The sequence below is a fragment of the Pseudomonas sp. TE3899 genome (assembly GCF_056279105.1).
This window is the reverse complement of record NZ_JBWBQR010000001.1, coordinates 5,258,531-5,371,720: the sequence shown is the minus strand read 5'-3', so window position 1 is coordinate 5,371,720 and position 113,190 is coordinate 5,258,531. Positions and strand designations below refer to the sequence as shown.

Below are 113,190 nucleotides of genomic sequence, written 5' to 3'. Positions count from 1 at the left end.
CGCGTATTTCGGCCCTTACAGTGAAGGCCTGACCTGCAATTCGAGCAACAGCTTTATCGAGCCGATCCTGCAAGCACTGAACGAAGGCCGCACAGTCAACGCCACCCACACCCTGGCGGTGGGTTGCTACTGCCCGTGGCCGGTGGAAGTGAAATAAGGCATTGCGGACAATTCGAGGACGGTGGTGCCCGGCACGGAAGGTCTGTGCTACATGTTTGCAGCCCACACGGGTGGCAACCGAAAAGAACAAGGAGTCACCATGAAACGCGTCCTGACCGTACTCGCCTTGCTGCTCGTCGCCCTCGCCATCGGGGTTGGCGGCTACGTCTACAGCAAGCAGCCGACGCGCCAGGGCCAGGTGACGTTGAACAATCTTCAGGGCTCGGTGACCGTGCGCTACGACGAGCGCGGTGTGCCGCATATCCGCGCCGAAAACGAAACCGACCTCTACCGCGCCCTCGGCTACGTGCACGCCCAGGACCGCTTGTTCCAGATGGAAGCCATGCGTCGCCTCGCCCGGGGTGAACTGGCGGAAGTCCTCGGGCCGAAACTGGTGGACACCGACAAACTGTTCCGCAGCCTGCGCATCCGCGAGCGCGCCGAGAGTTATGTGGCCGCGCTCGATCGGCAGTCACCGGCGTGGAAGGCCCTGCAAGCCTACCTGGACGGGATCAACCAATATCAGGACACCCACGCCGCGCCCGTTGAGTTTGACGTGCTGGGGATCCACAAGCGCCCCTTCACCGCCGAAGACACCATCAGCGTCGCCGGCTACATGGCCTACAGCTTTGCCGCGGCGTTTCGCACCGAACCGTTGCTGACCTACGTGCGCGATGAGCTCGGCCCCGAGTACCTGAACATCTTCGACCTCGACTGGCAGCCCAAAGGCGTGCTGGTCAAGGCACGCAGCAAACCGGGCCCGGCCCTGGCCGCCGGCGACTGGCAAGACCTGAACGCCCTCGCCCGTTTGAGCGACCAAGCCCTGGCCGACAATGGCCTGCCGCAGTTCGAAGGCAGCAACGCCTGGGCTATCTCCGGCAACCGCAGCAAAAGCGGCAAGCCACTGCTGGCCGGTGATCCGCATATTCGCTTCTCGGTGCCGTCGGTGTGGTACGAGGCGCAACTGTCGGCGCCGGGCTTCGAACTGTACGGCCATCATCAGGCGCTGGTGCCGTTTGCCTTTCTCGGCCACAACCTGGATTTCGGCTGGAGCCTGACCATGTTCCAGAACGACGACCTGGATTTGATCGCCGAGAAGGTCAACCCGGACAATCCGAACCAGGTCTGGTATCGCGGCAAATGGGTGGACATGGTCAAGACCGAGCAGCAGATCGCGGTGAAGGGCCAGGCGCCGGTGACGCTGACCCTGCGCCAGTCGCCCCACGGCCCGATCATCAACGACGCCCTCGGCACCGCCGCCGGCAAGACCCCAGTGGCGATGTGGTGGGCGTTCCTCGAAACGCCGAACCCGATTCTCGAAGGTTTCTACCAGCTCAATCGCGCCGACACCCTGGCCAAGGCCCGCGCCGCCGCTGCCAAGGTGCAGGCGCCAGGATTGAACATCGTGTATGCCAACGCCAAGGGTGATATCGGCTGGTGGGCCTCGGCGTTGCTGCCCAAGCGTACGGCTGGAGTGAAGCCCGGCTTCATCCTCGACGGCAGCACTAATCAACCGGACAAGGAAGGCTTCTACCCCTTCAGCGCCAACCCCCAGGAAGAGAACCCGGCACGGGGCTATATCGTCTCGGCCAACTTCCAGCCGGTTTCGCCGACCGGGATGGAGATTCCCGGTTACTACAACCTTTCGGATCGCGGTCAGCAGCTCAATCGCCAGCTCAGCGACAAGAGCGTGAAATGGGACAACGACGCCAACCAGAAGCTGCAACTGGGCACCACCACCGCTTACGGCCCGCGCCTGCTCGCGCCGTTGCTGCCGGTGCTGCGTGACGTTGTAAGCGACCCGGCCGAACTCAAACTGGTGGAGCAACTGGCTCAGTGGCCAGGCGATTACCCGCTCAGTTCGATCAGCGCCACGGTGTTCAACCAGTTCCTGTTCAACCTGACCGATGCGACGCTGCACGATGAGTTGGGCAACGACTTCTTTGAAACCCTGCTCTCGACCCGGGTGATCGACGCCGCGCTACCGCGTCTGGCCGCCAGCGCCGATTCGCCGTGGTGGGACAACCGCAACACCCCGGCCAGGGAAACCCGCGCCGACACGGTGAAAGTGGCGTGGCAGGCGAGCATCGCGCACCTCAAGACCGTCCTCGGTCCTGATTTCGCGCAGTGGCAGTGGGGCAAGGTGCATACGCTGACTCACGGTCATCCGCTGGGGGCGCAGAAGCCGTTGGACCGGATCTTCAACGTCGGCCCGTTCGACGCGCCCGGCACCCACGAAGTGCCGAACAACCTCTCGGCCCGGATCGGCCCGGCGCCATGGCCGGTGACCTATGGTCCTTCGACCCGACGCCTGATCGACTTCGCCGACCCGGCCCACAGCCTGACCATCAACCCGGTCGGCCAGAGTGGCGTGCCGTTTGACAGTCACTATGAGGATCAGGCGGAGGCGTATGTCGAGGGGATGTACATGCAGGCGCATTTCAGTGATGAGGAAGTGACGGCGAATACACGGAGTACGTTGAAGCTGTTGCCGGCGCGGTAGATTTTTGGAGGCCGCGAAGAGGCCATCACTGACACCAAAAATCTAAATCCCGCGCCGCACCCGCCCCGGCGCCTCCCCATAAATCTCCTTGAATTTCTTGCTGAACGCCGCTTGGGACTGATACCCCACCTGCACCGCAATATCACTCAACCCCAGATGCGATTGGCTCAACAAACTGAACGCCAATTCCATCCGCACCTGCGTCAGCAACACCCACGGTGACACCCCGGCCACCTTCACAAACGCGCGCATGAACGTGGCCCGGGACATGCTCGCCGCTTCCGCCAGACTTTCGATGGTCCACTCGTGAGCTGGATCGGCCAGCATCGCTTGCCAGGCACGACCCAGGCGTTTGTCGCCGAGCAGCGCCAGGGTGCCGCTGGCCGGTCCCAGCGTCGCCAGGTGCGCCCGCAGCATCAGGGTGAACAACGCCTGGGACAGGGCGTCGAGCAAAAACTTCGCCCCGGCCTGATTGCCCTCCGCCTCCCCGCGCAACACCTGGACCAACGCTGGCAACGGCCCATTCGCCGGCAACGCGCCGCTGGGGATCACCAGATAGTCCGGCAGCGACGCAAACAGCAGCGAGGCGCGGTTGTAGTGAAAGGTCCCGCAGAGCATGTCCAGATCGGCACTGGCGCCACCAATTCGATGCACCGGCAACGCGCCGCCGCGGATGATCTTTTGTGCCGTGGGCGCGACGGTTTTCCCGGGGCTGTGGATCACGTGAGGCGTGCCGCCGGGCAGCAGCAGGATGTCGCCCGCGCGCATGGGCAGGCGCTGGCCGTCGGGAAATTCCACGCGGCACTCGCCGGCCAACACGATGTGGTACGGCGCCATGCCCAGCGCTTGCTGCTCGTGGGCCAGAGCCCAGTCGCCCTGGAACTGGCAGCGCAAATCCAGCGTGCCGCGCACGTTGGCCAAAGTGATGAGTTTATCGATCGGATTCATTTGAGCGCATCGAAGAAAGAACTGAGCGGATCGAACAAACCCGAACCGCGCCAAAGGACAAAACTGAGCGTGTCGAAACAGTACACCCAACCCGCTGAGGAGTTAACGCTATGTTCCATAACTGGTCCGAACTGCTGCCCACCATCCAGAAAGCCTTTGGCGCCCTGGGCAAGAGCAACCCGAAAATGGTCAAGGCCTACATGGCCCTTGGCGAAGCGGCTGCGGAAAACGATGTGCTGGATGCCAAGACCCGCGAGCTGATCTCCATTGCCGTGGCGATCACTACCCGTTGTGATGGGTGTATCGCGGCGCATACGGATGCGGCGATCAAGGCTGGGGCGAGTCGCGAAGAAGTCGCCGCGACACTGGCGACGGCGATTTCGCTGAATGCCGGGGCGGCGTACATCTACTCGCTGCGCACGCTGGAGGCGTATGACTCACTGAAAGGTTGAGCGCACCGATCGTTCCCACGCTCTGCGTGGGAATGCCGCCATGGACGCTCTGCGTCCGCCTTTGGGACGCGGAGCGTCCCGGGATGCATTCCCACGCAGAGCGTGGGAACGATCGGCGTTAGACCATCGCCGCAAAGTTCAGCCTGAACTGTTGCGGCGTCACGCCCAGTCGGCGGTTGAACACGCTGCGCATGTGCTGGGCATCGCGAAACCCGCATTGATACGCCACCGTCTTCAGCGGCGACGTGGTGCTTTCCAACAGCACCCGCGCCGCATCCACCCGCGCCCGCTCGACGAATTCCGCCGGGGTCACTTTCGCTTCCTTGGCAAACACCCGTGAAAAATTGCGCGCGCTCATGTTGGCCGCATTCGCGAGATCGGCGAGGGTCAAGTCGCCGGTAAGGTTGGCGAGCACATAGAGCTGCACCAGCGCCACCGCCGAGGTCGGTTCGGCGTGGGGCGTGAGGAACGGACTGAACTGCGATTGCCCGCCAGAGCGCTGGGTGAACACCACCAAACGCTTGGCCACGCTGAGCGCCACTTCCGGGCCGTGATCGCGCCCCAGCAGATACAGCGACAGATCGATTCCCGCCGTGACCCCCGCCGAGGTGTAGAGCTCGCCGTCCTGCACGTACAACCGATCCGCGTCCACCTGGGCGGACGGACACAACGCCGCCAGCGCCACCGCATCGCCCCAATGCGTGGTGACGGTGCGCCCATCGAGCAACCCGGCCCGGGCCAGCATGAACGCACCGTTGCAGATCGACCCAAACCGCTGCGCCCGCGCGCAGGCCTCGCGCAGCCAGGTGTCGAACGTCGCGCCGAAATTCAGGAACGGCAACTGCGGCCCGCCCGCCACCAACAGCAAGTCGTAAGCCTCCAGCGCTTCGCTGAAATGCCGGTGCGCGTTCAGGGACAAGCCGTTGGAACACGGCATCATCCCGCGCTCGACCCCGATCACCTCCAGCCGATAGTGATCCTCGGGCGCGAGGAACCGATTGGCCTCGGCGAACACATCCATGGGGCCGGTGACGTCCAGGGACTGCACACCGGAAAACACCACGATGGCGACGGATTTTTGCATGGTTCGAAACGCCTCTGACTTCAGACCTGTGGCAAACACAAAACCTGTGGCGAGGGGGCTTGCCCCCGTTGGGCTGCGAAGCGGCCCCATTTCAGGCTCACCGCGTGTGCCGGGATGGCGAGTGCTGCGCACTCCAACGGGGGCAAGCCCCCTCGCCACAATGGGTCATTCGCAACCAACCCTAGCGAAACACCGCCCAACAAGCGAGGTTGGCGCGATATGCATGCTCATTGGCCGGGATCGCAGCCATGGATCGATTGTCCGGTTTCGGGTGCGGGCACAGACTTTCCCCATCAGCGCCGCCACGGCGTTCCCCACGAGGAAAGCACCATGAGCAGCATCATTGCCGGCATCAAAATCCCCGACAGCGCATTGGCCAGTGCCACCACCGAATACATCCGCGACGTCGAATCCGACTTGTTGTTCCACCACTCGCGCCGGGTATTCCTGTTCGGCGCCTTGAGCGGTGAACGCAAGCAACTGGCTTACAACCCGGAGTTGCTCTACGTCGGCGCGATGTTCCACGACCTGGGTCTGGTGGAAGGTCAGCGCAGCGATAACGAGCGGTTTGAAGTCGACAGTGCCAATGCGGCCAAGGCCTTCCTCAAGCCTTACGGGTTGAGCGAGGACGATATCGAACAGGTGTGGTTGTCGATTGCCCTGCACACCACGCCAGGCGTGCCGCAACACCTGCGGCCGAATGTGGCGCTGGTCACGGCAGGGGTTGAGATGGATGTGCTGGGTATCGATTACGCCGCGTTCCCGACGGCGCAGCGCGAGGCGGTGGTGCATGCCCACCCCCGTGGCGAAGGCTTCAAGGAATGCATCCTGTGTGCGTTCGCCAATGGCTTCAAACACAAGCCCGACACCACGTTCGGCACGGTGAACGCGGATGTGCTGGTGGACAGCGAGCCGGGGTTCAAGCCGATGAACTTTGTCGAGATCATCCGCAAATCCCCTTGGGCTGCCTGACCCCACACTGATCGTTCCCAGGTTCTGCGTGGGAATGCAGCCCGGGACGCTCCGCGTCCCAAAGCGTGACGCGGAGCGTCACAAGAGGCATTCCCACGCGGAGCGTGGGAACGATCATCAGGCCACTTCCGGCGCCTGTTGCGCCCGGCGCACGTCCGGTTGCTTCCAGGAATCGGCAGCGCCTTCTTCGATCGCTTGCTGAATCGCCTTTTTGCGCGATTCTTCGGCGCGGCGGCTGAAGAACCACACCAGGAAAGTCACGATCGACACCGCCAGCAGAATCAGACTGGCCACCGCGTTGATTTCCGGCTTCACGCCCAGACGCACCGCCGAGAACACTTCCATCGGCAGGGTCGTCGACCCCGGACCCGACACGAAGCTCGCCAACACCAGGTCATCCAGCGACAGCGCGAAGGACATCATCCCGCCCGCCGCCAGCGATGGCGCGATCATCGGAATGGTGATCAGGAAGAACACCTTCCATGGCCGCGCACCCAAGTCCATGGCGGCCTCTTCGATGGACAGGTCCAGCTCACGCAAGCGCGCCGACACCACCACCGCCACATACGCCGCACAGAACGTGGTGTGGGCGATCCAGATGGTGACGATGCCGCGTTCCTGGGGCCAACCGATCATCTGCGCCATGGCCACGAACAGCAGCAACAGCGACAGACCGGTGATCACTTCCGGCATCACCAACGGCGCGGTGACCAGGCCACCGAACAGCGTGCGGCCCTTGAAGCGCGTGATCCGCGTCAGGACGAACGCCGCCAATGTGCCCAGCGCTACGGCCGCAATCGCGGTGTAGCAGGCGATTTCCAGCGAACGCACCACCGAGCCCATCAGTTGGGTGTTGTCGAGCAAACCGACGTACCACTTGATCGACCAGCCACCCCACACCGTTACCAGTTTCGAGGCGTTGAACGAGTAGATCACCAGGATCAGCATCGGTGCGTAGATGAACAGCAGACCCAACACCAGCATCAGGCTGGAGAAACGGAAGTTCTTCATTCTTTGCCCTCCATTTCCTTGGCCTGACTGCGGTTGAACAGGATGATCGGCACAATCAGGATCGCCAGCATCACCACCGCCAGGGCGGACGCCACCGGCCAGTCACGGTTGTTGAAGAACTCTTGCCACAGCACTTTACCGATCATCAGGGTTTCCGGACCGCCGAGCAGTTCCGGGATCACGAACTCGCCCACCACCGGAATGAACACCAGCATGCAGCCGGCGACGATGCCGTTTTTCGACAGAGGAATGGTGATCTTCCAGAAGCTGTTGAAGGTGCTCGAACCCAGGTCGGACGCGGCTTCCAGCAGGCTGTTGTCGTGCTTCACCAGGTTGGCGTAGAGCGGCAGGATCATGAACGGCAAGTACGAATACACAACGCCGATGTACACCGCGAGGTTGGTGTTGAGGATCTGCAGCGGTTCGTTGATCCAGCCCATGGTCATCAGGAAACCGTTGAGCAGACCGTTGTTGCTGAGGATGCCCATCCACGCGTAAACGCGGATCAGGATTGCGGTCCAGGTCGGCATCATGATCAGCAGCACCAGCACCGTTTGCAGCTCTTTACGGGCGCTGGCAATGGCGTAGGCCATCGGGTAACCGATCAGCAGGCACAGCACGGTGCTGATCAGCGCCATCTTCAGCGAGCCGAGGTAGGCGGCGATGTACAACTCGTCGTCGCCGAGCATCGCGTAGTTGCCCAGGTTCAACAGCACCTGGAGCTTCTGGTCGATGAAGCTGTAGATCTCGGTGTACGGCGGGATAGCCACGTCGGCTTCGGCAAAGCTGATCTTCAGGACGATGAAGAACGGCAGCATGAAGAACATGAACAGCCAGATGAACGGAACCCCGATGACCAGTTGGCGGCCACCGGGAATTATTCGGTTGAGGCGGCGTTTGAATTTGCGCATGTTCATGAGCGAAGTACCACGCCGCTGTCATCTTCCCAGTACACGTAGACCTGATCGCCCCAGGTCGGACGCTGGCCACGGCGCTCGGCGTTGGCGACGAACGATTGCACCAGTTTGCCGCTCGGCAATTCGACGTAGAACACCGAGTGACCGCCGAGGTAGGCGATGTCATGCACCTTGCCGCTGGACCAGTTGTACTCGCAGGTCGGCATTTCGGCGGTGACCAGCAGTTTCTCCGGGCGGATCGCGTAGGTGACGGACTTGTCCTGCACCGAGGTGCTGATGCCGTGGCCGACGTAGATCTGCCGATCCAGGTCTTTGCAGGTGATGGTCGCGTGGCCTTCAGCGTCGTCGATCACTTCGCCTTCGAAGATGTTGACGTTGCCGATGAATTCGCAGACCAGGCGACTGGTCGGGGTTTCGTAGATGTCGATCGGGCTGCCGATCTGGGCGATCCAGCCCAGGTGCATGATCGCGATGCGCTCGGCCATGGTCATGGCCTCTTCCTGGTCGTGGGTCACCATCACGCAGGTTACGCCGACGCGCTCGATGATCTCCACCAGCTCCAACTGCATTTGCGAACGCAGCTTTTTATCCAGTGCGCCCATCGGTTCGTCGAGCAGCAACAGCTTCGGCCGCTTGGCCAGCGAACGGGCCAGGGCCACACGCTGACGCTGGCCACCGGACAACTGATGCGGCTTGCGCTTGGCGTACTGCGTCATCTGAACCAGCTTGAGCATGTCCGCGACACGGGCATCGACTTCAGCGGCGGGGATCTTGTCTTGCTTAAGGCCGAAGGCAATGTTCTGCGCCACGGTCATGTGCGGGAACAAGGCGTAGGACTGGAACATCATGTTGATCGGTCGCTCGTACGGCGGCATCTCGGTGATGTCGACGCCGTCGAGGTAAATGCGCCCCTCCGTGGGCCGTTCAAACCCTGCGAGCATGCGCAGCAAGGTGGATTTGCCCGATCCCGAACCGCCGAGCAGGGCGAAGATCTCGCCTTTCTTGATTTCCAGGGACACGTCGTCCACGGCAATCGTCTCGTCGAACTTCTTCGTGACCCGGTCGATTTTGACCAACACCTGTTTAGGTGTCTGGTCGCCCTCGAGGGCTTTCTTATAGGCGCCGGAGGCAACTGCCATTTACGAAACTCCCAGAAAAAAAGAGTGCAGTTCGCCCGAGGTGGGCCAACTTTGGATAGTTTGAGCCTTGAAGCTATTTACCCGTCTTGACCGTGGTCCAGCTGCGGGTCATCAAACGTTGAATCTTGGGCGGCAGCTCGACCGACACGTAGGTCTTGTCGAGCACGGCCTGCGGTGGATACACCGATTCGTCCGTGCGGATGGATTGCTCCATCAATTTGTCCGAGCCAGGGTTGGGGTTGGCATAGCCGACCGAATCACTGACCTGGGCAATCACTTCAGGTTTGAGCAAATAGTTGATGAAGGCGTGGGCTTCCTTGACGTTGGACGAGTCCTTTGGAATCGCCAGCATGTCGAACCACAGCGCCCCACCCTCTTTCGGAATGGTGTAGGCCACCTTCACGCCCTTGCCCGCTTCGGCGGCCCTGGCCTTGGCCTGGAACATGTCGCCGGAGAAACCGATGGCGATGCAGATGTCGCCGTTGGCCAGGTCGGTGATGTATTTGGACGAGTGGAAGTAGGTCACGTACGGGCGCACCGCGAGCAGCTTGGCGGTGGCCTTTTTGTAATCGTCAGGGTTGGTGCTGTTGGCGTTGAGGCCCATGTAGTTGAGCACGGTGGGCATCATTTCATCGGCGGAATCGAGGAACGCCACGCCGCAGCTGTGCAGTTTCTTGATGTTCTCCGGCTCGAACAGCACGCTCCAGGAATCGATCTTGTCGACGCCCAGCACTTGCTTGATCTTGTCGACGTTGTAACCGATGCCGTTGGTGCCCCACAGGTACGGCACGGCGTACTGGTTGCCCGGATCGTTCTGTTCCAGGCGCTTGAGCAGCACCGGGTCGAGGTTGGCGTAGTTGGTCAGCAACTTGCGGTCGAGCTTCTGGAACGCGCCCGCCTTGATCTGCTTGCCGAGGAAGTGGTTGGACGGCACGACCACGTCGTAGCCGGTGCGCCCGGCCAGCAACTTGCCTTCCAGGGTTTCGTTACTGTCGAACACGTCGTACACCGGTTTGATCCCGGTTTCTTTCTGGAAGTCGGCCAGGGTGGTCGAGCCGATGTAATCCGACCAGTTATAAACATGCACCGTACCGGCGGCCTGGACACTGACGGCAAGCGTCAGCCCGGCGCCGACCAGCAGGGCATTGCGTAACAAAGAAAAAATAGGCACGTGGAGGTCCTCTAAAATTAGTTGGGCCCAAGTTGCCCAGCGTTACATGACAGCCATGGCTGCCTGGCAACAAAACCGGCGCGCAACTTACCCTCGATAAACCTTTCCAGCAAAACTTTCCGTCATTTAATTATTCCTGTTGCCGCCACCGCGCAGGCAGCGGCAACAGGATGTCGCCTCAAACCGGCTTATTTACCGGATTTGATCTTGGTCCAGCTGCGGGTCAGGTCACGCTGAGTAGCGGCCGGCAAATCGGCAATCGCGTACAACTTGGCCTGCACGTCGGCTGTCGGGTAGATGCCTGGGTCCGAGGTGATGTCCTTGCTCACGAACTGGGTCGCTTCGGCGTTACCGTTAGGGAAACGCACGGCGTTGGTGATGTCGGCCATCACTTTCGGCTGCAACAGGTAGTTCATGAACTTGTAGGCACCGTCGACGTTTTCCGCGTCTTTCGGAATAGCGACCATGTCGTAGAAGCTGCCCGCGCCTTCTTTCGGAATGGCGTAGCTGACTTTGACCTTGTCACCGGCTTCAGCAGCGCGGGACTTGGCTTGTTGCACGTCACCCGAGTAACCCACGGCTACGCAGATGTTGCCGTTGGCCAGGTCGGAGATGTACTTGGACGAGTGGAAGTAGGTGACCGAAGGACGAATCTTGAGGAACAGCTCTTCGGCTTTCTTGATGTCTTCTTTCTTCTGGCTGTCGGTTGGCAGGCCCAGGTAGTGCAGCGCGACCGGCAGCATTTCGGTCGGCGAATCGAGGAAGCTCACACCGCAGCCCTTGAGCTTGGCGATGTTTTCAGGCTTGAACAGGATGTCCCAGGAATCGATGGTGTCGACGCCCAACGCGGCTTTGACTTTCTCCGCGTTGTAACCGATGCCGATCGAGCCCCACATGTAAGGGAAGGCGTGTTTGTTGTCCGGGTCGCTGACGGAAACCGCTTTAAGCAGCGATTTGTTCAGGTTGCCGTAGTTGGACAGCTTGGACTTGTCCAGCTCCTGGTAAACCCCGGCCTTGATCTGCTTGGCGAGGAAGTTGTTCGACGGCACGACCACGTCGTAACCGGACTTGCCTGCCAGCAACTTGGCTTCCAGGGTTTCGTTGCTGTCGAAAACGTCATACACCACCTTGATCCCGGACTCTTTCTCGAAGTTCGCGATGGTGTCCGGTGCAATGTAGTCGGACCAGTTATAGACGTGCAGTACCTTGTCATCGGCCTGTACTGCACCCGCCATCACGCCCATCAGGGACATGGCGAGGAGGGTCTTGCCAGCTATCTTCATACCTAATGCCTTCATGTGGGTAATGCTCCAATTTTTCTTTTTAACCACGCGCTCAGCGGCCTGTTACTGGGCATCCGAACAACCGGTAGTCTGGCAAGTTCCGAGGCAGGCTTTCAAGGAAAGACCCCTCCTTTATTTGCACTGGGCGAAGTGCCGACCGCACACCTCGCCCAGAGCCTAGCACTTAGCCCTGCAACGCACTCAGGGTCAGGTCCAGGCACTTGCGCGCCTTGGCCACCAACTCATCGATTTCCGCCTTGGTAATCACCAATGGCGGGGAGATGATCATGGTGTCGCCCACGGCACGCATGATCAGGCCGTTGTCGAAGCAGAAAGTGCGGCAAATCATGCCCACGCCCTTGCCTTCGTAACGTTTGCGAGTGGCCTTGTCCTGGACCAGTTCGATGGCCCCCAACAGACCGACGCCGCGCACTTCTCCCACCAACGGGTGATCGTTCAGTTCCCGTAGACGCTTTTGCAAATAGGGTGCCGTTTCGGCGTGGACGCGCTCGATAATTTTTTCTTCGCGCAGGATGCGGATGTTTTCCAACGCTACCGCTGCGGCTACCGGGTGCCCGGAGTAGGTGAAACCGTGGTTGAAATCGCCACCCTCGTTGAGCACCTTCACCACTTCGTCACGCACGATCAGGCCACCCATCGGGATGTAGCCGGAGGTCAGGCCCTTGGCGATGGTCATCATGTCGGGCTTCAGATCGTAGTAATCGCTACCGAACCACTCACCAGTACGACCGAAACCACAGATCACTTCGTCGGCCACGAACAGGATGTCGTACTTGGCGAGGATTTCCTTGATGCGCGGCCAGTAGCTGTCGGGCGGCACGATCACGCCACCGGCGCCCTGAATCGGCTCGGCAATAAAGGCACCGACGTTATCCACGCCCAGTTCCAGGATTTTCTCTTCCAGTTGATTGGCGGCCCAGATACCGAACTCGTCCGGGCTCATGTCGCCGCCTTCACCGAACCAGTACGGCTGGGCAATGTGGACGATGCCCGGGATCGGCAGGTCGCCCTGTTCGTGCATGTACGTCATGCCGCCCAGGCTCGCGCCGGCCACGGTGGAACCGTGATAACCGTTCTTGCGGCTGATGATGACTTTCTTGTTCGGCTGGCCCTTGATCGCCCAATAGTGGCGGACCATGCGCAACATGGTGTCGTTGCCTTCGGAGCCGGAACCGGTGAAGAACACGTGGTTCATGCCTTCCGGCGCGATGTCGGAAATCGCCTTGGCCAGCTCCAGTACCGGCGGGTGAGCGGTCTGGAAGAACAGGTTGTAATAAGGCAGTTCGCGCATCTGCTTGGCAGCGGCGTCGGCCAGTTCATCGCGACCGTAACCGATCGCCACGCACCACAGGCCGGCCATGCCGTCGAGGATCTTGTTGCCTTCGCTGTCCCACAGATAAACGCCCTTGGCGCTGGTGATGATGCGCGGGCCTTTCTCTTTGAGCTGCTTGAAATCGCTGAACGGCGCCAGGTGGTGCTCGCTGCTCAAGGCTTGCCATTCACGGGTTTGCGGGTTGTTGCTGGTCATGCGAATTCTCCTAGTTATCCAGTGAAGGGCGCGGAAACTTCCGTCCGCGCCCCGGCGTATCAGACGGCGAAGAGCAGGAATTCCCGCTCCCACGAACTGATCACGCGCTTGAAGTTTTCATGCTCGGCCCGCTTGACCGCGACGTAGCCAGTAATGAATTTCTTGCCCAGGTATTTCTCGATGGTCGCGCTGTGTTCCATGCGTTCCAGCGCGTCTTCGATGGTCAGTGGCAGGCGCAGGTTGCGGCGTTCATAGCCACGGCCCACCACCGGCGCACTCGGGTTCAAGCCTTCGACCATGCCGATGTAGCCGCAGAGCAGGCTCGCGGCAATCGCCAGGTACGGGTTGGCGTCGGCGCCCGGCAGGCGGTTTTCCACCCGACGGTTTTGCGGGCCGGCATCCGGCACGCGCAGGCCTACGGTGCGGTTCTCTTCGCCCCACTCCACGTTCACCGGTGCCGAGGTGTCCGGCAGGAAGCGGCGGAACGAGTTGACGTTCGGGGCGAACAGCGGCAGCAGCTCGGGGATCAGTTTCTGCAAACCACCGATGTGGTGCAGGAACAACTGGCTCATGGTCCCGTCTTCATTGGAGAAGACGTTCTTGCCGGTCTCGATATCGATGATGCTCTGGTGGATATGCATCGCGCTGCCGGGTTCGCCGGTCATGGGCTTGGCCATGAACGTCGCCGCGACGTCGTGCTTGAGCGCGGCTTCGCGCATGGTGCGCTTGAACACCAGGATCTGGTCGGCCAGGGACAGGGCATCGCCGTGACGGAAGTTGATTTCCATCTGCGCCGTGCCGTCCTCGTGGATCAGTGTGTCGAGGTCCAGCTCCTGCAGTTCGCACCAGTCGTAGACGTCTTCGAACAGCGGGTCGAACTCGTTCGCCGCTTCAATGGAGAACGACTGGCGACCGGTTTCCGGGCGACCGGAACGGCCGATGGGCGGTTGCAGCGGGAAGTCCGGGTCTTCGCAGCGCTTGGTCAGGTAAAACTCCATTTCCGGCGCCACGATCGGCTGCCAGCCCTTGTCGGCATAGAGTTTCAGGACCTTCTTCAATACGTTGCGCGGCGACAGCTCGATCGGGTTGCCTTGCTTATCGTAGGTGTCGTGGATCACCTGAGCCGTGGGCTCGATAGACCAGGGCACCAGGTACACCGCGTTCTGGTCGGGGCGGCAGATCATGTCGATGTCGGCCGGGTCGAGCAGTTCGTAATAGATGTCGTCTTCGACATAGTCGCCGGTCACGGTCTGCAACAGAACGCTCTCGGGCAGGCGCATGCCTTTTTCGGCAATGAACTTGTTGGTCGGCGAAATCTTGCCCCGGGTGATCCCGGTCAAGTCGGCGATCATGCATTCGACTTCTGTGATCTTGTGGTCTTTCAACCAATCGGTGAGCTGGTCGAGGTTGTTACTCATAAATGCCTCTGGGCTGAGTTTCCTGACTCTGATAAGTCAGGCGTTGTTTGACGCATCGGCGTCGCGTGTTACAGATTGCCACTGCAAGGGCCGCGCACAAACACCCGCCGCGACCAGGGCGTGGGTGAGAGAGAGCGTAGCCGGACGTGCAGAATCATGAGCAGGGCCCGACGCATTGGCCGGGCCGCTGAAGTAAAACGGTTCTATATTGGGAGTACGGGCAGTAAAGAGAATGTCGTGCAGACCGTCCAGAATATCGGACGGGGCCAGCGAGGCCACCGGGGAAGGAAGAGTCGACGGCACGCCTTTGGCAACTTGGGCCTTGGCGTGAACGCAACGATCGCCACTGATGTGATAAGCATGCAGACCGTTCTGCCCAGAGCAGACGGCGACGCCGATTGACGGCAGGCGAGACATGAAGCACCCCGGTATTATTGCTGTTATGGGTTTGAATCGAGCTTAGCCTTGTTCATTTTTTTACACAACACCCCCGTAAAAAATACAACACGGCCCGCTCAAGCCTGCGGGCGCCAAAGCGTCCAAAGGCATAAAAACGCCCCAAACTGCCTCAAAAAAGCCGCGTGAGCGCTTTTTTAGGGCAAAAAAGGCCTCGCTTGACTTCGGCATGCCGTTCGGGTTGACTGAAACCCGAAGAGATCAATGATTGATATTTTTAACAACAAAGGTGTTGCATCATGTCGGTACCCCCGCGTGCCGTTCAGCTTAACGAAGCGAACGCGTTCCTTAAGGAACATCCTGAGGTTCTGTACGTTGACCTTCTGATTGCGGATATGAATGGTGTGGTGCGCGGCAAGCGCATTGAACGCACCAGCCTCCACAAGGTTTACGAGAAAGGCATCAACCTGCCGGCCTCTCTATTTGCTCTGGATATCAATGGCTCGACGGTGGAAAGCACCGGCCTGGGCCTGGACATCGGCGATGCTGACCGAATCTGCTATCCAATCCCCGACACCCTGTGCAATGAGCCTTGGCAAAAGCGCCCTACCGCGCAACTGCTGATGACCATGCACGAAATCGAAGGTGAACCTTTCTTCGCGGATCCCCGTGAAGTCTTGCGTCAAGTGGTGACCAAGTTCGATGACATGGGTCTGACGATCTGTGCCGCGTTCGAACTGGAGTTCTACCTGATCGACCAGGAAAACGTGAACGGCCGACCGCAACCGCCACGCTCGCCGATCTCCGGCAAACGCCCGCATTCGACACAGGTCTACCTGATCGACGACCTCGACGAATACGTCGACTGCCTCCAGGACATTCTGGAAGGTGCGAAGGAGCAAGGTATCCCGGCCGACGCCATCGTCAAGGAAAGTGCCCCGGCGCAGTTCGAAGTGAACCTGCACCACGTCGCCGACCCGATCAAGGCTTGCGACTATGCGGTACTGCTCAAGCGCCTGATCAAGAACATCGCCTACGACCATGAGATGGACACCACCTTCATGGCCAAGCCTTACCCAGGCCAGGCGGGTAACGGGCTGCACGTCCACATCTCGATTCTCGACCGTGACGGCAAGAATATTTTTGCCAGCGAGGATCCCGAGCAGAACGCCGCACTGCGTCACGCGATCGGCGGTGTGCTCGAGACCCTACCGGCGCAAATGGCTTTCCTGTGCCCGAACGTCAACTCGTACCGTCGTTTCGGCGCACAGTTCTACGTGCCGAACTCGCCGTGCTGGGGCCTGGACAACCGGACCGTGGCGATTCGCGTACCGACCGGCTCGTCCGATGCGGTGCGTATCGAGCACCGCGTGGCCGGCGCCGATGCCAACCCGTACCTGCTGATGGCTTCGGTCCTGGCAGGCGTGCATCACGGCCTGACCAACAAGATCGAGCCGGGCGCGCCCGTGGAAGGCAACTCCTACGAGCAGAACGAGCAAAGCCTGCCGAACAACCTGCGTGATGCACTGCGCGAGCTGGACGACAGCGAAGTCATGGCCAAGTACATCGATCCGAAGTACATCGATATCTTCGTGGCCTGCAAGGAAAGTGAGCTGGAGGAATTCGAACACTCTATCTCCGACCTTGAGTACAACTGGTACCTGCATACCGTTTAAGCGGTTGCCGTGAAAAAAGAACGCCGTCGGCTGATGAAGCTGACGGCGTTTTTTTATGGCCTGCATAAAACCCTGTGGCGAGGGGGGCTTGCCCCCGTTGGGCGGCGTAGCAGCCCCAAATTAAACCAGACACACCGCATGAGCCGGATTTGGGAGTGCTGCGCACTCCAACGGGGGCAAGCCCCCTCGCCGCAGGGTATGGCTCAATCCCATCCTCTGCGTACAATGCCCGCTGCCCCGCAGGAGACTCCAATGACGCGCCCCGCCCCTATCCGCAAACCCCGCGCACGCAGCCAGGCGCGGATCGATTCGATCCTCGATGCCGCCCGCACGCTGCTCGCCGCCGAGGGCGTGGCCAGCCTGTCGATCTACAGCGTCGCCGAGCGTGCGGAGATTCCGCCCTCCTCCGTCTACCACTTCTTCGCCAGCGTTCCGGCCCTGCTCGAAGCCCTGACCGCCGACGTCCACGCCGCGTTCCGCGCCTGCCTGCTAGAACCGATCGACCACGCAGCCCTCAGCGGCTGGCGTGACCTGTCGCGGCTGGTGGAACAGCGCATGCTCGACATCTACGGCGAAGACGCCGCCGCCCGCCAGTTGATCCTTGCCCAACACGGCCTGACCGAAGTCACCCAGGCCGACCGTCAGCACGACATCGAACTGGGCGACTTGATGCACAAGCTGTTCGATCATCACTTCGAGCTGCCGAGGCTGCCCAAGGATGTCGATGTGTTTGCGTTGGCCATGGAGCTGGGGGATCGGGTGTATGCACGTTCGGTGCAGCAGCACGGGCAGATCACACCGCGAATGGCCGAGGAAGGGATGCGGGTGTTCGATGCGTATCTGGGGCTTTACCTGCCGCCGTACTTGCCCAAGCGCACCCTCTGATCGTTCCCACGCACCACGGGGGAATGCCTCCAGAGACGCTCTGCGTTCCAATGGGACGCGGAGCGTCCCGGGCTGCATTCCCACGCAGAGCGTGGGAACGATCGGGGCCTACCTTTCGGCATTGTTTACAACTTGGCGATCGACACTTCAGTGGATTTCACGAAGGCAATCACTTCGCTGCCGACCACCAGTTCCAGCTCTTTCACCGAACGGGTAGTGATGACGGAAGTAACGATGCCCGACGCGGTCTGCACGTCGATTTCCGACAGCACGTCACCCAATACGATTTCCTTGATCGAGCCTTTGAACTGGTTACGAACGTTGATGGCTTTGATAGTCATGCGATTTCTCCTCGAGTCGAAATGAGCCGCAAGCTCCAAGCTACAAGCCGCAAGTAAAAGCGCTCTGCTTCTTCTTGCCGCTTGAAGCTTGCAACTTACCGCTGCTTCTATTGCGCCCAACGCAGTTGCGTAGGCAAGGGTGAAACGGGTTCCGGTTCCGGCGGCTCGCCCGGCAGGGACAGCACGCGGTTGAGGACTTCGGTTTCCAGCGCCGCCAGCCGATGGGAGCCGCGCACCCGAGGGCGCGGCAGTTCCACGTGCAGGTCGAGGCCGACTTCGCCGTCTTCGATCAGGATCACCCGATCGGCAATCGCCACCGCTTCACTGACGTCGTGGGTCACCAGCAACACAGTGAAGCCGTGCTTTTGCCAGAGCCGTTCGATCAGCTGCTGCATTTCAATTCGGGTCAGGGCATCCAGGGCGCCCAAAGGCTCATCCAGCAGCAGCAAGCGCGGTTGATGGATCAGCGCGCGGGCCAGGGCCACACGTTGCTTCTGCCCACCGGACAGCGCGGCTGGCCACTCATTGGCGCGATCCGCCAGGCCCACCGACTCCAGCGCTTCCAACGCTTGAGGGCGCCAGTTGCCCTTAAGCCCCAGGCCGACGTTGTCGATGACCTTTTTCCACGGCAGCAGACGCGCTTCCTGGAACATCAATCGCGTGTCTTCCCGGGCATCGCTCAGTGGCGCCGAACCGGCCAGCAGCTCGCCGCCCGTAGGCTTGTCGAGACCGGCGAGCAAGCGCAGCAGGGTACTTTTGCCACAGCCGCTGCGACCGACCACCGCCACGAATTGCCCGGCCGGAATATGCAGGTCGACCTCGCGCAGCACTTGCCGCGAACCAAAGGTCTTTTGCAGCTTGCGCACGGCCAGCGGAATCCCGCGCAGCAGGCGTGGAGGTTGTTGAGCGGTCATGCGGCACCTCCTTTGGCAACCTGATACGCCGGATGCCAGCGCAACCAAACGCGCTCAAGTCCACGGGCCGCGAGGTCAGCCAGTTTGCCGAGCACCGCGTACAACAGAATCGCCAGCACCACCACGTCGGTCTGCAAAAACTCCCGGGCATTCATCGCCAGGTAGCCAATGCCGGAACTGGCGGAAATGGTTTCGGCCACGATCAGCGTCAGCCACATGAACCCCAGAGCGAAACGCACACCGACCAGAATCGAAGGCAACGCCCCCGGCAAAATCACCTGACGGAACAGGCTGAAACCGGACAAGCCATAACTGCGCGCCATCTCTACCAGCGCCGGATCGACGTTGCGGATGCCGTGATACGTGTTGAGGTAGATCGGGAACAACGTGCCCAGGGCCACGAGGAAAATCTTCGCCGACTCATCGATGCCGAACCACAGGATCACCAGCGGAATCAGCGCCAGGTGCGGCACGTTGCGGATCATCTGCACCGAACTGTCGAGCAGGCGTTCGCCCCACTTCGACAGACCGGTGATGAAACCCAAGGCCAGACCAATGCCGCCGCCAATGGTGAAACCGAGTGCCGCACGCCAGCCGCTGATGGCCAGGTGGGTCCAGATTTCACCGCTGCGCACCAGACTCACGCCCGCCTCGATCACCGCGATGGGCGCCGGCAGGATCCGCGTCGACAACCAGCCCGCCGACACCGACAACTGCCACACCGCCAACAGCAACACCGGCAACGCCCAGGGCGCGAGGTTGTGGATAATTCTTTTCATGGCGGCGCCTCAGCTCTGGGACGCGGCTTTGGGAAGAATGTCGTTGGCCACCATTTCGCCGAACGGGCTGACGAAGTTGGCACCTTGGGGTTGTTCCGGACGCTGCACGTCGATGTGCGGGAACAGCAATTCGGCCACGCGGTAAGCCTCTTCCAAGTGTGGATAACCGGAGAAGATGAACGTGTCGATGCCCAGGTCCGCGTATTCCTTCATCCGCGCAGCCACGGTCGGACCGTCGCCTACCAGCGCCGTCCCGGCACCGCCGCGCACCAGGCCTACGCCGGCCCACAGGTTAGGGCTGACTTCCAGGTTGTCGCGGCTGCCGCCATGCAGCGCGGCCATGCGTTGCTGGCCGACCGAATCGAAACGCGACAGGGACGCTTGCGCCCGAGCGATGGTTTCGTCGTCCACATGGGAGATCAGCCGATCCGCCGCCGCCCACGCTTCCTCGTTGGTTTCCCGCACGATCACATGCAAACGAATACCGAAGCGCACGGTACGCCCGAGCTTCGCCGCTTTGGCGCGCACTTGTTCAATCTTCTCGGCCACGGCCGCTGGAGGTTCGCCCCAGGTCAGGACCATCTCCACTTGCTCGGCTGCCAAGTCTTGAGCTGCTTCCGAAGAACCGCCGAAGTACAGCGGCGGACGCGGTTGCTGGATCGGCGGATAGAGCAACTTCGCGCCCTTCACGCTGATGTGCTGACCGTCGTAATCCACGGTTTCGCCTTCCAGCACCCGGCGCCAGATGCGGGTGAATTCCACCGACGCCTGATAACGCTCTTCGTGGCTGAGGAACAAACCATCGCCGGCCAGTTCATCTGGATCGCCACCGGTCACCAGGTTGAACAGCGCACGACCGCCGGACAGTCGATCCAGGGTCGCTGCCTGCCGCGCCGCCACCGTCGGGGAAATGATCCCGGGGCGCAGGGCGACAAGGAATTTCAGACGCTGGGTCACCGGGATCAGCGACGCGGCCACCAGCCACGAGTCTTCACAGGAGCGGCCGGTCGGGATCAACACCCCGCCGAAACCCAGGCGATCCGCTGCCTGGGCGATCTGCTGCAAATAACCGTGGTCAACGGCGCGAGCGCCTTCGGCGGTGCCAAGGTAATGGCCGTCGCCGTGGGTAGGCAGGAACCAGAAAATATTGAGGCTCATGGAGTGGTCTCCTTGGGAAATTCGAATTACTGCGCTTTGGCAACGGCTGCCGGTGGCGTCCAGATCACGTCTTTAATGCTGAGCGGCTTGGGAATCAGCTTGAGCTGGTAGAAGCTGTCGGCGATTTTCTGTTGCGCGGCGACCACTTCCGGGGTCAGGAACAGCGCGCCGTAGCCCTGGCGTTTTACCGAAGTCAGGGTGATCTCTGGCGACAGGCCGAGCAGTGGCGACACCTGTTTGGTCACGTCTTCCGGGTTGGCTTTGGACCATTCCCCAACGGCGCGCACTTCTTCGACGAGGGTCTTGATCACCTCGGGGTTTTTCTGTGCGTAAGGCTTGGTCGCCAGGTAGAACTGATGGTTGTCGACGATGCCTTGGCCATCACGCAGGGTGCGTGCTTGCAGTTGCTGTTCGGCGGCCGCCTGGTACGGGTCCCAGATCACCCAGGCATCGACGCTGCCGCGTTCGAACGCAGCGCGGGCATCGGCGGGTGGCAGGAATACGGTCTGGATATCGGTGTATTTGAGGCCGGCGTCTTCGAGCGCGCGGACCAGCAGGTAATGAACGTTGGAGCCCTTGTTCAGGACGACTTTCTTGCCCTTGAGGTCGGCAACGGATTTGATCGTCGAGTCCTTCGGCACCAGGATCGCTTCGCTGTGAGGTGCTGGCGGTTCGTAGGCGACGTAGAGCAGATCGGCACCGGCGGCTTGAGCGAAGACGGGCGGGGTTTCGCCGGTGACGCCGAAGTCAATCGAGCCGACGTTCAGGCCTTCCAGCAGTTGCGGGCCGCCGGGGAATTCAGTCCATTGCACGTCCACGCCTTGGGCGGCGAGGCGTTTTTCCAGGGTACCTTTGGCCTTGAGCAGCACCAGGGTGCCGTACTTCTGATAACCGATTCGCAATGTCTCGGCTTGTGCTTGGGAAATAACGCCGAAGGACACAGCCGCCACAAACAGGGCGACCAGACCACGACGCAAAATGACAGTGCGCATAGCGCTCTCCTATTTGCTGTTGGGTGTTGGCTGCACCTGCTTGGCCGTTGGCGGCTGAGTAAGGTGAGTGGATCAAATTCGGGGTAAGGCTCAAATGCTCCAGCGAGCACTCAACAAACGTTCGTTCAAGAGGTTCGGGTCGATCGGCTTGGGCCGTCGCGCCATGGCGCTGAAAAACAGCTCCAGGGATTCAGTCAATCGTTGCTCCAGCTCCGGCGCCAATTGCGCCTGGGCACTGCCTTCGCCGTAAGCGATCTGGCTGTCCACGGCGAAAATCCCGTGGAGCATTTCCTGGGCCTTGAGTGCCGACAGCACTGGTTTGAGCGCGTAATCCACCGCCAGCATGTGGGCGATGCTGCCGCCGGTCGCCATTGGCAACACCACTTTGTGCGCCAGGGCGCGCTCGGGCAGCAAGTCGAGTACGGTTTTCAAGGCACCGGAGAACGACGCCTTGTACACCGGCGTCGCGATCAGCAGGCCGTCGGCGTTTTCAATCTGTTGCAGCAGGTCGATTACCTTCGGGCTGTCGAAGCGTGCGTGCAGCAAGTCTTCGGCCGGGAAGTCCCGTACCTGATAACTCACTACTTCCACCCCTTGTTCCTGCAACCAGCGTTGCGAACGCTCCAGCAACACCCCGGAACGAGAGCGTTGGCTGGGGCTGCCACCGAGTGAGACGACCAGCATTCAGGTGATTCCTTGAGCGGTGTGGCGATTCGCAGTGTGCGATCTCGCTTTGATGGAAGTGACCTTAACAGGTGATTTATATATCCATAAATCATATTTATTCATTTGGTTATTCTTTAAAGAACTATGCGATACACCTTTCTCCAGACAAAAAAACAGGCCGTAAAAACGGCCTGAAAAATCCCCTGCTTTGTGAATACACATACCCCCTGTAGGAGCGAGGCTTGCCCGCGAAGAGGCCATCACGGCTTGCATCAATGGCGGCCTTGATGACGCCTTCGCGGGCAAGCCTCGCTCCTACAGGGGTTGCTGATCGTTCCCACGCAGAGCGTAGGAACGATCATTAACGATTCGGCTGCGGCGTCAGGCGCAGGTACGGCTTCACCGCGCGATAGCCCTTGGGAAAGCGTTTCTTGATTTCGTCTTCGTCCTTGAGCGACGGCACGATCACCACTTCATCACCGTCCTGCCAGTTGGCCGGGGTGGCCACCTTGTAGTTGTCGGTGAGTTGCAGCGAGTCGATCACCCGCAGGATTTCATGGAAGTTACGGCCGGTGCTCGCCGGGTAGGTGATGGTTAGCCGAACCTTCTTGTTCGGGTCGATCACGAACAGCGAGCGTACGGTCAGGGTGTCGTTGGCGTTCGGGTGAATCAGGTCGTACAGGTCCGAGACCTTGCGATCAGCGTCGGCGAGGATCGGGAAGTTGACGATCGTGTTCTGGGTTTCGTTGATGTCCTCGATCCACTTGTGGTGCGAGTCCACCGGGTCCACCGACAGTGCGATGGCTTTGACGCCACGTTTGGAGAATTCATCCTTGAGCTTGGCGGTAAAGCCCAGTTCGGTGGTGCACACCGGGGTGAAGTCCGCCGGATGGGAAAACAGCACGCCCCAGCTATCGCCCAGCCATTCGTGGAAACGGATGGTGCCGGCGCTGGAATCCTGTTCGAAATCGGGGGCGATATCGCCAAGTCTGAGGCTCATGGTGCTGCTCCTGGTGAGTGCTTGTTGAGCTCAACTGTGCCTGCATTCCGATTGAATTAAAAAGAATAAATATCGATTTATTTAGATCATAAGTGAATATTAAACATCTGTTCACTGGACCTCGCCCGCCATCGCGGCCAACATCGCCCACAAGGTTCGAGAAGGCCTTGAGTTGCTGCAAAAGAGGGGAATTTCAGGGCGGGATTACGGGGGTGACTCCGCCCTGAAAACGCAAAAGCCCCGCCCGGCGAGGTGCCGGGCGGGGCTTTTTTTACTCAGGTGTACTTGAGCGCGCTATTACAGCAGCGGGATCGAGTAGCTGAGGATCAGGCGGTTTTCGTCCTGGGAGCGAACGCCCGGGATATCGGTACGCCAGGTAGCATTTTTCCACATGAAGCCAACGTTTTTCAGCGGACCTTCTGGTACTACGTAAGCGACGGTCAGGTCGCGTTCCCATTCAGTGCTGTTGTTACCTGCTGGAACGGTAGCGCTGACGCGGTTAGTGTCGATACCGTCGCCACGCAGATAAACCATACCAGCCGTCAAGCCAGGCAAGCCGACCTTGGCGAAATCATACGAGTAGCGAGCCTGCCAGGTTTTCTCGCCGGCACGGCCGAACTTCTGGATCTGCATATCGGTGATGGTGTAGTTCGACGAGCCGTCACCTTGGTTCAGCCAAGGGAAGTCGCTGCTGCCATTGCTGACCTGGTAACCGCCACCGAAGGTGTGACCGGCAACGGAGTACAGGAACAGGCCGCTGTACAGGTTGTTGTCGACCTTGCCTTTACCGTTGGCAGTGCTGCTGTAGTTACCGGTGCTGTAGTACAGCGGATCGGTGCCGTTCTTGCCGTCATCGGAGCTGTTGAAGTAGCGCAAGTCGGACTTCAATACGCCCGGGCCGATGGCCCAGTTGTGAACCAGACCCAGGAAATGTTGCTTGTAGAAGTCTTCCAGGTTGCCGTAGTAGTACTGAGCAGTCAGGTCCTTGGTGATTTTGTAGTCACCACCGGCGTAGATGAACTTATTGCTGTTGGCGGTACGCGGGGAGGCACCGTTAATGGACAGGTTCTCGTTGTTGCTGGAGTTACGCCCCTTCACAGCTTCGATCTGACCGCCAACCAGGGTCAGGTCCTTGATTTCGCCGGAAGTGATCTGACCGCCCTGCCAGGTTTGCGGCAGCAGACGACCGTCGTTGGTCACAATCACCGGGTTCTTCGGCTGCAGAGTGCCCAACTTCAATTCGGTCTGGGAGATCTTGGCTTTGGCGGTCAAGCCCAGGCTGGAGAAGTTATCAACCGCCTGGCCGTTGGACTCGCTTGGGAAAACAGTGCCGCCGTAAGCGGTACCAGGGCTGCCATTCGCGGCAACGTTGCCGTTAGTGCCGCCGCCCGAATCCAGGCGTACGCCCAGCAGGCCGATGGCGTCGATACCGAAGCCGACGGTGCCTTGGGTGTAACCGGAAATGAAGCGCAGGTCGAAGCCTTGGCCCCACTCTTCGTTTCGACTTGGGCTGGCGGTGCCATCACGGTTATCGGTGTTGATGTAGAAGTTACGCAGACCCAGAGTGGCCTTGCTGTCTTCGATAAAACCGGCGGCGCCTGCCTGCTGCGCCAAAACCCCTACGGCCACAGCCAGGGCCAAGGTGGACTTGTTCATTGTTTCGCTCCTCTCGTTTCTAATTCTTGTGTTCCGGCCCTGGGTCGAATGCCCTGGATCCTGAAATATGCGCTCGCGACCGAATCGTGACTTGCCAGTCGACCAATGCAGATGGGGGCACGCATGTTAAACATATAAAAAATTATTTCATTATTTTTCATGCCGATCTGGAATATCAATGGGCACTACTTCGTAACGTCGGACATAAGGTATCGGCCCATACGGCATGCACTTTAGGCGATTCGATTAAAAGCTAAAAAGAATAAAAAATTTGTAGATAAGCTCAATTAGAAATATCAAAAAAAACACGAAAAAAAACCTCGCCATTCAGCGAGGTTTTTTCCGAGGCGATTACAAGAAGCTGTAGGTGTAGTTGAAGATCAGACGGGTCTGGTCAACATCGGGGTTGTTAGAGACTTCGCTGCCCCGGTAGACACCATTACGCACGGTCACGCCAAAACCTTTAAGGGCGCCCTGCTGGATGGTGTAGTCGACCCGCATGTCGCGTTCCCACTCGGATGCATCAGGGCCATTGCCAGTCGTGGCTTTGATATCGTCGCCATGCAGGTAGGCGATGGACGCTCTCAGACCAGGTACACCCAGGCTCGCGAAGTCGTAGCTGTACTGACCGAAGGTGGTGTTTTCACCGGCACGGATAAAGCTGTTAACCATGGAGTCAGTGAATAGATAGAAGCTGGTGCCTCCGTTCCCTTCAGGACGGTTATTGCCATCAACCACGTTGCCCTGGTTCAGCATGACGAAGCCGCCGTCATCGCTGACGCGCTGGTGCCCGACCAGGAAGGCGTTGCCACCCAGGGTATAGGTGAACATGGCGCTCCAGGTCTTGTTATCGACCTCGCCCGGGTTCTTGGCGAAACCGTTGTTGTTGTTGAAGCGGTAGCCTACGTCGCCGTTCTTGCCGTCAGAGCTGCTGTCGAAATAACGGATGTCGGTTTTGAACGACTGGTTCGGGGCGATCTGGTACAGGTGCACCAGGCCGAGGAAGCTCTGCTTGTAGTAGTCTTCCAGGTTCGCGTAGTAGTACTGCAGCATCAGGTCTTTGGTGACCTTCCAGTCAGCACCAGCGTAACGGAACTGGTTGCTATCCTGAGTACCGCCCGCCACTGCCAGGCCGGTGGAGTTGGACGATGCACGACCGGCCGAGTGTTCCAGCTGACCTGCGTTGAAGGTCACGTTGTCGATTTCTTTCGAGGTGATGGTGCCACCGTCAAAGGTCTGCGGCAGCAGACGGCTGTCGTTCGACAGCAGGATCGGCAACTGAGGTGCCAGAGCGCCACCCACGTGGGCCTCGGTCTTCGAGAAGCGTGCCTTGACGTTAGCCGATGCACGGCTCCACTCGTCCACGGCCGAACCGTCACTGTCGCTTGGGAAGAACGAGTTGCTGTCCGGATGATGGCCCTTGCCACCGTCCAGATGGATACCGACAAGCGCCTGAGCATCAATACCGAAGCCGACAACACCTTGGGTAAAACCGGACAGGTAATCGAACTTCAGACCTTCAGCGGTTTCTCGCTGACTGTTGGCAGGAGTATTAGCGCCTTCGCGGAAATCGTTGTTGTAATACATGGTGCGGGAACTGACGGAAGCCTTGCTGTCTTCCAGGAAACCCGCGGCGCCTGCCTGCTGCGCCAAAACCCCTACGGCCACAGCCAAGGCCAAGGTGGACTTGTTCATTGTTAAGCTCCTCTCGTTTCTAATTTTTGTGTTCCTGGCCCTGAGTCAATAGCCCGGGGTTTCTAGGATTGGCGATTAGCGCCAGACCGTGACCCACAAGTCAATCGTAACTTTATGTGTCTACGACCATGGTCTAACCCCCCCCTGATTTGGTCCCTGCAAGGTCATGAATTTTCATAAGCCTAAAAAGAATCAGCAGACCCTTTCTCATACCCTTTAGGAATTGATCTGCGCTGCTGCCCGCTGAAATGGCGGCTCACAAGCCAATTCCTAAAAGGTATTTATTAGTATTTTTTTAGATCGATTCGTTTTTTAAAGCACTCGCAATCCATCAAATCAAAAGCCACGCCATGCCAATCAAACGCGAACTATCCGGCTCAATTGTTACAGTTTGTGTATCGATATTAAGATTTTTGGAAGCCCAGCCAGCCAGCCTCACTTCCGGCTACAAACCGGTATCGACCCGAGCAAAGCGCCGAGGCCGATGGGATTTGTGAGAAGACCATAGGTCATAAAATCGACTGACGCCGTTTTAAAAGCGGTTTGCAGGTGGTCACCGGCATCTGCATCCGGTGCCATTGAGGGTGCGTATGGCTGGTCGCCAACGCTGGGGGCCATTCGCAAGACTGACAGGCGCCTCACCGACGCGGCGCAGGTTGGCCAATGGGGGAGCGCCGACTTTTGAAGTCTGTGTACGAGGATTACGCCGAAAAGCATCCCGAGGTGGTCGCCGGTTCAACTTTCCGGAGGCCAAGGCCCGGCAAACCATCGCACGGCTCGAGGGTGGCACAGCCAAGGCGATCGGCGAGACGGCGAAGTTTTTGAAGGAACAAGGAAAGGTGGAGACGGTTCTGCCGGATTATTCGCCGTATGTGAGCGCGAAGTTCGTCATCGAGTAACACCACCTCCCGTAGGAGCGAGGCTTGCCCGCGAAGAGGCCATCACGCCCGATATTGATAGTGGCTGTGACGACGCCTTCGCGGGCAAGCCTCGCTCCTACAGGAGGGTGGCGCTACGGTTACAGGGTCTTTTCGAAGATCTTCGAATTGCGCTGGTAGTTGTACAGCGACGCCCGTGCCGACGGCAGGCGCTCAACGCTGCTCGGTTCGAAACCGCGCTCGCGGAACCAGTGCGCGGTGCGGGTGGTGAGGACGAACAAGGTTTTCAACCCCTGGGCCCGGGCGCGGGTTTCGATCCGCTCCAGCAATTCATCGCCGCGACCGCCATGGCGATACTCCGGGTTCACCGCCAGGCACGCCAGCTCCCCGGCATCCGAGTCGGCAATCTGATACAGCGCCGCGCACGCGATGATCATGCCTTCCCGCTCGACCACGCTGAACTGCTCGATCTCGCGTTCCAGCACTTCCCGGGAACGACGCACCAGAATCCCCTGCTCTTCCAGCGGGCTGATCAAATCCAGCAAACCGCCGACGTCTTCAATCGCCGCTTCGCGCACCAGTTCGAATTGCTCCTGGGCCACCAGCGTACCGCCACCGTCACGGGTGAACAGTTCGGTCAGCAGCGCGCCGTCTTCGGCGTAGCTGACGATATGGCTACGGGCTACGCCACCACGGCAGGCTTCAGCCGCCGCATCCAGCAGTTCGCCCTGATAGTTGTTGCCCAGACGTTGCAGGTGCGCCGGCACTTGTTGCGGACGCAGTTCGCGAACCAGGCGACCGTTTTCATCGATCAGGCCCAGGTCGGCGCCGAACAGCAGCAATTTATCCGCACCCAGGTCGATGGCCGCGCGGGTGGCGACGTCTTCGCAAGCGAGGTTGAAGATTTCACCGGTCGGCGAGTAGCCGAGCGGCGACAACAGCACGATGGAGCGCTCGTCCAACAGGCGATTGATGCCCTTGCGATCGACCCGGCGCACTTCGCCGGTGTGGTGATAATCGACGCCTTCAAGCACGCCGATCGGCCGTGCCGTCACCAGGTTGCCGCTGGCCACCCGCAGGCGCGAGCCCTGCATCGGCGACGAAGCCATGTCCATGGACAACCGCGCTTCGATGGCGATACGCAACTGGCCCACGGCATCGATCACGCATTCCAGGGTCGCGGCATCGGTGATGCGCATGCCGTGGTGGTAATGCGGGATCAGGCCGCGTGCGGCCAGGCGGGTTTCGATTTGCGGACGGGAACCGTGGACCAACACCAGTCGCACACCAAGGCTGTGCAACAGCACCAGGTCGTGGACGATATTGCCGAAGTTCGGATGCTCCACACCGTCACCGGGCAGCATGACGACGAACGTGCAATCGCGGTGGGCATTGATGTAAGGAGACGCGTGACGAAGCCAATTAACGTAGTCGGGCATGAACCTGGGCCTGTAATAAATAGCAGCCAAAAAAATGGGCAAAGCAAAAAACGCACAACGGGCTGGTGGTTATCGTCGGAACAGGCTTGGCGACACGCGAGCTCTCCTCATGAATACGGGTTGGGACACCGGTAATTTATATATTTCTGTAGGAGCAAAGCTTGCTCGTGATAGCGGTGTATCAGCCAACTGTGATGTCGGATTTAATGGCGCCATCGCGAGCAAGCGTTGCTCCTACAGGTGTTGCGTTCAATTGGCCAACGTAGGGCTTTGGGCCGGCGTCAGGCAGTAATGTTCAATCAATTGACGTAATAGATGCACGGTAGGCTGCAAACGTGACATTTCGAGGTATTCCCCCGGTTGGTGAGCACAGGCGATGTCGCCCGGGCCAAGCACCAGTGTTTCGCAGCCAAGACGCTGAAGATAAGGCGCTTCGGTGCCGAACGCTACTGCTTCGGCGCGATGGCCGGTGAGCTTTTCCGCGACGCGGACCAATTCGGCGTCCTCGGCCTGCTCGAACGGGGGCACTTCGGGGAACAGCGGCGCGTAGTCGATCTTCACCTGATGGCGTTCGGCAACCGGCTTGAGCCGCGCCAGGATTTCCGCACGCAGGGCTTTGGGGTCCATGCCCGGCAGCGGCCGCAGGTCGAATTCCAGCGAGCATTGACCACAGATGCGATTGGGGTTGTCGCCGCCATGGATGCAGCCGAAATTCATCGTCGGGGTCGGCACGCCAAACTGCGGATTGCGGAATTCGCGCTGCCACAACAGGCGCAAGCCGCGCAGTTCGCCGATGGCATCGTGCATCGCTTCGAGGGCGCTGTGGCCCAGGCGCGGGTCGGAGGAATGGCCGCTCTGCCCGAGGATGTCGATGCGCTCCATCATGATGCCTTTGTGCATGCGGATCGGCTTGAGCCCGGTCGGCTCGCCAATCACCGCCGCCCGGCCCAGCGGACGCCCGGCTTTGGCCAGGGCACGCGCGCCGGACATCGAGCTTTCTTCATCGCAGGTGGCGAGGATCAGCAACGGCTGTTTGAACGGTTGGTCGAGCAGCGGGATCACTGCCTCGATGGCCAGGGCGAAAAAGCCCTTCATGTCGCAACTGCCCAGGCCCACCCAGCGGCCGTCCACTTCGGTCAGCTTCAACGGATCGGTCTGCCACAACGCGCCATCGAACGGCACGGTGTCGCTGTGCCCGGCCAGCACCAGGCCGCCCGGGCCGGAACCGAAACTGGCAAGCAGGTTGAATTTGCCGGGGCTGACCTGCTGGATATCGCAGGTAAAACCCAGATCGCCGAGCCAGGTTGCCAGCAAATCGATCACCGGGCGATTGGTCTGATCGAGACTCGGCTGGGTACAGCTGACGGACGGCGCAGCGATCAGCGCAGCGAACTGATCTTTCATGGACGGCAAAGGCATCGCTGACTCCAACTCCCGAATTGAAGTCCATCATAGAACCATCCGGCGACAGGAATAAACCGTCGCGGCGCGTAGGACAGGCTACTCCTGTACACTGCACGACCTTGGCAGCCACACATTCCCCCGGCTGCGCTCCCGATCCTGGATTTTCCGGCCATGCAGAAAGAAACCGAAATCAAACTCCGCGTCAGCCGCGAAACCCTCGCCGCCCTGCGCGAGCACCCGCTCCTGAAAAAACGCAACAAAAGTGGCTGGGAACGCCGTGAGTTGATGAACCAGTACTTCGACACGCCTGAGCGCGACCTGGCCCGTGCCAAGGTTGCCCTGCGCCTGCGCCGCGATGGCGAAGAAGTGATCCAGACCCTCAAGACCCGTGGCCAGAGTGTTGCCGGTCTGTCCGAACGTAACGAATACGACTGGAACCTGCCCAAAGCCAAGCTCGACGTGAAGAAACTCGACGGCGAATGCTGGCCTGAAGAGCTGGCGGAGCTGGACAAGAAAACCCTGAAAGCCATCTTCACCACCGATTTCGTGCGCGAACGCGCCGAGATCGCTTGGGGTCGCGGCAAGACCAAAGTGGTCATCGAAGCGGCGCTGGACTTTGGCCATGTGGTCGTCGGCAAGCAGAAGGAAGAAATCTGCGAGCTGGAACTGGAACTGCGTGAAGGCGAACCTGCCGCGCTGCTGGAACTGGCCGCTGAATTGGCCGCGACCCTGGCCCTGATGCCGTGTGACATCAGCAAGGCCGAGCGCGGCTACCGTTTGTACGACGCCAACAGCTATTCGCTGAGCCTGCCGGCGCCGCAAATCACCGCCGAAATGCCGCTGGACGACGCTTTCGCCGCGCTGAGCTGGCACTTGCTGGGCAGCAGCCAGCGTCTGGCTGAGCAATATCGCTTCAACGGTCACTGGCGCCTGTTGCAGGACTGGGTCGAAAACCTCGGCGAACTGCGCGCACTGCTGAGCAGCCTTGGCCAAGCCGCACCGCGTCAGTCGACCCACGACCTGCGCCTTGCGCTGGATGCCTTGCTGGAAGACTGGCGCCCACTGGTGCAAGCCGGCCTGGACGACGAAGACGTGCGCAAAGCCGCGCCGGAGCAGTTCCTCGAAGAACTGCAAGACCCGCGCTGGGGCCTGTTCTCGCTGAACACTTCCCGTTGGTTGCTGGCTCGCACCTGGGCTGCCGACCGCAACGTGCGTGGCAATCGCCAAGGCGCTGCACAACTGGCCAACTGGCTGCCGCGCCTGCTGGGCGAAGAAGCCACGTCGCTGCAATTGCAACGCTACCAGCAACAGCCCGAAGACCTGGCCGAGCAACTGCCGCGCATCGAACGCATCCAGGCCTGGATGCACCATGCCCGTGGCGTACTGGACATCCCGGAAATGGATCGCCTGTACGGCGAACTGAACAAACTGGCGCAACTGGCCAACGAGCCGATCACCGACGAAAGCCTGGATGCGCGTAAGCAGCAGGCCATCGCCGTGTATCAGAATCGTGCCTGGAAAATGTTGCTGCGTATGTAAGCCCGCCCCCCACATGATCGTTCCCACGCTCTGCGTGGGAATGCCTCAAGGGACGCTCTGCGTCCAGGTGACGCGGAGCGTCACCGGCTGCATTCCCACGCAGAGCGTGGGAACGATCACTTAGTGCAACACCGGCAAACTCGTCGTCGACTTGATTTCCGATAACGCCACTATCGAATTCACTTCCTGAATCCCCGGCACCATCGACAGCTTCTCGAAGAAAAACCGCTCATACGCCTCGATATCCGCCGTGACAATCCGCAGCAAAAAATCCACCGACCCCATCAGCACATAACACTCCAGCACTTCGGGAAAACCGCGAATTGCCTCGGTGAACTCCGTGAAGTTAGAACGCCCGTGGGCGTTGAGTTTGATTTCGGCGAAGATCTGCGTGTTCAGGCCGATTTTCTTGCGGTCGAGCAACGTCACCTGACCGCGAATGATCCCCTCCTCCTTCATCCGCTGAATCCGCCGCCAGCACGGCGACTGGGACAGCCCCACCTGCTCGGCAATCTGCGCGCTGGACAGCGAAGCGTCCTCTTGCAGCAACGCGAGAATCTTGCGGTCGTAGCCATCCAGCTCGGCGTGCATAGAAAAACCCTTGATTGACTACTTGTTGAATCAAACGATTCGATAAATCGGTAATACGCCCGATCATAGCCAAGAAATGCCCGGCACCGAATGTAAAAATTCCTCCAGTGATTTTGGAGCCCGACCCATGCCGCATCTAGAAGCCGTGAACACCCCACCGACCCGCGCCGATGTCTGGAATGTCAGCAACGCCCATTGCCGCGTGCGATACCAACTGCTGGCCGAAGCCGAGCCGGACTTACTGTGCCGAGCACTCAACCTGTTCGCCATGCAGTTTTTGACGCCGGAGCAGGTCAACGTGCAGCGCATGGACGATCTGCTGTCGATTGACATTGTGATCGACGGCCTGACCTGGCATCGCGCCCAAGTGATCGCGGAAAAACTTCGTAACCTGATTAGCATCTGTTCGGTGAACCTGCAAAGTGCCGATTCTGCGTGGGATGAGCAGGCGCAAGCGGCCGGCTGAAAGAACTGGAAACGGCTTCGTCGGGTAGTGGCCCAACGGTCAGCGGGTCCGCGACTATCCTTTGCACACTGCGGTCTAGATCGCTGTTTGCAGGATTGTTCAAAAGGAACCCGCATGTCCGTTCAACTTGCCACTCAGGACCGCTGGCTGGATCTCAATGATTTGCTGCGAGAGCTGGTCGCCCAGGGCTTTATCAACCAGGATTCGGCCGAACTCGCGCTCAACGCCCGACGCCGGCATGCCGCCAATGGCCAGTTGCATCCGTTGGAGTTTATTGCCAGCCAACACCTGGACGACCTCAGCCGTCCCGGCAAACACCTCGACCTCGAAAGCCTGACCCTGTGGTTGTCGCAACAGGCCGGCCAGCCTTACCTGCGCATCGACCCGCTGAAGATCAACGTCGCGGCCATTACGCCGCTGATGTCCTACGCCTTCGCCCAGCGCCACAAAATCCTCGCCGTTTCCATCGACCGCGATGCGGTGACCGTGGCCAGTGCCCAGCCCTACGTCACGGGCTGGGAAGCCGACCTGACTCACGTATTGAAGCTGCCGATCAAGCGCGTGGTGGCCAACCCGGCGGATATCCAGCGCTTCAGCGTGGAGTTTTTCCGCCTGGCCAAGTCGGTCACCGGCGCCACCAATGCCGATCAGCAGACCAGCACCCTCGGCAATTTCGAGCAACTGCTGAACCTCGGCGCCAGCGATCAGGAGCCGGACGCCAACGACGCGCACATCGTCAATATCGTCGACTGGCTGTTCCAGTACGCGTTCCAGCAGCGCGCCAGTGATATCCATATCGAGCCCCGGCGCGAGCAAGGCACGGTGCGGTTTCGCATCGACGGCGTGCTGCACAACGTCTATCAATTCCCGCCCCAGGTGACCATGGCCATCGTCAGTCGCCTGAAAAGCCTGGGCCGGATGAACGTCGCGGAGAAACGCAAACCCCAGGACGGCCGGGTCAAGACCAAGACCCCGGACGGCGGTGAAGTGGAACTGCGGCTATCGACGCTGCCCACCGCGTTCGGCGAAAAAATGGTCATGCGGATCTTCGACCCGGAAGTGCTGCTCAAGGACTTCGATCAGTTGGGTTTCTCCGCCGATGACCTGCGCCGCTGGCAGGACATGACCCGCCAGCCCAACGGCATCATCCTGGTGACCGGGCCGACCGGTTCGGGCAAGACCACCACGCTCTATACAACACTGAAGAAACTGGCGACGCCGGAGGTCAACCTCTGCACCATCGAAGACCCGATTGAGATGGTCGAGCCAGCGTTCAACCAGATGCAGGTCCAGCACAACATCGACCTGACCTTCGCTGCCGGCGTGCGCGCACTGATGCGGCAAGACCCGGACATCATCATGATCGGCGAGATCCGCGACCTCGAAACCGCCGAAATGGCGATCCAGGCCGCGCTCACCGGTCACCTCGTGCTCTCGACCCTGCACACCAACGACGCACCGAGCGCCATCAGCCGCCTGCTGGAACTCGGCGTGCCGCATTACCTGATCAAAGCCACGGTGCTCGGGGTCATGGCCCAGCGCCTGGTCCGCACCTTGTGCCCACACTGCAAGGCGCCGCTGACCCTCGGTGAAGAAGACTGGCAAACCCTGACCCGGCCCTGGCAAGCCCCGCTACCCAACAACGCCCACCGCGCCATCGGCTGCCTGGAATGCCGCGACACCGGCTACCGCGGCCGCGCCGGGGTCTACGAAATCATGCAACTGACCGACAGCGTCAAAGCCCTGATCACCCCCGATACCGACTTGCTGGCGATCCGGCGCCAGGCGTTCAAGGAAGGCATGCGCAGCTTGCGGCTGTCCGGCGCGCAGAAAGTCGCAGCGGGCCTGACGACAATTGAGGAGGTATTGCGGGTGACGCCGCAGAGTGAGCAGAAATGAAACCTTTTATGTCTCCTGATGATGCGAGGAATGACTAAGCAGTTCTGCTGGCCGACGCGCGCCGTTACACTCCTGCCATCGCCAATTCATCAACAAGGATTCGTTATGCAGATCGGTAGTGTGCTTTTACTGTTTGTCGGCCTGGTCGTCGCCATTCTGTTCATGGGTTTCAAGGTCGTGCCCCAGGGTTATCAGTGGACGGTCGAGCGTTTTGGTCGTTACACCAACACCCTCAAGCCCGGCCTGAACATCATCATTCCGGTGATGGATCGCATTGGTCGCAAGATCAACGTGATGGAAAGCGTGCTGGATATTCCGCCCCAGGAAGTCATCACGGCCGATAACGCCACGGTGCAGATCGATGCCGTGTGTTTCTTCCAGGTGGTCAACACCGCCCAGGCTGCCTACGAGGTGAACAACCTCGAGCACGCCGTGCGTAACCTGCTGCAAACCAATATCCGTACGGTGCTCGGCTCCATGGAGCTGGACGCGATGCTCAGCCAGCGCGACAACATCAACGAAAAACTGCTGCGCACGGTCGATGAAGCAACGGCACCGTGGGGCATCAAGATTACCCGGATCGAGATCAAGGACATCAGCCCGCCAGCGGACTTGATGGCCGCCATGTCCGGCCAGATGAAAGCCGAGCGGATCAAGCGCGCGCAAATCCTCGAAGCCGAAGGCCTGCGGGCCGCGGCGATCCTGACCGCAGAAGGCAAGAAGCAGGCGCAGATCCTGGAGGCCGAAGGGGGTCGTCAGGCCGCTTTCCTTGAGTCCGAAGCCCGGGAGCGTCAGGCCGAAGCCGAAGCCCAGGCCACCAAAGTGGTGTCCGAGGCCATCGCCAATGGCAACGTGCAGGCGGTGAACTACTTCGTCGCGCAAAAGTACATCGATGCCCTGGGCAAGCTGGCCTCGGCCAACAACAGCAAAGTGATCCTGATGCCGCTTGAGGCCAGCTCGATGATCGGTGCCGTCGGTGGTATCGGCGAAATCGTCAAGGCCACGTTCGACAACAAGAAAGCCTGAGGCGCGCGCCATGTGGGCATTCCTGCAACATCTGTCGTTCTGGGACTGGTTGGCACTGGGCACGGTGCTGCTGATTCTTGAAGTGTTCGGCGCCGGGGGTTACTTGCTGTGGATCGGCATGGCCGCCGCAGCGGTGGGCGTGCTGACCTTTGGGCTGCCGAGCATGTCCTGGGAGCTGCAATTTTTGCTGTTCGGCCTGCTCTCGATCGCCACCGCCGTGTACTGGTGGCGACGCCAGCGCAGCGCCGTGCGCGAGAGTGATCAGCCGAACCTCAACCTGCGCGGCCAGGAACTGATCGGCAAAACCTTTGTGGTACACGAGGCGATTGTCGACGGTCGCGGCAAGATCAAAGTCGCCGATGGCGTGTGGATGGCGCGCGGGCCAGACGCGGCGCTGGATAGCCGCGTGCGCGTGGTCAGCCAGCAAGGGGCGATTCTGCTGGTGGAACCGGCTGACTGAGCAGTCATGGAACTCGATTGGGTAAATGACGATCCAACCCCGTAGTTAACCCCAGTGGAGTCACCCATCATGCGTCTCAAACTTGCTGTCGCTACCCTTGCCTTGCTGTCCCTCCCCGTTGGTTCAGCAATGGCCGACAGCTTTTGGCGTAACGTCATTTCGTCCGGTGCAACCACCGGTTCGACCTACCTGACCTTCAAGGATCACAAGCTGATCGTCGCGGCCCAGGACGATGCCGGCAGTTTCGTCGCCAGTGACGGCGGCATCCGCGGCCCTTACCTGGAAGCGGCGATGCAGAAAGTCCGTGCCGACAACCCGGGCCTGCAAGCCACGGACATGGAGTTGGCGAACGCGATCCTGGCGAAAAATGCCGTCGCGTCGGACTAAACTTTTCCAGCTGTAGAAATGCCGCTCATATGAGCGGCATTTTTTATGGGGCATTTTCCTACAGCGATGAATGCCAATTCCCCACCACCCTGACGAGAATTCAGCGCATGACTGAGGAATGCTCTGATTTTTGCGGCGGCTGCGGGCCTGCAAACTTTGTCGATTCGAACACCCTACACAAGCGAATCGATACCCATGAAAAACCCAGGTCTGCCGTTATTGCTGCTCGCTGCAGCGTTCAGCAATGTGTCCCATGCCGAGGGCCTGTACGGCTCGGTCAAAATCCAGAGCGTCCAGCAAGACCTGGAAAGCGCCCTGCTCACCAGCCCCCGGGTCAACAATCGCGTGGCCAGCCCGGACACCAACAAAGATGTTGGCGGCTCTGTGGCGCTGGGCTACGGATTCAAGGGCGATTGGCGCCTGGAAGCCGAATACAGCATCAAGCAGGATTCGGAGTTCAAGAGCCGCTGGGCGCCGTTCAACGCCAACGTCAACAACATGCAAGTCTCGTCCAAGCGCCTGATGCTCAACGGCTACAAGGATTTCCCGCTTAACGACTACCTGTCGCTGTATGCAATGGCCGGCGTGGGGGTCGCGCACGTCAACTCCGAAGGTTATCAAACCAACCCTTCGCGACGATTCGCCAACAACAGCCAGAACAACTTCGCCTACGCCATGGGTGTCGGGGCTGACCTCAAGCTCAACCAGCAAATTAGCCTCGGCGCCGGTTATCGCTATGTCGACATGGGCAACATCGAAACCGGGTACAACACCTTCGCCAACCGCATCAATGCCCGGGACGAACAGCTCAAGGGCAAGTTGCGGGAGCAGAACCTGTACGTCGAGGCGCGTATGACGTTCTGATTCATCGACCATAAAAAGCAAAAGATCGCAGCCTTCGGCAGCTCTATGGAAACGCATCTTTCTGTACGAGTTGCCGAAGGCTGCGATCTTTTGGTCTTCTCATCGGTAATCATCCACCGGGACACACGCGCAAAACAGATTGCGGTCGCCGTAGACGTTATCGACGCGGTTCACCGCCGGCCAATATTTATGGGCCTTGGTGTGCGCATCCGGTGTCACCGCTTGCTCGATGCTGTAAGGCCGCTCCCACACGCCGGTGATGTCAGCCAGGGTGTGGGGCGAGCGTTTCAGAGGATTGTCTTCCGGGTCCCAATTACCGTTTTGTACCTCGGTGATTTCCGCACGAATGCTCAGCATCGCCCCGATAAAACGGTCCAGCTCGGCCTTGGATTCGCTCTCGGTCGGCTCGACCATCAACGTCCCCGGTACCGGGAAGGACATGGTTGGCGCATGGAAGCCGTAGTCCATCAGGCGCTTGGCCACGTCTTCTTCGCTGATCCCGGTCAGTGCCTTGAGCGGCCGCAGATCGAGGATGCATTCGTGGGCCACGCGCTCGTTACGCCCGGTGTAGAGCACCGGGAAGGCGCCGGACAAATGCTGCGCCAGGTAATTCGCCGCCAGGATCGCCACCTCACTGGCGTCCGCCAGTTGCGGCCCCATCATCGCGATGTACATCCAGCTGATCGGCAAAATGCTTGCACTGCCCCAAGGCGCGGCGCTGACGGCGCCGTTCTGCGGTTGCGGGCCGTCGATCGGCACCACCGGGTGATTGGCCACGAACGGCGCCAGATGTGCCCGCACACCAATCGGCCCCATCCCCGGCCCGCCGCCACCGTGGGGAATGCAGAAGGTTTTGTGCAGGTTCATGTGGGAAACGTCGGCGCCAATGTCCGCTGGCCGCGCCAAGCCCACCTGAGCGTTGAGGTTGGCGCCATCCATGTAGACCTGGCCGCCGTGGCTGTGGATAACTTCGCAGATTTCGCTGATGCCTTCCTCGTACACGCCGTGGGTTGAAGGATACGTCGCCATCAGGGCCGCGAGTTTGTCCCCCGCCGCCGAGGCTTTGTCCTTCAGGTCGTCCAGATCGACGTTGCCCGCCTCGTCGCACTCGACGATCACCACGCGCATCCCGGCCATTTGCGCCGAGGCCGGGTTGGTGCCGTGGGCCGAGGATGGGATCAGGCAAATGTCTCGGCCACCCTGATGCCGGCTCTCGTGGTATTTGCGGATCGCCAGCAACCCGGCGTACTCGCCCTGGGCGCCAGAGTTGGGCTGCATGCAGATCGCATCGAAACCGGTGATCGCGCAGAGCCAGCGCTCCAGCTCCTCGATCATCAGCCCATAACCAACGGCTTGTTCCTTGGGCGCGAACGGATGCAGATTGGCGAATTGCGGCCAAGTGATCGGGATCATCTCGCTGGTGGCGTTGAGCTTCATGGTGCAGGAGCCCAGCGGGATCATCGACTGGTTCAGCGCCAGGTCCTTGTTCTCCAGTTGCTTGAGGTAGCGCAGCATTTCGGTTTCGCTGTGATGGGCGCTGAACACCGGGTGACGCAGGTAAGGCGTGGTTCGCAATAATCCATCAGGAATCCCGCAGGCCAAGGTTTCAGCGTCCAGTTCCTCGACGTTGAGCCCATGATCGGCACCGAGGAACACATCGAACAATTTCGCCACGGTGCTTTCATCGCAGGTTTCATCCAGGCTCAAGCCCAATTGCCCGCGCCCGAGAATGCGCAAATTGATTTGTGCGGCCTGGGCGCTTTCAATGATCGCCGTTTGGGTGCCGCCGACTTCGAGGGTCAGGGTGTCGAAGAACTGTTGGTTGAGCCGGGTAATACCGTGCCGCTCCAGACCGGTCGCCAGGATGCAGGTCAGCCGATGCACACGCTGGGCGATCCGTTTCAACCCTTCCGGGCCGTGATAGACCGCGTAGAAACTGGCGATATTGGCCAGCAGCACCTGGGCGGTGCAAATGTTCGAGTTGGCCTTCTCCCGGCGGATATGTTGCTCGCGGGTTTGCAGGGCCATGCGCAAGGCGACGTTGCCACGGGCATCTTTCGACACACCGATGATCCGTCCGGGAATCGCCCGTTTGTACTCGTCGCGACTGGCGAAAAACGCCGCGTGGGGTCCGCCGTAGCCCATCGGTACGCCGAAACGTTGCGATGAACCGAACACCACATCAGCCCCCAACTCCCCCGGCGGCGTCAGCAGCAACAGGCTCAGCAGATCCGCCGCGACGCAGGCCAAGGCTTGCTGGGCATGCAGATGATCGATCAGCGGCCGCAAATCGCGGATCTCGCCGTGGGTGTCGGGGTACTGCAGCAATGCACCGAACACTTGATGCTGTTTCAAGTTATCCACAGCGTCGATGATCAGCTCGAAACCGAAGCCCTCGGCCCGGGTCTGGACCACGGAAATGGTCTGCGGATGACAGTTCTCGTCGACGAAAAACAAATTGCTCTTGGACTTGGCGACGCGCTTGGCCAGCGCCATGGCTTCCGCCGCAGCCGTAGCCTCATCCAGCAGCGAAGCGTTGGCCAGTTCCAGACCTGTGAGGTCGATGGTCAGTTGCTGAAAATTGAGCAGCGCTTCGAGCCGGCCCTGGGCAATCTCCGGTTGATACGGCGTGTAGGCGGTGTACCAGCCGGGATTTTCCAGCACGTTGCGCAGGATCACCGTCGGCGTGAGGGTGCCGTGGTAGCCCATGCCGATCAGGCTGGTCCAGACCCGGTTCTGTTCGGCATAGCCGCGCAGCTTGGCCAGCGCGGCTTCTTCATCGAGGGCCGGCGGCAAGTCCAGTTCCCGGTTGAGGCGAATGCCCGGTGGCACGGTCTGCTCAATCAACTCGACCCGGCTGCCAACACCGAGGCTGTCGAGCATCGCCTGCTGCTCGGCGGCGTCGGGCCCCAGGTGGCGGCGCAGGAAGGCATTGGGGTCGCGTAACTGGCTCAAGGACGGCAACTGGGACATGACGGGCTCTCTCTTGACTGGCGCTCGGCGTCGATGCAACACGGTCAAACCAGCATAGCAGTCGATACCCGAGCGGATGGCGTAGCGCCTTCGGCCAATCCCGATCATCATGTTCGGCGCCAACTTAACGTCCGCTATCGGGTGTCTATCGCTTATGAGCCAATTGCCGTTTTTGCCATTTTCCAAACCGGTCATCGATGAAGCCACCATTGCCGCGGTCGGCGATGTGCTGCGCTCGGGCTGGATCACCAGCGGCCCCAAGGTCCAGGCCTTTGAAGCGCAACTGTCGGCGTACTTTGGCGGGCGCCCGGTGCGCACCTTCAACTCCGGCACCTGCACGATGGAGATTGCGTTGCGCATTGCCGGCGTCGGGCCGGGGGATGAAGTGATCACCACGCCGATTTCCTGGGTCGCCACCGCCAACGTGATTCTGGAAGTGGGCGCCACCCCGGTGTTTGCCGACATCGACCCAGTGACCCGCAACATCGACCTCGATCAACTGGAAGCGGCGATCACGCCACGCACCAAGGCGATCATTCCGGTGTACCTCGCCGGGTTGCCTCTGGACATGACTCGGCTGTATGCCATCGCGCAAAAACACGGCTTACGAATTGTCGAAGACGCGGCGCAAGCCCTGGGTTCGAGCTGGAACGGCCAGCGCATCGGCGCTACCGGCGATTTCGTGTCGTTCAGTTTCCAGGCGAACAAGAACGTCACCTGCTCGGAGGGCGGTTGCCTGGTGCTGAACACGCCTGAAGAGGTGCGACTGGCGGAGAAGTACCGTCTGCAGGGCGTCACCCGCACTGGCTTCGATGGCCTGGATGTGGATGTGCTGGGCGGCAAGTTCAATATGACCGACGTCGCGGCGGCCATTGGCCTGGGGCAATTTGCCCACATTGAAGCGATCACGGCGCATCGACGTGAGCTGGCGCGGCACTACTTCACGTGTTTCGGCGCGGATTTCGAAGCGCAGTACGGGGCACAACTGCCGCCGGCGGATTTCGAGAACAGCAACTGGCATCTGTTTCAGCTGGTGTTGCCGGAGCGCAAGCCACGGGCGATGTTTATGGAACAGATGCAGGGATTGGGCGTCGGCATCGGCTATCACTACCCGCCGATTCACTTGCTGAGTCTTTACCGCGAACGCGGTTTCAAGGAGGGGATGTTCCCGGTGGCAGAGCGTGTCGGCCGTTTGATCGTGTCATTGCCGATGTTTACCACCATGAGCAAGACGGATGTCGAGCGTTCGGTGGCGGCGGTCAAAGCCGTACTGAAGCCTTGAATCGTTCCTTGTAGGAGCATGGCTTGCCCGCGATGGCGTTTTCGAGGACGCCATCGCGGGCAAGCCTTGCTCCTACAGGGGCGAAGATTATTCGCCGATTGCGGCTTTGTAACCGGCCGCGTCGAGCAGCTTGTCCAGCTCAGCCTTGTCGCTTGGCTTGAGCTTGAAGATCCACGCACCGTACGGGTCGGTGTTGAGCAGTTCAGGCGAACCACCCAGCTCTTCGTTGATCGCGATCACTTCACCGGAAATCGGGGAGTAGATGTCGGAAGCGGCTTTAACCGACTCGACCACTCCGGCTTGATCGCCGGCAGCGAACTCTTTGCCCACTTCGGTCAGCTCAACGAACACCACGTCGCCCAAGGCTTCCTGAGCGTGATCGCTGATGCCTACGGTGACGGTGCCATCGGCTTCCAGACGCGCCCATTCGTGACTTTCGGCGAAACGCAGGCCGGCAGGGATATCGCTCATGTTCAGTGTCCTCAAGAAGAATGTCAGCGGTCGATGCCCGCCAGAAAAGTTTAAATCAAGGTTTTGCCATGGCGTACGAAGGTCGGTTTGACCACTCGGACCGGGTACCACTTGCCACGGATTTCCACTTCTGCGCGGTCGGCGGTCGCCATCGGCACGCGCGCCAGTGCAATCGACTTGCTAAGCGTAGGAGAGAAACTACCACTGGTGATCTCCCCTTCGCCAACATTGGCGATACGGACCACTTGATGGGCGCGCAAAACCCCGCGCTCTTCAAGCACCAGACCGACCAGTTTGTGCTGCACGCCGTTGGCCTTTTCGGCTTCCAGGGCAGCGCGACCGATGAACTGGCGGGTGGCCGGTTCCCAGGCAATGCTCCAGGCCATATTAGAGGCCAGCGGCGAGACGTCTTGATGAATGTCCTGACCGTAGAGGTTCATCCCGGCCTCGACCCGCAAGGTGTCGCGGGCGCCAAGACCGATGGGCGAGATGCCCGCGCCGACCAGATCGTTGAAGAATCCGGGTGCCTGATCAGCGGGCAACACGATTTCCAACCCGTCTTCGCCGGTGTAACCGGTGCGGGCGATAAACCAGTCACCGTCGGACCGGCCTTCGAAAGGCTTGAGGATTTGAATGAGATTGCCGCGAGACTGCGTGACCAGCTCGGCAATCTTGTGCCGGGCCTGGGGACCTTGAATCGCCAGCATCGCCAACTCGGAACGCTCGTGGAGCTGGACCTTGAAGGCGCCGACATGGGCTTGCATCCAGGCCAGGTCCTGATCCCGGGTGGAGGCGTTGACCACCAGGCGATAACCGTCTTCGAGACGGTAGACGAGCATGTCATCGACGATGCCGCCACGCTCGTTGAGCATGGTGCTGTACAAGGCACGGCCGGGGCTGTGCAGGCGTTCGACGTCATTGGCCAGCAACTGCTGGAGCCAGGCCTTGGCCTGGGGGCCGTCGACATCGATCACGGTCATGTGGGATACATCGAAAACCCCGCAATCGCGGCGCACCTGATGGTGTTCCTCGACCTGCGAGCCGTAATGCAGTGGCATATCCCAACCGCCAAAATCGACCATCTTCGCGCCGAGGGCGAGATGAAGGTCATACAGAGGCGTACGCTGTCCCATGGGTTTCTCCTTCCGGGCGTGGCGAAGGTGCGGACAGGCGCTTACAGCTGAAAGCCTTGAAATAGAAGGCCTACAGCCGATTTCAGCTACCTGGTCTGTCAGACGGACCGTACCGAATGCCGCGCATTGTAGCCGCATGGTGTAGGACTGGCACCTAGGCGTTTCGATGCGCCGAACGTCGAATCAATCCGATGACCGGTAACAGCCCGACCAAAACCAGGGTCAGCGCCGGCAACGAGGCCCTCGCCCACTCGCCTTCGCTGGTCATTTCAAAGATGCGCACGGCCAGCGTGTCCCAGCCAAACGGGCGCATCAGCAGGGTCGCCGGCATTTCCTTGAGCACATCGACAAACACCAGCAACGTCGCGCTCAACGTGCCCGGCAGCAAAAGTGGCAGATACACTTTGAAAAACAGTCGTGGCCCACTGACCCCAAGGCTACGTGCTGCTTCGGGCAAAGAAGGCCGTATTCGCGCCAGGCTGCTTTCCAGTGGTCCATAAGCCACCGCGATGAAACGCACCAGATAAGCCAGGATCAGAGCCGACAGACTGCCCAACAGCAACGGTTTGCCCCACAGCGGTACGACCAGTTCGCGGTCCAGGTAACTGAACGCCAGCATGATCGACACCGCCAGCACCGAGCCGGGCAAGGCGTAGCCGAGGTTGGCCAGGCTGACGCCGGAGCGGATCACCCGGGTTGGCGCCAGGCGTCGGGCAAACGCCAGCAGCAACGCCACGCTAACCGTGATCAGCGCCGCCATGCCGCCCAGGTACAGGGTGTGGACGATCAGGCCGGCGTAGCGCTCATCCAGATCGAAGCGCCCGCGCTGCCAGAACCACACCACCAGTTGGAGCATTGGAATGACGAAGGCGCAGGCGAACACCAACCCGCACCACCCCGTCGCCGCCAACGCCTTGAAGCCGCGCAGGTGATACAGCGCCTTGACCCGCGGTCGCTCGTTGCTCGCCCGATTGGCGCCTCGGGCGCGGCGCTCGCCGTACAGCACCACCATCACCACCAGCAGCAACAGACTGGCCAGTTGCGCGGCGGTCGACAGGCTGAAGAAGCCGTACCAGGTCTTGTAGATGGCGGTGGTGAAGGTGTCGAAGTTGAACACTGACACCGCGCCGAAATCCGCCAGGGTTTCCATCAACGCCAACGCCACGCCGGCACCAATGGCCGGACGCGCCATCGGCAATGCCACACGCCAGAACGCTTGCCACGGCGATTGCCCGAGGACCCGGGCAGCCTCCATCAAGCCTTTGCCCTGGGCGAGGAACGCGGTGCGGGCCAGCAGGTAAACGTAGGGATAAAACACCAGCACCAGCACCAGGATCACCCCGCCGGTGGAACGCACTCTCGGCAAGCGCAGCCCGCTGCCGAACCATTCCCGCAGCAGGGTTTGCACCGGGCCGGCGAAGTCCAGCAGACCGACGAAGACGAACGCCAGCACATAGGCGGGAATCGCAAAGGGCAGCATCAGCGCCCAGTCCAGCCAACGTCGGCCGGGGAATTCGCAAAGACTGGTGAGCCAGGCCAGGCTCACGCCCAACAGCGTCACGCCGATGCCGACACCGACGACCAGGGTCAGGGTGTTGCCCAACAGACGTGGCATCTGCGTGTCCCAGAGGTGGGACCAGATCTGTTGATCGATGGTTTGCCAGGAGAAAAACAGCACGCTCAGGGGCAGCAGGACCAGCGCAGCGATGGCGAAGACCAGGGGGTACCAGCGGCGTTGGGCGGGGTGGGCCAAGGGCGTTCTCTAGAAGGTGTTGAGCGACGCTAGCTTAACGCCGGTCTCTCTGTGGCGAGGGGGCTTGCCCCCGTTGGGCTGCAAAGCAGCCCCCTGCATTTTTTCAGACAAACCCTACACGCCAAATTGCGACCGCTTCGCGCTCGAACGGGGGCAAGCCCCCTCGCCACAGACTCAGTTCCAACCCGCCCGATCCATCATGCGAATCGCTTCAGCCTGACGCTTGCCAGCGATTTCCACCGGCAAGGTATCGGCAACAAACTTGCCCCAACTTGCCACTTCCGCAGAAGGTGCAACGGCAGGGTTGGCCGGGAATTCCTGGTTAACATCCGCAAAGATCTTCTGCGCCTCAGGCGTGGTCATCCACTCGACCAGGGCCTTGGCTGCTTCCGGGTGCGGCGCATGCTTGGTCAGGCCGATGCCCGACAGGTTGACGTGCACGCCACGGTCGCCCTGGTTCGGCCAGAACAGCTTCACCGCCAGGTCCGGTTTCTGCTTGTGCAAGCGACCGTAGTAGTAGGTGTTGACGATGCCGACGTCGCATTGGCCGGCGTTGATCGCCTCCAGCACCGCGATGTCGTCGGAGAACACGTCGGTGGACAGGTTGCTCACCCAGCCCTTGAGGATCTGCTCGGTTTTATCGGCGCCGTGGACTTCGATCATGGTGGCGGTCAGTGACTGGTTGTAGACCTTCTTCGCCGTGCGCAGGCACAGGCGACCTTCCCAGTTCTTGTCGGCCAGGCCTTCGTACGTGGTCAGTTCACCCGGCTTCACTCGGTCGGTGGAGTAAGCGATGGTCCGCGCACGCAGGCTCAGGCCGGTCCAGGCGTGGGCCGAGGAGCGATATTGCAGCGGGATGTTGGCGTCGATGGTTTTCGAGGTGAAGGGCTGGAGAATGCCCATCTGCTCGGCCTGCCAGAGGTTGCCGGCATCGACGGTGAGCAGCAGGTCGGCGGTGGCGTTTTCGCCCTCGGCCTTGATGCGCTGCATCAGCGGCGCTTCCTTGTCGGTGATGAACTTCACCTGCACACCGGTTTTCGCGGTGTAGGCATCAAACACAGGCTTGATCAGTTCGTCGATGCGCGAGGAGTAGACCACCACCTCGTCGGCGGCCTGGGCGGCGGTGCTGCCGATCAGGGTCAGGGCCAGCGCGGTCAATAGACGCTTGGATGCCAACATGGGAGCGGTCTCTCGATTGAAAAATGAGGCCAAATGATAAGGACTCACATTTGCCAGCTCAATCGAACACTTTGCGGAGGAGTTACCAGATGTTGCACAGGATGCGCGCACACCCCTTGTGGCGAGGGGGCTTGCCCCCGTTCAACCGCGAAGCGGTCGCAAATCGGAATGCAGGGTTTGTCTGAAAAAATGCAGGGGCTGCTTCGCAGCCCAACGGGGGCAAGCCCCCTCGCCACAGGGCCATGCCGACCTCAGGCCTTGGCCAACGCCGGCAAATCCCCGGTCAACCCCAGCGCCTCACGCACAAACAACGCCTTGGCCTCCGGCATCTGCTCGACCATTTTCAACCCGGCATTGCGCAACCAGCGCACCGGCAGCGGATTGGCCTGGAACAACCGTTCAAAGCCTTCCATCGCCGCCATCAACGCCAGGTTGTGCGGCATGCGCCGGCGCTCGTAGCGGCTGAGGACTTTCACATCCGCCAGGCGCTCGCCGCGTTCCGCCGCTTGCAACAGCACTTCAGCCAGCACCGCCGCATCGAGGAAGCCCAGGTTCACGCCCTGCCCGGCCAGCGGGTGAATGGTGTGCGCCGCATCGCCGATCAGCGCCAGGCCTTCGGCCACATAACGCTTGGCATGGCGCTGACGCAGCGGCACGCACAGGCGCGGATCGGCGCTGAGCACCGTGCCCAAACGCCCCTCGAAGGCCCGTTCCAGTTCACGACAGAAACCTTCGTCATCCAGCGCCATCAAGCGTTCGGCTTCGCTCGGCGTGGTCGACCAGACGATCGAACACCAATCCTGCTGACCGTCCCGCTCCAGCGGCAAAAACGCCAGCGGACCGTTATCGGTAAAACGCTGCCAAGCGGTCATCTGATGCGCTTTGGAACTGCGCACGCTGGTCACGATGGCGTGATGCAGATAATCCCACTCCCGGGTGGCGACACCGGTCAACCGGCGAACGGCCGAATTGGCGCCATCCGCCGCGATCACCAACGGCGCACGCAAGGTGCGGCCATCGGCCAGGGTCAGCAGCCAGTCATCGCCGGAGCGGCGCATCTGCTCCAGGCGCGCATTGGCCAGCATCCCGAGGTCGCAGTCGTGCAAGCGGTCGAGCAAGGCGTCCTGCACCACGCGGTTCTCGACGATATGGCCGAGCACCTCGGCATGCACACTGGCGGCCGAGAAGTGGATCTGTCCGGTGCCGCTGCCGTCCCAGACGTGCATGTCGGTGTAGGGGCTGCTGCGCCGATTGGCGATGCCGTCCCAGACGCCGAGGCGTTCAAGAATTCGCTGACTGGCGGCCGACAAGGCGCTCACTCGCGGTTCGAACGGTGCCTGACCATCAAAGGGTTTGACGCTCATCGGGCTGCCGTCCAGCAGCAGGACTTCCAGCCCGCTGTCCTGTAACGCCAGCGCCAGGGCGCTGCCGACCATTCCGGCCCCGACAATCAGCAGATCTGCGCGCATGTCCATGCTTTAAGCCTGTCTCGCTTGCGGCTTGAGCCGCACGTAAAGGGTTTTTTCGACCCGCGCCACCAAGGTGCCGGCGCCGTCGTGAATATCGACCCGCAACTGCGGCAGGTATTTTTCGCCACTGGCCGTCTGCCGGCGGATCTCGTCAAGCAAGGTCTCGTCGATGTTGAAACGGGCGAACACCGGGCCTTTGCCCGGCGCAATGAAATCGATGTCGGCGGCTTTGTCCCAGACGATGTATTGACGCCCGAGGTTTTCCATCAGCATCAGCATGTAGAACGGATCGACCATCGAATACAGGCTGCCACCGAACTGGGTGCCGACGTAATTGCGGTTGTACCAGCCCAGGCCCATCGACACCTTGATGTCCCGGAAGTCATCGCTGATGTGCCGAACCCGTACCCCGGCGCCGAGATACGGCGGGTAAAACGTCATGACCCAGCGCATCAACCGCGCCTTGCCGAATGTTGCAGTCAGCCACTCAAGCATCCGGGCGAGTACCCAAACCCATGGCCTGCCGGGCGAACCAGCGTTTGGCCGGCGGCAACAGATCAAGGCCAAGCAAGCCAATGTTGCGGCCCAGGGACACCAGTGGCTGAGTGCTGCCAAACAAGCGGGTGACCTGGTCGGAGAAACCGACGGTGAGGTTCTGGTCCATGCGCTGGCGTTCGCGATAAGCCTGCAAGGTCGCGAAGTCGCCGGGCCCGGTTTCGCTGGCCAGCAATGCATCGGCCAGGGCCTGGGCATCGCGCAATGACAGGTTGAAACCCTGGCCGGCAATCGGGTGCAGGCTGTGGGCGGCGTTGCCGAGAATCGCCAGATGCGGGCGCACCTGCTCTTCGGCCTCGATCAAGGTCAGCGGGTACAAATGCCGCGCGCCAACCTGTTTCAAGGTCCCTAGGCGATAACCGAACACGCCTTGCAGCTCGCTGAGGAAACTCTTTTCATCGAGGGCGGCCAATCGTTGCGCGTCCATGCCCAGACGGGTCCAGACCAAGGCGCAGCGATTATCTGGCAACGGCAACAAGGCCATCGGGCCTTCGTCGGTGAAACGCTCGAACGCCATGCCGTTATGGGCTTCGCTCGGGGTAATGTTGGCGATCAGCGCACTCTGGTTATACGGGCGCGTCTTGATGCCGATCCCCAGTTGCTCGCGCAGGCCGGAGCGGCCGCCATCGGCGAGCACCGCGAGGTCGCATTCCAGGGTGGTTTCGTCGTTGAGGGTCAGGCGATAGCCGTCGGTCAGCGGTTCCATGCGGGTGACTTCCGCCGGGCAACGCCAGCTGACCACGTCCTTATCCAGGCCTTGCCAGAGGCATTGGCCGAGCCAGGCGTTTTCCACCACATAGCCGAGGGCCGGAACGCCCTCTTCCATCGCCGACAGTCGCGCCGTGGAGAAACGCCCACGGTCGGACACGTGAATCTGCTTGATCGGCTCGGCGCGGCGGGAGATTTCCTGCCACACGCCCAGCCGTTGATAAATCTGCCGGGCGCCGTAGGACAGCGCCGAAGAACGGGCGTCGTAGCTCGGTTGATAGGTGTCACCGGGGGCGAACGGTTCGATCAGCACGATCTTCCAGCCGCGCGCCTTGGCCCCGGCCTGCAAGGCCAACGCCAGACTCGCGCCGACCAGGCCGCCACCGATGATTGCCAGATTGACTCGACTCATGCCGCGTGTGCCCGTGCTTGGGCCATCAAGGCCTCGATTTCAGCGACCGTTTTCGGCACGCCTTGGGTCAGGATTTCACAACCGGTCTTGGTCACTACCACGTCGTCCTCGATGCGCACGCCAATGCCACGCCATTTCTTTGCCACGTTCTGGTTGTCCGGGGCGATGTAGATCCCCGGTTCCACGGTCAGCGCCATGCCGACCTCCAGCACGCGCCACTCGCCGCCGACCTTGTACTCGCCGACGTCATGCACATCCATGCCCAGCCAGTGGCCGGCGCGGTGCATATAGAAAGCTTTATAGGCTTCGCTGGCGATCAACTCGTCGACGTCGCCCTGCAACAGCCCCAGTTTCACCAGCCCGGTCGTAATGACCCGGACCGTGGCTTCGTGGGCCTGATTCCAATGCTTGTTCGGGGCAATCTCGGCGAACGCCGCTTCTTGCGAAGCCAGCACCAACTCGTAGATCGCCTTCTGTTCCGCTGAATACTTGCCGTTGACCGGCCAGGTGCGGGTGATGTCGCTGGCGTAGCAGTCGATCTCGCAACCGGCGTCGATCAGCACCAGGTCGCCGTCCTTGAGCACGGCGTCATTCTGCTGGTAATGCAGGATGCAGCTGTTGCGCCCGGCGGCGACGATCGAGCCGTACGCCGGCATCTTCGCCCCGCCCTTGCGGAACTCGTAATCAAGCTCGGCTTCGAGGCTGAACTCGTGCAAACCGGCGCGGCTGGCCTGCATCGCGCGGATATGCGCCTGTGCGGAAATCCGTGCGGCCTCGCGCATCACCTTCACTTCTGCCGCCGATTTATACAGGCGCATGTCGTGCAGCAGATGATCCAGGGCAACGAATTCGTTCGGTGGCTGGGCGCCAAGGTGCGCTTTAGAGCGGATCACGTTGATCCAGTCCATCAGGTGCCGGTCGAATTCCGGGTTGCTGCCCATGGCCGAATACACCCGGTCGCGCCCTTCGATCAGGCCCGGCAGGATGTCGTCGATGTCAGTGATGGGGAAGGCGTCATCGGCGCCGAAGTCGCGGATCGCGCCTTCCTGCCCGGCGCGCAGGCCGTCCCACAGCTCCCGCTCAACGTTGCGCTCCCGGCAAAACAGCAGGTATTCGCCGTGCTCACGGCCGGGCATCAGGACGATGACGGCTTGTGGCTCGGGGAAACCGCTGAGGTACTGGAAATCGCTGTCCTGGCGATAGACATGCTCAACGTCGCGGTTGCGAATGGCCACCGCGGCGGCGGGCAGGATCGCGATGCTGTTGGGTTCCATCTGCGCCATCAAGGCCTTGCGGCGACGGCTGTATTCCGATTTCGGGATATGAATCATGGGCAGATGGCGTTCCCTGGCAGGCGATTAATGCAACGACGGTTTGGCGGCGGCTTCGTCGGTTTTCTTGGTTTCCGTGAACAGCAACAACGGAGCCACGCGCAGGTACTCCATCACTTCCATGTAATCGCTTTCGCCGTCGTCAGACTCTTCCAGGGCGTCTTGCACCTGGGCGATGGCGGCCAGATCCTGCAACACTTCGGTCGCTTCGGTGGTCAGGGCATATTCACGACGGGTCAGACCGAAGCCAGTCAGGAAGCCCTGGCACCATTGGCCCAGCGCAGCGGCGCGGTCGGCCAGCGGGGCGTCGTCGGTGGGCAGCAGCAGGACAACGGTCATGTCGTCGCCGGTCAGCTCGCCCTTGACCATCTCTTGCAGGCCGATCAGGGCATTGCGAACGTTGTCTTGTGGCTCGCCTTCGAGCAGCTCGGCGGCATCGGCCAGCCAGCTGTCGGCTTCGAAGCCGGCACCGGCGCAACTGCGGCCGAGCAACAGGCCATGCAGTTCGGCAGGCGAGACGTTATGGCCGCTGGAAGTCAGCAGGGTGGCGAAGGCTTGGTACGGGGAATTCTGAATGGGCATGGGCAGCTAGGCGCCAGACGGCGCTATGTCTAGAATGAAGGCCTTGTATCCTACATCGACAGACTCGCCAAGACTATTAAAGGCTGTCCGCCAGCCTGGAGCTGTACGAAACTAGGCGCGCCCGACGCGTCGGCAGTTTCCTACAGAGCCTGCCACCCATCAGACACATATTCAGTGGACACAATGGAAGACACCGATCTGCAAGCGCTGATGGCAAGACTCGAGTTGCTAATTAGCCGAGTCGAGCAACTAAAGAGCCAAAATGGACTCCTATTAGCTCAGGAAAAGACCTGGCGCGAGGAACGCGCTCACCTCATTGAAAAAAACGAAATCGCCCGGCGTAAGGTCGAATCGATGATTTCGCGCCTCAAGGCCCTGGAGCAAGACTCATGAGTTCAAGCAATAGCGTTACCGTGCAGATCCTCGATAAAGAATATTCGATCATTTGCCCCCAGGAAGAGCGCAGCAACCTGGTGAGTGCCGCCCGCTACCTGGACGGCAAGATGCGCGAAATCCGCAGCAGCGGCAAAGTCATCGGCGCCGACCGCATCGCCGTGATGGCCGCGCTGAACATCACCCACGACCTGCTGCACAAGGAAGAACGCCCGGACGTACAGGCCAGCGGCTCGACCCGCGAGCAGGTTCGCGACCTGCTGGATCGCGTCGATCTGGTGCTGGCAACTGATCCGGACGTCACCAAGGGCTGATTCGTGGAATCGCTTGGGGTATACTCGCGTCACTCCCTGGGGTGCTTGCCAGTTGACGATGTCCCTGAGCCGATTCGCACTACCCTGGAAGTTGCACGTTGGGCTGGTGTGCATGTCCGCTAGACGGAAAGCCTTAAAGCCTACTGCTTCTTCCACCTTGAACTTTCGGGTTCAAGGGCTAAGTCAGCAGCGGTTCATCCGGGGAGCCTGATTCCAGTCCGATGCCGGTTTAATTACCGGCATCGGCTTTTTTACGGGTACGCTTTGTGTACCCGCCCTGCCGAAGCCTAATTCATGAACGAACCTGCGCTGCTTCCCCGCCCGCAACTTCGACGCATGCTGCGCAAGGCCCGCCGCGCACTGACACCCAGTCAGCAGCGCCAGGCCGCTCGCGGGCTGTACAAGCAATTGGCCCAGCACCCGCTGTTTCGCCGCGCCAGACATATCTCTCTTTATCTGCCTACAGACGGTGAAATCGATCCGCGTGTTTTGCTGCGTGCCGCTCAACGTCGGGGCAAGGCGACGTATCTGCCGGTGCTCAGCGCCTGGCCGCGAACCAAAATGGTGTTCCAGCGCGTTCGCCCCGGCGACAAATTGAAACCCAACCGTTTCCGTATTCTGGAACCAAGGCACAACCTCGCCCGGCAACGCAAAGTCTGGGCGCTTGATTTAGTGTTGTTGCCATTGGTTGGATTTGACGACGTGGGTGGACGCCTGGGCATGGGCGGCGGCTTCTATGACCGCAGCCTGGCGTATCTGGCGCGGCGCAAAACCTGGCGCAAGCCGACGCTGCTGGGGCTGGCCCATGAATGTCAGAAGGTCGAACGATTGGCTCAAGCGAGCTGGGATGTGCCGTTGCAAGGAACGGTGACAGACAAGGCGTGGTATTTCGCAGGCGCCGCACTGTAGGAGCAAAGCTTGCTCGCGATAGCGGTCCTACAGGCACATGGATGTTGAAGGTGACGCCGTCATCGCGAGCAAGCTTTGCTGCTACGGGTGCGGCGTCCGAAAGACAGAGATCAGCGCTTGAAGGCCGACGGCTGTTGTTGCTGCGCGATTTCGATCGGTGCGTCGGTCTTGTTGTTCCATAGGCTTTGGGCGTAGCCAGTGGTCACGACGCCGAGGCCGAACAAAATAACCAAAATCCATAGTAAATCCGGTTTGCGTTTCATCGATTGCCCCCCAAAGGCATATCAACACGATGACAGCAGCGGTTTCCGTTGTAGGCCGTGCAGCAGCGTAAAGCTTAGAAGGCCGGCATTTTGCGACAACGTGAACCGACACGCAAACACTGGCGTCAACCGACTGTCGGTTTGTCATAAAATTGCCCGACAACTTGCCCACCCCTCTCGCAAGGAGCAAAAACCATGGCCTATTGGCTGATGAAATCCGAGCCCGACGAGCTCTCGATCAAAGACCTTGAGAAGCTTGGCAAAGCGCGCTGGGACGGGGTTCGCAACTACCAGGCGCGCAATTTCCTGCGGGCGATGGCGGTGGGGGACGAGTTCTTCTTCTATCACTCCAGTTGCCCGGAGCCGGGGATTGCCGGGATCGGCCAGATTGTCGAAGCGGCGTACCCGGACCCGACGGCCCTTGAGCCGCAGAGTCATTACTACGATCCGAAGGCCACCCCGGAGAAAAACGCCTGGAGCGCGATTGATGTCGCGCATGTCGAGACGTTTGCCAAAGTGCTGAAGCTGGATTATCTGAAGCAGCAGACGGCGCTGGCCGAGATGCCACTGGTGCAGAAAGGCACTCGGCTGTCGGTGATGCCCGTCACCGCCGAACAATGGGCTGCGGTACTCGGCTTGCGTTAAATAAAGCAGAACTGCCCGGTCATCCTCTTTTCCCTGCTCAATGGGGTTAGGCTTGCGCCTTAGTTGACTGGCATCAAGCCGCTTCGGCGCTCGATCAGCCAGACTAGGACGTTACAGCCGCAGGATGCCCGCATGTCTACGCACAGTCGCTCTTCGATTTTCTTCGCCAGTTCCTTGATGGTTTTACTGCTGGCCGCCGGGGGGTTCGGTTACTGGAAGTCGATGCATGACCGTCTGCCCGAAGGCTTGTATGTCGGCAACGGTCGCCTCGAAGCCACAGAAGTGCAGATCGCCAGCAAAACACCCGGGCGCCTGGCCGAGGTGCTCGTCGATGAGGGCGATAAAGTCACCAAGGGCCAACTGCTGGCCCGCATGGACACCCGCACCCTCGAAGCCCAGCGCAATCAGGCCGAAGCCGAGGTGCTGCGCGCCCGGGAAAACCTCGCCGCGGCCCAGGCCAACGTGCAATTGCGCCAGAGCGAACAACTGCTCGCCCAACAAGAACTCAAGCGTTCCCAGGAACTGTTCAAGCACGGCTTCGTCAGCGGCCAGATCATCGATCAACAACAGGCACGCCTGGACACCGGCAGTGCGGCAGTCGCCGCGTCCCGCGCCCAGGTGTCGGCGGTCGGCGCCGCGATTGGCGCGGCCCAGGCCCAGGTCGCGATGCTGACCAGCGAAATAGATGACAGCAGCTTGCGGGCGTCCATAGACGGGGTGATCCAGTTGCGCATGGCCGAACCGGGCGAAGTGCTCGGCGCCGGCGGACGAGTGCTGCTGCTGATTGATCCGAGCGACCAATACATGAACCTCTACCTCCCGGCCTCCGTCACCGGGCGCGTGGCCGTTGGCGATGACGCGCGCATCCTGCTCGACGCCCTGCCCGACCACCCGGTGCCAGCCAAAATCACTTTCGTCGCCGGCAAATCACAGTTCACGCCCAAAGAAGTCGAAACCCGTGACGAACGCCAGAAACTGGTGTTCCGCGTCAAACTGCGGCTGACCGACCCGAGCGCCCTGCCCCAGGCCAAGCCGGGCATGCCCGGCGCCGGTTATGTGCGCACCGCGCCGATTAGCTGGCCGGCCAACCTGCAATGACCGACCTGGCGCTGCAAGCGACCGGCATCAACCACCGTTACGGCAAACAGCAGGCCCTGGCCGACATCACCTTCAGCCTGCCCGCCGGCACGCGCTGCGGGTTGATTGGCCCGGACGGCGCCGGCAAGTCGAGTTTGCTGGGCCTGATCGCCGGGGTGAAAACCCTGCAACAAGGTCAGCTGGAAGTGCTGGGCGGCTCGATCCAGAACCGTCGCCATCGCAACAGCCTCTACCCACGCATCGCCTTCATGCCGCAAGGCCTGGGCGGCAACCTGTATCCCGAATTGTCGATCAGCGAGAACATCCACTTTTTCGCCACCCTGTTCGGCCTGTCGAAAGCCGAATGCGACCAGCGCATGCACAGCCTGTTGCTGGCCACCGACCTGCTGCGCTTCGCGGACCGCCCGGCCGGCAAGCTCTCCGGTGGTATGAAGCAGAAACTCGGGCTCTGTTGCGCGCTGATCCACGAACCGGACCTGTTGATCCTCGACGAACCCACCACCGGCGTCGATCCCTTGTCCCGACGGCGCTTCTGGGAGCTGGTAGATGATGTGCGCGGCCAACGCCCGCAACTGACGCTGCTGGTCGCCACCGCGTACATGGAAGAGGCCGAGCAATTCGAACATTGCCTGATGCTCGACGGCGGCAAGCTGATCGCCACCGGTCTGAGCAGCGAATTGGCCGCCGCGACTGCCAGCGGCAAACTCGATGAAGCCTTCACCCACTTTCAGGGCGACAGTGGCCACGACAATCAGCCACTGGTGATTCCACCCCGCACCGGCGCCAACACTGACATCGCCATCGAAGCCCACGACCTGACCTTGCGCTTCGGCGATTTCACCGCCGTGGACAAGGTCAGCTTCGCCATCGGTCGCGGGGAGATTTTCGGTTTTCTCGGCTCCAACGGCTGTGGCAAAACCACCACCATGAAAGTCCTCACCGGGCTGATGCCGGCCAGTGAGGGCAGCGCCACATTGCTGGGCAACGCGGTGAACGCCAAGGACCTGGCCACGCGCAAGCGTGTCGGTTTCATGTCCCAGAGTTTCTCGCTGTATGGCGAACTCAGCGTGCGGCAAAACCTCGACTTGCACGCGCGCCTGTTCGATTTGCCCAAGGCCGACAGCGCCCAACGCATCGACGAACTGATCCAGCGCTTCAATCTGGTCAACGTGGCCGATCAACAGTCCGGCGCCCTGCCCCTGGGTTTACGCCAACGATTGTCCCTGGCCGTGGCGGTGCTGCATCGCCCGGAAGTGCTGATCCTCGATGAACCGACTTCCGGCGTCGACCCGGCGGCGCGAGATGACTTCTGGCGGCTGCTGATCGAGTTGTCCCGCGAGCAAGGCGTGACGATTTTCCTGTCCACCCATTTCATGAACGAAGCCCAGCGCTGCGACCGCATTTCGCTGATGCACGCCGGCAAAGTACTGGCCTGCGATACCCCGGCGGCGCTGCAACAGCAGTTCAAGGGCGACACCCTGGAAGCGGCGTTTGTCACCTGCCTGGAGCAGGCCCAGGGCGCTAGCGAAGCACCGACGCCGCAAGTGCCCGCCGACACGCCAGTCGCACCGACAACGCCAATGAAAGAACGTGGTTTCAGCGTCGGCCGCCTGGTAGCCGTGGCCAGTCGTGAAGGCAAGGAATTGCTGCGCGACAAAGTGCGGATGGCGTTCGCCCTGCTGGGGGCGATTTTCATGATGGTGATCTTCGGCTACGGCATTTCCCTGGACGTGGAAAAACTCGCCTTCGCCGTGTTCGACCAGGACCAGACGCCCCAAAGCCGCACGTATCTGGAAGCGTTCCGCAGTTCTCGCTATTTCGCCGAACAATCACCGATCCGCGACAGCAAAGAATTGCATCGACGCCTTCAACGCTCGGAAATCAAACTGGCGCTGGAGATCCCGCCAGGCTTTGGCCGCGACCTGTACGCCGGGCGCCAACCCACCGTCGCCGCCTGGCTGGATGGCGGCATGCCGTTTCGGGCCGAGACCAGCCGCAATTACGTGGAAGCAGTGCATCAAGCCAACCTTGAGCAACTGGCCGAACAGAGCAGCCCCGCGCGCAACCGACCCGCAGCGGCCAAACTGGAAACCCGGTTCCGCTACAACCAGGACGTGGTCAGCGTCAACGCCATCGGCCCCGGGGTGATGGCGCTGATCCTCGCCTTCATCCCGGCCATGCTCACGGCGCTGGGGATCGTGCGCGAGAAGGAGTTGGGTTCGATCACCAACTTCTACGCCACGCCCCTGACCCGACTGGAATTCCTGCTGGGTAAACAGGCGCCCTATCTGGCGATCAGCCTGATCAACCTGGCGGTGCTGGTGGCCATGAACCGCTGGCTGTTTGGCGTGCCGTTCAAGGGCAGCGGCCTGACCCTGGCCTTCGGCGGATTGCTCTACGTACTGGCCACCACCAGCATGGGCCTGCTGATTTCGGCGTTCACCCGAACCCAGATCGCCGCGATCCTCGGCACCATGATCATCACCAGCCTGCCGACCATCCAGTTTTCCGGGCTGATCGTGCCGCGCTCCTCCCTCGAAGGCGCGGCTTCGGTCATGGGGATGCTGTTTCCGGCGGGGTATTTCCTCGATATCGCCGTCGGCACGTTCACCAAAGCACTGGACCTGCGACAGCTATGGCCGCAATGCCTGGCGCTGTTCGGGTTCTTCCTCGGATTCACCGGGCTCAGCCTGGTCATGCTGAAAAAGCAGGAGGCCTGATGCATAAGCTTGCGCATATCTTGCGACTCGGCCTCAAGGAACTGACCAGCCTGCGCCACGACAGCGTGTTGCTGCTGTTTCTGTTCTACGCCTTTACCGTGGCGATCTACATGCCGGCCGCCGGCTCGGTCATCGGCGTGCACAACGCCAGCGTGGCCGTGGTAGACGAAGACCGCAGTCACCTCTCACGGGAATTGACCCAGGCCCTGCAACCACCGGAATTCCAGCGTCCGGTGCTGCTGCCTTATGAGCAACTGGATCAAGTCATGGACAGCGGCCAGTACACGTTTGTGATCAATGTGCCGGTGAATTTCCAGACCGATTTGCTGGCCGGACGCCAACCGGCGGTGCAGGTCAATGTTGACGCCACGGCCATGAGCCAGGCGTTCATGGGCGCGGGTTACATCGGGCGGATTTTCCAGCGCGAACTGCTGAACTACAGTGGCCAGAATGATCCCGCCAGCAAAGCGCCGGCGCTGCTGACCACGCGCTCGCTGTTCAATCCAAATCTGGAAGGTGGCTGGTTTCTGGCGGTGATCCAGATCGTCAACAACATCACCATTCTCGCCATCATCCTCACCGGCACCGCGCTGCTGCGAGAGCGTGAACACGGCACTCTCGACCATTTGCTGGTGCTGCCACTGACCGCACTGGAAATCATGCTGGCAAAAATCTGGAGCAACATGCTGGTGGTGGTGCTGTGCACCTGGATTTCGCTTGAAGTGATCGTCAAAGGCGCGCTGGGCGTGCCGCTGGCCGGTTCAATGACCTTGTTTTTGCTGGTGACAGCGGTTTATCTGTTCGCCAGTACGGCGCTGGGGATCTTTCTCGCGACCCTGGCCCGCTCGACGCCGCAGTTCGGACTGCTGGCCATCCCGGTGATCATCCCGATGTTGCTGCTATCGGGCGGCAGCACGCCGCTCGACAGCATGCCGCAGTGGCTGCAATGGGTGATGCAGGGTTCGCCATCGACGCACTTTGTCAGCTTGAGCGCCGCGATTCTGTTTCGCGACGCCGGGCTGAGCGTGGTCTGGCCGGACTTGCTGGCACTGACCGCCATCGGGCTGGTGTTCTTTGCGATTGCGCTGATGCGGTTTCGCAAGAGTCTGGCGTCCTGACCTTTGGAATGAGGGGCTTTGTGGCGAGGGGGCTTGCCCCCGTTGGGCTGCGAAGCGGCCCCATCCCAAAGAAGCAGGGGGCTGCTGCGCAGTCCGACGGGGGCAAGCCCCCTCGCCACAAAAGCCCGCAGGAAGTCTTATTGAATGATCAGGTTGTTGAACAACAGATCCTCAACCACCGGCTTGCCCGTTTCATCATTCATCACTTGCTGGGTTTGCTTCAGGGCTTCCTGACGCAGCTTTTCCTTGCCTTCATTGCTGCCCATCGCCTCGGTGGTCTGCTGGCTGAACAACGCCACCAGTTGATTGCGAATCAACGGTTCGTTGGCCTTGACCGCTTTGGTCGCCTCTTCACCGGTCACCCGCAACGCCACGTCAGCCTTGAACACCTTCAACTTCGGCGTGCCGTCCAACCCATAATTGCCCACGAACGGCGGGCTCAGGGTGATGTAGTTGACCTTTGGGGCCTCACCTTCTTTGGCGGCTTCTTCAGCCACTGCTGCCAAAGGCAGAGACAGGGCCAGCAACAACATGATCCACGCTTTCACAATTCGCTCCTTATCCGGTTTGCGGCCTAGCATAACGACCCGCCGCGCAAGCACAAGCTTATGGCTGACTATCAGGGCCGGGCATGCTCGTTGACCCGTCGACTCACACACCTACACTTATCGGCCATCACTCCCAAAGGAATAGCCCTGATGAAAGCCGTGCTATGCAAAGCCTTCGGCCCCGCCGAATCGCTGGTGCTGGAAGACGTCGCCAGTCCTGTCGCCAAGAAGAACGAAATCCTGCTGGACGTGCACGCCGCCGGGGTCAACTTTCCGGACACGCTGATCATCGAGGGCAAATACCAGTTCAAACCGCCCTTCCCGTTTTCGCCGGGCGGTGAGGCGGCCGGCGTGGTCAGTGCAGTGGGTGAAAAGGTCAGCCATCTCAAGGTCGGCGACCGGGTCATGGCCCTGACCGGTTGGGGCAGCTTTGCCGAGCAGGTCGCGGTGCCGGGCTACAACGTGCTGCCGATCCCGCCGTCGATGGACTTCAACACCGCCGCCGCGTTCAGCATGACCTACGGCACCTCGATGCACGCCCTCAAGCAGCGGGCCAATCTGCAACCGGGTGAAACCTTGCTGGTGCTCGGCGCGTCCGGCGGTGTCGGCCTGGCCGCCGTGGAAATCGGCAAAGCCATGGGCGCCCGGGTGATTGCCGCCGCCAGCAGCGCCGAAAAACTCGCCGTGGCCAAGGCTGCCGGCGCCGATGAGCTGATCAACTACAGCGAAACCAGTCTCAAGGACGAAATCAAACGCCTGACCGACGGCCAGGGCGCCGACGTGATCTACGACCCGGTCGGCGGCGACCTGTTCGACCAGGCCGTGCGCGCCATCGCCTGGAACGGCCGCCTGCTGGTGGTCGGCTTTGCCAGCGGACGCATCCCCGAATTCCCGGTCAACCTCGCCTTGCTCAAAGGCGCGGCGGTGGTCGGCGTGTTCTGGGGCTCCTTCGCCCAGCGCCAACCCCAGGACAACGCGGCGAACTTCCAGCAGCTATTTGGCTGGTTTGCCGAGGGCAAGTTGAAGCCACTGGTGTCGCAGGTGTACCCGCTGAGCAATGCGGCGCAGGCGATTAATGATCTTGGCCAGCGCAAAGCGGTCGGGAAAGTGGTGGTACAGGTTCGCTGAGCCGAGTGAAGCGGTCTGGATGGCAGAGTCCGGATCGCTTCTTCTTTATTTGAAGGACATTTCCCAAAACCCCGCACGACTCTGGCTTGAAAAGCGCACAACGGCTCACCCAGTAACCTTTCCCACACCGCCCTACACTTACACCTGAGCGACATGTTCATAAAGGAACACGCGATCTCCAACTTTTCCGCTGTTTGACCAATGCGAACCGGTGCTATTTTCGGTAACGAAACTGTAACATTCGCATCCGCAGTCAAAACAAGAAATTTGGAGCTCTTGAATGTTTGCTTTCTTTCGACCTGCCGCACATCAGGCGCCCCTGCCTGAAGAAAAAATAGACGACACCTATAAACGCCTTCGCTGGCAGATCTTCGCCGGGATTTTTATTGGCTATGCGGGTTACTACCTGCTGCGCAAAAACTTCACGCTGGCCTTCCCGGACCTGATCGCCCAGGGCTACACAAAGGGTCAACTGGGTGTGGCGATGTCGGCGATTGCGATCGCCTACGGTCTGTCCAAATTTTTGATGGGCATTGTGTCCGACCGCTCCAACCCACGTTACTTCCTGCCCTTCGGCCTGATAGTGTCGGCCGGGGTCATGTTCGTTTTCGGTTTCGCGCCCTGGGCGACGTCGAGTGTGACGATGATGTTCACCCTGTTGTTCATCAACGGCTGGGCACAAGGCATGGGCTGGCCACCGAGCGGCCGGACCATGGTGCACTGGTGGTCGCAGAAAGAACGTGGCCAGGTGGTGTCGGTCTGGAACACCGCGCATAACGTCGGCGGCGGGTTGATTGGTCCACTGGCGATTCTCGGCATGGGCTGGTTCAACGACTGGCACAGCAAGTTCTACGTTCCGGCCGCCGTGGCGCTGCTGGTCGCGGTATTTGCCTTCATTGTGATGCGCGATACCCCGCAATCGACCGGCCTGCCGCCGATCGAGAAGTACAAGAACGATTACCCGGAAGGCTACGACGCCAGCCACGAAGAAGAATTCAGCGCCAAGGACATCTTCGTCAAATACGTGCTGCGCAACAAAATGCTCTGGCTTATCGCCCTGGCCAACGTCTTCGTCTACCTGCTGCGCTACGGCATCCTCGACTGGGCGCCGACCTACCTCAAAGAGGTCAAGCACTTCGACTTTGACAAAACGTCCTGGGCGTATTTCCTCTACGAGTGGGCGGGCATTCCGGGCACGCTGCTGTGCGGCTGGATGTCGGACAAGGTCTTCCGTGGCAACCGTGGCCTGACCGGCATGGTGTTCATGGGGTTGGTGACCGTGGCGACGATCGTGTATTGGCTGAACCCGCCGGGCAACCCGATGATCGACATGATCTCGCTGTTCGCGATCGGCTTCCTGATCTACGGTCCGGTGATGCTGGTGGGTTTGCAAGCGCTGGAACTGGTGCCGAAGAAGGCCGCCGGCACCGCCGCGGGCTTTACCGGCCTGTTCGGTTACCTGGGCGGGTCAGTCGCGGCCAGTGCGCTGATGGGCTACACCGTGGACTATTTCGGCTGGGATGGCGGCTTCATCCTGCTGGTCGCTGCTTGTTTGCTGGCGATGGCTTTCCTGGCTCCCACGCTGGGGCACAAACAAAGCGCCAGTCAGACCCGCGAAGAAGCAATCGCCTGATCCGACTTTGATTGACAACGCTTGAGCCGCGCCTCCAGATTCCGGTCTGGCATGGCGTGGCTACGCAGGGCGTTGGCGGTCTGCTCGACGTAATCGCGAGTGGTGCCGTACCGCCCGCAAGCGCTTTCGAACACCTGGCTCAGCACGTGATCCGGCAAGTTGCCGGCATAGCTGGGCAGGTGCCGTTCCAAAACAAATCCCAACGCCTGAACCTGGCTTCCGTCTTCAAGACGGCAGTTGAGCCAATGTGGGCGATAGGACGGGAATGGCATTTCGCGCTGCCACAAGGCGTAGAGCGAGGCTTCGAGTTGTTCTTCGGGAAGGCGATAGGCAAAACCGCTGCAAGAGCCGCCGCGATCCAGGCCAAATACCAGGCCCGGCACTTCCGGCGTACCGCGATGTTCGTGGGACCACAGGTACAAACCGCGATGGTAGCCATGAACCCGACCGCGCACTCGCTCCACCGCCGGGCATTCAGGGCGCCAGATCAGTGAGCCGTACGCGAACAGCCAGACCGGCCCACCCTTGTGGCGCGCCATGGTTGCCTGCATCGAGCTGAGCAATTGTTCGTGCGTAAGCTGCGGCCCCAGATCGAGCCGCGGAGGGTAAGGCAAATTCAGAAAAGCAGATTCAATGGCGCTCATGGCGAATAGCGTTCAGCTCCCCGCGGATAAAGAATTACTTAATAGAACGCACCGCTGTAACAATAAGGCACATATGTTTTAAGGCAATTTAAGTGCCATGGCACAGTTCTTAAATAATTGCCCATATGACATATAACCTACCGGTATTTATATAAATCTATAAATACCGATCGGCTATATAGGGAGTTATAACGATTTAAGACCGAGGGGCATAAGCGAATACGTCGGCGCGCATCTGATGCGCATCCATCCCCGCTTCAACCAACGCATCCAGCGTGCCGTAGACCATCGCCGGAGAACCGCTGGCGTAAACATGCAGCGCCTTCAGATCCGGGAAATCCTCGCACACCGCCTCATGCAACATGCCGCAGCGCCCTTCCCAGCCGCATTGATCGCTGACGACTTTATGCAGGAACAGATTGGGCAGTTTCAGCCATTCGTCCCAGTGTTCTATTTCATAAAAGTCTTCAGGACGCCGCACGCCCCAATACAGATGCACCGGGTGCTTGAACCCGGTGGCGCGGCAATGTTCGATCAGGCTGTGAATCTGGCCCATGCCGGTACCCGCGGCGATCAGCACCAGCGGCCCGTCCGGCAACTCGGCCAGGTGGGTGTCGCCGAATGGCATCTCGATGCGCACCATGGCATTGCGTTGCAGCTGATCGATCAGGCTCAGCGCACTGCTTTCGCGCGCCAGCACATGGATTTCCAGGTCGCGCCCGGCATGGGGTGCCGAGGCCAGGGAGAACGCGGATTTCTCGCCGTTCTCGCGCTCGATCATCAGGTACTGACCGGCGTGATAGCGCGGCGGCTTGCCGGCCGGCGCCCGCAGGTGCACCCGAAAGGTATCCCCGCCGACGTCCCTGCATTCAATGACCTGACACGACAAGCTGCGCACCGGCAGTTCTCCCAGCGCGAGCACGCCATCCCACAGCACGATGCAGTCTTCCAGCGGCTCAGCTATGCAAGTGTAGAACTCGCCGTGGTCCCGCACATGGCCGGCCTGTTCAACCCGGCCTTCCACCAGCAACGCCGCGCAGACGTGGCAATTGCCGTTGCGACAGCTTTGCGGGCATTCATAGCCCAAGCGCCGCGCGCCATCGAGAATCCGCTCGCCGGGCAATATCTCAAGCACTGCTCCGGAGGGCTGCAAGGTTACACGCATCAATCTATTCCTAACTGATTCCAGATGGCATCGATCCGTTTTGTCACGGCTTCATCCTTGACGATCACCCGGCCCCACTCGCGAGTGGTTTCGCCGGGCCATTTATGCGTGGCATCGAGCCCCATCTTCGACCCCAGGCCGGACACCGGCGAGGCGAAGTCGAGGTAGTCGATCGGCGTGTTGTCGATCATCACCGTGTCGCGCTTGGGGTCCATGCGCGTGGTAATGGCCCAGATCACGTCGTTCCAGTCCCGCGCGTTGATATCGTCATCAGTGACGATAACGAACTTGGTGTACATGAACTGTCGCAAAAACGACCAGACACCGAGCATTACCCGCTTGGCATGGCCCGGATACGACTTCTTCATGGTCACGATGGCCATGCGGTACGAGCAGCCTTCGGGCGGCAGGTAGAAGTCGGTGATTTCCGGGAACTGCTTCTGCAGGATCGGCACGAACACTTCGTTCAGCGCCACACCGAGAATCGCCGGTTCATCCGGTGGACGGCCGGTGTAGGTGCTGTGGTAGATCGGTTTGATCCGGTGGGTAATGCGTTCGACGGTGAACACCGGGAAGCTGTCGACTTCGTTGTAGTAACCGGTGTGGTCGCCGTACGGGCCTTCGTCGGCCATTTCGCCCGGATGGATCACGCCTTCCAGGATGATTTCGGCGGTGGCCGGCACTTGCAGGTCGTTGCCACGGCACTTCACCAGTTCGGTGCGGTTACCCCGCAGCAGACCGGCGAAGGCGTATTCGGAGAGGCTGTCCGGCACCGGCGTTACGGCGCCGAGGATGGTCGCCGGGTCAGCGCCCAACGCCACGGACACCGGGAACGGCTGGCCGGGGTGCTTCTCGCACCACTCGCGGTAATCCAGCGCGCCGCCACGGTGGCTCAGCCAACGCATGATGACCTTGTTGCGGCCGATCACTTGCTGACGGTAGATGCCGAGGTTCTGCCGGTCCTTGTTCGGGCCCTTGGTGACAGTCAGGCCCCAGGTGATCAGCGGGCCGACATCGCCAGGCCAGCAAGTCTGCACCGGCAGCATCGCCAGGTCGACGTCGTCGCCTTCGATGACCACTTCCTGGCACACCGCGTCTTTGACCACTTTCGGCGCCATGGCGATGATCTTGCGGAAGATCGGCAGCTTGGACCACGCATCCTTCAAGCCCTTCGGCGGCTCGGGTTCCTTGAGGAACGCCAGCAACTTGCCGATCTCGCGCAGCTCGCTGACGGCCTCGGCGCCCATGCCCATGGCCACCCGCTCGGGGGTGCCGAACAGGTTGCCGAGGACCGGGATGTCGTAGCCGGTAGGGTTCTCGAACAGCAGCGCCGGGCCTTTGGCCCTCAGCGTGCGATCACAGACTTCAGTCATCTCCAGCACTGGAGAGACAGGGATCTGGATGCGTTTCAACTCTCCGCGCTGCTCAAGCTGCTGCACGAAATCCCGAAGGTCCTTGAATTTCATTGATGATGGCACCCGTAAAATAGGCGTACATCCTACCTGCTCTGCCGGCCGCTGGCAGCTTATCGCTGCTTACTTGGCCGCATTCACGTTGCCATTGCCGAGTGTGGCCTGGGCCTGCAAGCGCTTGAACAGCGGCTCAAGCACCGGCGCCACGAACCGTGCGCCGATCTCCGACAGGTGATTGTCATCGGTATACAGCGAATGGCCGTCGCGCTCGACCCGGCAAAGTCCCGCGTCATCACACAGCAATGGCGCCGGGTCCACCACGCTCACCCCCGAATTGGCAGCGGCTATTTGCGCGAACAACTGGCTGATGAAGGCCTGGCGCTTGAAGTGCTCGGTCACCGCCAGGCCCACGTCATCCGTCGGCCGATGCAACATGGCCAGGCGCGTCAGGCGATATGGCGGGCTGAACTGCTGCAACGGCGCCTCCTTGATCAGCCAGACGCGATGCCCGCCCTCACGCAGTTGCCGGACGGTCGCCTGCAAGCCGTCAGCCAGGCGTTGCTCGGCGGTGGCGCGGTCATAACGGCCATGGGTATCGCGCAGCACGTGCCCGAGATCGCCTTTCACATCGCCATAGAGATACAGGCTCCAACGCGCGACCAGCACCACGTCGCCCACTGCTTGCGGCTTCAACGCCCCTTCGACCCGACGATTGAAACGGGCACATCGCTGATCGTGTTCAAGCCCTTCAACCGGAATGCAGCCGGGAGAACTGGCGAGAATCACGCTGACACCATGCTTTTGCGCGCCATCATCGAACACCGGAATCAGCGCCGTGGCGTGACTGTCGCCCCAGACCAAGGCCTTTGTAGAGCTCGGTGCAAGCTTCCCGTAATGACAAAAGAGTTTGTCGTCAGGGGTCTTGTCATCGGCCAGGCAGCGCATCAGTTCGGGCCGCCACTCCTTGCCTTTGGCGTATTGCAAAGCTTGATCAGACAGGCGCGAAGGCAAGCCATCGGTCCAGCGCAGCGCTTGACCGGCCAGACCGAGGACCACCACGCCACAACCGGCCGCGATCAGGATCTGCCGGCGTCCGGCCAACAAGCGGCGCTCGCGGAACGGTGTCTCGACAAACCGCCACGACAGGTAACCGAGCAGCAGCGTGAGCAGAATCAAACCGGCGGTATCCACCAGCCCCGGCTCCTCGACACTGGCATAGCTGGCGAAGACAAAGACCGGCCAATGCCACAGGTACCAGGAATAGGAAATCAGGCCGAGGCCGACCAGCACACGACTGGCCAGCAGTCCACCGACCAGCGTTTGCCGATGGCCATTGGCCCAGATCAACGTGACCACGCCGAGGGTCGGCAACAACGCCGCCGCGCCGGGGAATGGCGTGCTTTTATCGTAGGCAAACACCGCCAGCAGGATCAGACCGAAGCCAAACAGGCTGACGACTTGAGCGCCGGTCGCCGTCAGGCGCCAGTGGCCGCGTGGCGCGACCGCCAGCATCGCGCCAGCCAATAGCTCCCAGGCACGCATCGGCAACAGAAAAAAGGCTTTCTCAGGGTGGTGCGCCACGGCCCAGACGCTGAGCCCGAACGACACCAGCAACACACCGAACAACGCCAGCCGCCAATGCTTGAGGCGGCTCGACAACAAGGTCAGCAGCAGCGGGAAGACAATGTAGAACTGCTCTTCAACCGCCAGCGACCACGTGTGCAGCAATGGCTTGAGGTCGGACGCCACATCGAAGTAACCGTCCTGGCGCATGAACAGGATGTTGGAGACGAACATCACCTGGTAGCGCACCGAGCGCCCCAGCTCTTCATAGTCCTTGGGTGCCATCAGGAACCAGCCCACCGCCAGCACCGCAGCAATCATCACAAACAGCGCCGGCAGGATCCGCCGGGCACGTCGCGCCCAGAAATCGACAAAGCTGAAACGCCCGGCCTGGCGCTGGTTCCAGATGATCGAAGTAATCAGGTAACCGGATATCACAAAGAACACGTCGACACCGACAAAGCCGCCGGTAAAGCCAGGAACGCCAAAATGGAACAACACGACCGCGATCACGGCGATTGCCCGCAAGCCGTCAATATCCCTTCGATAAGCAAGAGTGCTCATAAACAGAAAATGCCAGTCAGATTGAAGTTCTGGGTTCGTCGACCCATTTCGTTTCAGTACTGACCAACCCTAGTCGTAATCCTTCCTTTTTTTTTTGCAAAAAAAATGGCGCCCCGAAGGACGCCATTTTTAGCGGTTAAAAAACCGTCTTACTTACGCTTCATCGACAAGAAGAACTCGTCGTTGGTCTTGGTCGTTTTCAGCTTGTCGACCAGGAACTCGATGGCAGCGATTTCGTCCATCGGGTGCAGCAGCTTGCGCAGGATCCACATGCGCTGCAACTCGTCGTCGGCGGTCAGCAACTCTTCGCGGCGCGTGCCGGAACGGTTGATGTTGATGGCCGGGAACACGCGTTTTTCAGCGATGCGGCGATCCAGAGGCAGTTCCATGTTGCCGGTGCCTTTGAATTCCTCGTAGATCACTTCGTCCATTTTCGAGCCGGTTTCAACCAGCGCGGTGGCGATGATGGTCAGCGAGCCGCCCTCTTCGATGTTCCGTGCAGCGCCGAAGAAACGTTTCGGTTTCTCCAGGGCGTGGGCATCGACACCACCGGTGAGCACTTTGCCGGAGCTCGGGATCACGGTGTTGTAGGCGCGAGCCAGACGGGTGATGGAGTCGAGCAGGATCACCACGTCTTTCTTGTGTTCGACCAGGCGCTTGGCCTTCTCGATCACCATTTCGGCAACCTGCACGTGGCGGGTTGGCGGCTCATCGAACGTCGAGGCAACCACTTCGCCGCGCACGGTGCGCTGCATTTCGGTGACTTCTTCCGGACGCTCATCGATCAGCAGCACGATCAGGTGAACTTCAGGATTGTTACGTGCGATGTTCGCTGCGATGTTCTGCAGCATGATCGTTTTACCGGCTTTGGGCGGTGCAACGATCAGACCGCGCTGGCCTTTGCCGATCGGGGCGCACAGGTCGATGACACGACCGGTCAAGTCTTCGGTGGAACCGTTGCCGGCTTCCATCTTCATGCGCACGGTCGGGAACAGCGGGGTCAGGTTCTCGAAGAGAATCTTGTTTTTCGCGTTCTCGGGACGATCGTAGTTGATCGTGTCGACCTTGAGCAGTGCGAAATAACGCTCGCCTTCCTTGGGAGGGCGGATCTTGCCAACGATGGTGTCACCGGTGCGCAAGTTGAAGCGACGGATCTGGCTCGGCGAGACGTAGATATCGTCTGGGCCGGCGAGATAGGAAGCGTCAGCAGAGCGGAGGAAGCCGAAGCCGTCCTGGAGAATCTCCAGCACGCCATCACCGGAGATTTCCTCGCCGCTTTTCGCGTGCTTTTTGAGCAGGGAGAAAATCACGTCCTGCTTGCGCGAACGGGCCATATTTTCTATGCCCATCTGTTCGGCCAATTCGAGCAGTTCGGTAATCGGCTTTTGCTTGAGTTCAGTCAGATTCATATAGGAATGACGTAATCATTTATGGAGGGGGGAAATTAAGCTTTTGGCTTAATGAGGCCGCGCCGCAGAGAAGGCGACAGGATCGCGTACTTATTCGAAAAGGAGTGCGTCGGCGACGGCTAGCAGGGGGCAGTGGAGAAACCAGTGCGGGGCCGAATGTACCACCTGAGTTTCGGAGCGTCTAGCCCTGAATACGCAAAAAGCCCCGCAATATGCGGGGCTTTTCTTACAACGTCGCCGACTTAGATGTTGGCGTCGAGGAATGCAGCCAGTTGCGACTTGGACAGCGCGCCAACCTTGGTCGCTTCCACGTTGCCGTTCTTGAACAGCATCAGGGTCGGGATACCGCGCACGCCGTGCTTGGCCGGGGTTTCCTGGTTTTCATCGATGTTCAGTTTGGCAATGGTCAGCTTGCCTTTGTACGTTTCAGCAATCTCGTCCAGGACAGGAGCGATCATTTTGCAAGGGCCGCACCATTCAGCCCAGTAGTCGACCAGTACAGCGCCTTCGGCCTTGAGTACGTCGGCCTCGAAGCTAGCGTCGCTAACGTGTTTGATAAGATCGCTGCTCATGGAAGTCTCCAGGTTGTAAGCAAAAAAACGTGGCCCATCATAGCCGTCCTTCCCTCGTTCAGGAAGGTGCAGATGATTGAGTCTCGCTATGGTGGCGCATGAGTTTGGGTATAGCTCAAGTCAGGAGGTGGCGGGGGCGACGAAGGCAATTCCGGTGCGCAGTGCGGCATTGCGTACATGTTCCTGCATCGCCTTCTGTGCCGCCCCGGACGCCCGGCGCGCCAGTGCGCGGAGGATCTTGCGGTGCTCCTGCCAGGTTTCCATGGCCCGCTCGGCCCGGATGAACGGTAGCTTCTGGCTCTCCAGAAAGATGTCGGCGCTGGCGGTGAGGATGCTCAGCATCGCCTGATTACCACTGGCCAGCAGGATGCGCCGGTGAAAGTCGAAGTCCAAACGAGCGGCGGCATCGAAGTCGCCGGCCTTCAGTTCGGTACGCATGGCGGCGACGTTGTCTTCCAGGGCATCGAGATCAAACGTGCTCAACGTCACCGCCGCCAGCCCCGCCGCAAAACCTTCCAGGGCATAGCGCAACTGAAAAATATCCAGCGGCGAAGCCTGGGCCGCGAACGGCCAACTGGCCGCCGCATCACCTCGCGGCAACTCCACCGGCGCCTGCACGAACACACCCTTGCCCGGTTGAATGCTGATCACCCCCAGCGCACTCAGGGACGACAACGCCTCACGCAACGACGCCCGGCTAACCCCCAATTGCACCGCCAGGTCCCGTTGCGAGGGCAAGGCATCCCCCGCCCCGAAGCCTTGTTCGGTGATCAGTTTGCGGATGGCTTGCAGCGCCACTTCAGGTACGGCGCGAGAGATCGAGTTCATGGTTTTTCGGACGAACCAGGCCAATGAGCGGCTAGTTGTAAAGCTATTCGCCGCGCCCGGCAAGTCGTGCCCCACCGGGGTTCGGCGAGCAACGGCGATGCGCTATCGGGGTGCGAAACCGGACCTGACTGTTCAGACCAGTAAGACCGATCAACCCCAGCAAACCCGTGGCCTGCCGCCCCAGAAGCCCGATGTTGGCATGCCCCGTGCTCTGTCGAACCGCAGAAATCACTTCCCGCCGATTCGGAGATTTGCCATGACCCAGCGTTACAGCGCCCTCCTCGCCGCCCTGTTTGCCAGCCTGATGCTGAGCCAGGCACCCGCCCACGCCGACGGTCTGGAGGATGTGGTCAAGCGCGGCACCCTCAAGGTCGCCGTGCCCCAGGACTTCCCGCCGTTCGGCTCGGTCGGCCCGGACATGAAACCCCGGGGCCTGGACATCGACACCGCCAAACTGCTGGCCGACCAGCTCAAGGTCAAACTCGAACTGACCCCGGTCAACAGCACCAACCGCATTCCGTTCCTGACCACCGGCAAGGTCGACCTGGTGATTTCCAGCCTCGGCAAGAACCCTGAGCGGGAGAAAGTCATCGACTTCTCCAGCGCCTACGCACCGTTCTACCTCGCCGTGTTCGGCCCGCCAGACGCGGCGATCAAAACCCTGGACGACCTCAAGGGCAAGACCATCAGCGTCACCCGTGGCGCCATCGAAGACATCGAGCTGACCAAAGTCGCCCCCGAAGGCGTGACCATCAAGCGCTTCGAAGACAACAACTCGACCATCGCCGCCTACCTCGCCGGCCAGGTCGACCTGATCGCCAGCGGCAACGTGGTGATGGTGGCGATCAGCGAGAAAAACCCGAAACGCGTGCCGGCGCTGAAAGTGAAGCTCAAGGACTCGCCGGTCTACGTCGGCGTGAACAAGAACGAAGCGGCGTTGCTGGACAAGGTCAACCAGATCATCGCCACCGCCAAGACCGACGGCTCGCTGGAAAAGAACGCCATGACCTGGCTCAAAGAGCCGCTGCCGGCCGATCTCTGATCGCCGCGCAGGAGACTAAACATGGCTTACCAGTTCGATTTTCTACCGGTGGTGCAAAACACCGACCTGTTGCTGCGCGGTGCGCTTTTCACCCTTGAACTGACGGCCATCGGCGCCGTGTTCGGCGTGGGCCTGGGCATTGTCGGGGCGCTGGTGCGGGCATGGAACATCCGCCCGTTCTCGGCAATCTTCGGGGTCTACGTCGAGTTGATCCGCAACACGCCGTTCCTGGTGCAGTTGTTTTTCATCTTCTTCGGCCTGCCTTCGCTCGGCGTGCAGATTTCCGAATGGCAGGCGGCGGTGCTGGCGATGGTGATCAACCTCGGGGCTTATTCGACCGAGATCATCCGCGCCGGCATCCAGGCGATCCCTCGCGGCCAACTGGAGGCCGCCGCCGCGTTGGCGATGAGCCGCTTCGAAGCCTTTCGCCACGTGGTGTTGCTGCCGGCGCTGGGCAAGGTGTGGCCGGCGCTGAGCAGCCAGATCATCATCGTCATGCTCGGCTCGGCGGTGTGTTCGCAGATCGCCACCGAAGAGTTGAGCTTCGCCGCCAACTTCATTCAGTCGCGCAACTTCCGCGCCTTTGAAACCTACGCCCTGACCACGCTGATCTACCTGTGCATGGCGCTGATGATTCGCCAGCTATTGAACTGGATTGGCCGGCGCTACATTTCACGGAGCAGCCAATGAGCGATTTCACCTTCTGGGACGTCGTGCGCAACCTGCTCACGGGCCTGCAATGGACCCTGGCGTTGTCGCTGGTGGCGTTTATCGGCGGTGGCGTGATTGGTTTGCTGGTCATGGTCATGCGCATCTCGAAAAAGACCTTTCCCCGCAGCTTCGCCCGCACCTACATCGAACTGTTCCAGGGCACGCCGCTGCTGATGCAGCTGTTCCTGGTGTTCTTCGGCGTGGCGTTGGCCGGGGTGGAGATTTCGCCGTGGATGGCGGCGGCGGTGGCATTGACGCTGTTCACCAGCGCCTATCTCGCGGAGATCTGGCGCGGTTGCGTCGATTCGATCCCCAATGGCCAGTGGGAAGCCTCATCGAGCCTGGCGCTGAACCCGCTGGAGCAATTGCGCTACGTGATCCTGCCGCAAGCCCTGCGCATCGCCGTGGCGCCGACCGTGGGTTTCTCGGTGCAAGTGGTCAAAGGCACCGCCGTCACCTCGATCATCGGCTTCACCGAACTGACCAAGACCGGCGGCATGTTGGCCAACGCCACGTTTGAACCGTTCATGGTCTACGGCCTGGTCGCCCTTGGTTACTTTTTGCTCTGCTACCCCTTGTCCCTCAGTGCGCGCTACCTGGAAAGGAGACTGCATGCCTCTGCTTAGAATTTCGGCCCTGCATAAATATTACGGCGACCACCATGTGCTCAAAGGCATCGACCTGAGTGTCGAGGAAGGCCAGGTGGTGGCGATCATCGGTCGCAGTGGCTCGGGCAAATCCACCTTGCTCCGTACCTTGAATGGTTTGGAGTCGATCAACGACGGCGTGATCGAAGTCGACGGCGAATACCTCGACGCCGCCCGCGCCGACCTGCGCAGCTTGCGGCAGAAGGTCGGGATGGTGTTCCAGCAGTTCAACCTGTTTCCGCACCTGACCGTGGGCGAGAACGTGATGCTCGCGCCGCAGGTGGTGCAGAAAGTGCCCAAGGCGAAAGCTAAAGAGCTGGCAAAAGCGATGCTGGAACGGGTCGGCCTGGGGGAAAAATTTGATGCGTTCCCGGATCGACTGTCCGGCGGCCAGCAACAGCGCGTGGCGATTGCCCGGGCCCTGGCGATGTCGCCCAAGGTGTTGCTGTGCGACGAGATCACCTCGGCGCTGGACCCGGAACTGGTTAACGAAGTGCTGAGCGTGGTCCGGCAACTGGCCAAGGAAGGCATGACGTTGATCATGGTCACCCACGAGATGCGTTTTGCCCGGGAGGTGGGGGATAAGTTGGTGTTCATGCATCAGGGCAAGGTGCATGAGGTGGGGGATCCGAAGCTGTTGTTCGCCAATCCGCAAACGGCGGAGCTGGCGAATTTTATCGGCACGGTGGAAGCCGCCGGTTAACGATCGTTCCCACGCTCCCGCGTGGGAATGCAGCCCGGGACGCTCCGCGTCCCACTGGAACGCAGAGCGTCCCTTGAGGCATTCCCACGCGGAGCGTGGGAACGATCGGACTCGGGTGCTCTGGATCAAGGCTTTGCGCCGTACGCGTTGGCGTCAGCGTTTGATCGTGGCACGATGTCGGGGTTATCGACCGAGACCCCCCTGACCATGCCGCAATCCCAAGCCAAGAATCTGTCCCTGATCGCCGCAATCGACCTGGGCTCCAACAGCTTTCACATGGTCGTGGCCAAGGCCCAGAACGGCGAAATCCGTATTCTTGAGCGCCTCGGCGAAAAGGTCCAACTGGCCGCCGGCATCGACGACGAGCGCCAGCTCAACGAAGAATCCATGCAGCGCGGGCTTGATTGCCTCAAGCGTTTTGCCCAACTGATCAACGGTATGCCCCCCGGCGCCGTGCGCATCGTCGGCACCAACGCCCTGCGTGAAGCCCGCAACCGTGGCGAATTCATCCGCCGCGCCGAAGAAATCCTCGGCCACCCGGTGGAAGTCATCTCCGGCCGTGAAGAAGCGCGCCTGATCTACCTCGGCGTCTCCCACACCCTCGCCGACACCCCGGGCAAGCGCCTGGTGGCCGACATCGGCGGTGGCAGTACCGAATTCATCATCGGCCAGCGCTTCGAGCCGCTGCTGCGCGAAAGCCTGCAAATGGGTTGCGTCAGCTACACCCAGCGTTACTTCAAAGATGGCAAGGTCACCCCGGCCCGCTACGCCCAGGCGTACACCGCGGCACGGTTGGAGATCATGAGCATCGAGCACGCCCTGCACCGCCTGACCTGGGATGAAGCCATCGGCTCCTCGGGCACCATCCGCGCCATCGGCCTGGCGCTGAAGGCTGGCGGGCACGGTACCGGCGAAGTGAATGCCCAGGGCCTGGCCTGGCTCAAGCGCAAATTGATGAAGCTGGGTGATGTCGAGAAAATCGACTTCGAGGGCATCAAGCCCGACCGCCGCGCAATCTTCCCGGCCGGCCTGGCGATTCTCGAAGCGATCTTCGACGCCCTCGAACTGCAACGCATGGACCACTGTGAAGGCGCCCTGCGTGAAGGCGTGCTCTACGACCTGCTGGGCCGTCATCATCACGAAGACGTCCGTGAGCGCACCCTCAGCTCGTTGATGGAGCGTTATCACGTCGATCTGGAACAAGCGGCGCGGGTTGAACGCAAGGCCCTGCATGCCTTCGATCAAGTGGCCGAGGACTGGGACCTGGACGACGGCGTCTGGCGCGAACTGCTGGGCTGGGCCGCCAAGGTCCATGAAGTCGGCCTGGACATCGCCCACTATCACTACCACAAGCACGGCGCTTACCTGATCGAGCACTCGGACCTGGCCGGCTTCTCTCGCGAAGACCAGCAAATGCTCGCGCTGCTGGTACGCGGTCACCGCCGCAATATCCCCAAGGACAAATTTGCCGAGTTCGGCAGCGATGGCAGCAAGCTGATTCGCCTGTGCGTGCTGCTGCGCTTTGCGATTCTGTTCCATCACATCCGCGGCACCCAGGAAATGCCTCAGGTCATCCTGCGCGCCAACGGCGACAGCCTCGATGTGTTGTTCCCGGAAAACTGGCTGGACGAAAACCAGCTGACCCAGGCCGACTTCGCCCTGGAAGCGGAATGGCTGACGCGGGTTGGCTTTACCCTGAACGTGCGCTGAAACGTGCACTGAAATTGAAAAAGGCCTTCTTCGGAAGGCCTTTTTTATGCCTGCCATTCGGCAGGCGACTCCCTCCCTGTGGGAGCGGGCCTTTGTGGCGAGGGGGCTTGCCCCCGTTTGGCTGCGTAGCAGTCGTAGAACATTACACGCGATGTACCTGATACACCGCGATTGCGGATTTTAGGGCCGCTTCGCGACCCAACGGGGGCAAGCCCCCTCGCCACAAAGGCCCGCTCCGACAGGGTTTTGCGCGTTAGCGAACCGCCAGAATCGGACTCCCCAACCGCTCCAGCAATGTCGCCTGGGCACTGCGCGGGTTCTGGTTGCCGGTCGGGGTGTTGCGAATGTAGCGCCCGTCCGCCTGCAAGCTCCAGCTATGCGTGTTATCGGTCAGATAAAGCTCCAGCTCTTTCTTGACCCGCATGATCAGCTTCTTGCCTTCCACCGGGAAGCACGTCTCGACGCGCTTATCGAGGTTGCGCTCCATCCAGTCGGCGCTGGAGAGGAACATCTGCTCTTCGCCGCCGTTGAGGAAGTAGAACACCCGGGTGTGTTCCAGGAAGCGACCGATGATCGAGCGCACGTGGATGTTGTGCGAAACCCCGGCAATGCCCGGACGCAGGCAACACATGCCACGCACCACCAGATCGATGCGCACACCAGACTGACTGGCCTTGTACAGCGCGCGGATGATCTTCGGATCGGTCAGCGAGTTGAACTTGGCAATGATGTGCGCCGGTTTGCCGTCGAGGGCGAACTGGGTTTCCCGGGCAATCATGTCGAGCATGCCCTTCTTCAGCGTGAACGGCGCGTGCAGCAACTTCTTCATGCGCAGGGTCTTGCCCATGCCGATCAACTGGCTGAACAGTTTGCCGACGTCTTCGCACAAGGCGTCGTCGGAGGTCAGCAAGCTGTAGTCGGTGTACAGACGGGCGTTGGCCGCGTGGTAGTTGCCGGTGCCCAAGTGCGCGTAACGCACGATTTCGCCGGCCTCGCGACGCAGGATCAGCATCATCTTGGCGTGGGTCTTGAAGCCGACCACGCCGTAGATCACCACCGCACCGGCCGCTTGCAGACGGCTGGCCAGTTGCAGGTTGGACTCTTCGTCGAACCGCGCGCGCAATTCGATCACCGCGGTGACTTCCTTGCCGTTACGCGCCGCGTCGACCAGTGCATCGACGATTTCCGAGTTGGCGCCGGAGCGGTACAGGGTCTGACGGACCGCCAATACATGCGGGTCCTTGGCCGCCTGGCGCAGCAGATCGACCACTGGAGTGAAGGACTCGAACGGGTGCAGCAGCAGGATGTCCTGCTTGCTGATCACGCTGAAGATGTTCTCGCTGTTTTGCAGCAGTTTCGGGATCTGCGGGGTGAACGGCGTGTATTGCAGCGCTCGCTGGCTGTCCAGACCGGTGATGCTGAACAGGCGGGTCAGGTTGACCGGACCGTTAACCTGATACAGCTCGGTCTCGTGCAGGTTGAACTGCTTGAGCAAGTAGTCGGACAGGTGTTTCGGACAGGTGTCGGCCACTTCCAGACGCACCGCGTCACCGTAGCGACGGGAGAACAACTCGCCGCGCAGGGCGCGGGCCAGGTCTTCCACGTCTTCGGTGTCGACGGCGAGGTCGGCGTTTCGGGTCAGACGGAACTGGTAGCAGCCCTTGACCTTCATGCCCTGGAACAGGTCATCGGCGTGCGCATGGATCATCGACGACAGGAACACGTAGTTGTCGCCTGCGCCGCCCACCTCTTCCGGCAACTTGATGACGCGCGGCAGCAGACGTGGTGCCGGGATGATCGCCAGACCGGAGTCGCGACCGAAGGCATCGATGCCTTCCAGCTCGACGATGAAGTTCAGGCTCTTGTTCACCAGCAACGGGAACGGGTGCGTCGGGTCCAGGCCGATCGGGGTGATGATCGGCGCGATCTCGTCGCGGAAATAACGACGGACCCAGGTTTTGATCTTGGTCGTCCAGTGACGACGACGGATGAAGCGGACCTGATGTTTCTCCAGTTCCGGCAACAGAATGTCGTTGAGGATCGCGTACTGGCGGTCGACGTGACCGTGCACCAGTTCGCTGATCCGGGCCAGGGCCTGATGCGGTTGCAGACCATCGGCGCCGGCCTGTTCACGGGCGAAGGTGATCTGCTTCTTCAGACCGGCCACGCGAATCTCGAAGAACTCGTCCAGGTTGCTGGAGAAGATCAGCAGGAATTTCAGCCGCTCCAGCAACGGGTAGGACTCATCCAGCGCCTGTTCCAGCACGCGGATGTTGAACTGCAGTTGCGAGAGCTCGCGATGGATGTACAGGCTGCTGTCATCCAGGCCGGGAATGGCAATCGCCGGCGCCGCAACGGCGGGTTCGGTCACCACCGCGGCGGGAGCTGGCTCTACGTCCGGCGGGGTTTCGTCGATTTGCTCCACCACGGGCTGAGCCTCTTTTACGGCAACTTCAGTGAGTCCTTCGGTATTCATGGAATGTTCCTGGGAGGGCTTATTTTTGCTCTCGTAACAATTGGGCAGCGCGCACGGCAAAGTAAGTGAGGATGCCATCTGCGCCTGCACGTTTAAAAGCGGTCAGGGATTCGAGAATAACCCCTTCGCTCAACCAGCCATTCTGGATCGCCGCCATGTGCATGGCGTATTCGCCGCTGACTTGGTAAACAAACGTCGGCACTTTGAATTCTTCTTTGACCCGGTAAAGGATGTCCAGATACGGCATGCCTGGCTTGACCATGACCATATCCGCGCCTTCTGACAAGTCCGCCGCCACTTCGTGCAGGGCTTCGTTGCCGTTGGCCGGGTCCATCTGATAGGAGGCCTTGTTGGCCTTGCCCAGGTTCAGCGCCGAACCGACTGCATCGCGGAACGGGCCGTAATAGGCGCTGGCGTACTTCGCCGAGTAGGCCATGATCCGCACATTGACGTGATCGGCCAGCTCAAGGGCTTCGCGGATCGCCTGGATACGCCCGTCCATCATGTCCGACGGGGCCACCACCTGGGCGCCGGCTGCGGCGTGGGACAGCGCCTGTTTGACCAGCGCATCGACGGTGATGTCGTTCTGCACGTAGCCTTCTTCGTCGAGGATACCGTCCTGGCCGTGGGTGGTGAACGGGTCCAGGGCGACGTCGGTGATCACACCCAGTTCCGGGAAGCGATCACGCAGGGCGCGGGTGGCGCGCTGGGCGATGCCGTCCGGGTTCCAGGCTTCGGCGGCGTCCAGCGACTTGAGTTCTGGTGGCGTGACCGGGAACAACGCCACTGCCGGAATCCCCAGCTCGACCCACTTCACCGCTTCTTCCAGCAACAGATCGATGGTCAGGCGTTCCACGCCCGGCATCGACGCCACCGCTTCGCGACGGTTTTCACCGTCCAGCACGAACACCGGCAGGATCAGGTCATCGACGGTCAGGACGTTTTCACGGACCAGTCGACGCGAGAATTCATCACGACGGTTGCGACGCAGGCGGGTAGCAGGAAACAAACGGTTGGCGGGGGTAAAGCTCACGGCAGACTCCTGAGCCCGCGCTGGCAGGCGAGCGTGACAGTTATAAGCGGCCATTATGACGAACAGATGACAGTTGTGCTTATCCCCGTGACACGTAGTCGCATTCCATTGTCGTTGTAGGAATTGTTCACGTCGAGACACATTTGGACACTTTCATGAATGTGCACGAAGGGTTAGGCTGCGCGTTCATTTCGCCAGCACCCAGACAATGCTCCAACAATTTCTGCATGACTTCGGCTACTTTGCCCTTTTTCTCGGCACGTTCTTCGAAGGCGAAACCATCCTGGTGCTCGCGGGCTTCCTCGCGTTTCGCGGATACATGGACATCAATTTGGTCGTCGTCGTGGCGTTCTTCGGCAGTTATGCCGGTGATCAGCTGTGGTACTTCCTGGGACGCAAGCACGGTCGCAAATTGCTGGCACGCAAACCGCGCTGGCAATTGATGGGGCGACCGCGCGCTGGAGCACATCCGCAAGCACCCGGACATCTGGGTCCTGAGCTTCCGCTTTGTCTACGGCCTGCGCACGGTGATGCCAGTGGCGATCGGCCTGTCGGGTTATCCGCCGGGACGTTACCTGCTGCTGAACGGGATTGGTGCCGCGGTCTGGGCCTCCGCGCTCGCAGCGGCGGCCTATCACTTCGGTGCGGTGCTCGAAGGCATGCTGGGCAGCGTCAAGAAGTACGAGCTATGGGTGCTCGGCGCGCTGCTCGTGCTGGGCCTGGGCCTGTGGCTGCGCCGGCGCTTCAAGAATGCGCGCCTGGCGAAGAAGATCTACGCCGACGAGCAAGCCTTGAAAGCCGAACAAGCCCGGATCAGCGAGCCTAAGACGCCAATCGAGTGAAGCGGTTTCTACACCAGTAGAGCCCGATGGCGCTGAGCAGGCTGTAACTGAACAGGCCGGCCCAGCCCACCGCGCTGGCCGGCCACAGCCCGACCAGCGGCGCCAGCCACACCAGCGGCAGGTTCGACGCCAGCCGCAGCAGCTCCAGCTTCCACGCCCACGGGCGATTCTCCAGGGCCACGCCCAAGGTAAACAGACCCAGCGCGATCGCGCTCCAGCCGAGCAGCAACGCGGCGGCCGGCAGGCTCTGTTCCAGGTTCATCAAATAGCTGCCCAACGCGATGTAGACGCCGAACTGCAACGCCACATACCGCTGCTGGCGCCCGTCCAGCGGCACTTCGAATTTGCGGAACTGGCTCAGGTCCGGCTTGTGCATCGGGCACTGGGCCGCCACGTCCGCCGGGCGCCAACCGGTACGCATGAACCAGATCCGCAACTTGTCCCACTTGCTCTGCGCCCGCTTCGCGTCACCCCACAACTGCGCATAAAACTGCAGGTTGGCCCACAGCGGATTCCAGCTCGCCAACGGCGTGGTCACGCCAAAAATCACCGGTTCGTTGGCGTCCTCTTCCTGGAACGAGCCAAATAGACGGTCCCAAATAATGAACACCCCGCCGTAGTTGCGATCCATGTAGAGAGCGTTCTGTGCATGGTGGGCCCGATGATTGGATGGCGTGACGAAGCACCACTCGAACCAGCCAAGCTTGGGAATGTGTTTGGTGTGCACCCAGAATTGATACAGCAGGTTCAGCGCCGCGACGCTGACAAACACCAGCAACGGCACGCCGAGCACGGCCATGGGCAGGTAGAAGATCCAGCTCAGCAGAAAACCGGTGCTGGTCTGGCGCAACGCGGTGGAGAGGTTGTAGTCCTCGCTCTGGTGATGCACCGAATGCGCGGCCCACAGGATGTTGCGCTCGTGGCCCATGCGGTGCAGCCAGTAATAGCAAAAGTCATACAGGACGAACGCGAATACCCAGACCCAGACGCTGTCGCCCGAGAGTTTGAACAGCGCCACGTGTTCCAGGGCGAACGCATAGGTCAGCAGCCCTACTCCCTTGGTCAGCAGGCCGGTGGTGGTGGACAACACACCGGTGCTGATGCTGTTGATCGCGTCGGCCAGTCGATAATTGCGCACCCCGCGCCAACGGTCGGCCAGCAGTTCGACGGCGATCAGCACGAAGAAAAACGGCACCGCATACAGAATGAAATTCATGACGCGACCTGAAGGCAATTGTGATGACTGATCCTAGGCCTCGCCGCGAATTAACCCTATGGCAACCCGCGACAAATTAGTGGACATTTAGCGCCATGAACCTGGAGAAAAGCCCATGAGCAAAAAAATTGCAGTGATCCTTTCCGGCTGTGGCGTGTACGACGGCGCCGAAATCCACGAAAGCGTGATCACCCTGCTGCGCCTGGACCAGCGTGGTGCCCAGGTGCAGTGCTTCGCGCCGAACATTGCGCAGTTGCATGTAATCAACCACCTGACCGGCGAAGAAATGCCCGAGTCGCGCAATGTGCTGGTGGAATCGGCGCGCATCACCCGGGGCAATATCAAGGACATCCGCGAAGCCAACGTCGAAGACTTCGATGCGTTGATCGTGCCGGGCGGTTTCGGCGCGGCGAAGAACCTCTCCAATTTTGCCGTCGAAGGCGCTGGCTGCACGGTACAACCGCAAGTCCTGGCACTGGCCGAAGCCTTTGCCGAAGCCGCTAAACCGGTGGGGTTGATCTGCATCTCGCCGGCGCTGGCGGCGAAGATTTACGGCCCGGGCGTAACCTGCACCATTGGTAATGATGCCGAAACGGCGGCAGCCATGAACAAAATGGGCGCGACCCACGCCGATTGCGCCGTGGGCGATATTGTCGAAGACAAGGCGCGCAAGTTGGTGAGTACACCGGCGTACATGTTGGCGCAGACGATCAGCGAGGCGGCGTCGGGGATCAATAAGCTGGTCGACCGTGTGCTCGAACTGACCCACGAAAACGACGCCTGACACCTGATCGTTCCCACGCTCTGCGTGGGAATGCCTCAACGGACGCTCCGCGTTCGGCTCTGGATGGGACGCGGAGCGTCCCGGGCTGCATTCCCACGCGGAGCGTGGGAACGATCATTGTGCCCGGGTCAGCCGGGTCAGGATCCGATCCAGCGCATTGGCAAACGCCTGTTTCTCCCGCTCGCCAAATGGCGCGGGCCCGCCGCTCATCTGGCCCTGCTCGCGCAGGTCAGTGAACAGATTACGCACCGCCAATCTGTCGCCCATGTTCTGCGCATCGAACTCTTTGCCCCGCGGGTCCAGCGCCGCAACACCCTTCTTCACCAGGCGATCAGCCAACGGCACATCGCTGCAAATCACCAGCTCACCGGGCACCGCGTGTTCCACCAGATAATCGTCGGCCGCATCCGGGCCACTGGGCACCACGATCAGCTTCACCAGCGCCAGGCCGGGCTTGATCTGCGGCTGACCGGCCACCAGCACCACTTCGTACTGGCGCTTGAGGGCGAATTTCACCACCAGATCCTTGGCCGCCCTTGGGCAAGCGTCGGCATCGATCCACACACGCATTGTGTTTCCTCTTAAAAGCATCGCGGGCAAGCCTTGCTCCTACAGGTTATACGCAACCGGCGCATGAATCCTGTAGCAGCGAGGCTTGCCCGCGAATGGGGACGACGCGGACTTAAGACGTCTGCACCCGCCGCTTCTCAGCCATCCGGCTACGACTGTAAAGCACGACAATCGCAATAATCGCCACCGCCTGCGCACTCAGCGAATACGCATCAGCGTGGATCCCCAACCAGTCGAAGTCAAAGAACGGCACCGGCCGGGTGCCGAAGATCCCGGCTTCCTGCAACGCCTTCACGCCATGCCCGGCAAACACCACCGACAACGCGCACAGCAACCCGGCGTTGATGCCGAAGAACAGCGCCAGCGGCAGTTTCGCCGAACCGCGCAGGATCACCCAGGCCAGGCCGACCAGCAACACCAGCGCCGTGGCACCGCCGGCCAATACCGCGTTGTGCCCGGCGGGACCGGCCTGCAGCCACAGGGTTTCGTAGAACAGGATCACTTCGAACAGTTCGCGATACACCGAGAAGAACGCAAGGATCGCAAAGCCGAAACGCCCGCCGCCGCCCACCAGGCTGCTCTTGATGTAATCCTGCCAGGCCGCCGCGTGGCGACGGTCGTGCATCCACACGCCAAGCCAAAGCACCATGACACTGGCAAACAACGCCGTCGCGCCCTCCAGCAATTCACGCTGGGCGCCGCTGACATCGATCACATACGCCGCCAGCGCCCAGGTCCCGAGTCCCGCCAACAACGCCAACCCCCAACCGACGTTGACGCTGCGCACCGCCGATTGCTGGCCGGTATTGCGCAGGAACGCGAGGATCGCCGCCAGCACCAGAATCGCTTCCAGGCCTTCGCGCAGCAGAATCAACAGGCCGGAGATGTAGCTCAGGGACCAGCTCAAGCCATCGCTGCCCAGCAGGCCAGCGGATTGCTTCAACTTGGCCTTGGCCGCGTCCAGACGCTGCTCGACCTGGGCCAGCGGCAAACCATCCTGCAACGACTGACGGTAGGCCATCAGGGATTTTTCAGTGTCTTTGCGCACGTTGGCGTCGACGTTGTCCAGGGAGCTTTCGACCAGTTCGAAGCCTTCCAGGTACGCGGCCACCGACAGGTCGTAGGCCTGATCGTGCTCGCCAGTCCGGTAGGCGGCGATGCTTTTGTCGAGCGTTGCGGCGGTGTAATCGAGCAACTGCGCCGGGCCACGCTTGACCTGGGGCGGTTGCGCCCGCTGCGCACGGAACGTCGCCACGGCTTGCGGGCCTTCGGCGGCCAGCACTTCGGCCGGGGTCTGACGGGCCAGGTCGGCGATGTTGTAGGTCTTTTCGGATTTAGCGGCGCCCGGGTCGGCGCTGAAACCAGCAATATAAGTCGCCAGATCCCAGCGCTGACGGTCATCCAGCTGGTCGGCGAAGGACGGCATGTCGGTGCCTTCGACGCCCTGGCCCAGGGTGTTGTAGATCCCGTAGAGGCTCAGGCGATCCAGCCGCGTTGCATCCCGCAGGTTGGCCGGCGCCGGGGTCATGCCAACGCCGGCCGGGCCGTCACCGGCGCCCGCATCGCCGTGGCACACCGAACATTGCTGGGCATACAGCGGCGCGCCGCGAGTCGGGTCCGGGGTGATCACCGGGGCCTGGCTGACTTCATAGGCTACGGCCAGCTTCGCACCGAGCTGACGGGCCTGACGCACGACGTCGGCGCTGTCCCTGCGAGCGACGATAGCCGCGCGCAGGTTGCTAACGCCCTGCTCCAGCTCGGCGCGCTCGGGCCTGGCCGGCAATTCGGCGATCAACCCTTGCAGAACCACCATGAACTCTTGTTGTTCGCGGTACTCGGACTCATCAATGACCTTGCCGGCCTCGACCGTCGCCGGGTAATCAGCGCCAATGTAGTCGAGTAAATGCAGCGCTTTGGGCGCGCCTTCGGCAGTCTCGGCCAGCGCATTGAAGCTGCAAAGCGCGATCACCGGCAGCACTAGCCACGCCAGAAAACGAGAGGAGGCAGTCATGAATGAATCTCAAATGGAAATACGAAGTAACACATTGTTCACTCCCAATGAGTTTCACTCAAGCTTTGTCTACGCCGGCCGCTGACGAACAGGAACAAAGTGCCATCATTCAAGTCTATAATTTGCCGCCTCTTGGCGGCTTATCTTCAAGGAAGACACACAGCAAATGGCCACCCGCCTGCGCTTCTGGTTTGTCCTCAGTACGTGCCTTCTACTGAGCGCGTGCACCTCGTTCCGTGACTACAACGCGGAGCTCGACGAGACCCTCTATTATTTCAGGGGCGGCGATATCGAAAGCGCTGTTGCCGTGCTCGACCGCAACAACCCCATTGCCCCCGGCGACCTCCTCTACAACTTCGAGCGGGGTGAGTTGTTGCGCATGAACGGCGACATGAGCGGCAGTTACGCCAATTGGGACTACGCCGACCGCTTGATCGAAGGGTGGGCAAACTCGCCCTATTTCGGCACGTTCAAAGGCTTCACCGACTTCAACAGCTACGGCGCCAACGACAAAGTGCGCTTATACGACGGCCATGATTTCGAGAAAGTCGCGCTGACCACGCAAATGGCCCTGATGTTGCTCTCCGCCGCCGAGACGGAAAAGGCTCGCGTCGCGATCAAGAAAACCCACGAGCGCGAGGCGATCATTGCCGACAAGCGTGACTTGGAATACCTGGCCCTGGAAAACCAGGCGAAGGATCAGGGGGTCGCGCTGCAATACAAAGACCTTCAGGGCTACCCGGTGGCAACCCTCGACGCTCCCGAAGTGGTCGCACTGAAAAACAGCTACCAGAGCGCGTTCAGCCATTACCTCGCCGGGTTCATCTATGAATCACTGGATGAGAAAGACCTCGCCGCGCCGGGTTATCGCCAGGCCATCGAACTGCGCCCGAATACACCGCTGCTGGAACAAGCCTTGCGCAACCTGGCCAAATCCCCGCTCAAGGCTGGCGAGGCCGATGTGCTGTTGATCGTGCAAACCGGTCTGGCGCCGGCGCTGCAGTCGGTGCGCGTGCCGATTTCGGTCGACGTCGAGGGCCAGACCTTCATTACCAACATGTCGTTTCCGGCCGTCCTCCCCGACACCTCCACGCCACCGGTGGACTTCATAACGGTGGACGACAAAAAACAGAAGCTGACCCTGATCAACAGCTTCGGCGACATGTCGCGCCGTTCATTGCGTGACGACATGCCGGGGATTATTCAACGCACGCTGCATCGCGCCCGCACCAATGCCCAATACCTGGCGTTCCTGAAAAAACGCAGCCCGGAGAAACTTGAAGAGGAAATGCTGCGGCAAACCCAGCAAGAGGACGCCGATACCCGTGTCTGGCGCACCTTGCCCGACAGGACCTTGATCGCCCGAATCCGGCTGAGCAAGGGCATGCACCAACTGACGCTACCGAATGCGCCACAATACCTTCCGATCAAATTCGAGATTGATAAAACCCATCAAGCCTTCAGTTTGCGCGCCGTGGGTAACCGGATTTACGCCGCCGACCTCGCCATGCGACAAGACGCCCAGTCAGCCCCCCTCGTTGACGCCAAACCCGCCCTACCCTGAACGGAGATTTTCATGGGATTGAAATGCTTCGCCGTTATCGCCCTGGCCCTGTTGGCCGGTTGCGCCACCCCGCCACCGCCGCCGGAACCCGGCAGCGCCGCCAGTAAAGTCATGGCCACCGGACCGATCCAGCACGTCGCCGTCGGCCCGATGCGCATGGCCCGGGAAAACGGCTTCCTCACGGTCAACGCCCAGCTGAGCAATACCGATACCGATAACCGAACGCTCTATTACCGCTATCTGTGGCTGGGACCGGAAGGATTTCCGGTCGCCGAAGCCGATACCTGGAAAAGCCTGACCCTGTACGCCGGCCAGACGAATTTCCTGCCCGCCATCGCCCCCGTACCACAAGCCGTGGACTTCCGCCTGGAGATCAATACGCCGTGAACCGCCCACACATGATGGCCCGCCTCTCTTGCGTTGCCCTGGCCGCGTTGCTGGTCGGTGGCTGTGCCGACAATCGCTCGCCGGTATTGGGCAGTGGCAACATCAGCTATGGCGACCCGAAGGCCGTGGAGCTGGTGACCAACGAATTCGGCTCGACCGACCTGCAAATGATCGCCGAGAGCATGACCCGTTCCCTCGCCCAGTCCGGTGTCCTGAAGGGCCGCCCGGTGGTGCAGGTGTACGACGTGATGAACAAGACCAGCGAGTACATCGACACGCGGGAAATCACCACCTCGATCAAGACCCAGTTGATGCGCAGCGGCGCCGCGCGTTTTGCCAGCGACAACACCGACATGCAAAGCCAGGTCGACCACCTCAAGCTGCAAAACCAGAGTGGCCTGTACAAGAAAAGCACGGTGGCCAAGACCGGCAACATGATCGCCGCCCGCTATCGCCTGGAAGGCTCGATCAGCTCGATCGTCAAGCGCAGCAACGACTACAAGGACGTCTTCTACAAATTCAGCCTGCAACTGGTCGACGTCGAAAGCGGACTGGCCGAGTGGATGGACGAGAAAGAAATCCGCAAAACCACGGAGCGCTAAGCAATGCGTGCATGGATTGGCTTCATCACCCTGGCCTGTGCGTTGAGCGCCCAGGCCGCGCCGAAAATCGCTGTCACCGACCTCGCCTATGAGGCCAGCGTGGATCAATACGTCCACGTCATCTCGGCCCGGGACAATCAACAGCAGGACTATTACGGCGCTAGCGGCTCGTCCAGTTATGACGAGTACACCACGCGCAACAGTTACCTGGAGCAGACCGAGATCCGACGCTTCAGCGGCGACATCAAGGGGGAAATGCTCAAGACCGGGATGTTTCAGCTGATCCAGGGCACGCCTTACACGGCCAGCGCCAAGCGCGATGTGTACGACGTAATCAAGCGCATCAAGGCCGGCGACTTCAAGGGCGCCGATTACGTGCTGTTTGGCACGGTGTCGGACATCGACTTCACCCAGGACATGAACGAACTGGCCAACACCGACAGCTATTCGGCGGTGCTGGCGTTGACCCTGGTGGCAGATTTCAGCCTGATCAATACCAAGACCTTCGAAATCACCTCGGCCTTCACCGCCATGGGTGAGGCCCAGGACACCAAACTGGTGAATGACCGGGACATCCACGTGTCACTGAACCGCCCACGGGTGGTGCGTGATGTGTCCAAGGCCTTGGGCGAAGACGTGGCGGCGCAACTGAGCCAACAACTGGGTGGCGGTGGTTACGAGCAGCCGGGGCCAGCCGCGCAGCGTAACAACCTGCCGCGGGACACGGCGCCGGTTATCCTGCGCTGACATCCAGGCCGGACACCACTGTGGCGAGGGGGCTTGCCCCCGTTGGACTGCGCAGCAGGCCCATTTTGGAGGCGCTTCGCACCTCAACGGGGGCAAGCCCCCTCGCCACAGAAGCTCCCTCGCCACAATGAGTACGAGGCAAATGAAAAAGGCGACCTGAAAAGGTCGCCTTTTTTGTGCCTGACGGTTTTACACCACCGCTTTACGCAACGTCGCCATGAACGCCGCCGCACCGATGAACAGCCCGGCAAACGTGCGGTTCATGCGTTTCTGCTGTTGGGGCGTGCGCAACATCCGCAACACTTTGGCCGCCAGCCCGGTGTAACCGGCCATGACGATCAGGTCGACGCAGACCATGGTGACGCCGATGATCAGGTATTGAGCCAGCAGCGGCGCATGGGGATCAATGAACTGCGGCAACACGGCCAGCATGAACACCAGAGCCTTGGGGTTGCTGATGTTCACCAGGAACCCCCGGAACATCAAGGCCAGCGGCTTGCCAATCTGGCGCACCGCGCCGTCGTCGCTCATGTCGCTGGGCAGTGCCCGCCATTGCTTGACCGCGAGGTAAACCAGGTACGCCACACCGAACCATTTGATCGCATAGAACGCGGTTGCCGAAGCCGTGAGAATGGCGCCCACCCCCGCACCGACAATCGCAATCTGCACCGCCAGGCCCAGCTGCAGGCCCAGGGCGTTCCAGTAACCGCGCCAGAAACCGTATCGCAGACCGCTGGACATCGACGCAATCGCGCCGGCACCGGGCGACAGGCTGATCACCCAGCAGGCGGCAAAAAACGCCAGCCATGTTTGAAGCACCATTGCACACCTCGACTCAGACTCGTGACAGACGTCTAAGCTAATGCGGCTTGGGGCCGATGACTACCGATTTTTTGCAGGACCAGAACGACGGCCGACCAGCGTGATCGGCGGTGTCGCCTATTTTTCGAAACCGCTCGAAGGGAATACATCGCTACCGCGCCAGCGCCGAACCGAGCGCTGGAAGAACAGGCTGTTAGGCACTTGCACCATGGCGCTGCCAGTCCCGGCTTCTTCGGCTTCGATCAGCGTGGTGAACAGCAGATTGATCGCCACGACCCGGCCTTTGACGCCGGGCTTGTCGAGGGTGTCCACCAGCTCGACCACGTCACCAATGCGGAACGGGCCGACGGTGAAGATCAGGATCGCGCACAGCAGGTTGGAGAGCACGCTCCACATGGCGAAGAACGCCACCGCCGCTACGGCGACGAACCCGGACAACGCGGTCCAGAGCACCGTCGCCGAAACGCCGAGGCGTTCCAGCACGAAGATCAACGCGCTACCCATGATCAGCCAGCGCAGGCCACCGCGCAGCGGCATCAGCAGTTGCGGCGGAAACGGGTAGCGCTCACCGAGGCGAGTCAGGCATTTGGCGACGAAGCGCTGGGCGAAGTAACCGGCCAGCAGGATCAGCAGGATTTGCACGACGAGCCAGATCGGCTCGACCCACACCGCCGGCAGCGGCCATTTGAAGGCGTCCATCAGGACAACGCCTCCAGCTCCGCCTGCATGCTTTCCAGCAGTTCCAGGGCTTCCATCCAGGACTCTTCCAGTTCGGCTTCACGCACCTTGAGCTTGGCTTGCTCGGCCAGCAGATCACGCAATTCGTTCTTGCGCATCGGTTCGTAGATATCGCTGTCGCCGAGGCTGACATCGATCTTCGCCAGTTTCTCGTGGAGCTTGCCCAGCTCGGCTTCGAGCTTGTCAGCCTCACGCTTGTGCGGCGCCAGTTGCTGACGCAACGCAGCGGCAGCCTGACGCTGGGCCTTCTTGTCGGTCTTGTCCGGGTTCACCGGGGTGTTGCTGACCGGCGCGTTGCGCTGACGATACTCCACCAGCCAGCGGGTGTAGTCCTCCAGATCGCCGTCGAACTCTTCGACCTTACCGTCCGCCACCAGATAGAAATTGTCAGTGGTGCTTTTGAGCAAATGACGGTCGTGGGAGACCACCAGTACCGCGCCACTGAACTCCTGCAAGGCCATGGTCAGCGCCAGGCGCATTTCCAGGTCCAGGTGGTTGGTCGGTTCGTCGAGCAGCAACAGGTTCGGGCGGCCCCAGGCGATCAACGCCAGCGCCAGTCGGGCCTTTTCGCCACCGGAGAAATTCAGCACCGGCTCATCAATGCGCGCACCGCGGAAGTCGAAACCGCCGAGGAAGTCGCGCAGGGTCTGCTCGCGCTCGGTCGGCGCCAGGCGCTGCATGTGCAGCAACGGGCTGGCCTTGGAGTCGAGCGAGTCCAGTTGATGCTGGGCAAAGTAGCCGACCACGGTGTTCTCGCCGCGGGTCAGGCGACCGGACAATGGCTCGAGTTCACCGGCGAGGTTTTTGATCAGGGTCGATTTGCCCGCGCCGTTGGGGCCGAGCAAGCCGATGCGCGCGCCAGGGGTCAGTTGCAGCTTGACCTTCTCCAGCACGGCGCGCTCGCCGTAACCCAGGCGAGCGTCGGAGATATCAATCAACGGGCTGGAGATTTTGTGCGACTCGCGGAACACGAAGTCGAACGGCGAATCGACGTGGGCGGCGGACAGTTCTTCCATCCGCTCCAGCGCCTTGATCCGGCTCTGGGCCTGACGGGCCTTGGTGGCCTGGGCCTTGAAGCGGGCGATGTAGCTTTCCATGTGCGCACGTTGCGCCTGCTGCTTCTCGTAGGCCTGCTGTTGCTGGGCCAGGCGTTCGGCACGCGCACGTTCGAAGGCGCTGTAGCCGCCGCGATACAAGGTGATCTTGCGCTGATCGACGTGAGCGACGTGATCGACCACGGCATCGAGGAAGTCCCGGTCGTGGGAAATCAGCATCAAGGTGCCGGGGTAGCTCTTGAGCCACTCTTCGAGCCAGATGATGGCGTCGAGGTCCAAGTGGTTGGTCGGTTCATCGAGCAGCAGCAAGTCCGAAGGACACATCAAAGCCTGCGCCAGGTTCAGACGCATCCGCCAGCCACCGGAGAAATCGCCTACCTGACGATCCATCTGATCGTTGGTGAACCCAAGGCCGGCCAGCAACTTGCGCGCCCGGGCGTCGGCGGTGTAACCGTCGGCGCTGTCGAGCTCGGCATGCAGGCGGGCCTGGGCGGCACCGTCATGGGCCGCTTCGGCCGCGGCGAGGTCACGTTGCACCTCGCGCAGGCGCAGGTCGCCATCGAGCACGTAGTCGACCGCGATGCGATCGAGGGTGTCGATCTCCTGGCGCATGTGGGCGATGCGCCAGTCGCCCGGCAGCAAGCAATCACCCGAGTCCGGGTGCAGGTCGCCCAGGAGCAAGGCGAACAGGCTCGATTTGCCGGCGCCGTTGGCACCGATGAGGCCGGCTTTGTGGCCGGCGTGCAGGGTCAGCTCGGCGTCTTCTAGCAGACGTTGCGGGCCACGCTGTAAAGTCAGGTTCTGAATTCGGATCATAATGGCGGCGGAGTCTATCAGCTTCGCTCACAACTGGCGCGAGTAGCATATGTCTGCTGACCTGTGGAGCTTTTCCCTGAACACTTACGCCCGTCCCGGTGTGGAAGGCCTGTGCCTGCAATGGCAGGCGGCGGGGGCGAATGTGTGCCTGCTGCTGTGTGGGCTGTGGCTGGAACAACGAGGCGTGGGCTGCACCGAGCAACGCTTGCAGGCGCTATTTCAGGTGGCCGGGCCGTGGGAGATGAATGTCGTACAGCCGCTGCGAGCATTGCGCATGCAATGGAAAGCCGCCGCCGTGGACGACGTCGAACTCAACGCGTTACGCGAACAAGTGAAGGCACTGGAGTTGGAAACCGAACGGCATCTGCTGTTGCGATTGGAACGTACGGCCCAGGATTGGCCGCAAGCTGAGGTGACCGAACGATCGGCCTGGCTGGAAGGTGTGGCGGCAGGCGCCGCCAACCTGGACCGCGACGCGCTGCTGCATCAGCTGCGCGCCGCGGTAACCGGCACTTAGGAAGCGCTGGTTGGGGTGGTGGCAGTGCTCGATGCGGCGGCTGGCGTTGGCGCAGCAGTCGGGGTCGAGGTAGTAGCGGCTGGAGCAGACGATGCTGCCGGAGCCGGGGTGGCAGGCTTGGCGACTGGCGCGGTAGCCGGTTTGGCCGCAGCGGGTTTGGCCGCGACTGGTTTTTTCACCGCTGGTTTTGCAGCAGGTTTAGCGGCAGCTGGTTTTGCAGCAGCCGGCTTGGCAGCGGGTTTGGCTGCGGCAGGTTTTGCAGCGCTCGCAGTAGCCGGTTTAGCGGCTGCTGGTTTGGCGGCCGATTTTGCAGCAGCAGGTTTAGCGGCTGCAGGCTTGGCGGCTGCGGTTTTAGCCGCTGGTTTTGCTGCCGGCTTGGCGGCTGGTTTTGCAGCGGCTTTTGCAGCTACTGGCTTGGCGGCTGGCTTGGCAGCCGGTTTCGCTGCTGCCGTTCTGGCAGCTGGTTTAGCAGCCGGTTTTGCGGCTGGTTTGGCGGCCGTTTTTGCAGCAGGTTTAGCGGCTGCGGTTTTCGCCGCAGTCGGTTTGGCAGCAGCCGTTTTTGCAGCAACTGGCTTGGCGGCAGCTGGCTTGGCAGCCGTCGCTCTGGCAGCTGGTTTCGCAGCGCTGGCAGCCACTGGTTTTTTCGCGGCAGGTTTTGCTGCGGCTTTGGCCGGTGCTTTGGCAGCCGGTTTGGCAGCAGGCTTGGCGGCTGCTTTTGCAGCAACCGGTTTGGCCGCGGCTTTCTTGGCAGGTGCCGCAGCAGGCTTGGCCGAACGCAGGGACAACGCCTTGCTCACAGCCTCTTGTACGCGACCGACGCCCTGGGCCAGTTTCAGGCTTTCCTGAGCATCGCGCTTGAGTTGCAGAATGTAGGTGCGGGTCTCGGACTGACGATCTTTCAAGGCATCGAGCAAGTCTTCGAGTTGCTTCACTCCGTCCTTCGCCTTGGCTTGTGCCTTGGCTTTGCCGGCCGCCGCAGCGTCCTGCAATTTGGTACGGGATTTGTGCAGTTTTTCTTGCGCTTTACCGCGCTGCTTTTCCAGTTTGGCGAGCAGTTTTTCAGCATCAGCCAAGGCTTGGGAACAAGCGGTTTCCAAATGCTCGAGCAGGCTGCCCGAGAGTTGTTGGAGTAAGTGCAACGGAGTATTTACAGGCTTCTTGGTGGCCGACATGGTTTACCTCCTGGCTGACGTGAATGCGGCTCATACTAGACCTCTGCTGACACCGCCGCTAGGTCATGTTGACAGTATCCAAAGCGTTGCGTTGCAGCGAATCGAAAATGTTCTGCATCGGCGCAAAAGCAGTTCACCGTTCAACCCATCCTCGCTGGCATAATCCCCCGCATCTCAGGTCGGAGAGTGCCCATGTCGCGTTACCTTTTTTTATCCCTGCTGGTGTGTTTTTCCGTCGTTCATGCCGCGGAAAAAACCGCTGCAAATGATGCTCACGATCTCGCCTACAGCCTGGGGGCAAGCCTCGGCGAACGCTTGCGCCAAGAGGTTCCGGACCTGCAACTTCAGGCGCTGGTCGATGGCCTGCAGCAAGCCTATCAAGGCAAACCCCTGGCGCTGAAAGACGCGCAGATCGAGCAGATCCTGGCCGACCACGAAGCCCAGGTCGCCTTGCAAACGCCAGCGCCGCAAACCGAAGAAGCCCTGGAAAAAGAGCAGCGTTTTCTTACTCAGGAAAAAGCCCGGCCCGGCGTTCGTGAACTGGACGATGGAATTTTGCTGACGGAATTGACCCCGGGCAACGGCGCCAAGGCCGGGCCGAATGGCAAGGTTCAGGTGATGTACATCGGTCGCCTGCCCGACGGCACGGTGTTCGATCAGAACAGCCAGCCGCAGTGGTTCAGCCTCGACAGCGTGATCACCGGCTGGCGCACGGCGCTGCAAAACATGCCGGTTGGCGCGAAGTGGCGACTGGTGATTCCATCGGCCCAGGCTTATGGCGCCGATGGTGCCGGCGACTTGATCGCGCCATTCACTCCGCTGGTGTTTGAAGTCGAATTGCGCGACGCCACCAGCTGAATCGCGGAAACGAAAAACGGCGCGCATAGCGCACCGTTTCGGTTGTTGCGGGAAGGGGTTCAGGCTTGAACCGAATCCTCTTCCTTGTGAGCCGTGTGCAGCACTTCGATCAGGCAATCTTCCAGCTCGAAGCGTTCATGCAATAGGCCACCCAGCTCTTTGAATTTCTCGGCGACACACTTGCCTGCATCACACAGGTCGTTGAACGCGAGCAGCTTCTCGGTGATGACGTCGATGCGTGGGTAGATCGTCTCGGCCAGCTCCAGACCACGCTTGTCACCAAAGGCCTTGGCTTCACCGGTGAGCTGTTCGTAGATCTCGAAATGCCCCGCCGACACGTAGTCGACCAGCACACCGCAAAATTCCTGCAACGGTTTGCGGCTCTCACCCAGCGCTTCAGGCTTGTCGCCGAGAGCATCATAGGCCCGAACCAGTTCGTGACGCTCCTGCAACCAGCGGTCGATCAGCAGATGCACTCCACCCCAGCGTTCCTGAGCATTCTGACAACTTTCGAGCATGGTGATCTCTCTTCCCTTGTGGGTCATGCTGCTCTACACCTGTCGCACCCTTGAAGGTCAAGAATCGGCCAGGCAGAGCGTCATCGAGCAACATAAATCCAATGACACGTGCGGGCCAGATTATGCCCGCACGACAATGCCTTCAAGGTACGCAGGAGATAAAGTTCATACAAGTGTTTAATCACGCGCCACCGCCGGGTGCGACGACACGCCGCTGAGCGGTCGCTGACAGGCGATCCAGACATGGCGCAGCAACTGATAAATGCTCAGGATCAGCATCGCGACGAAGAACAGCAGGCTCCATTCCGGGATGCTCAGGTCGAACAAGGTCCATGAGAGTTGCGCGCAATCATCGCCGCCCTTGAACATCCGTTTCACGGCGCAGGCCCAGGGCAGGTTTTCGTACACGTCATCCAGATTGGGCGAGCAGAGTGACAACTGCTGCAGCGGATCCGCTTGCAACAGCACCTGGCGCCACGCGGTGACGGTTCCGCCCAGGCTGGCAGACAACCCCATCAGCCAATAAACAAAAGACCCGAATCGCCGCGGGCCGTGCACCGAGGCCACCAGGCAAACCAGCATGAGCAGCGCGAGGAAAATCCGCTGCAATAAACACAACCCGCAAGGTCTGAGCCCGACCACATATTCCAGGTAAAAGGAAACGCCCAAGGCCAGGGCACCTGCAGTGAAAGCCATGAAAAACAAGGAGCGTGAGCAGGCCAAAGACATGGCTAATCCGTAACTTTAGAGACAGGCGGTTACGGTAGAGGAAAGCGCGCCAGCCTTTCAAGGCGGGCCACCACGGACACTTCACCAAAGGTGTAGGGAATTCCCGACAGGATCTGAAGGATTAGATGTAGCACCTTGTAGGACGTTGCCGATGGCGGACGACAAGAGCTAAACACAAGACGCTGGAGTGAGCGTTTTGCGGCGAGGCGCTTGCTCTCACAGAGGTGCGAAGCGCCTCCAGATGGGACTGCTGCGCAGTCCAACGGGGGCAAGCCCCCTCGCCACAAGCAAGCTCCCTCGCCCCAGGATTTATGCCAACCCGGAAATCAGGCGCGGACGGCGACGGGCAACGGCGCCGCCAGTAGACGCTCGTCCAACAGGCCAAGGCCTTCCTGGAACAGTTGGTTACTGCGTTCGGTATCGCCCAGTTGCGCCAGCAACCTGGCCAGCTCCGCACAGGCTTCCGGGTTGCGCTGCACACGCAGGCTGCTTTCCAGATAATCCCGGGCCTTGCCCCACAGACTGCTTTGCAGGCACAGACGGCCCAGGGTCAGCAGCAGGCTCGGGTCAGCGGGATGATCCTTGAGCCAACCCTCGGCGGTCTGCAACTGCCGCGACGGATCGCTGCCGCGCACCAACCCATAGAGACGCGCCAGATGGCTGTCGTACTTGCGCTTGAGCGCCGCACGCAGAACCTCTTCCGCTTCGGCCTGCGCGCCCAACTGCCGCAATTGCTCGGCATAGGCCAGCACCAGTGGCGACTCTTGACGCTGCGCCGTGCTGAGTTGCTGCCAGGCCCGATTGAGGGACTGCAAACCAACGACGCCATCCTCCTCGCGGTGCGCCGCCAGGTTGAGATTTTCACCCCAGGCCCGGCGCTCCAGCTCTGCCAGCTCGGCCGCTGGCAGGACCTTGTCTTTGCGCAGTTCCGGCAGCAGGCGAATCACTGCCGACCAGTCGCCGCGCTGCTGATGCAGGCGCTGCAATTGACGCAGGGTCTGCACGTTATGCGGATGACGCTCGTGCATGGCTTCCAGGGTCGCCAGGGCGCCGTCGGTGTCGCCGCGATCGGTCTGCAATTGCGCGTGGCTCAAGGCAATCGCCAGCTCGGCCTGGGGCTGACGCTCCAGCGCGCGCTCCAGCAAGTTGTCGCTTTCTTCGTAATGACCTTGCTCGTTGGCGGCACGCGCCGCACCGAGGTAATACAACAGTGGCTGGCGCTCGGCTTCGGCGGCCCGATGCAGATGACGCTGGGCACTGGCCCACCGCCCTTCGGCCAAATCCAGCTGACCATGTTCGATCGCCACTTGCACCCGGCGACTGCGATTGCGTCGGGACCACGGGTTGACCACACCGCCGGAGGTCGTCACCAGTTCGACCAACGCCTTGATGCCCCAGAACACCAGCCACAGCACCGCCAGCAAGGCCAGGGTCGCCCACAGGCTCGACTCATAGCGGAAGCTTTTGTAGGCGATCAGCACGTAGCCGGAATGCTCGGCAATCGCCAGCCCCAGCGCCCCGGCAGCGGCGATGACCAGGAACAGGATCACATAGAGGCGTTTCATGGCGTGGCCTCCTGCGCAGTGTTCGCGGCAGGTTTGGCCAGCGGTTTGATCGAATCCTCGGCATTCACATTACGCCGCTCCAGGTAACCCTGAACCGCGCTCAACGTGCCCGTCAGGTCCGGCGTGACGACCGTGACCGGTTGCGTACCCAGATCGGCCACCTGCTCAAGCATCGCTTTGCTCTGCGGGTTGTCCGGGTTGAAGTTGCCCTTGAGCACATCCCGCGCTTCCTTCAGCGACTGGGTATACACCGAGGCCTGGCCGTTGAGCGCGGCCCACTGCGCCTGCTCCAACGCCAGGCTCAGGGCCAGACGCACCTGGCTGAGGCTTTGCCCGGCCAGCAACGGACGCACATTCTTGTCGGCGTTGAAGTCGATGCGGATGTAGCGCGAAACCTCGTCCCACCATTGCGCCCAGCGACTGGCGCCGTCGCCATCGGCGGTCAGGCCCAACAGGGATTCGCCACGGTCCTTGTACTCCGGCGCCAGCTCGGTGAGGTTGATCACCTGATCGCGCAATGCACCCAGCCTCAGGAACAACCCGGTGCGATCCGGCTGCTCGGTGCTGCGCAAGGCCACAAGGGTCTTGGCCACTTGCTCGCGGGCGGCGAAGGCGCCGGGGTCGTTCTGTTCGCGCAGGATTTCATCGGCACCCTGCACCAGGGCCTGGGCGCTGCTGATGTCCTGCAACGCGGAAAGACGCAGGCTGGCCAGACGCAGCAAGTGCTCGGCCTCGGCCAGGCGCCAATCCTTGCGACTGGCACCGAGGACGGTTTCCAGCTTTTGATTCAGGCGTTGTTGATCGCCTTGCAGCTGGGTCACCAGACGGCGACGGTCTTCCAGCTCATCGGCGGCGGGCAGTTGTTCGAGACGTGCGGTCAGGCGTTGATCGTTAAGCTTGAGGCTCTGGGCCTGATCGTTCAGCGCCTGGACTTCACTCAACTGCTGTTGGGTGTTGGCCTGCAGGTGGCGCACTTGCCACACTCCCCAGCCGCCCACGGCAACGCCGGCGGCACCCAGCAACAGCGCGACGATTGCCAGTCCATTGCCCCTGCGCGGCACCGCAGCAGGTGGTGGAGTTTCAACGGGTGCATCGAGCACCGGCTGCACGTCATCTTTAGGCAAGACTGTTTCGCTCACGTATCCATCCTTTGCATTAGAGAACGGGTACGGGTTGCTCCCGTAACGCCGTCAGCAAAGCCGTGGCACTGGCGCCACGACAATCCACAACTGTTTGGGCCCCGGCGGCACGTGCCAGCTCGGCGACCCTTGGGCTTGGAACAAACAACGGCAACTGCGCCAACCGTGGCCAGGCATCGCCGGCCAACTGGTGCAGGTGCTCAAAACCCTGTCCACTGCTGACCACCAGCCCGTTCAAGCGTTCCGCTTCGATCCGGTCCGGCAGCGCAGTCGTCGAATAGCTCGGCAAGCCACGACGGTATAACTCCAGATACTCGACACTAGCACCAAGCTCACGCAAACGCCCGGCCAGCAACTCGCGGCCACCCTCCCCGCGCATGATCAACACACGCGGATCAGGCCGGGCGACAGCCTCGCGCAACTGCGCCAGTTCAAGCAAGGCTTCGCTGTCATCGCCATCGACCGGGAAGCTCACATCGAGCCCGAAATCTTCAAGGATTTGCGCGGTCGCGGCGCCTACGGTGAACCATTTCAGTTGAGGTGGCTGCGGCCACTGCTGGCTGAGCAGATCAACGCCAAGCCTGGCCGCCGGCTTGCTGACCACAATCACCGCGCAATAGCGATCCAGCTCCCGGATCACCGCGCGCATTGTGTCAGAGGCGGCAATCGGCTCGATTTCCAAAAGCGGCAGGCAGTTGCTGAAAATCCCGCTCTCGGCCAACACGCTGCTCAGCGCCGCCGACTCATCTGCGGGGCGCGTCAGCAGCAGACGCCAGCCATTCACTCGTGACCTGCCTCGCCGTAGACCGCTTTCAGAATGTCACCGGCCCCCTGGTTCAGCAGGTCTTCGGCGACCTGCACACCCAGGGATTCGGCGTCACTGCGCGGCGCACGGGCCTCGGCATTGAGCAGCAGGCCACCGCTCGGATCGCCCACCAGCCCGCGCAACCAGATCTGCTCGCCTTCAAGCACGGCGTAGCAGGCGATCGGCACTTGGCAGCCGCCATTCAAATGTTTGTTGAGGGCACGTTCGGCGGTGACGCGGGTGGCGGTGTCCTGGTGATGCAGCGGTGCGAGCAAGGCGTGGATTTCAGTGTCGACGCTGCGGCATTCGATCCCGACCGCGCCCTGGCCACCGGCCGGCAGGCTGTCGTCGACGCTGATGGCCGAGGTGATGCGGTCTTCGAAGCCCAGGCGAATCAAACCCGCCGCAGCGAGGATGATGGCGTCGTACTCGCCGGCATCGAGCTTGGCCAGGCGTGTGTTGACGTTGCCGCGCAGGAAGCGGATTTCCAGGTCCGGCCGGCGCGTCAGCAACTGGGCCTGACGGCGCAGGCTCGACGTGCCGACGATGCTGCCCTGGGGCAACTCATCGAGGCTGGCATAGGTATTGGAAACGAAAGCGTCGCGCGGGTCTTCGCGCTCGCAGATGCAAAACAGACCGAGGCCTTCGGGGAAGTCCATTGGCACGTCTTTCATCGAGTGCACAGCGATGTCGGCTTCGTTTTCCAGCAGCGCGGTTTCCAGTTCCTTGACGAACAGGCCCTTGCCGCCGATTTTCGACAGTGGCGAGTCGAGCAGCTTGTCGCCGCGACTGACCATGGGCACCAGCGTCACCAACAGGCCTGGATGGGCTTGCTCAAGACGAGCTTTGACGTATTCGGCCTGCCAGAGGGCCAGCGCACTTTTACGGGTGGCGATGCGGATTTCGCGAGAGGACATGGATCAATCCGTACTGAATAGATACGGCGGATAATAACAGCTCAGCCAAATCCACTTTGACTTGTATCAGGAACTGCTTGGCCTCCCTGGCCTTCGACGTCCGGCAATCGGGTGTGGAGTCCGCCTGGGAACGGCGGATTAAAGCTGCTGCATCATCTTGCGCACGCCGGCCACATGACGACGGCTGACGATCAACGCATCGCCGTTCAAGCCCTTGAGGAACAACTGAAAATGCCCCAGGGGCGTGCGTTGCAGGCGTTCGATGCGTTCGCGGGCGACCAGGGCGTTGCGATGGATACGCACGAAGCGGTCGCCGAATTCGTCTTCCAGGGCCTTGAGCGGTTCGTCCAGCAGCACTTCGCCGCCTTCGTGGCGTAAGGTCACGTATTTGTGGTCGGCAATGAAATAGACCACCTGACCCAACGGGATCAGTTCAATACCTTTGCGGGTGCGGGCACTGATGTGGCTGCGCGGGCCGCTGCCGGTTTCGGCTGCCGGGCGTGTCAGGGCGGCGAGTTGCACGCGATTGGGCCGCTCGGCCTTCTTCAAGGCTTCGAGCAATAACTCGGTGCGCACCGGCTTGACCAGATAACCCACGCCACTGGCCTGCAAGGCCTCGGCGGCGAATTCATCCGGGCCGCTGCAAAACACCACGGCCGGCGGCGTTTCACGCTCGCACAATCGCGCAGCCACTTGCAGGCCATCGAGGCCCGGCATGCGGATATCGAGCAGCACGATATCCGGCTTGTGGCTGTCGATCAGCGCCAACGCCTCTTCGCCGTTCGTGGCACCGGGCTCCATGACACTGTATCCCTCGAGTTCACCGACCATTCGGCTCAGGCGCTCGCGGGCTAGGGGTTCGTCATCAACGATCAGGACATTCATATTGCGCTGGATTCCTGCGTGAGTCTCGCACAAGGATAGCGTAGACAGGTGAAGTGACATCCGTCACCGCGATCCACGCTAAGACTGGCGCGAGGGCCAAAAAGTGCCGCGAGACCGGCGGCTAAATTTTCATCTGCGGGGCGATTGGCGGCCCGGGCCCGCGTTGGCGAGGCATCGCCGTAGGGTTTGCTGATACACAATACGAACACCCCCTCTTTTTATAGGCAGCGCCAGCGCACAGAAGTGCGCTGATCCTACTGTCCAACTGTAGACGGTTGCCGGCGTGATATTGCTCAATTGAAAAATATCGTTGCGCAACGCCTTCTGGCGATACCCCGAGTATGGGCCGGCGTATGAGAAAAAAACGTATCGACCAGTGTCAGCGACAGGATTGGCAACCCTGTTATTATCCGCCCCAGCGTTAAACGCCAACCTTCTTCAAGCCGATACGAGCGAATTCATGAGCACTGACAAGACCAATCAGTCCTGGGGCGGCCGCTTCAGTGAACCCGTCGACGCCTTCGTCGCCCGCTTCACCGCCTCCGTCACTTTCGACCAGCGCCTGTATCGCCACGACATCATGGGTTCGATCGCCCACGCCACCATGCTGGCCAAGGTCGGCGTGCTGACCGATGCCGAGCGCGACAGCATCACCGATGGCCTGAAGACCATCCAGGGTGAAATCGAGGCTGGCCAGTTCGACTGGCGCATCGACCTCGAAGACGTGCATATGAACATCGAGGCGCGCCTGACCGATCGCATCGGCGTGACCGGTAAAAAGCTGCACACCGGCCGCAGCCGTAACGACCAGGTCGCCACTGACATCCGCCTGTGGCTGCGGGACGAGATCGACCTGATCCTCGCCGAAATCACCCGCCTGCAAAAAGGCTTGCTGGAGCAGGCCGAGCGCGAAGCCGGCAGCATCATGCCGGGCTTCACCCACCTGCAAACCGCGCAGCCAGTGACCTTCGGGCACCACATGCTGGCCTGGTTCGAAATGCTTAGCCGCGACTACGAGCGCCTGGTGGATTGCCGCAAGCGCACCAACCGCATGCCCCTGGGCAGCGCCGCGCTGGCCGGCACCACCTACCCGATCGACCGTGAGTTCACCGCGCAACTGCTGGGCTTCGATGCCGTCGGCGGCAACTCGCTGGACAACGTGTCGGATCGTGACTTCGCCATCGAATTCTGTTCGGCCGCGAGCATTGCGATGATGCACTTGTCGCGCTTCTCCGAAGAACTGGTGCTGTGGACCAGCGCGCAGTTCCAGTTCATCGATCTGCCGGACCGCTTCTGCACCGGCAGCTCGATCATGCCGCAAAAGAAAAACCCGGACGTGCCGGAACTGGTGCGTGGCAAGACCGGCCGTGTGTTCGGCGCGCTGATGGGCCTGCTGACCTTGATGAAAGGCCAGCCATTGGCCTACAACAAGGACAACCAGGAAGACAAAGAGCCGCTGTTCGACGCCGCCGATACGTTGCGCGACTCGCTGCGGGCCTTTGCCGACATGATCCCGGCGATCAAACCCAAGCACGCCATGATGCGCGAAGCGGCGCTGCGCGGTTTCTCCACCGCCACCGACCTGGCGGACTACCTGGTACGCCGTGGCCTGCCGTTCCGTGACTGCCACGAGATCGTTGGCCATGCGGTGAAGTACGGTGTGGAAAGCGGCAAGGACCTGGCGGAAATGAGCCTGGAAGAACTGCGCAAGTTCAGCGACCAGATCGATCAGGACGTGTTTGCCGTGCTGACCCTGGAAGGCTCGGTGAATGCCCGTGACCATATCGGCGGGACTGCGCCGGCGCAGGTCAAGAAAGCCGTGGTGCGCGGTCAGGCATTGCTCGCCAGCCGTTAAAAGCTTCGCGGGCAAGTCGAATCGTCGCACCGCTCGCTCCTACACAGGTCGCGCTGTACCTGCGTAGGAGCGAGGCTTGCCCGCGAATGCAATTTCGGATGCGCTACACAAACCCTACTTCTTGGACGCGACCATCGCCAAAAACCCTGGCATCGCCGCTTCCTTGTCCGCTGCAATCCGCTGCACATGCGGGTTTTGCTCCAGACGCTCCAGCAGCGCCTTGGCCGCCGGCATTTCGGCCAACAGATCAATCCCGAACAGCTTCTGCCCGACCGCACAGGCCAGCGGCACGCTGTAGAGGAAATACAAATCGGCAATGCTCAGGCTATCGCCCGCCACATAAGGGGCGAACTGGCCGTGCCGACCCAGCGACGCAAAGCCCAGCAGCAACTCGGCCTTGGTCTTGTCCTTGATCGCGTCCGGTACAGGCGAGCCGAAAAACGCTTCGCCATAACAGGCGCGGCCCGGCAACTCGATGTACAGCTCGATTTCCTTGGCCAGCGCCAGGGCCTGCGAGCGCTCGAAAGGATCGCTCGGCAGCAGCGGCGTGCCTTTCTGGGTTTGCTCGATGTATTCAAGAATGACGGCGGTTTCGTTGACGAAACCCTGTTCGACGCCCAGCACCGGAACCTTGCCACGCGGGCTGATGGCCAACGCCTCGGGGGTCGGGGACGGGTAAAACAGCACTTCCTCGAACGGCAGTCCTTTCTCGAGCAGCGCCAGTTTCACCATGTTGTAGTAGTTGCTGACGGAAAATCCATAAAGCTTGAGCATCACAAAGCCTCCAGGCCGTGCGGGGTGGGCAGTGCCTGTTTATAGAACGCCCAGGCGTTTCTTGCCAGCAGCATCACGGCGCTGAATGCGGGTAAACTGCCCGCCTTAACTTGAGGAGCCTGCCATGAGCGAGCCGACTGATATCGATAGCGACGAAGAAGAATTCACCGAGAACACCCTGATCGAAGCGATTGAAAACCAGATCGAAAGCGACAACCCGCCGGCCGCCAAGGCCACCTTCAACAAGTTGACCCTGGTGGGTTACGAGCGCGAAGAAATCCTCAACCTGATGGCCCATGTGCTGGCGGTGGAAATCGACGCGATCCTCGAAGAAGACCGCGCGTTCAATACCGAATGGTACGAAGCCGCCCTGCGTGCACTTCCTGAATTGCCACCAGAAAAAAAGTAAGCACCGCCCCCCTGTAGGAGCGAGGCTTGCCCGCGATGAACGATTACACGGTTCATCTGACAGATTGCGGCGCGGCAATCGCGGGCAAGCCTTGCTCCTACAACACCCCGTTATCGGGGAACGGATCCCAAGGCGAAAAAACCCTGCTGCCAGCACTGGACATGCCGCACGAGTGAGCTCACCTTAGGGGCGCTGTCGTCCAATTCCTAGAAAGTCTGGAGTCCTTATGTCGCTTACCCCTGAGTTGGTTGCCGAACTGGAAGTCCTTGCACTCTTCAACCTGGACAGTTCCCAGGAAGGTTTGAAAATTCATCAGACCGCTGCCCCGAAACACATTGCCGCCGCTAAACGCCTGCACGAAAAAGAACTGATCGACCAGCCCGATGGCGGTTACCTGACCAGCCTGGGTCGTGACGCCGCGCAAAATGTACAAACCGTTCTGACCATTCTGAGCGTTCGGGAAACAGCCTAAACCCCACCGCATCGCCCACGGAAACCCCTGTGACGGGATTTCCGCGGGCAGCTTGTCGCCTCGCGATAGAAATCTGGCGCCAAAAAACAAATACAGCTTAAAAGTCCCGGGGCCGAGGCGCTAAACTGCCCCTCATCCGCAGACCCTACGTCCGAGCTTCGCGAGCCGGTTTGAGCTGACATGACCCGAACCCATGAAATCCGCCCCGACCTGGACGAAGGCATCGACCGCAAGGTCCTGAGCCAGCTGCGCGCCCGTTTCCTGAAGCTCAACGAAGGCCGCATGGCCCGCGCCATGGAAGGGTTGTCGACGCGCCAGCAAGGGGTGTTGACCCTGCTGCCGCTGTTTTTCCACGTCAATCACCCGCTGCTGCCGGGTTACGTGTCCGGCAGCGCGCCGGCCGGGCTGTCGAATTACGAGCCCGACGCCAACACCCTCGCCGAAGCCCAGCGCCTGACCCGTTCGTTTTCCTACAAGCCGCGCCACGGCAGCAATCCGCCACGACCGATTCATGGCCTGTTCCTGATGGGCAGCCTCGGCACCCTGGCCCAGGCCGACCAGAGCGACATGGACGTGTGGGTGTGCCACGGCCCGGATCTGAGCGAAAGCGAACTCGTCGAACTGCGCAAGAAATGCCAACTGCTCGAAGCCTGGGCCGCCAGCCAGGGCGCCGAGGCACACTTTTTCCTGATCGACCCGACCCGCTTCATGCACGGCGAGCGCGATACGCAACTGAGTTCGGAAGACTGCGGCACCACCCAGCATTACTTGCTGCTGGACGAGTTCTATCGCACGGCGATCTGGCTCGCTGGCCGCACGCCGATCTGGTGGCTGGTGCCGGTTTACGAAGAAACGGGTTATCACCAATACACCCACACGCTGCTGTCCAAGCGCTTTATCCGCGCCGACGAAACCCTGGACCTGGGGCACCTGGCGCACATTCCGCCGGGAGAGTTCATCGGCGCCGGGCTCTGGCAGTTGTTCAAGGGCATCGAATCGCCCTACAAGTCGGTGCTTAAACTGCTGCTGATCGAGGTGTACGCCAGCGAACACCCCAAGGTCCATTGCCTGAGCCTGCGCTTCAAACAGGCAGTGTTCGCCAATCGGCTGGACCTCGACGAGCTGGACCCATACATCGTGGTCTACCGCCGCATCGAGGAATACCTGACCGCTCGTGGCGAACCCGAACGCCTGGAACTGGTGCGCCGTGCGCTGTACCTGAAGGTCAATCGCAAGCTCACCGGCAGCAACAGCCGCACCGCGAGTTGGCAGCGCTCGCTGCTGGAACGCCTGGCCAGCGAATGGCATTGGGATCAACGGCAACTGGCGTTGCTCGACAGCCGCAGCCAGTGGAAAGTCCGCCAGGTCAGCGCCGAACGCCGGGCGCTGGTCAACGAACTGAATTACAGCTACCGCTTCCTGACCCAATTCGCCCGCACCGAGCAAACCGTCAGCCTGATCAACAAGCGCGACCTCAATGTGCTGGGCCGGCGGCTGTACGCGGCGTTCGAGCGCAAGGCCGACAAGGTCGAATTCATCAACCCGGGCATCGCCCCGGACCTGGCCGAAGACACCCTGACCCTGGTGCAGGCGCCAAACAAGAAAGAACCGGGGCAAACCCAATGGGGTTTGTACAACGGCAGCCTGACCGCCCACGAGTGGGAGCATTTCGCGCGCCGATCAAGCGCAGCCGTCAGTTGCTGGAACTGCTGACCTGGTGCCACCGCAATGGCGTGATCGACAGCAGCACCCGCCTGGCCTTGCACCCCGGCACCAGCGACTTGAGCGAATTCGAACTGTTCAACCTGCTCGGCAGCCTGCAGCAGAGCATCGCCCTGCCCCTGACCACCGTCGCCGAAGATGCCCTGTTGCGCCCCAGCGTGCCCGGCGAAGTGTTGATCCTGGTGAACGTCGGCGTCGATCCGCTCAAGCACCATCGTGACCTCAACATCCTGATGACCACCGAGCGCACCGACTCCCTGAGTTACGCCGGCGTGCGGGAAAACCTGGTGCTAACCCTGGATCAGGTCACGCTCAATAGCTGGAATGAAGTGCTGGTCAGCCGCTACGACGGGCCGCACGCGCTGCTCGACTGCCTGCGCGATTACCTCAACAACCTGCCCAAAGGGCCGCAACAGCCGCGCTTGCGGGTCCGTTGTTTCTGCCACAACCGTGCGCAATTCATTGCGCGGCGGGTCGAAGAAATCCTCGATACCGCGCAGAACCTGCTGTTGAGCAAACTCAACCATCGCTACCTGATTCAGGTGCAGCAGCATTACCACGTGCTGGAGTTGGTGCCCGGCCAGGTCAACCACGTCGCCCTCGCCACCCTGCCGGCGCTGTTCGACTACCTGGGCGAGGAGCTGGCGAGCTACAGCCCGCTGCACCTGGACCCGATGGCCCTCGAAGAACAGGACCTCGCGTTGCTGTTGCCGATGGGTCAGCCCGAGTGCATCCAGGTGTTCTACCGGATCACCGAGCAGCAGGCCGATCTGTACGTATTGGATGAGTTCAACGCGCTGTGGCAGCAACGCCTGCCGTATCACGACGAGCAAAGCCTGCTGGTGCCGCTGCAACGTTTCCTGCAATCGATCCTGTATCGCCGGGACGCCTTGTTGCCGATGGACGCCGCCCAGCCGTTGAGCCTCGACACTTTGTATTACCAACTATTGCCGTCCGGCCCTGGCCGGGCACGTCGGGTCGAAGCGCGGCCAGCGCCGCAAACCCCGGTCAACAAGCCGTTCTACGACGTGCAGGCGATCATCGGCAAAGCCGCACCGGGCCAGGTGCAGGTCACGTTGTATTGCAATCAGCGGGAGTTTTCGGAACTGGAGTATGGCGATCAGCTGTTTACCGTGGTCGCCCGGGAAATCGTCGAGCAGCGCCGCGAGATTGAGCGCTACCGCTGCTACATCACCGACCTGGACCTGTCGGGCCTGCTCGGTGATGGGCAGAGTTCAAGCAATTTGTATCTGCGCTACAAGGCCGACCTGGAGCGCGCACTGAACGAAGCACTCGAGCAGGTCTGAGGCGTTATTCCGGAAAGGCGCCGCCATTGGCCGGCTGCGATTCCACTTCCAGCAGGGTCAGTTTCAGGGTCTTGCCACCCGGTGCCGGCCAGTCGATGTGCTGGCCGACTTTCAGGCCGAGCAAGGCGCTGCCCACGGGCGCCAGAATGGAAATCTTGCCTTCGTCGGCATTGGCATCCTTGGGATACACCAGCGTCAGGTGATAGTCCTTGCCGCTGATCTCTTCGCGGCAATGCACGCGGGAATTCATGGTGACGACATCGGCGGGCACTTCATCGTGACCGACCACTGTATCGGCGCGGTCCAGTTCGGTTTGCAGCGCGATAACGCCCGGCAGCGTGTCATCCAGGCTGTCGATCAGGCGCTCCAGACGTTGCACGTCCAGACGAGTAAGGGTGATGGAAGGTACGGTCATGATCCGGGCAGACTCCTTTCTTCTGCACAAAAAAAGCAAAACCCCGCCAGAAAAAGGCGGGGTTTTCACGAGCCTCGATGGGTTGAGGCGTTTCTGGACACTATCACAGCTCAATAAATATACAAGTGAGGGGAAGGGGCGCTTCAGACACGCGGGGAGAAACACTGTGGCGAGGGGGCTTGCCGCCCGTTCGGCTGCGAAGCAGTCGTGAGCTTTTGGGGCCGCTTCGCGACCCAGCGGGGGCAAGCCCCCTCGCCACAAAAGCTCTTATGCCAGGGCTTTGCGGTCAGCCGCCTGGGCGCAGATCACCCGACGACGATCGTCGTCGGCCGAGCGCCATTCGCGGATGTCTTCGACATGGCGAAAACACCCCAGGCAGACCTTCTGTTCATCCAGCCGGCACACGCCGCTGCACGGCGAAGGCACCGCCGGGCTGATGTTGCTGTAGAGCGGCTTGGGCGGACGAACCGGTGCAGGCTGAGTCACGGTTTCACAGGCCTTCGAAATCGAATTCGGCGCCCGCCTGCTGCTTGACGATGCGCTCAAGCATTTCGCCCAGCTGCTCTTCGCTCTTGTCGCACATCCAGCGCTCGCTCTCTTCGTCATAGTCGAAGTGGAAGCCGCCGGACACCGCCGCCAGCCACAACTGGCGCAGTGGTTCCTGGCGGCTGAAGATCAACTGGCTGCCGTTTTCGAACTTGACGGTGAGCACACCGGCCGAGCTCTCCAGATCGATATCCAGGTCACTCTCATCGAAAATGTCTTCCAGCGATTGCTGGGTGGCATCGACCAGGTCGTGGAAACGGGCTTCGGTCAAACTCATTGCAGGAACCTCAAAAAGTGTCTGTTCACGCTCAAGCGCCGCAAGATACGGGCGAGCCCCGGCGATTGCAAAGGATAACGACCAAGCGCCCGGTAGCGTTATGAAATATCGACGCAAGACCCGGGACCCGTGAACGCACTTCAATCCAAGGCCCGCCGGACGGGAGCCGCGTTACATAGGCAAGCTGACGGGTGGCCGGTATACTCCGGCGCAATTAACGCATTTTCAAGGATTTCGCCATGAAGCGCCTGATCTCTTCCCTTGCCGCGCTCCTCGCGGTCGCTTGCCTTGTGTCGGCCTGTGGTCAAAAAGGCCCGCTGTACCTGCCTGACGACAACCAGGACCCTGCCGAGCAGGCCCAGTCCTCGCAAAAGCAGCCTGCCTCCAAAGCACACAAGCACGACGTCTACCAATAATAAGGGAACGCCATGGACGCTTTTAATTACCGTGACGGTGAGCTGTTCGCGGAAGGCGTGGCCCTGTCCGCCATCGCCGAACGCTTCGGCACGCCGACCTACGTCTACTCCCGCGCCCACATCGAAGCCCAGTACCTGGCGTATGCCGATGCCCTGGCCGGCGTGCCGCACCTGGTCTGTTTTGCGGTCAAGGCCAACTCCAACCTCGGTGTACTGAATGTCCTGGCCCGTCTCGGCGCCGGTTTTGACATCGTCTCCCGTGGCGAGCTGGAACGCGTCCTCGCCGCTGGCGGCAGCCCGGACAAGATCGTGTTCTCCGGTGTCGGCAAGACCCGTGAAGACATGCGCCGCGCCCTGGAAGTCGGCGTGCATTGCTTCAACGTCGAATCCACCGATGAGCTGGAACGCCTGCAAGTGGTCGCCGCCGAACTGGGCGTTCGCGCGCCGATCTCGTTGCGTGTGAACCCGGACGTCGATGCCGGCACCCACCCGTACATTTCCACCGGTCTTAAAGAGAACAAGTTCGGCATCGCCATCGCCGACGCCGAAGACGTGTACATCCGCGCCGCGCAACTGCCGAACCTGGAAGTGCTGGGCGTCGATTGCCACATCGGCTCGCAACTGACCAGCCTGCCTCCTTTCCTCGATGCCCTCGATCGCCTGCTGGGCTTGATCGATCGTCTGGGTGAATGCGGCATTTACCTGCGTCACATCGACCTCGGTGGCGGCGTCGGCGTGCGTTATCGCGATGAAGAGCCGCCGCTGGTGGCCGACTACATCAAAGCCGTGCGCGAGCGCTGCGAAGGTCGCGAGCTGGCGCTGGTGTTCGAACCGGGCCGCTACATCGTCGCCAACGCCGGCGTGCTGCTGACCCAGGTCGAGTACCTCAAGCACACCGAGCACAAAGACTTCGCCATCGTCGATGCGGCCATGAACGACCTGATCCGCCCGGCGCTGTACCAGGCCTGGATGGACGTCACCGCGGTGCGCCCGCGCGATACCGCTGCTCGCGCCTACGACATCGTCGGCCCGATCTGCGAGACCGGCGACTTCCTGGCCAAGGAGCGTGAACTGGCCCTGGAAGAAGGCGACCTGCTGGCCGTGCATTCGGCCGGTGCCTACGGGTTTGTCATGAGTTCCAACTACAACACCCGCGGGCGTACCGCCGAAGTGTTGGTGGACGGTGATCAGGCATTTGAAGTGCGTCGCCGTGAGACGGTAGCCGAGTTGTTTGCTGGCGAAAGCCTGCTGCCGGAGTAAAACCATGCTGCTGCGTTTTACCAAGATGCACGGCCTGGGCAATGACTTCATGGTCCTCGACCTGGTCAGCCAGCACGCGCACATCCTGCCCAAGCACGCCAAGCAATGGGGCGATCGGCACACCGGCATCGGTTTCGACCAGTTGCTGATCGTCGAAGCACCGAGCAACCCGGACGTGGATTTCCGTTACCGGATCTTCAACTCCGACGGTTCCGAAGTGGAGCAGTGCGGCAACGGTGCGCGCTGCTTCGCCCGCTTCGTGCTCGACAAGCGCCTGACCGCCAAGCGGCAGATTCGCGTCGAGACCAAAAGCGGCATCATCGAACTGGATATCCGCAGCGACGGCCAGATCAGCGTCGACATGGGCGCGCCGCGCCTGGTACCGGCCGACATCCCGTTCGAAGCCGAAGGCCAGGCCTTGAGCTATCAGCTCGAAGTCGACGGCAACACGGTGGAACTGGCGGCGGTGTCCATGGGCAACCCCCATGCCGTGCTGCGGGTCAGCGACATCAATAACGCACCGGTGCATGAACTGGGCCCGAAGATCGAACACCATCCGCGCTTCCCGTCGCGGGTCAATGTCGGTTTTCTCCAGGTCATTGACCGCAACCGTGCGCAGCTGCGGGTCTGGGAACGCGGGGCCGGGGAAACCCAGGCTTGCGGCACCGGTGCCTGTGCTGCGGCGGTGGCCGCGATCAGCCAGGGGTGGATGGATTCGCCGCTATTGATCGACCTGCCTGGCGGGCGTCTGTCCATTGAATGGGCAGGCCCTGGCCAACCGGTCTTGATGACCGGCCCGGCAGTCCGCGTATATGAAGGACAAGTGCGTCTTTGAGAGAGCCAAATCCATGAAAGACAAGCCTCAGGTTCCCGCCCTACAGCCCGACGAATCTCCTTCCGAAAGCCTTGAGGCGGCGGCGATTGCCGCGTACCTGGAGGCTCATCCGGATTTCTTCGTCGAACACGAAGAACTGCTCCCGGCCTTGCGCATTCCCCACCAGCGCGGCGATACCATCTCGCTGGTGGAACGCCAGATGACCATCCTGCGCGACCGCAACATCGAGTTGCGCCATCGCCTGTCGCACCTGATGGACGTCGCGCGCGACAATGATCGCCTGTTCGACAAGACCCGTCGCCTGATCCTCACGCTGATGGACGCCGCCAGCCTCGAAGACGTGGTGATCAGCGTCGAAGACAGCCTGCGCCAGGATTTCCAGGTGCCCTTCGTCAGCCTGATTCTGCTCGGTGACAACCCGATGCCGGTGGGCCGCTGGGTCACCCACGCCGAAGCACAAACCGCCATTGGTGGCCTGCTCTCGGAAGACAAAAGCGTCAGCGGCAGCCTGCGTGAACACGAACTGGACTTCCTGTTTGGCGAAGAACAACGCAAACAGATCGGTTCCACGGCCGTCGTCGCCATCAGCCATCAAGGCATCCATGGCGTCCTGGCCATCGCCAGCCGCGATCCGCAGCACTACAAGAGTTCGGTGGGCACGCTGTTCCTGAGCTACATCGCCGAAGTCATGGGCCGTGTGTTGCCTCGGGTCAACAACTCCCTACGCTCGGTACGCTGATCGTGGAACGACAACTGGACGCTTACTGCGAACACCTGCGCAGTGAGCGACAGGTGTCGCCCCACACCTTGTACGCCTACCGCCGCGACCTCGACAAAGTGCTCGGCTGGTGTGTCAAACAGAACATCGACAGCTGGGCCGGGCTGGATATCCAGCGCCTGCGCAGCCTGATCGCACGCCTGCATTCCCAGGGGCAATCGTCCCGCAGCCTGGCGCGGTTGCTGTCGGCGGTGCGTGGGCTCTATCACTACCTGAATCGCGAAGGCTTGTGCGATCACGACCCGGCCAACGGCCTGGCGCCGCCCAAGGGCGAACGCCGCTTGCCGAAAACCCTCGACACCGACCGCGCGCTGCAACTTTTGGAAGGTGCGGTCGAGGATGACTTTCTGGCACGTCGGGATCAGGCGATTCTGGAATTGTTCTATTCCTCGGGTTTACGGCTTTCGGAGCTGACCGGGCTCAATATGGATCAGCTTGATCTGGCTGACGGCATGGTCCAGGTGCTCGGCAAGGGCAGCAAGACTCGCCTGCTGCCGGTGGGCAAAAAGGCTCGGGAAGCGCTGGAGCTATGGCTACCGCTGCGCGCGATGACTAACCCGACGGACGACGCGGTGTTTGTCAGCCAGCAAGGCCGGCGCCTCGGCCCACGGGCGATTCAGGTGCGGGTCAAGGCTGCCGGCGAACGCGAGCTGGGGCAAAACCTGCACCCGCACATGCTGCGGCACTCCTTCGCCAGCCACCTGCTCGAATCCTCCCAGGACCTGCGCGCGGTGCAGGAACTGCTCGGCCACTCGGACATCAAGACCACCCAGATCTACACCCACCTGGACTTCCAGCACCTGGCCACGGTCTACGACAGCGCCCATCCACGGGCCAAACGCATCAAAGGCGATGAGTCATGAGAATCCAGTTGATCACCTTCGACCTCGACGACACCCTGTGGGACACCGCCCCGGTGATCGTCAGCGCCGAAGCCATGTTGCGTGAATGGTTGACCGAACATGCGCCGAAGCTGGGCGCGGTGCCGGTGGAGCATTTGTGGGCCATTCGTGAGCGGGTCTTGACCAACGAACCGGGCCTGAAGCACCGCATCAGCGCCCTGCGTCGGCGGGTGCTGTTCCATGCGCTGGAAGACGCGGGTTATGCCCATGACCAGGCTTCGGACCTGGCGGATCAGAGCTTCGAAGTGTTCCTGCACGCCCGGCATCAACTGCAAATATTCCCGGAAGTGCAGCCGACCCTGGAAACCCTGGCCAACCATTACGCCCTCGGCGTGGTCACCAATGGCAACGCCGACGTGCGTCGGCTGGGGCTGGCGGATTACTTCAAGTTTGCGTTGTGCGCCGAAGACATCGGCATCGCCAAGCCCGATGCGCGGCTGTTTCACGAGGCGTTGCAGCGTGGCGGTGCGACGGCCGAAACGGCGGTGCACATTGGCGATCACCCCGGCGATGACATTGCCGGCGCCCAACAGGCAGGCTTGCGCGCAATCTGGTTTAACCCGGCGGGCAAGGCCTGGGAAGCGGATCGTTTGCCGGATGCGGAGATTCGCAGCCTGACCGATTTGCCGGCACTTTTAGCCCGCTGGAACGCAGCCTCGGCCTGACACAAAACCCGTAGGAGCAAAGCTTGCTCGCGATTGCGGTGGGTCAGCCACATCCATTTTGAATGTGACTGCCTCTTCGCGGGCAAGCCTCGCTCCTACGGACTTGTGTCGTACGCCAATTGTATGAACGCCATCAACCCTGTAGGAGCGAGGCTTGCCCGCGAAGGGGCCCTGTCAGTCGGCATTGATATTGGCTGACCCTCCGCTATCGCGAGCAAGCTTTGCTCCTACGCAGGCGTTCCCCGGCTTTTGTTACGCCCATGAAAAAGCCCGCAGCGACGGCGGGCTTTTTCAGCAAGCAAGCCAGTAGCAGGCGCTTAGATAGGCCGGCTGCCGTACTTGTTGTCAGGCTTCTTGGGCGGATCGGCGACCACATTGGCCTCCACTTCCTGCACCTTGCCACCTTTGGCCAGGAACTCTTCCATGGCTTTGGCCAGGGCGTCGCGTTCCTTGTTTTTGGCTTCGACGCTCGGCAGCTCATCGAC

General features: G+C 61.0%; 105 protein-coding genes, 1 other RNA gene and 4 pseudogenes (2 of these 110 only partly in view). 48 read left to right on the top strand and 62 right to left on the bottom strand.

Going from position 1 to position 113,190, the window contains the following annotated elements; genetic code table 11:
• Both ACZ89E_RS24375 and ACZ89E_RS24370 read left to right on the top strand, forming a co-directional pair.
• Positions 1–157, top strand: the end of a protein-coding gene (locus tag ACZ89E_RS24375; protein ID WP_463258781.1) for a DUF6436 domain-containing protein. The gene continues 422 nt to the left of window position 1, outside the view; 157 of the gene's 579 nt are visible here — the last part of the coding sequence; the start codon falls outside the window, past its left edge; its stop codon occupies positions 155–157.
• 102 nt (positions 158–259) lie between these two features.
• On the top strand, positions 260–2,662 hold the full coding sequence (locus ACZ89E_RS24370; protein WP_476256610.1) for a penicillin acylase family protein: 2,403 nt from the start codon (positions 260–262) through the stop codon (positions 2,660–2,662).
• Between the two features lie 42 nt (positions 2,663–2,704).
• Here ACZ89E_RS24370 and ACZ89E_RS24365 read toward each other — a convergent pair whose 3' ends face one another.
• The gene (locus ACZ89E_RS24365) at positions 2,705–3,610 is read right to left on the bottom strand and encodes an AraC family transcriptional regulator (protein WP_149660268.1); all 906 of its coding nucleotides are present in this window, start codon (positions 3,608–3,610) and stop codon (positions 2,705–2,707) included.
• A gap of 110 nt (positions 3,611–3,720) precedes the next feature.
• On the opposite strand from ACZ89E_RS24365, the gene ACZ89E_RS24360 reads away from it, so the two are divergent.
• Positions 3,721–4,062 carry a carboxymuconolactone decarboxylase family protein gene (locus tag ACZ89E_RS24360; RefSeq protein ID WP_169372601.1) on the top strand — a complete coding sequence of 114 codons (342 nt, stop codon included), beginning with the start codon at positions 3,721–3,723 and terminating at the stop codon, positions 4,060–4,062.
• Positions 4,063–4,180: 118 nt separating this feature from the next.
• On the opposite strand, the gene ACZ89E_RS24355 is transcribed toward ACZ89E_RS24360, so the two are convergent.
• Complete coding sequence (locus ACZ89E_RS24355) at positions 4,181–5,146, bottom strand: GlxA family transcriptional regulator (protein ID WP_476256609.1); 966 nt, start codon at positions 5,144–5,146, stop codon at positions 4,181–4,183.
• A 330-nt stretch (positions 5,147–5,476) separates the two neighbouring features.
• On the opposite strand from ACZ89E_RS24355, the gene ACZ89E_RS24350 reads away from it, so the two are divergent.
• Complete coding sequence (locus ACZ89E_RS24350) at positions 5,477–6,118, top strand: HD domain-containing protein (RefSeq protein WP_476256608.1); 642 nt, start codon at positions 5,477–5,479, stop codon at positions 6,116–6,118.
• A gap of 117 nt (positions 6,119–6,235) precedes the next feature.
• Here ACZ89E_RS24350 and ACZ89E_RS24345 read toward each other — a convergent pair whose 3' ends face one another.
• The 8 genes and pseudogenes from ACZ89E_RS24345 to ACZ89E_RS24310 form a co-directional block, all read right to left on the bottom strand.
• Positions 6,236–7,129: an ABC transporter permease subunit gene (locus tag ACZ89E_RS24345; RefSeq protein WP_149660263.1), complete on the bottom strand. Its 894-nt coding sequence runs from the start codon at positions 7,127–7,129 to the stop codon at positions 6,236–6,238.
• The gene (locus ACZ89E_RS24340) at positions 7,126–8,007 is read right to left on the bottom strand and encodes an ABC transporter permease subunit (protein ID WP_178129185.1); all 882 of its coding nucleotides are present in this window, start codon (positions 8,005–8,007) and stop codon (positions 7,126–7,128) included. Before ACZ89E_RS24340 ends, ACZ89E_RS24345 begins: the two co-directional genes overlap by 4 nt.
• A gap of 35 nt (positions 8,008–8,042) precedes the next feature.
• Entirely contained in the window at positions 8,043–9,185 is a 1,143-nt protein-coding gene (locus tag ACZ89E_RS24335; protein WP_149660261.1) for an ABC transporter ATP-binding protein, read from the bottom strand.
• 73 nt (positions 9,186–9,258) lie between these two features.
• The gene (locus tag ACZ89E_RS24330; protein WP_149660260.1) at positions 9,259–10,356 is read right to left on the bottom strand and encodes a polyamine ABC transporter substrate-binding protein; all 1,098 of its coding nucleotides are present in this window, start codon (positions 10,354–10,356) and stop codon (positions 9,259–9,261) included.
• 188 nt (positions 10,357–10,544) lie between these two features.
• A complete protein-coding gene (locus ACZ89E_RS24325; RefSeq protein WP_149660259.1) occupies positions 10,545–11,654 on the bottom strand; it encodes a polyamine ABC transporter substrate-binding protein in 1,110 nt (369 codons plus the stop codon).
• Positions 11,655–11,823: 169 nt separating this feature from the next.
• A complete protein-coding gene (locus tag ACZ89E_RS24320; RefSeq protein ID WP_149660258.1) occupies positions 11,824–13,188 on the bottom strand; it encodes an aspartate aminotransferase family protein in 1,365 nt (454 codons plus the stop codon).
• A gap of 59 nt (positions 13,189–13,247) precedes the next feature.
• Positions 13,248–14,606, bottom strand: a complete 1,359-nt coding sequence (locus ACZ89E_RS24315) for a glutamine synthetase family protein (protein ID WP_149660257.1) — start codon at positions 14,604–14,606, stop codon at positions 13,248–13,250.
• A gap of 99 nt (positions 14,607–14,705) precedes the next feature.
• Positions 14,706–15,023, bottom strand: a pseudogene (locus ACZ89E_RS24310) (gamma-glutamyl-gamma-aminobutyrate hydrolase family protein); the annotation flags it as partial.
• 278 nt (positions 15,024–15,301) lie between these two features.
• Between ACZ89E_RS24310 and ACZ89E_RS24305 the strand changes: the two are divergent.
• Positions 15,302–16,678 (top strand): glutamine synthetase family protein, encoded by a 1,377-nt coding sequence (locus tag ACZ89E_RS24305; RefSeq protein WP_123404014.1) that lies wholly within the window; start codon positions 15,302–15,304, stop codon positions 16,676–16,678.
• 252 nt (positions 16,679–16,930) lie between these two features.
• Positions 16,931–17,563 carry a TetR/AcrR family transcriptional regulator gene (locus tag ACZ89E_RS24300; RefSeq protein WP_476256607.1) on the top strand — a complete coding sequence of 211 codons (633 nt, stop codon included), beginning with the start codon at positions 16,931–16,933 and terminating at the stop codon, positions 17,561–17,563.
• 125 nt (positions 17,564–17,688) lie between these two features.
• Here the strand turns inward: ACZ89E_RS24300 and ACZ89E_RS24295 are convergent, their stop codons facing one another.
• The 9 genes from ACZ89E_RS24295 to ACZ89E_RS24255 all read right to left on the bottom strand — a co-directional run bounded on the left by ACZ89E_RS24295 (position 17,689) and on the right by ACZ89E_RS24255 (position 26,764).
• A complete protein-coding gene (locus ACZ89E_RS24295) occupies positions 17,689–17,904 on the bottom strand; it encodes a TOBE domain-containing protein (protein WP_003229256.1) in 216 nt (71 codons plus the stop codon).
• Positions 17,905–18,011: 107 nt separating this feature from the next.
• A complete protein-coding gene (gene ssuB, locus ACZ89E_RS24290) occupies positions 18,012–18,818 on the bottom strand; it encodes an aliphatic sulfonates ABC transporter ATP-binding protein (protein ID WP_123509755.1) in 807 nt (268 codons plus the stop codon).
• Positions 18,815–19,597, bottom strand: coding sequence for an aliphatic sulfonate ABC transporter permease SsuC (ssuC, locus tag ACZ89E_RS24285; RefSeq protein WP_133835504.1), 783 nt, complete (start codon positions 19,595–19,597; stop codon positions 18,815–18,817). Before ssuC ends, ssuB begins: the two co-directional genes overlap by 4 nt.
• A 9-nt stretch (positions 19,598–19,606) precedes the next feature.
• Positions 19,607–20,755, bottom strand: a complete 1,149-nt coding sequence (gene ssuD / locus ACZ89E_RS24280) for an FMNH2-dependent alkanesulfonate monooxygenase (protein WP_149660253.1) — start codon at positions 20,753–20,755, stop codon at positions 19,607–19,609.
• A gap of 26 nt (positions 20,756–20,781) precedes the next feature.
• Positions 20,782–21,747: a sulfonate ABC transporter substrate-binding protein gene (locus ACZ89E_RS24275; protein ID WP_149660252.1), complete on the bottom strand. Its 966-nt coding sequence runs from the start codon at positions 21,745–21,747 to the stop codon at positions 20,782–20,784.
• Positions 21,748–21,837: 90 nt separating this feature from the next.
• Positions 21,838–22,431 carry an NADPH-dependent FMN reductase gene (ssuE, locus tag ACZ89E_RS24270; protein ID WP_149660251.1) on the bottom strand — a complete coding sequence of 198 codons (594 nt, stop codon included), beginning with the start codon at positions 22,429–22,431 and terminating at the stop codon, positions 21,838–21,840.
• Positions 22,432–22,774: 343 nt separating this feature from the next.
• Complete coding sequence (locus ACZ89E_RS24265; RefSeq protein WP_149660249.1) at positions 22,775–23,413, bottom strand: peroxiredoxin; 639 nt, start codon at positions 23,411–23,413, stop codon at positions 22,775–22,777.
• 297 nt (positions 23,414–23,710) lie between these two features.
• The gene (locus ACZ89E_RS24260; RefSeq protein WP_149660248.1) at positions 23,711–25,069 is read right to left on the bottom strand and encodes an OprD family porin; all 1,359 of its coding nucleotides are present in this window, start codon (positions 25,067–25,069) and stop codon (positions 23,711–23,713) included.
• A gap of 351 nt (positions 25,070–25,420) precedes the next feature.
• The gene (locus tag ACZ89E_RS24255) at positions 25,421–26,764 is read right to left on the bottom strand and encodes an OprD family porin (protein WP_149660247.1); all 1,344 of its coding nucleotides are present in this window, start codon (positions 26,762–26,764) and stop codon (positions 25,421–25,423) included.
• 350 nt (positions 26,765–27,114) lie between these two features.
• On the opposite strand from ACZ89E_RS24255, the pseudogene ACZ89E_RS24250 reads away from it, so the two are divergent.
• A pseudogene (locus ACZ89E_RS24250) lies at positions 27,115–27,663 on the top strand (hypothetical protein).
• A 119-nt stretch (positions 27,664–27,782) separates the two neighbouring features.
• On the opposite strand, the gene argA reads toward ACZ89E_RS24250, so the two are convergent.
• Together argA and argE are read right to left on the bottom strand one after the other, a co-directional pair.
• A complete protein-coding gene (argA, locus tag ACZ89E_RS24245; RefSeq protein ID WP_149660246.1) occupies positions 27,783–29,081 on the bottom strand; it encodes an amino-acid N-acetyltransferase in 1,299 nt (432 codons plus the stop codon).
• 249 nt (positions 29,082–29,330) lie between these two features.
• Positions 29,331–30,500 (bottom strand): acetylornithine deacetylase, encoded by a 1,170-nt coding sequence (gene argE, locus ACZ89E_RS24240; protein ID WP_149660245.1) that lies wholly within the window; start codon positions 30,498–30,500, stop codon positions 29,331–29,333.
• Positions 30,501–30,656: 156 nt separating this feature from the next.
• Between argE and ACZ89E_RS24235 the strand changes: the two genes are divergently transcribed.
• Positions 30,657–32,024 carry a CYTH domain-containing protein gene (locus ACZ89E_RS24235; protein WP_149660244.1) on the top strand — a complete coding sequence of 456 codons (1,368 nt, stop codon included), beginning with the start codon at positions 30,657–30,659 and terminating at the stop codon, positions 32,022–32,024.
• Positions 32,025–32,144: 120 nt separating this feature from the next.
• Here the strand turns inward: ACZ89E_RS24235 and ACZ89E_RS24230 are convergent, their stop codons facing one another.
• The gene (locus ACZ89E_RS24230) at positions 32,145–32,615 is read right to left on the bottom strand and encodes an Lrp/AsnC family transcriptional regulator (protein WP_476256606.1); all 471 of its coding nucleotides are present in this window, start codon (positions 32,613–32,615) and stop codon (positions 32,145–32,147) included.
• Between the two features lie 127 nt (positions 32,616–32,742).
• On the opposite strand from ACZ89E_RS24230, the gene ACZ89E_RS24225 reads away from it, so the two are divergent.
• The 6 genes from ACZ89E_RS24225 to ACZ89E_RS24200 all read left to right on the top strand — a co-directional run bounded on the left by ACZ89E_RS24225 (position 32,743) and on the right by ACZ89E_RS24200 (position 37,717).
• The gene (locus tag ACZ89E_RS24225) at positions 32,743–33,081 is read left to right on the top strand and encodes a hypothetical protein (protein ID WP_476256605.1); all 339 of its coding nucleotides are present in this window, start codon (positions 32,743–32,745) and stop codon (positions 33,079–33,081) included.
• 114 nt (positions 33,082–33,195) lie between these two features.
• The gene (gene tfpB / locus ACZ89E_RS24220; RefSeq protein ID WP_054044602.1) at positions 33,196–34,980 is read left to right on the top strand and encodes a type IV pilus assembly ATPase TfpB; all 1,785 of its coding nucleotides are present in this window, start codon (positions 33,196–33,198) and stop codon (positions 34,978–34,980) included.
• A gap of 105 nt (positions 34,981–35,085) precedes the next feature.
• On the top strand, positions 35,086–36,006 hold the full coding sequence (locus tag ACZ89E_RS24215) for an SPFH domain-containing protein (RefSeq protein WP_054044604.1): 921 nt from the start codon (positions 35,086–35,088) through the stop codon (positions 36,004–36,006).
• Positions 36,007–36,016: 10 nt separating this feature from the next.
• Positions 36,017–36,466 carry an NfeD family protein gene (locus tag ACZ89E_RS24210; RefSeq protein WP_476256604.1) on the top strand — a complete coding sequence of 150 codons (450 nt, stop codon included), beginning with the start codon at positions 36,017–36,019 and terminating at the stop codon, positions 36,464–36,466.
• A 66-nt stretch (positions 36,467–36,532) separates the two neighbouring features.
• The gene (locus ACZ89E_RS24205; protein WP_178129183.1) at positions 36,533–36,853 is read left to right on the top strand and encodes a DUF2388 domain-containing protein; all 321 of its coding nucleotides are present in this window, start codon (positions 36,533–36,535) and stop codon (positions 36,851–36,853) included.
• A gap of 195 nt (positions 36,854–37,048) precedes the next feature.
• Positions 37,049–37,717 (top strand): outer membrane protein, encoded by a 669-nt coding sequence (locus tag ACZ89E_RS24200; RefSeq protein ID WP_149660241.1) that lies wholly within the window; start codon positions 37,049–37,051, stop codon positions 37,715–37,717.
• 99 nt (positions 37,718–37,816) lie between these two features.
• On the opposite strand, the gene gcvP is transcribed toward ACZ89E_RS24200, so the two are convergent.
• Positions 37,817–40,690 carry an aminomethyl-transferring glycine dehydrogenase gene (gene gcvP, locus ACZ89E_RS24195; protein WP_476256603.1) on the bottom strand — a complete coding sequence of 958 codons (2,874 nt, stop codon included), beginning with the start codon at positions 40,688–40,690 and terminating at the stop codon, positions 37,817–37,819.
• A gap of 154 nt (positions 40,691–40,844) precedes the next feature.
• Between gcvP and ACZ89E_RS24190 the strand changes: the two genes are divergently transcribed.
• Positions 40,845–41,972 carry a DegT/DnrJ/EryC1/StrS family aminotransferase gene (locus ACZ89E_RS24190; RefSeq protein WP_476256602.1) on the top strand — a complete coding sequence of 376 codons (1,128 nt, stop codon included), beginning with the start codon at positions 40,845–40,847 and terminating at the stop codon, positions 41,970–41,972.
• A gap of 87 nt (positions 41,973–42,059) precedes the next feature.
• Here ACZ89E_RS24190 and gcvH read toward each other — a convergent pair whose 3' ends face one another.
• From gcvH to ACZ89E_RS24145, 9 genes are all read right to left on the bottom strand, one after another.
• On the bottom strand, positions 42,060–42,443 hold the full coding sequence (gene gcvH, locus ACZ89E_RS24185; protein ID WP_149660238.1) for a glycine cleavage system protein GcvH: 384 nt from the start codon (positions 42,441–42,443) through the stop codon (positions 42,060–42,062).
• A gap of 50 nt (positions 42,444–42,493) precedes the next feature.
• Positions 42,494–43,576: a glycine cleavage system aminomethyltransferase GcvT gene (gcvT, locus tag ACZ89E_RS24180; RefSeq protein WP_149660237.1), complete on the bottom strand. Its 1,083-nt coding sequence runs from the start codon at positions 43,574–43,576 to the stop codon at positions 42,494–42,496.
• Between the two features lie 154 nt (positions 43,577–43,730).
• On the bottom strand, positions 43,731–45,329 hold the full coding sequence (locus ACZ89E_RS24175; protein WP_476256601.1) for an ABC transporter permease: 1,599 nt from the start codon (positions 45,327–45,329) through the stop codon (positions 43,731–43,733).
• Between the two features lie 174 nt (positions 45,330–45,503).
• Complete coding sequence (locus ACZ89E_RS24170) at positions 45,504–46,508, bottom strand: extracellular solute-binding protein (protein WP_123403965.1); 1,005 nt, start codon at positions 46,506–46,508, stop codon at positions 45,504–45,506.
• A 251-nt stretch (positions 46,509–46,759) separates the two neighbouring features.
• Positions 46,760–47,977 (bottom strand): 2-octaprenyl-3-methyl-6-methoxy-1,4-benzoquinol hydroxylase, encoded by a 1,218-nt coding sequence (locus ACZ89E_RS24165; protein WP_178129181.1) that lies wholly within the window; start codon positions 47,975–47,977, stop codon positions 46,760–46,762.
• 9 nt (positions 47,978–47,986) lie between these two features.
• Complete coding sequence (locus ACZ89E_RS24160; RefSeq protein WP_476256600.1) at positions 47,987–48,472, bottom strand: DUF4442 domain-containing protein; 486 nt, start codon at positions 48,470–48,472, stop codon at positions 47,987–47,989.
• Positions 48,465–49,652: a 2-octaprenyl-6-methoxyphenyl hydroxylase gene (gene ubiH / locus ACZ89E_RS24155; protein ID WP_149660233.1), complete on the bottom strand. Its 1,188-nt coding sequence runs from the start codon at positions 49,650–49,652 to the stop codon at positions 48,465–48,467. The genes ACZ89E_RS24160 and ubiH overlap by 8 nt, the downstream gene beginning before the upstream one ends.
• On the bottom strand, positions 49,649–50,983 hold the full coding sequence (pepP, locus tag ACZ89E_RS24150) for a Xaa-Pro aminopeptidase (RefSeq protein WP_476256599.1): 1,335 nt from the start codon (positions 50,981–50,983) through the stop codon (positions 49,649–49,651). The genes ubiH and pepP overlap by 4 nt, the downstream gene beginning before the upstream one ends.
• A 27-nt stretch (positions 50,984–51,010) precedes the next feature.
• Complete coding sequence (locus tag ACZ89E_RS24145; RefSeq protein WP_149660231.1) at positions 51,011–51,565, bottom strand: YecA/YgfB family protein; 555 nt, start codon at positions 51,563–51,565, stop codon at positions 51,011–51,013.
• A 183-nt stretch (positions 51,566–51,748) separates the two neighbouring features.
• Here ACZ89E_RS24145 and ACZ89E_RS24140 point away from each other — a divergent pair, with 183 nt between their 5' ends.
• The 4 genes from ACZ89E_RS24140 to ACZ89E_RS24125 all read left to right on the top strand — a co-directional run bounded on the left by ACZ89E_RS24140 (position 51,749) and on the right by ACZ89E_RS24125 (position 53,181).
• Positions 51,749–51,958, top strand: a complete 210-nt coding sequence (locus tag ACZ89E_RS24140) for a TIGR02449 family protein (RefSeq protein WP_007942437.1) — start codon at positions 51,749–51,751, stop codon at positions 51,956–51,958.
• Positions 51,955–52,272, top strand: a complete 318-nt coding sequence (locus ACZ89E_RS24135; RefSeq protein WP_007942435.1) for a cell division protein ZapA — start codon at positions 51,955–51,957, stop codon at positions 52,270–52,272. The genes ACZ89E_RS24140 and ACZ89E_RS24135 overlap by 4 nt, the downstream gene beginning before the upstream one ends.
• 30 nt (positions 52,273–52,302) lie before the next feature.
• Positions 52,303–52,481: non-coding RNA, 6S RNA (ssrS, locus tag ACZ89E_RS24130), on the top strand.
• Between the two features lie 85 nt (positions 52,482–52,566).
• On the top strand, positions 52,567–53,181 hold the full coding sequence (locus tag ACZ89E_RS24125) for a 5-formyltetrahydrofolate cyclo-ligase (RefSeq protein ID WP_149660230.1): 615 nt from the start codon (positions 52,567–52,569) through the stop codon (positions 53,179–53,181).
• 110 nt (positions 53,182–53,291) lie between these two features.
• On the opposite strand, the gene ACZ89E_RS24120 is transcribed toward ACZ89E_RS24125, so the two are convergent.
• Entirely contained in the window at positions 53,292–53,444 is a 153-nt protein-coding gene (locus tag ACZ89E_RS24120) for a hypothetical protein (protein ID WP_007942433.1), read from the bottom strand.
• Positions 53,445–53,639: 195 nt separating this feature from the next.
• Here ACZ89E_RS24120 and ACZ89E_RS24115 point away from each other — a divergent pair, with 195 nt between their 5' ends.
• The 4 genes from ACZ89E_RS24115 to ACZ89E_RS24100 all read left to right on the top strand — a co-directional run bounded on the left by ACZ89E_RS24115 (position 53,640) and on the right by ACZ89E_RS24100 (position 59,025).
• Positions 53,640–54,089, top strand: coding sequence for an EVE domain-containing protein (locus tag ACZ89E_RS24115; protein WP_463258798.1), 450 nt, complete (start codon positions 53,640–53,642; stop codon positions 54,087–54,089).
• 132 nt (positions 54,090–54,221) lie between these two features.
• Positions 54,222–55,187, top strand: coding sequence for an HlyD family secretion protein (locus ACZ89E_RS24110; RefSeq protein ID WP_149660228.1), 966 nt, complete (start codon positions 54,222–54,224; stop codon positions 55,185–55,187).
• Positions 55,184–57,907, top strand: coding sequence for a ribosome-associated ATPase/putative transporter RbbA (gene rbbA, locus ACZ89E_RS24105; RefSeq protein ID WP_476256598.1), 2,724 nt, complete (start codon positions 55,184–55,186; stop codon positions 57,905–57,907). The genes ACZ89E_RS24110 and rbbA overlap by 4 nt, the downstream gene beginning before the upstream one ends.
• Positions 57,907–59,025, top strand: coding sequence for an ABC transporter permease (locus ACZ89E_RS24100; protein ID WP_149660226.1), 1,119 nt, complete (start codon positions 57,907–57,909; stop codon positions 59,023–59,025). Before rbbA ends, ACZ89E_RS24100 begins: the two co-directional genes overlap by 1 nt.
• Positions 59,026–59,162: 137 nt before the next feature.
• Here ACZ89E_RS24100 and ACZ89E_RS24095 read toward each other — a convergent pair whose 3' ends face one another.
• The gene (locus ACZ89E_RS24095; protein WP_476256597.1) at positions 59,163–59,573 is read right to left on the bottom strand and encodes a flagellar basal body-associated protein FliL; all 411 of its coding nucleotides are present in this window, start codon (positions 59,571–59,573) and stop codon (positions 59,163–59,165) included.
• A gap of 150 nt (positions 59,574–59,723) precedes the next feature.
• Here ACZ89E_RS24095 and ACZ89E_RS24090 point away from each other — a divergent pair, with 150 nt between their 5' ends.
• Positions 59,724–60,701: an NADPH:quinone oxidoreductase family protein gene (locus ACZ89E_RS24090; protein WP_054044635.1), complete on the top strand. Its 978-nt coding sequence runs from the start codon at positions 59,724–59,726 to the stop codon at positions 60,699–60,701.
• Positions 60,702–60,981: 280 nt separating this feature from the next.
• Positions 60,982–62,334 (top strand): glycerol-3-phosphate transporter, encoded by a 1,353-nt coding sequence (gene glpT, locus ACZ89E_RS24085; protein WP_149660224.1) that lies wholly within the window; start codon positions 60,982–60,984, stop codon positions 62,332–62,334.
• On the opposite strand, the gene ACZ89E_RS24080 is transcribed toward glpT, so the two are convergent.
• The 7 genes from ACZ89E_RS24080 to ACZ89E_RS24050 form a co-directional block, all read right to left on the bottom strand.
• Complete coding sequence (locus tag ACZ89E_RS24080; RefSeq protein WP_149660223.1) at positions 62,307–62,978, bottom strand: gamma-glutamylcyclotransferase; 672 nt, start codon at positions 62,976–62,978, stop codon at positions 62,307–62,309. The genes glpT and ACZ89E_RS24080 overlap by 28 nt on opposite strands.
• Before the next feature lie 196 nt (positions 62,979–63,174).
• On the bottom strand, positions 63,175–64,143 hold the full coding sequence (locus ACZ89E_RS24075) for a CDP-6-deoxy-delta-3,4-glucoseen reductase (protein WP_149660222.1): 969 nt from the start codon (positions 64,141–64,143) through the stop codon (positions 63,175–63,177).
• Positions 64,143–65,609 carry a 4-hydroxy-3-polyprenylbenzoate decarboxylase gene (gene ubiD, locus ACZ89E_RS24070; RefSeq protein WP_149660221.1) on the bottom strand — a complete coding sequence of 489 codons (1,467 nt, stop codon included), beginning with the start codon at positions 65,607–65,609 and terminating at the stop codon, positions 64,143–64,145. The genes ACZ89E_RS24075 and ubiD overlap by 1 nt, the downstream gene beginning before the upstream one ends.
• Positions 65,610–65,678: 69 nt before the next feature.
• Entirely contained in the window at positions 65,679–67,682 is a 2,004-nt protein-coding gene (locus ACZ89E_RS24065; protein ID WP_476256596.1) for an acyltransferase family protein, read from the bottom strand.
• Positions 67,683–67,831: 149 nt separating this feature from the next.
• A complete protein-coding gene (rho, locus tag ACZ89E_RS24060; protein ID WP_007942421.1) occupies positions 67,832–69,091 on the bottom strand; it encodes a transcription termination factor Rho in 1,260 nt (419 codons plus the stop codon).
• Positions 69,092–69,333: 242 nt separating this feature from the next.
• On the bottom strand, positions 69,334–69,663 hold the full coding sequence (gene trxA, locus ACZ89E_RS24055) for a thioredoxin TrxA (RefSeq protein ID WP_003177349.1): 330 nt from the start codon (positions 69,661–69,663) through the stop codon (positions 69,334–69,336).
• Positions 69,664–69,783: 120 nt separating this feature from the next.
• Positions 69,784–70,491 (bottom strand): FadR/GntR family transcriptional regulator, encoded by a 708-nt coding sequence (locus tag ACZ89E_RS24050; protein WP_149660219.1) that lies wholly within the window; start codon positions 70,489–70,491, stop codon positions 69,784–69,786.
• A 256-nt stretch (positions 70,492–70,747) separates the two neighbouring features.
• On the opposite strand from ACZ89E_RS24050, the gene ACZ89E_RS24045 reads away from it, so the two are divergent.
• The 5 genes from ACZ89E_RS24045 (at position 70,748) to ppx (ending at position 75,304) form a co-directional block, all read left to right on the top strand.
• A complete protein-coding gene (locus ACZ89E_RS24045) occupies positions 70,748–71,533 on the top strand; it encodes a transporter substrate-binding domain-containing protein (protein WP_149660217.1) in 786 nt (261 codons plus the stop codon).
• A gap of 21 nt (positions 71,534–71,554) precedes the next feature.
• Entirely contained in the window at positions 71,555–72,223 is a 669-nt protein-coding gene (locus tag ACZ89E_RS24040) for an amino acid ABC transporter permease (protein ID WP_054044658.1), read from the top strand.
• Positions 72,220–72,870, top strand: coding sequence for an amino acid ABC transporter permease (locus ACZ89E_RS24035; protein WP_123403923.1), 651 nt, complete (start codon positions 72,220–72,222; stop codon positions 72,868–72,870). The genes ACZ89E_RS24040 and ACZ89E_RS24035 overlap by 4 nt, the downstream gene beginning before the upstream one ends.
• Entirely contained in the window at positions 72,857–73,594 is a 738-nt protein-coding gene (locus ACZ89E_RS24030) for an amino acid ABC transporter ATP-binding protein (RefSeq protein ID WP_463258804.1), read from the top strand. Before ACZ89E_RS24035 ends, ACZ89E_RS24030 begins: the two co-directional genes overlap by 14 nt.
• A gap of 207 nt (positions 73,595–73,801) precedes the next feature.
• Positions 73,802–75,304 (top strand): exopolyphosphatase, encoded by a 1,503-nt coding sequence (gene ppx / locus ACZ89E_RS24025; protein WP_149660215.1) that lies wholly within the window; start codon positions 73,802–73,804, stop codon positions 75,302–75,304.
• 253 nt (positions 75,305–75,557) lie between these two features.
• On the opposite strand, the gene ppk1 is transcribed toward ppx, so the two are convergent.
• Positions 75,558–77,780 carry a polyphosphate kinase 1 gene (ppk1, locus tag ACZ89E_RS24020; RefSeq protein WP_149660214.1) on the bottom strand — a complete coding sequence of 741 codons (2,223 nt, stop codon included), beginning with the start codon at positions 77,778–77,780 and terminating at the stop codon, positions 75,558–75,560.
• A gap of 19 nt (positions 77,781–77,799) precedes the next feature.
• Entirely contained in the window at positions 77,800–78,813 is a 1,014-nt protein-coding gene (gene hemB, locus ACZ89E_RS24015) for a porphobilinogen synthase (protein WP_476256595.1), read from the bottom strand.
• A gap of 208 nt (positions 78,814–79,021) precedes the next feature.
• On the opposite strand from hemB, the pseudogene ACZ89E_RS24010 reads away from it, so the two are divergent.
• A pseudogene (locus ACZ89E_RS24010) lies at positions 79,022–79,655 on the top strand (DedA family protein).
• Here the strand turns inward: ACZ89E_RS24010 and ACZ89E_RS24005 are convergent.
• Positions 79,636–80,871 carry a sterol desaturase family protein gene (locus ACZ89E_RS24005; protein WP_476256594.1) on the bottom strand — a complete coding sequence of 412 codons (1,236 nt, stop codon included), beginning with the start codon at positions 80,869–80,871 and terminating at the stop codon, positions 79,636–79,638. The pseudogene ACZ89E_RS24010 and the gene ACZ89E_RS24005 overlap by 20 nt on opposite strands.
• Before the next feature lie 115 nt (positions 80,872–80,986).
• Here ACZ89E_RS24005 and elbB point away from each other — a divergent pair, with 115 nt between their 5' ends.
• A complete protein-coding gene (elbB, locus tag ACZ89E_RS24000; protein WP_149660210.1) occupies positions 80,987–81,655 on the top strand; it encodes an isoprenoid biosynthesis glyoxalase ElbB in 669 nt (222 codons plus the stop codon).
• Positions 81,656–81,769: 114 nt separating this feature from the next.
• On the opposite strand, the gene ACZ89E_RS23995 is transcribed toward elbB, so the two are convergent.
• Together ACZ89E_RS23995 and ACZ89E_RS23990 are read right to left on the bottom strand one after the other, a co-directional pair.
• The gene (locus tag ACZ89E_RS23995) at positions 81,770–82,225 is read right to left on the bottom strand and encodes a YaiI/YqxD family protein (RefSeq protein ID WP_149660209.1); all 456 of its coding nucleotides are present in this window, start codon (positions 82,223–82,225) and stop codon (positions 81,770–81,772) included.
• Positions 82,226–82,337: 112 nt separating this feature from the next.
• Positions 82,338–84,236, bottom strand: a complete 1,899-nt coding sequence (locus ACZ89E_RS23990) for an FTR1 family protein (RefSeq protein ID WP_476256593.1) — start codon at positions 84,234–84,236, stop codon at positions 82,338–82,340.
• A gap of 166 nt (positions 84,237–84,402) precedes the next feature.
• On the opposite strand from ACZ89E_RS23990, the gene ACZ89E_RS23985 reads away from it, so the two are divergent.
• Genes ACZ89E_RS23985 through ACZ89E_RS23970 form a run of 4 tightly spaced genes read left to right on the top strand, consistent with a single transcriptional unit; the run spans position 84,403 to position 87,536 of the window.
• Complete coding sequence (locus ACZ89E_RS23985; protein ID WP_476256592.1) at positions 84,403–85,800, top strand: COG3014 family protein; 1,398 nt, start codon at positions 84,403–84,405, stop codon at positions 85,798–85,800.
• A 12-nt stretch (positions 85,801–85,812) separates the two neighbouring features.
• Positions 85,813–86,187, top strand: coding sequence for a YcfL family putative periplasmic lipoprotein (locus tag ACZ89E_RS23980; protein WP_149660206.1), 375 nt, complete (start codon positions 85,813–85,815; stop codon positions 86,185–86,187).
• Between the two features lie 11 nt (positions 86,188–86,198).
• Positions 86,199–86,789 (top strand): penicillin-binding protein activator LpoB, encoded by a 591-nt coding sequence (lpoB, locus tag ACZ89E_RS23975; RefSeq protein ID WP_463260660.1) that lies wholly within the window; start codon positions 86,199–86,201, stop codon positions 86,787–86,789.
• A gap of 3 nt (positions 86,790–86,792) precedes the next feature.
• Positions 86,793–87,536 carry a penicillin-binding protein activator LpoB gene (locus ACZ89E_RS23970; protein ID WP_149660205.1) on the top strand — a complete coding sequence of 248 codons (744 nt, stop codon included), beginning with the start codon at positions 86,793–86,795 and terminating at the stop codon, positions 87,534–87,536.
• Positions 87,537–87,725: 189 nt separating this feature from the next.
• Here the strand turns inward: ACZ89E_RS23970 and ACZ89E_RS23965 are convergent, their stop codons facing one another.
• The 3 genes from ACZ89E_RS23965 to ACZ89E_RS23955 form a co-directional block, all read right to left on the bottom strand.
• The gene (locus ACZ89E_RS23965) at positions 87,726–88,358 is read right to left on the bottom strand and encodes a LysE family transporter (protein WP_149660204.1); all 633 of its coding nucleotides are present in this window, start codon (positions 88,356–88,358) and stop codon (positions 87,726–87,728) included.
• A gap of 117 nt (positions 88,359–88,475) precedes the next feature.
• Positions 88,476–89,057 (bottom strand): mechanosensitive ion channel family protein, encoded by a 582-nt coding sequence (locus ACZ89E_RS23960; protein ID WP_149660203.1) that lies wholly within the window; start codon positions 89,055–89,057, stop codon positions 88,476–88,478.
• Entirely contained in the window at positions 89,057–90,967 is a 1,911-nt protein-coding gene (locus ACZ89E_RS23955; RefSeq protein ID WP_463258809.1) for an ATP-binding cassette domain-containing protein, read from the bottom strand. The genes ACZ89E_RS23960 and ACZ89E_RS23955 overlap by 1 nt, the downstream gene beginning before the upstream one ends.
• 49 nt (positions 90,968–91,016) lie before the next feature.
• Between ACZ89E_RS23955 and ACZ89E_RS23950 the strand changes: the two genes are divergently transcribed.
• Positions 91,017–91,484: a TIGR02444 family protein gene (locus ACZ89E_RS23950; RefSeq protein ID WP_149660201.1), complete on the top strand. Its 468-nt coding sequence runs from the start codon at positions 91,017–91,019 to the stop codon at positions 91,482–91,484.
• On the opposite strand, the gene ACZ89E_RS23945 is transcribed toward ACZ89E_RS23950, so the two are convergent.
• Complete coding sequence (locus ACZ89E_RS23945) at positions 91,481–92,656, bottom strand: AlgP family protein (RefSeq protein WP_476256591.1); 1,176 nt, start codon at positions 92,654–92,656, stop codon at positions 91,481–91,483. The two genes, ACZ89E_RS23950 and ACZ89E_RS23945, sit on opposite strands and share 4 nt — an antisense overlap.
• Positions 92,657–92,848: 192 nt before the next feature.
• Here ACZ89E_RS23945 and ACZ89E_RS23940 point away from each other — a divergent pair, with 192 nt between their 5' ends.
• Positions 92,849–93,514: an FKBP-type peptidyl-prolyl cis-trans isomerase gene (locus tag ACZ89E_RS23940; protein WP_463258812.1), complete on the top strand. Its 666-nt coding sequence runs from the start codon at positions 92,849–92,851 to the stop codon at positions 93,512–93,514.
• A 59-nt stretch (positions 93,515–93,573) separates the two neighbouring features.
• Here ACZ89E_RS23940 and rsd read toward each other — a convergent pair whose 3' ends face one another.
• From rsd to ACZ89E_RS23905, 7 genes are all read right to left on the bottom strand, one after another.
• Positions 93,574–94,032, bottom strand: coding sequence for a sigma D regulator (gene rsd, locus ACZ89E_RS23935; protein ID WP_149660198.1), 459 nt, complete (start codon positions 94,030–94,032; stop codon positions 93,574–93,576).
• A gap of 177 nt (positions 94,033–94,209) precedes the next feature.
• Entirely contained in the window at positions 94,210–94,761 is a 552-nt protein-coding gene (locus ACZ89E_RS23930; RefSeq protein WP_149660197.1) for a disulfide bond formation protein B, read from the bottom strand.
• 326 nt (positions 94,762–95,087) lie between these two features.
• On the bottom strand, positions 95,088–96,326 hold the full coding sequence (locus tag ACZ89E_RS23925; protein ID WP_149660196.1) for a heme biosynthesis protein HemY: 1,239 nt from the start codon (positions 96,324–96,326) through the stop codon (positions 95,088–95,090).
• Entirely contained in the window at positions 96,323–97,465 is a 1,143-nt protein-coding gene (locus tag ACZ89E_RS23920) for a uroporphyrinogen-III C-methyltransferase (protein ID WP_149660195.1), read from the bottom strand. The genes ACZ89E_RS23925 and ACZ89E_RS23920 overlap by 4 nt, the downstream gene beginning before the upstream one ends.
• Positions 97,466–97,481: 16 nt before the next feature.
• A complete protein-coding gene (locus ACZ89E_RS23915; protein WP_149660194.1) occupies positions 97,482–98,249 on the bottom strand; it encodes a uroporphyrinogen-III synthase in 768 nt (255 codons plus the stop codon).
• Complete coding sequence (gene hemC, locus ACZ89E_RS23910) at positions 98,246–99,187, bottom strand: hydroxymethylbilane synthase (RefSeq protein WP_463258814.1); 942 nt, start codon at positions 99,185–99,187, stop codon at positions 98,246–98,248. Before hemC ends, ACZ89E_RS23915 begins: the two co-directional genes overlap by 4 nt.
• A gap of 138 nt (positions 99,188–99,325) precedes the next feature.
• Positions 99,326–100,072, bottom strand: a complete 747-nt coding sequence (locus tag ACZ89E_RS23905) for a LytR/AlgR family response regulator transcription factor (protein ID WP_149660192.1) — start codon at positions 100,070–100,072, stop codon at positions 99,326–99,328.
• 460 nt (positions 100,073–100,532) lie between these two features.
• Between ACZ89E_RS23905 and argH the strand changes: the two genes are divergently transcribed.
• Complete coding sequence (gene argH, locus ACZ89E_RS23900; RefSeq protein ID WP_123509691.1) at positions 100,533–101,927, top strand: argininosuccinate lyase; 1,395 nt, start codon at positions 100,533–100,535, stop codon at positions 101,925–101,927.
• Positions 101,928–102,041: 114 nt separating this feature from the next.
• Here the strand turns inward: argH and ACZ89E_RS23895 are convergent, their stop codons facing one another.
• Positions 102,042–102,701 (bottom strand): glutathione S-transferase family protein, encoded by a 660-nt coding sequence (locus ACZ89E_RS23895; RefSeq protein WP_476256590.1) that lies wholly within the window; start codon positions 102,699–102,701, stop codon positions 102,042–102,044.
• Between the two features lie 124 nt (positions 102,702–102,825).
• On the opposite strand from ACZ89E_RS23895, the gene ACZ89E_RS23890 reads away from it, so the two are divergent.
• The 3 genes and pseudogenes from ACZ89E_RS23890 (at position 102,826) to ACZ89E_RS23880 (ending at position 106,611) form a co-directional block, all read left to right on the top strand.
• Positions 102,826–103,110, top strand: coding sequence for a hypothetical protein (locus ACZ89E_RS23890; RefSeq protein WP_008024357.1), 285 nt, complete (start codon positions 102,826–102,828; stop codon positions 103,108–103,110).
• Between the two features lie 226 nt (positions 103,111–103,336).
• Complete coding sequence (locus ACZ89E_RS23885) at positions 103,337–103,582, top strand: TIGR02647 family protein (protein ID WP_149660190.1); 246 nt, start codon at positions 103,337–103,339, stop codon at positions 103,580–103,582.
• A gap of 180 nt (positions 103,583–103,762) precedes the next feature.
• Positions 103,763–106,611: pseudogene (locus ACZ89E_RS23880) on the top strand (class I adenylate cyclase).
• 4 nt (positions 106,612–106,615) lie between these two features.
• Here the strand turns inward: ACZ89E_RS23880 and rnk are convergent.
• The 3 genes from rnk to cyaY form a co-directional block, all read right to left on the bottom strand.
• Positions 106,616–107,026 carry a nucleoside diphosphate kinase regulator gene (gene rnk / locus ACZ89E_RS23875; RefSeq protein WP_149660188.1) on the bottom strand — a complete coding sequence of 137 codons (411 nt, stop codon included), beginning with the start codon at positions 107,024–107,026 and terminating at the stop codon, positions 106,616–106,618.
• 267 nt (positions 107,027–107,293) lie between these two features.
• Positions 107,294–107,512: a DUF1289 domain-containing protein gene (locus tag ACZ89E_RS23870; protein ID WP_427632091.1), complete on the bottom strand. Its 219-nt coding sequence runs from the start codon at positions 107,510–107,512 to the stop codon at positions 107,294–107,296.
• 4 nt (positions 107,513–107,516) lie between these two features.
• Positions 107,517–107,849 (bottom strand): iron donor protein CyaY, encoded by a 333-nt coding sequence (cyaY, locus tag ACZ89E_RS23865; protein WP_017341439.1) that lies wholly within the window; start codon positions 107,847–107,849, stop codon positions 107,517–107,519.
• A gap of 239 nt (positions 107,850–108,088) precedes the next feature.
• On the opposite strand from cyaY, the gene lptM reads away from it, so the two are divergent.
• The 6 genes from lptM to ACZ89E_RS23835 are packed head-to-tail and all read left to right on the top strand — an operon-like array spanning position 108,089 to position 112,705.
• Positions 108,089–108,265 (top strand): LPS translocon maturation chaperone LptM, encoded by a 177-nt coding sequence (lptM, locus tag ACZ89E_RS23860; protein ID WP_149660185.1) that lies wholly within the window; start codon positions 108,089–108,091, stop codon positions 108,263–108,265.
• A 12-nt stretch (positions 108,266–108,277) separates the two neighbouring features.
• The gene (gene lysA, locus ACZ89E_RS23855) at positions 108,278–109,525 is read left to right on the top strand and encodes a diaminopimelate decarboxylase (RefSeq protein WP_149660184.1); all 1,248 of its coding nucleotides are present in this window, start codon (positions 108,278–108,280) and stop codon (positions 109,523–109,525) included.
• Between the two features lie 4 nt (positions 109,526–109,529).
• Positions 109,530–110,360, top strand: a complete 831-nt coding sequence (dapF, locus tag ACZ89E_RS23850; RefSeq protein WP_149660183.1) for a diaminopimelate epimerase — start codon at positions 109,530–109,532, stop codon at positions 110,358–110,360.
• Positions 110,361–110,373: 13 nt separating this feature from the next.
• Positions 110,374–111,099, top strand: coding sequence for a DUF484 family protein (locus ACZ89E_RS23845; RefSeq protein WP_149660182.1), 726 nt, complete (start codon positions 110,374–110,376; stop codon positions 111,097–111,099).
• A gap of 2 nt (positions 111,100–111,101) precedes the next feature.
• A complete protein-coding gene (xerC, locus tag ACZ89E_RS23840) occupies positions 111,102–112,001 on the top strand; it encodes a tyrosine recombinase XerC (RefSeq protein WP_149660181.1) in 900 nt (299 codons plus the stop codon).
• The gene (locus ACZ89E_RS23835) at positions 111,998–112,705 is read left to right on the top strand and encodes an HAD family hydrolase (RefSeq protein ID WP_476256589.1); all 708 of its coding nucleotides are present in this window, start codon (positions 111,998–112,000) and stop codon (positions 112,703–112,705) included. The genes xerC and ACZ89E_RS23835 overlap by 4 nt, the downstream gene beginning before the upstream one ends.
• A 317-nt stretch (positions 112,706–113,022) precedes the next feature.
• Here the strand turns inward: ACZ89E_RS23835 and sutA are convergent, their stop codons facing one another.
• A protein-coding gene (sutA, locus tag ACZ89E_RS23830) for a transcriptional regulator SutA (protein WP_054617023.1) crosses the window boundary here: on the bottom strand, positions 113,023–113,190 show its 3' portion. 156 nt of this gene lie beyond the right edge of the window; only the last 168 of its 324 coding nucleotides appear in the window; the start codon falls outside the window, past its right edge — the gene reads right to left on this strand; the stop codon is at positions 113,023–113,025.

Excerpts from the sequence above, each read along its gene's own strand:
- ACZ89E_RS24370 (WP_476256610.1), top strand. The coding sequence starts at position 260 with ATGAAACGCGTCCTGACCGTACTCGCCTTGCTGCTCGTCGCCCTCGCC.
- ACZ89E_RS24365 (WP_149660268.1), bottom strand. The coding sequence starts at position 3,610 with ATGAATCCGATCGATAAACTCATCACTTTGGCCAACGTGCGCGGCACG.
- ACZ89E_RS24360 (WP_169372601.1), top strand. The coding sequence starts at position 3,721 with ATGTTCCATAACTGGTCCGAACTGCTGCCCACCATCCAGAAAGCCTTT.
- ACZ89E_RS24355 (WP_476256609.1), bottom strand. The coding sequence starts at position 5,146 with ATGCAAAAATCCGTCGCCATCGTGGTGTTTTCCGGTGTGCAGTCCCTG.
- ACZ89E_RS24350 (WP_476256608.1), top strand. The coding sequence starts at position 5,477 with ATGAGCAGCATCATTGCCGGCATCAAAATCCCCGACAGCGCATTGGCC.
- ACZ89E_RS24345 (WP_149660263.1), bottom strand. The coding sequence starts at position 7,129 with ATGAAGAACTTCCGTTTCTCCAGCCTGATGCTGGTGTTGGGTCTGCTG.
- ACZ89E_RS24335 (WP_149660261.1), bottom strand. The coding sequence starts at position 9,185 with ATGGCAGTTGCCTCCGGCGCCTATAAGAAAGCCCTCGAGGGCGACCAG.
- ACZ89E_RS24325 (WP_149660259.1), bottom strand. The coding sequence starts at position 11,654 with ATGAAGGCATTAGGTATGAAGATAGCTGGCAAGACCCTCCTCGCCATG.
- ACZ89E_RS24320 (WP_149660258.1), bottom strand. The coding sequence starts at position 13,188 with ATGACCAGCAACAACCCGCAAACCCGTGAATGGCAAGCCTTGAGCAGC.
- ACZ89E_RS24315 (WP_149660257.1), bottom strand. The coding sequence starts at position 14,606 with ATGAGTAACAACCTCGACCAGCTCACCGATTGGTTGAAAGACCACAAG.
- ACZ89E_RS24305 (WP_123404014.1), top strand. The coding sequence starts at position 15,302 with ATGTCGGTACCCCCGCGTGCCGTTCAGCTTAACGAAGCGAACGCGTTC.
- ACZ89E_RS24300 (WP_476256607.1), top strand. The coding sequence starts at position 16,931 with ATGACGCGCCCCGCCCCTATCCGCAAACCCCGCGCACGCAGCCAGGCG.
- ACZ89E_RS24295 (WP_003229256.1), bottom strand. The coding sequence starts at position 17,904 with ATGACTATCAAAGCCATCAACGTTCGTAACCAGTTCAAAGGCTCGATC.
- ssuB (WP_123509755.1), bottom strand. The coding sequence starts at position 18,818 with ATGACCGCTCAACAACCTCCACGCCTGCTGCGCGGGATTCCGCTGGCC.
- ssuC (WP_133835504.1), bottom strand. The coding sequence starts at position 19,597 with ATGAAAAGAATTATCCACAACCTCGCGCCCTGGGCGTTGCCGGTGTTG.
- ssuD (WP_149660253.1), bottom strand. The coding sequence starts at position 20,755 with ATGAGCCTCAATATTTTCTGGTTCCTGCCTACCCACGGCGACGGCCAT.
- ACZ89E_RS24275 (WP_149660252.1), bottom strand. The coding sequence starts at position 21,747 with ATGCGCACTGTCATTTTGCGTCGTGGTCTGGTCGCCCTGTTTGTGGCG.
- ssuE (WP_149660251.1), bottom strand. The coding sequence starts at position 22,431 with ATGCTGGTCGTCTCACTCGGTGGCAGCCCCAGCCAACGCTCTCGTTCC.
- ACZ89E_RS24265 (WP_149660249.1), bottom strand. The coding sequence starts at position 23,413 with ATGAGCCTCAGACTTGGCGATATCGCCCCCGATTTCGAACAGGATTCC.
- ACZ89E_RS24260 (WP_149660248.1), bottom strand. The coding sequence starts at position 25,069 with ATGAACAAGTCCACCTTGGCCCTGGCTGTGGCCGTAGGGGTTTTGGCG.
- ACZ89E_RS24255 (WP_149660247.1), bottom strand. The coding sequence starts at position 26,764 with ATGAACAAGTCCACCTTGGCCTTGGCTGTGGCCGTAGGGGTTTTGGCG.
- argA (WP_149660246.1), bottom strand. The coding sequence starts at position 29,081 with ATGCCCGACTACGTTAATTGGCTTCGTCACGCGTCTCCTTACATCAAT.
- argE (WP_149660245.1), bottom strand. The coding sequence starts at position 30,500 with ATGCCTTTGCCGTCCATGAAAGATCAGTTCGCTGCGCTGATCGCTGCG.
- ACZ89E_RS24235 (WP_149660244.1), top strand. The coding sequence starts at position 30,657 with ATGCAGAAAGAAACCGAAATCAAACTCCGCGTCAGCCGCGAAACCCTC.
- ACZ89E_RS24230 (WP_476256606.1), bottom strand. The coding sequence starts at position 32,615 with ATGCACGCCGAGCTGGATGGCTACGACCGCAAGATTCTCGCGTTGCTG.
- ACZ89E_RS24225 (WP_476256605.1), top strand. The coding sequence starts at position 32,743 with ATGCCGCATCTAGAAGCCGTGAACACCCCACCGACCCGCGCCGATGTC.
- tfpB (WP_054044602.1), top strand. The coding sequence starts at position 33,196 with ATGTCCGTTCAACTTGCCACTCAGGACCGCTGGCTGGATCTCAATGAT.
- ACZ89E_RS24215 (WP_054044604.1), top strand. The coding sequence starts at position 35,086 with ATGCAGATCGGTAGTGTGCTTTTACTGTTTGTCGGCCTGGTCGTCGCC.
- ACZ89E_RS24210 (WP_476256604.1), top strand. The coding sequence starts at position 36,017 with ATGTGGGCATTCCTGCAACATCTGTCGTTCTGGGACTGGTTGGCACTG.
- ACZ89E_RS24200 (WP_149660241.1), top strand. The coding sequence starts at position 37,049 with ATGAAAAACCCAGGTCTGCCGTTATTGCTGCTCGCTGCAGCGTTCAGC.
- gcvP (WP_476256603.1), bottom strand. The coding sequence starts at position 40,690 with ATGTCCCAGTTGCCGTCCTTGAGCCAGTTACGCGACCCCAATGCCTTC.
- ACZ89E_RS24190 (WP_476256602.1), top strand. The coding sequence starts at position 40,845 with ATGAGCCAATTGCCGTTTTTGCCATTTTCCAAACCGGTCATCGATGAA.
- gcvH (WP_149660238.1), bottom strand. The coding sequence starts at position 42,443 with ATGAGCGATATCCCTGCCGGCCTGCGTTTCGCCGAAAGTCACGAATGG.
- gcvT (WP_149660237.1), bottom strand. The coding sequence starts at position 43,576 with ATGGGACAGCGTACGCCTCTGTATGACCTTCATCTCGCCCTCGGCGCG.
- ACZ89E_RS24170 (WP_123403965.1), bottom strand. The coding sequence starts at position 46,508 with ATGTTGGCATCCAAGCGTCTATTGACCGCGCTGGCCCTGACCCTGATC.
- ACZ89E_RS24165 (WP_178129181.1), bottom strand. The coding sequence starts at position 47,977 with ATGCGCGCAGATCTGCTGATTGTCGGGGCCGGAATGGTCGGCAGCGCC.
- ACZ89E_RS24160 (WP_476256600.1), bottom strand. The coding sequence starts at position 48,472 with ATGCTTGAGTGGCTGACTGCAACATTCGGCAAGGCGCGGTTGATGCGC.
- ubiH (WP_149660233.1), bottom strand. The coding sequence starts at position 49,652 with ATGAGTCGAGTCAATCTGGCAATCATCGGTGGCGGCCTGGTCGGCGCG.
- pepP (WP_476256599.1), bottom strand. The coding sequence starts at position 50,983 with ATGATTCATATCCCGAAATCGGAATACAGCCGTCGCCGCAAGGCCTTG.
- ACZ89E_RS24145 (WP_149660231.1), bottom strand. The coding sequence starts at position 51,565 with ATGCCCATTCAGAATTCCCCGTACCAAGCCTTCGCCACCCTGCTGACT.
- ACZ89E_RS24140 (WP_007942437.1), top strand. The coding sequence starts at position 51,749 with ATGGAAGACACCGATCTGCAAGCGCTGATGGCAAGACTCGAGTTGCTA.
- ACZ89E_RS24135 (WP_007942435.1), top strand. The coding sequence starts at position 51,955 with ATGAGTTCAAGCAATAGCGTTACCGTGCAGATCCTCGATAAAGAATAT.
- ACZ89E_RS24125 (WP_149660230.1), top strand. The coding sequence starts at position 52,567 with ATGAACGAACCTGCGCTGCTTCCCCGCCCGCAACTTCGACGCATGCTG.
- ACZ89E_RS24120 (WP_007942433.1), bottom strand. The coding sequence starts at position 53,444 with ATGAAACGCAAACCGGATTTACTATGGATTTTGGTTATTTTGTTCGGC.
- ACZ89E_RS24115 (WP_463258798.1), top strand. The coding sequence starts at position 53,640 with ATGGCCTATTGGCTGATGAAATCCGAGCCCGACGAGCTCTCGATCAAA.
- ACZ89E_RS24110 (WP_149660228.1), top strand. The coding sequence starts at position 54,222 with ATGTCTACGCACAGTCGCTCTTCGATTTTCTTCGCCAGTTCCTTGATG.
- rbbA (WP_476256598.1), top strand. The coding sequence starts at position 55,184 with ATGACCGACCTGGCGCTGCAAGCGACCGGCATCAACCACCGTTACGGC.
- ACZ89E_RS24100 (WP_149660226.1), top strand. The coding sequence starts at position 57,907 with ATGCATAAGCTTGCGCATATCTTGCGACTCGGCCTCAAGGAACTGACC.
- ACZ89E_RS24090 (WP_054044635.1), top strand. The coding sequence starts at position 59,724 with ATGAAAGCCGTGCTATGCAAAGCCTTCGGCCCCGCCGAATCGCTGGTG.
- glpT (WP_149660224.1), top strand. The coding sequence starts at position 60,982 with ATGTTTGCTTTCTTTCGACCTGCCGCACATCAGGCGCCCCTGCCTGAA.
- ACZ89E_RS24080 (WP_149660223.1), bottom strand. The coding sequence starts at position 62,978 with ATGAGCGCCATTGAATCTGCTTTTCTGAATTTGCCTTACCCTCCGCGG.
- ACZ89E_RS24075 (WP_149660222.1), bottom strand. The coding sequence starts at position 64,143 with ATGCGTGTAACCTTGCAGCCCTCCGGAGCAGTGCTTGAGATATTGCCC.
- ubiD (WP_149660221.1), bottom strand. The coding sequence starts at position 65,609 with ATGAAATTCAAGGACCTTCGGGATTTCGTGCAGCAGCTTGAGCAGCGC.
- ACZ89E_RS24065 (WP_476256596.1), bottom strand. The coding sequence starts at position 67,682 with ATGAGCACTCTTGCTTATCGAAGGGATATTGACGGCTTGCGGGCAATC.
- rho (WP_007942421.1), bottom strand. The coding sequence starts at position 69,091 with ATGAATCTGACTGAACTCAAGCAAAAGCCGATTACCGAACTGCTCGAA.
- trxA (WP_003177349.1), bottom strand. The coding sequence starts at position 69,663 with ATGAGCAGCGATCTTATCAAACACGTTAGCGACGCTAGCTTCGAGGCC.
- ACZ89E_RS24050 (WP_149660219.1), bottom strand. The coding sequence starts at position 70,491 with ATGAACTCGATCTCTCGCGCCGTACCTGAAGTGGCGCTGCAAGCCATC.
- ACZ89E_RS24045 (WP_149660217.1), top strand. The coding sequence starts at position 70,748 with ATGACCCAGCGTTACAGCGCCCTCCTCGCCGCCCTGTTTGCCAGCCTG.
- ACZ89E_RS24040 (WP_054044658.1), top strand. The coding sequence starts at position 71,555 with ATGGCTTACCAGTTCGATTTTCTACCGGTGGTGCAAAACACCGACCTG.
- ACZ89E_RS24035 (WP_123403923.1), top strand. The coding sequence starts at position 72,220 with ATGAGCGATTTCACCTTCTGGGACGTCGTGCGCAACCTGCTCACGGGC.
- ACZ89E_RS24030 (WP_463258804.1), top strand. The coding sequence starts at position 72,857 with ATGCCTCTGCTTAGAATTTCGGCCCTGCATAAATATTACGGCGACCAC.
- ppx (WP_149660215.1), top strand. The coding sequence starts at position 73,802 with ATGCCGCAATCCCAAGCCAAGAATCTGTCCCTGATCGCCGCAATCGAC.
- ppk1 (WP_149660214.1), bottom strand. The coding sequence starts at position 77,780 with ATGAATACCGAAGGACTCACTGAAGTTGCCGTAAAAGAGGCTCAGCCC.
- ACZ89E_RS24005 (WP_476256594.1), bottom strand. The coding sequence starts at position 80,871 with ATGAATTTCATTCTGTATGCGGTGCCGTTTTTCTTCGTGCTGATCGCC.
- elbB (WP_149660210.1), top strand. The coding sequence starts at position 80,987 with ATGAGCAAAAAAATTGCAGTGATCCTTTCCGGCTGTGGCGTGTACGAC.
- ACZ89E_RS23995 (WP_149660209.1), bottom strand. The coding sequence starts at position 82,225 with ATGCGTGTGTGGATCGATGCCGACGCTTGCCCAAGGGCGGCCAAGGAT.
- ACZ89E_RS23990 (WP_476256593.1), bottom strand. The coding sequence starts at position 84,236 with ATGACTGCCTCCTCTCGTTTTCTGGCGTGGCTAGTGCTGCCGGTGATC.
- ACZ89E_RS23985 (WP_476256592.1), top strand. The coding sequence starts at position 84,403 with ATGGCCACCCGCCTGCGCTTCTGGTTTGTCCTCAGTACGTGCCTTCTA.
- ACZ89E_RS23980 (WP_149660206.1), top strand. The coding sequence starts at position 85,813 with ATGGGATTGAAATGCTTCGCCGTTATCGCCCTGGCCCTGTTGGCCGGT.
- lpoB (WP_463260660.1), top strand. The coding sequence starts at position 86,199 with ATGATGGCCCGCCTCTCTTGCGTTGCCCTGGCCGCGTTGCTGGTCGGT.
- ACZ89E_RS23970 (WP_149660205.1), top strand. The coding sequence starts at position 86,793 with ATGCGTGCATGGATTGGCTTCATCACCCTGGCCTGTGCGTTGAGCGCC.
- ACZ89E_RS23965 (WP_149660204.1), bottom strand. The coding sequence starts at position 88,358 with ATGGTGCTTCAAACATGGCTGGCGTTTTTTGCCGCCTGCTGGGTGATC.
- ACZ89E_RS23960 (WP_149660203.1), bottom strand. The coding sequence starts at position 89,057 with ATGGACGCCTTCAAATGGCCGCTGCCGGCGGTGTGGGTCGAGCCGATC.
- ACZ89E_RS23955 (WP_463258809.1), bottom strand. The coding sequence starts at position 90,967 with ATGATCCGAATTCAGAACCTGACTTTACAGCGTGGCCCGCAACGTCTG.
- ACZ89E_RS23950 (WP_149660201.1), top strand. The coding sequence starts at position 91,017 with ATGTCTGCTGACCTGTGGAGCTTTTCCCTGAACACTTACGCCCGTCCC.
- ACZ89E_RS23945 (WP_476256591.1), bottom strand. The coding sequence starts at position 92,656 with ATGTCGGCCACCAAGAAGCCTGTAAATACTCCGTTGCACTTACTCCAA.
- ACZ89E_RS23940 (WP_463258812.1), top strand. The coding sequence starts at position 92,849 with ATGTCGCGTTACCTTTTTTTATCCCTGCTGGTGTGTTTTTCCGTCGTT.
- rsd (WP_149660198.1), bottom strand. The coding sequence starts at position 94,032 with ATGCTCGAAAGTTGTCAGAATGCTCAGGAACGCTGGGGTGGAGTGCAT.
- ACZ89E_RS23930 (WP_149660197.1), bottom strand. The coding sequence starts at position 94,761 with ATGTCTTTGGCCTGCTCACGCTCCTTGTTTTTCATGGCTTTCACTGCA.
- ACZ89E_RS23925 (WP_149660196.1), bottom strand. The coding sequence starts at position 96,326 with ATGAAACGCCTCTATGTGATCCTGTTCCTGGTCATCGCCGCTGCCGGG.
- hemC (WP_463258814.1), bottom strand. The coding sequence starts at position 99,187 with ATGTCCTCTCGCGAAATCCGCATCGCCACCCGTAAAAGTGCGCTGGCC.
- ACZ89E_RS23905 (WP_149660192.1), bottom strand. The coding sequence starts at position 100,072 with ATGAATGTCCTGATCGTTGATGACGAACCCCTAGCCCGCGAGCGCCTG.
- argH (WP_123509691.1), top strand. The coding sequence starts at position 100,533 with ATGAGCACTGACAAGACCAATCAGTCCTGGGGCGGCCGCTTCAGTGAA.
- ACZ89E_RS23895 (WP_476256590.1), bottom strand. The coding sequence starts at position 102,701 with ATGCTCAAGCTTTATGGATTTTCCGTCAGCAACTACTACAACATGGTG.
- ACZ89E_RS23890 (WP_008024357.1), top strand. The coding sequence starts at position 102,826 with ATGAGCGAGCCGACTGATATCGATAGCGACGAAGAAGAATTCACCGAG.
- ACZ89E_RS23885 (WP_149660190.1), top strand. The coding sequence starts at position 103,337 with ATGTCGCTTACCCCTGAGTTGGTTGCCGAACTGGAAGTCCTTGCACTC.
- rnk (WP_149660188.1), bottom strand. The coding sequence starts at position 107,026 with ATGACCGTACCTTCCATCACCCTTACTCGTCTGGACGTGCAACGTCTG.
- cyaY (WP_017341439.1), bottom strand. The coding sequence starts at position 107,849 with ATGAGTTTGACCGAAGCCCGTTTCCACGACCTGGTCGATGCCACCCAG.
- lptM (WP_149660185.1), top strand. The coding sequence starts at position 108,089 with ATGAAGCGCCTGATCTCTTCCCTTGCCGCGCTCCTCGCGGTCGCTTGC.
- lysA (WP_149660184.1), top strand. The coding sequence starts at position 108,278 with ATGGACGCTTTTAATTACCGTGACGGTGAGCTGTTCGCGGAAGGCGTG.
- dapF (WP_149660183.1), top strand. The coding sequence starts at position 109,530 with ATGCTGCTGCGTTTTACCAAGATGCACGGCCTGGGCAATGACTTCATG.
- ACZ89E_RS23845 (WP_149660182.1), top strand. The coding sequence starts at position 110,374 with ATGAAAGACAAGCCTCAGGTTCCCGCCCTACAGCCCGACGAATCTCCT.
- ACZ89E_RS23835 (WP_476256589.1), top strand. The coding sequence starts at position 111,998 with ATGAGAATCCAGTTGATCACCTTCGACCTCGACGACACCCTGTGGGAC.